This window comes from Flavobacterium sp. CYK-55 (assembly GCF_018413465.1).
Taxonomy (GTDB): Bacteria; Bacteroidota; Bacteroidia; order Flavobacteriales; family Flavobacteriaceae; genus Flavobacterium.
In genome coordinates this window covers 57,672-165,500 of record NZ_JAHCDK010000006.1, presented here as the reverse complement: position 1 = coordinate 165,500, position 107,829 = coordinate 57,672, and the positions used below count along the sequence as shown (strand labels likewise).

Here is a 107,829-nt window from a genome sequence, read left to right as displayed (position 1 = left end):
AATTGGTGAAAGAAATTATGCCGTCAGGCGAGGGCTGGGATGGAACCATAGATGGAACACCGGTTCCGGCCACCGATTACTGGTTTGAGGTATCTTATAAAGAAAACGGTGTAGATAGAAAATTTAAGTCCCATTTTTCACTTAAACGATAAAAACAAAATGAGTATTAAGAAATTATTGTTGTTCATTGCAGTATTGGCTTCGCAGGTAACTTTCTCACAAGAGGGAATAGCTGTATATTCAGATTACTTATCAGACAACTATTATTTATTGCATCCTTCAATGGCCGGTGCCGCCAATTGTGCTAAACTTAGAGTAACTGCTCGTCAACAATGGTTCGGACAAAAAGATGCGCCTGCATTGCAAACATTAAGTTTTAACGGAAAAATCGGTGAACAATCCGGTGCCGGAGTTATTGTTTATAACGACAAAAACGGTTTCCACTCACAAAAAGGAATCAAAGCTACTTATGCACACCATATTATGTTTTCGCGAGATATGGTTGATTTGAATCAATTGTCATTTGGTATGAGTGCCGGACTTACGCAAAGTTCATTAGATGAGAGTGAGTTTCGTGAGTTTGATCCTTATGTTGGCAATATTGTTCAGAAATATTCTTATTTCAACGTTGACTTTGGTATGTCATATAACTATTTAGAGTTTTATATTCATGCAACGGTAAAGAATGCGATTGAAACCAGAAGAAAAATATACTCAGAATACGAGTCAGATGACATTCGTAAATTTATTATCAATGCAGGATATGTGTTTGGTAATGAAGATGGAATACTTTGGGAACCATCTGTAATGTTTCAGTCAGTAAACGAAACCAAAGAGAAAACCTTTGATATCAATCTAAAAGCATATAAGCAATTAGACATGGGCAGAATTTGGGGTGGATTATCTTATCGAAGAAGTTTAGACGGTGCTGATTATGTTCAGAGCGGAACCACCAAAACACAGAAACTCCAATACATCACGCCAATCATCGGTTTTAATTATCAAAACTTTATGTTGGCCTACACTTATTCAGTAGTTACTGGAGCTGTGCGGTTTGACAACGGTGGTTTTCACCAAATTACCCTGGGTATGAATCTATTCTGTCAGCCAGAAAAATACCACTGTAACTGTCCGGCTATTAACCCATAAAATATTATCCCGATTTCAAGTCGGGATTTTTTTTACATGATTATTAAAGAAGTAAATGGGCATCAGCCTACCATTCCTGAAGATTGTTTTATTGCAGATAACGCTACTATTGTTGGTCAAGTTCAAATGGGCAAGCAATGTAGTGTTTGGTTTAATGCTGTGGTTCGCGGCGATGTAAATAAAATTCAAATTGGCGATAAAGTTAATATTCAAGACGGCGCGGTGATTCACTGTACATATCAAAAGCATCCAACCATAATTGGTAGTAACGTATCAATTGGCCACAATGCAATTGTACACGGTTGTACGATTCATGACAATGTACTTGTCGGAATGGGTGCAATAGTTATGGATAATTGTGTGGTTGAAAGTAATTCTATTGTTGCAGCCGGATCTGTAGTCACACAAAATACACATATCCCTTCAGGAGTTATTTTTGCCGGTGTTCCTGCTAAATGGGTTAAGGATATTGATGCTTCTGATTTTGCCGGTGAAATTGAAAGAATCTCGAATAACTATATCATGTATTCCGGTTGGTTTAAAGAACCAAAATCAGAAATCTAAGTATGCAACTGAGTGTTTGTTTTTCAAAATATCACTCAATATTTCCGGATTGAGGTTTGAATAAAATTCAGTTTTTCCTTTATGCTCAGGATTATTTAAGCCGGCTTTTTCTTTTAAAACATGTAACGTTTGTTTGGCTACTGCTTCCCCAGAATCAATGATTTGGATGTGTGAAGGTAGAATTTTTTTAAGCTGTGGAATCAAATATGGATAATGACTGCAACCCAAAACCAAATAATCAATTCCTTGTTCAATCATGGGGTCAACATAAGATTGAAGTAATTGTGTCATTTCAGCAGAATGAAGTTTTCCGCCTTCAATGAGTTCAACCAATCCATAACCAATTTGTTCGATAATGTTAGTGTCGTGATAGAGCTCAACGGTTTTATTAAATAGTTCACTACTCAAGGTTCCTTTGGTGGCAAGAATGCCAATTTTTTGTGTTTTTGAGTGTAAGGCAGCTGGTTTAATGGCTGGCTCTATTCCGATGAACGGAACATCATATTTTGCTCTAAGTTCTTTGATGGCATTAGTGGTTGCCGTATTGCAGGCTACAACAATTATCTTAGCGTTTTGACGGAGAAGAAATTCGGTATTTTTGATGCTTAGGGCAATAATCTCATCTTTTGACTTCAATCCATAAGGCGCATTTTTACTATCGGCTAAATAGATAGTGTCTTCATTGGGCATCAAATCGTGAATGGCTGACCAAATTGATGTGCCGCCAATACCAGAATCAAAAAGGCCAATGGGTTTTGAATTAAACATGAATCAAAGGTAAAAAAAAACTACTCCATCTATATATTGATAAATGGAGTAGTCAGTTATTTTATTAGATTCTACTAGAAGCCTAAATCTTTTTTAACATCAGCAGTGATGTTTGGACCATCAGTAAGTAGTAAACCTTCAGAGTTTAATATGTATTGATAACCTTTAGCTTTACCAACTTTTTGAATTGAAGCTTTTACTTTTTCCATGATAGGTTTTACAATATCAGCTTCTTTTTGTTGTAATTCTTTTTGTGCGTTATCACGGTAATCAACAATTCTCTTTTGCATGTCTTGAACTTCTTTGGTTCTAGTTTCATTGACAGCATCAGTTACTGTAGCGGCTTCTTGATCATACTTTTTAATTTTACCTTGGTATTCTTCTACCATGGTTTTGTATTCAGCATCGTAGGTTCCGCTAAGTTTTTCTAATTGTTTTTGAGCATCTAACATTGCTGGCATTTTTGCCATTAATTCACTTACATCCACATGGGCAATTTTTGCTTGGGCTAATGCTTTAAAGCTTCCTAAAACAAAAACAAAAGCGACGATTGCTAAATTTCTGAACTGTTTCTTCATTTTAAATGTATTAATTAATTTGTTTTATCTGGGTTTTCTGTTTTTACTGGATTTTCTGTTTTTTCTTTAGAATCTTTTTTCTCATCACGGGCTTTTTTGGCAGCTTCACGCGCTTCTAATGCTTTTTGTTTTTTTTCTTCTAAAGCTTTCTTTCGGTCAGCCAATATTTGAGCTCTTTCTTCGGCCGATTTTTGTTTCTTAGCGACTGCTGTACTATCAGTCGATTTGGCTTCACGCTCTTTTATTAGAGGTTTCTTTTCGGGAGTTTTTGTGCTGTCAGTTGCTTTTTCAGGAGTTTCAGAAGTTTTGGCTGAAGTCTTTGCAGCAGTTCCGTTTTTCCTGGCTTCTTTTGCAGTTTGTTGCTCAAGTTTCTTTTGTTCAAGAGCAGCTTTTTTATCGGCAATCAGTTTGTCTCTTTGTGCTTTTTTCTCTTCAAGTTTTTTTCTTCTATCAGCTAAAGCCGGATTCTCATCTTCCATGTTTTCTTTAGCTTCCTTGGCCTCTTCTTCTTTGAGCTGCTTTTTAGTCAACTGATTTCTTTTATTTGATCTGTTTATCACGCGTAAAACTTGATCACTAATGTCGTATCGTTTGGCTGCAAATAAAATGGTCAAATCCGAGGTTTTGTCTAAGATGAAATCGTATTTTTTGGCTTCGGCTATATCTTGTGCTGCATTGAAAACTTGATCTTGCACAGGCTGTGCCAATACAGCTCTTTGAATGGTTAGATCACCTTTAGGGCCAAAGCGCTTTTCTTGATAGTCAATGAGTTCTTTTTCTTGAAAAGCAATTTCTTCTTCACGTTCTTCTAATAATTCTTTGGTCAGTAAAGCTCGTTCAGTAGCCAAAACTTCTTTTAAAGCAGCAATTTCATTTTTTTTGGTTTCAATTTCTTGCTTCCATTTTTGCGCTTTTTGTTCTAACTGGTTTTTGGCTTCAGTATAATCAGGAACATTTTGAAGGATATACTCCATGTCAATATAGCCAATTTTTATGCCTCTTGACTGTGCATGAGCCATAGCAGAAAACAATGTAATGACCAGTAATATTCGAAGGTTATTTCTCATACACGTTATGTTTCGATACTTAATAACTTGCCAAATATATTTATTTTAAAATTGCTGACCAATTATAAAATGTGTTTCCAATCCATTTGGTGTGGTTGATCCATCCAATGGGTCAAATCCGTAACCAAAATCAATTCCGAGTAAACCAAATGCGGGCATAAAAATTCTCAAACCGGCCCCGGCAGATCTTTTGACATTAAATGGATTATAGTTTTTAAAATTGGTGTAGGCATTACCCGCTTCTAAAAAGGTTAACATATAAATTGATGCCGCAGATTTTAAAGTCAAAGGATAGCGCAATTCTAAAGTAAACTTATTATATATTGGCCCTCCGTTGGTGCTTGATAATGAATTGTTCGGATAACCGCGCAATTGAATTACCTCACGACCGTCTTGTGCAAAATTGGCTAATCCGTCACCACCCACGAAGAATCGTTCAAACGGAACCAAACCTCTATTATTGTTGTATGCGCCTAAATATCCAAATTCACTCAGAGAGCGTAAAACTAATTTGTTGTACAAGCGCGTATACCAATCGGCTTTAAATTTTATTTTATAATACTCAAGCCATTTAAATTTTTCTTGATCAACTTTTCCAATATTCGTGCTTGCGTCTTTATAATCGTCTACCTTTTTGTATGCGCCAGTGCTGGTTTGAACAATATAGTCGCCTTCTGTAGGGAATTGATTGTTTTCATTTTCAACAGTTGATACTCCTGAGCTAGCTGAATAGGTTAGTTTGTATTCCGGTAGGTTTTCTAAGTTTCCATAATCTACTCCGTTAAATAACGAATACGGCAAAGTGAATTTACCTGAAACACTAAATTCTGAACCATACATCGGGAAAATCGGATTGACACCTTTGTTGTTTCGGCTCAAACCAATAGTATAGGCTAGGTTTCTAGACGAGCCATTTCCGAAGGTAAACAAACCAATGTTGTAGTTGTTCAAGTCGTAATACTGATAGCTCAATCCTTGTGATAACACAAAGAAGTCGTCAGGCACCGATAATCTTTTAGCAATACCAACAGTTACCGCAGTAATGTTAAAATATCGGCTTCTGTCAACACCTGAAATAGTGTTGGCAAATTGCTTACTATAAGCAAATGAACCACTAAAGTTGATTGGTTTTTTTCCGCCAAACCAAGGTTCACTAAATGATAAGCTATAGGTTTGGAAATAAGAACTACCTTGTAATCTCAGCGCAAGCTTTTGACCATCGCCCATTGGTAGTGGGTGATAAGCTTCTTTTTTGAAAATATTTTTAATTGAGAAATTGTTGAACGACAATCCCAAAGTTCCAATAAAACCGCCACCGCCATAGCCGCCTTGAAGCTCAATTTGACTTGAACCCTTTTCAACCAATTTGTATTCAATATCAACGGTGCCGGCTCCGGCATCTACGTTTTTAAAAACAGGCTCAATAGATTCCGGATCAAAAAAGCCCAATTGACCTATTTCGCGAATGGTTCTCACCAACTCTTCTTTGCTGTATTTTTGTCCGGGTTTGGTGCGGAGCTCGCGATAAATTACTTTATCATTGGTTTTGTCATTGCCTACTACTGTAATTTTGTTGAAGTAAGCCAGTGGCCCTTCCACAATTCTAATTTCAAAATCAATGGTGTCGTTAGCCGTTTTGACCTCTACAGCATTAATGTTTGAGAATAAATAACCATTGTTCTGATAAAGGTTGCTGATGTCTTCGCCGTCAGGTTTTGACTTGTCTGAGATGCGTTTTTCAAGAAGAACACCGTTGTAGACATCACCTTTTTTAATGCCCAAAAGCTGTCTGAGTGTATTGTCGGGATAAACGGTGTTTCCCAGAAACTTAATGTTTCCGAAGTAATATTTCTGGCCTTCTTCAAGATTTACCTTGATAGCCAAACGTTTTTTGTCTTCTGTAAAAGCTACCGTATCTGATATAATGCGGGCATCTCGATAACCTTTTTCTTTATATTTATCAATAATTTTGGTCAGGTCTTCTTTGTACTTATCCTTAATGTATTTTGAGGCTTTAAAAAAGCGAATCGGATTGATTTGTTTGGTGTTTTTCATTGCGCTGCGCAATTTGCTGTCACTAAACTTTTCGTTTCCTTCAAAATCAATGCTCTTGACTTTAATTTTGTTTCCTTTAAAAATATTCACCAGCATTTTTACCTCGTTGCCGCTGGTGGTGTCCGGAATGGTGCGAATGGTTACTTTGGTGTTGTAATAACCGTCTTTTTTGTATTTGTTTTCAATGTAATTTCGGGTAGTGGTAATCAAGTTTTCATTCACCACTTTACCTTTGGTTAAGCCATTATCTTTAATGAGCTGTTCGGTTTTTTTCTTTTTGATTCCGGCAAATTTTACTTCACTCAGTTTCGGAAGTTCATTGATGTTGAGTTCTAAAAAAATGCTGTCGCCAGAAATCCTATTTACGTAAAAGTCAATTTCGCTGAATAATCCAAGCTTTCCAAGTTTTTTGATGGCATTGCTGATTTCTTCACCCGGAACGGTTATTTCTTGCCCTTTTTGTAATCCGGCAAAAGTGACCACGGTTTGTTCGTTATAACTAATTTTTCCGGTTACGTTTACGTCACCTAAAATATATTTTGTGCCTTGGTCAAAAGATGGGTTCTCTTGAGCCAAAAGAGCAGGAGCAATTGCAAAAAATATTAGAACAAAAAAAGATTTTATATTTCTGAGTAACACTAAAAAGCTATTTAATTTGATCACTTGTTTTTCCGAACCTTCGTTCTCTATTTTGATAACTAACAATGGCCGCGTACAAATCTTCATCATTGAAATCAGGCCATAAAACTGGCGTGAAATACAATTCTGCATAGGCGATTTGCCACAACAAAAAGTTACTGATACGCTGTTCGCCGCTGGTTCTGATCAGTAGGTCAACGTTGGGTAAATTTTGCGTGTAAAGATGCTGATTAATAATCGATTCATCAATAGCGTCTGTTGAAATTATATTATTTTTAACTTTAACCGCAATAGCTTTGACTGCGCTGATGATTTCTTCTTGTGAGCCATAACTCAAAGCCAAGGTAAGCACCATTCTGTCATTGTTTTTTGTGGCTTCGATTACCTCGAGTAATTCTTTTTTGGCTGATTTTGGAAGACGGTCTAAATTGCCGATGGCATTGAGTCGAATGTTGTTTTTTGAAAGTGTTTTAACTTCATTTTTTAAGGAGTTAATCAACAACTTCATCAACATTTCTACTTCCAATTTTGGTCGATTCCAATTCTCTGTTGAAAAGGCATACAGGGTAAGATGGCCAACACCCAATCGGGCACAGGTTTCAACGGTTGTTCGAACTGACTTAGCACCGTTTTCGTGTCCAAAAGCGCGAAGCATACCTTTTTGTTTGGCCCAACGACCATTGCCGTCCATGATGATGGCAATATGCTTAGGTAGTTTTTCGCTATTTATCTGTTCAATTAAACTCATTATTATTGGGCGCAAAAACAAGGTCTGTCGCCAAAGGTATAGGTTAAGGTAAATCCGGTAAATGTATACCAATCTTTACTTGTCAAATTGCCGAATTTAGCGGCCTTATATTTTGTTCCAGAAGGGTTGCTTCCGTCAATATCGTCTCTGAATGTTGCGCGAGCGCCTACTTCAAATCCAAGGACAAAAATGTCAAAAATACGTCCTTTAAACCCAACGGTCATCGGAATCGCAAAACTACTTCTGCTGCCATAACTTTTGTCTTTGCCATTGTCAAAGTATAATCCGTCATACATTATATAACTCAATCCGGTATGAACATACGGAGTAGCCTGAGGCTTTGAATCATGCATATCGAAATTAAAAAAATCAAACTCCAAGCCGGCCGAAAATTCACGAACTAAATTGTTGAAATGATAGTTTCTTTCTTGTCGAGCCTCAATTTCAGAATCTGCATCATCTGCCGCCAAATTTGATTGGATGTATGAAAAACGCCAAGAATGCCTTGGGCTTTTGTTCCAACGGTACATAATCCCGTAGGCTGGTTCTTTGGGTTTGATATAATCAGTTGCGCCAACATCACCTATAAAATTACTTCCACCCATAAATACACCAATCTCGTGTATTTGTGCCTGAGCGCCCGTAGCTAAGCAAATGCAAAAAATGTAAACCCAAAAACGTTTCATCCAACTGAAAATAGCGTGCAAATATAATAATTATGAGCACTTTCAAGGCATCAAATGACTAATAATGTTAAAATAAATTAGCCTTTTTACAACAGACAATATCCTCAAAAATGTAGCAACCAAACGCCAATAAGTGAGAATATAGTATAGGCAGAAAAAGAAAAGAGGTTAATTTCTTTTATCTTCACCCCAAAGAAGTTTGCCACGCAGAGTTTTAAAGAAGGTTTCTTCTGAAATTTCAACCATATTGATTTTAAACGGAGTCTTTTTGATAACCAATTCAGAATCGTTTTTGATTGAGGTAATTCTTGAATCTAATGAAACCAAATAATATTCTTCACGGCCAGAAACCTTGAGTCTGATTTCACGGTCATCCGGAATCACCAGTGGTCGTGCATTTAAATTGTGCGGTGCAATTGGTGTGATGACAAAGCTGCGCACATCAGGCGTAAGGATCGGGCCTCCACAACTCAAAGAATATCCCGTTGAGCCGGTGGGTGTAGCAATAATCAACCCGTCGGCCCAGTATGAATTTAGATGTTCGTTATCAAGGCTCGTGTCAATGGTAATCATCGAAGTAGTGTCTTTACGGCTCACGGTGATTTCGTTCATGGCAAAGTTGAGTTGTTTAATGTCCGGATTTTCCGGAAAACACTCCAACGAAAGCAAACTGCGCTGTGAAATACTGTATTTTTTTTCAATGACTAATTGTAAAAAACTTTCGATATCATCTTTGGGAACTGTGGCTAAAAATCCCAGTCTTCCGGCATTGACGCCCAAAATCGGAATACCCGAATCACGCACCCAAGTTGTGGCGCGCAAAATGGTTCCGTCACCGCCAATGCTGAGCAACATATCAAATGATGCATCAAGTTCATGGTGGGTACTAAAAGTTTTATAGGGTTTCTTTACGATTTCTTTGTCATACAACAACTGCAGAAATTCAGCTTCAATGACCAGCTCAACCTGATTTTGGTTGAAAAACACAAAAATATCCCGAATAATCGGTTCGGTACTGTTTTGATAGTATTGTCCGTAGATGGCAATTTTCATACAGCCTAAATATTGAGGTATTTGTCGAGATAATCTGATCGCTCGCGCAAGTTGTTGATGTAGTTGTCTTCGTTGTGCTCAGAAACAATTTCATAGTTATATCGGCGAAACGTCTGAATAATATCATTCATCGCGCCCAAAGAAATCTTCACGGTAATTTGCACCGTATCAACCGTTGCGTCTGATATGAAAAGCCCGAGAATTCTGCCATTGTTGCTCTCAACTATCTGTGCTACTTGGCTCATCGAATAGTCCAGAACTGGTTTTTCAACCACAATGATGCCTCCTTGTTCTTTTAAAAACGGCGTGTCGTGAAAAAATTTGATGATGTCTTCAAATTCGTAATAACCAACATAACGATTCTCAGCATTCAAAACCGGAACCACGTTGGTGTGGTTGTTGGCAAAAACCTCCAGTACATCCAGCCATGAGGTGGTGTCGCGCACAAAAAAAGGCTCCAGAGTATAACGGTAATCTGCGATGGTTTTATCAACCTCAAAGGTATCGGCATCTTCTGAAGATAAACTCCCCATATAGACGCCATTTTCAGTCACCGGAAAATGCGAAAAATCATACTCAATAAAAAAATCCTGCGCCGCAGAAACCGATTGATTGCTGCGTAACGCTTTAAAGTCGTTGTTGATGAATTCTCTAATTTCAGTCATAAAAATTAAGGCTAATAACCACACGCAAAATAATCAAAATTATCGCAGACCACCTACAATTACTTTGTATTTTTGTCTCTCAAAAAAACACCTACATTATGATGACCAAACTCAGTGTCAACATCAATAAAATAGCTACTTTGCGCAATGCTCGCGGCGGAAACGTACCCGATTTGCTCCAAGTAGCACACGATATTCAAAATTTCGGAGCCCAAGGCATCACCATTCACCCACGGCCTGATGAGCGCCACATTCGCTACCAAGATGCGCGTGATTTAAAATCGGTGGTCTACACTGAGTTCAATATTGAGGGCAATCCGCAGCACAATTTCATTGATCTGGTGCTCGAATGTCAGCCCACGCAAGTTACTTTGGTGCCTGATGCCATTGGCGCGATCACGTCAAACGCCGGTTGGGACACGGTCAAACATCAGCAATATTTGCAAGAAGTCATTGCCGAGTTCAAACGCAACGGCATTCGCACATCCATTTTTGTCGATCCGATTCCGGCCATGATTGACGGCGCCGCACAAACCGGAACCGATCGCATCGAACTCTACACCGAAGCCTTTGCACACCAATACAGTTTGGGCAACCACGCCGCCATTGAACCCTACGTAGCCTCGGCCATTCGTGCCAACGAGCTCGGTTTGGGCATCAACGCCGGCCACGATTTGAGCCTGGACAACATCGCCTTTTTCAAACAAAATATTCCGGGCTTGCTCGAGGTTTCAATTGGTCACGCGCTCATTTCAGAGGCGCTCTATTTGGGGCTTGACAACGTGGTCAATATGTATTTGAACAAATTAAAATAGGGCGTGCCCCTGCGGGTCGGGCTTTCGGCTATATCTCTTGCTGCGCTGCGAGGATGCCGCCTTAATCCCTCACGCGGGTATTCGTTTTCAAGAAAACCCCAACAAACACAAATGACTTTATATTCCAAAATAGAAGGCTCTGGCCCACCGCTCATCATCATCCACGGATTTCTCGGTATGTCTGACAACTGGAAAACCCTCGGCACGCAATATGCCGCGCTGGGTTTTGAAGTGCATATGCTCGATTTGCGCAACCATGGGCGCAGTTTTCATTCTGATGAATTCAACTATCCAGTCATGGCGCAAGATGTTTTAGATTATTGCTCGGTGCATCAGCTGCAAAACATCAGCATCATTGGGCATTCTATGGGCGGAAAAGTAGCCATGCAATTGGCAACCGAACATACTGAATTGGTGCAAAAACTCATCGTTGCTGATATTGGCCCAAAGTATTACCCACCGCATCATCAAGATATTTTGGCAGGGCTCAATGCGGTTGATTTTTCTAAAAAACCATCGCGTACAGAAGTTGACCAAACCGTGGCACAATATATTCCCGATACGGGAACTCGCCAGTTTTTGATGAAGAGTTTGTATTGGCAAACGCCCGAGCAATTGGCATTTCGATTCAACTTGCCGGTTTTTAACCAACAAATTGAAAAAGTCGGCACCGCCTTGAGCGCTGAAGCTCATTTTGACGGCCCGACTTTGTTTATCAATGGCGGAAATTCAAAATACATTTTACTAGAAGATCATTCCGGAATTTTGCATCATTTTCCGAAAGCAGTTTTTCAGACGATTCCCAACGTCGGGCATTGGCTTCATGCCGAAAATCCGAAGTTGTTTTTTGAAATCACCAGAGATTTTTTGTGATGTGATATTGCCATTGAAGTTTATTTAGAACAAAGTCTTTTTATTATTTTTGAAATTCCAATTCCAAATATTCATGAACCAACTTATCCGCATCATCATTACCGCGCTTTTGGTTATGCTCATTGCGCATTTTATGCCTGGTGTATCCGTCGCTAGTTTTACCACTTCACTCATTGTAGCGTTGGTGCTGGGTTTGCTCAATGTTTTTGTCAAGCCGCTCTTGATTTTGTTTACACTTCCGGTAACCCTTTTTACGTTTGGATTATTCCTGTTGGTGATTAATGCCATCATTATTTTGCTGTGCACCAAAATTGTAGGCGGCTTCCATGTCAGCAGTTTTTGGACAGCTGTTTTGTTCAGCATTATACTCGCGGTTTCACAATCAATTGTTTATAGAGTAACAGGGAATCAACAAACCTGATAATATTCAGCTTTTAAACTTGTATGGATGGTAAAAAAAATATACTTTTGCCACCCAATTTTAGTTCGTATAAAAATGAATATTACAAGAAATAACCTCGATGCGCTCAATGCTGTGGTAACGGTTCAAATTACCAAAGACGATTATGCTGCGCAAGTAGAATCAACTCTAAAAAACTATTCAAAAACAGCCAATATTCCCGGGTTCAGAAAAGGGAATGTGCCTTTCGGAATGGTTAAGAAACAATACGGAAAAGCAGTTTTGTTTGATGAAGTAAACAAATTGTTGCAAGAAAATCTCAACCAATATTTGGTAGATGAGAAGTTGGATATTTTAGGAAATCCGCTGCCAAAAATCAATGAAAACTTCAATTGGGATGCTGATGATTTCACTTTTGAATTCGAATTGGGCTTGGCACCTACTTTTGAAGTTGATTTAGCCGCTGCTAAAAATGTAATCAGCTACAAAATTGTGGCCGATAACCAATTGTTAGATGATCAAGTAACGCGTATTCGCAAACAATACGGAAAAATGTCTCCGGCTGAAGTTGTTGCTCAAGACAGTGATGTGTCGGGAACTTTCTTAAATGCGGATAAAAACATTGATGCTCCGGCACAAATCAATGTGGGTATTTTTAAAGACAAAAAAACTTGGAAAGCTTTTGTAGGTAAAAAAGTAGGTGATGTAGTGACCGTTAATACCAAAGGTTTGTTTGACGATGACCACAAACTTATGGATTACCTCAGAGTTGGTCATGATTTAGTGCATGGTTTGGCTGTTGATGTTGATTTTAAAATTGAAGAAATCACCAATACAGAGCCGGCTGAACTCAATCAAGAATTGTTTGATAAATTGTTCGGTGCCGGAAACGTATCATCGGTTGATGACATCAAAGTCAAAATCAAAGAAGATGCAGAAAATCAGTTTGCACAACAGTCTGAGCAAAAATTCTTGAACGATGTAACCGAATCATTGCTTAAAAACACCACTTTTGATTTGCCTTCGGAGTTCTTGAAAAAATGGTTGCAAACGGCCGGTGAACAACCACTTACGCCAGAGCAAGCTGCTGAAGAGTTCGCTAAATCTGAAAACGGTTTGCGTTACCAATTGATTGAAGGTAAAATCATGAGTCAAAACAATTTGCAAATTACCTTTGAAGATTTAAAAGCACACACAGCAGAGCTCATCAAAAAGCAAATGGCTCAATTTGGTCAGATGGATCCGTCAGATGCTGATGTTGATAACATCGTAGCGCGCGTTATGTCCAATCAAGAAGAGGTAAAAAGACTTTCTGAGCAGGTGATGAGCCAAAAAATGCTCAGCCTTTTCAAAGAAAAAGTAAAAGCCAAAACCAAAGAAGTTACTTATCAGGAGTTTATCGCTGCTAGCTACGGAGAGTAATTTTTAAAAATAATCACTATATTTGGGCGTCAAAACTGCGGTTTTGGCGCTTAACTATTTTTAATAAGACTACCCAACAACAAAAAACCACATGCATTACGGTAAAGAGTTTAGAAAATTTGCTACAAAGCACCACGGGGTGAATAACCTCTATTACGATAAAATGGTAGCGGCGATGAATCCTACCAATATGACTCCGTACATCATTGAAGAGCGTCAACTCAACATTTCACAATTGGATGTTTTCTCTCGTTTGATGATGGATAGAATCATCTTTTTAGGCACCGGAATCGACGACCAAATTGCCAATATTGTACAAGCGCAATTGTTGTTTTTAGAAAGCGTTGATGCCACCAAAGACATTCAAATTTATTTGAATTCACCGGGCGGAAGCGTTTATGCCGGTCTCGGAATTTATGACACCATGCAATATATTCGCCCTGATGTAGCTACCATTTGTACGGGTATGGCTGCCTCTATGGGTGCGGTACTTTTGTGTGCGGGTGCAGCCGGTAAACGTTCGGCTTTGCCCCATTCACGCGTGATGATTCACCAGCCATCGGGCGGAGCACAAGGTGTAGCCACCGATATGGAAATCAACCTCAAAGAAATGCTCAAACTCAAAGACGAGTTGTACCAAATCATTTCAAATCATTCAGGTCAAACTTTTGAAAAAGTCTACAAAGATTCAGAGCGCGATTATTGGATGATTGCCGATGAAGCCAAAGAGTACGGTATGATTGATGAAGTACTCAGAAGATAATCCCAATTTTTACCTACAACCTTAAAAAATAAACTATGGCAAAAGAAGTTTTGGATTGCTCGTTTTGTGGTCGTAAGAAACCCGAAACCAATCTGCTGATTGCCGGTATCAATGCCCATATTTGCGACAAGTGTATTGAGCAAGCCCACGGCATTGTACTCGAAGAACTCAAAAGTCAAGGCCCTGTCAAAGGCGCTGCTGATTTGGTTCTAAAAAGACCTAAAGAAATCAGATCGTTCCTCGATCAATACGTCATTGGTCAAGACCAAACCAAAAAGGTTATGTCTGTGGCGGTATACAATCACTACAAACGACTCATGCAACCGGCCCAAACCGATGAGGTTGAAATTGAAAAAAGCAACATCGTCATGGTGGGTCAAACCGGAACCGGTAAAACTTTGGTGGCTAAAACCATCGCGCGCATGCTCGATGTTCCGCTGGCCATTGTTGATGCTACTGTACTCACAGAAGCCGGTTATGTGGGTGAAGATGTAGAGAGTATTTTAACCCGATTGCTTCAAGCGGCTGATTATGATTTAACCAAAGCTGAGCGCGGAATTGTATTCATTGACGAAATTGATAAAATTGCCCGTAAAAGTGATAATCCATCTATAACGCGTGATGTATCGGGTGAAGGCGTGCAACAAGCTTTGCTCAAATTGCTGGAGGGAACTGTAGTCAATGTTCCACCCAAAGGAGGGCGCAAGCATCCGGATCAAAAATTTGTTGAGGTCAACACCAAAGATATTTTGTTCATCGCCGGTGGTGCTTTTGACGGCGTCGAGCGCATCATCTCCAAACGTCTGAATCGTCAAGCGGTAGGATACAGTACTTCAAAAAGCAGTGACTCGATTGACAAAGACAATTTGCTTCAGTACATCATCCCGAAAGACATCAAAGACTTTGGTTTGATTCCTGAAATTATTGGTCGTTTGCCGGTGCTGACACACATGGATCCGCTTGATAAAGAAACTTTACGCGCTATTTTGACCGAGCCTAAAAATGCACTCATCAAACAATATCAAAAGCTTTTTGCAATGGATGATGTCACGTTTACCATCACCGATGAAGCTCTTGATTATATCGTAGAAAAAGCCCTCGAATACAAGTTGGGCGCGCGTGGATTGCGTTCATTGTGCGAGGCTATTTTGACCGATGCCATGTATGATTTGCCAGGCTCTGATGAGAAAACCCTTACCATTGATCAAGATTACGCCAAAGATTCACTCGGCAAAAACCTGCTCAAACGATTAGAAATTGCTTCTTAAGTATTTCCTATAAAGCAACAAAAAACCCGTCGGAAAAGACGGGTTTTTTTATTGTTTTTATTTGAGAATTCCACCACCTTGTCCTGTTTTTTCGGTTTGAATCTCGGTGTTTTCTTTTTGGAGTTTCATGTTTCCGAAGTTGTATGTAAGCGAGAATCTAAAGGTTCTCGTATCGGGTTTTTGATAAAATACTGTTTGTAAATTGGTTGATGACACCACAGCATTGATTTCGTTTTCGTTGAACACATCAAAGCAGTGCAAGCCAATTTTGAGTTTTTTATCCATGAAATCTCGGGTGAGTGAAACGTCAAATTGCTTGATGTTTTTGGTCAAGCTGTATATTTCCCAGGTTCCCGGCGGAGTAAAGTTATAAGAGAAACTGCTTTTTATACTCCAAGGCAAAATAATTTGTGCTTGAGCATAATAGCTCATAATAGGCTTTTGCTTGAACTGAAAATCATAGCCTTTGGTCGTAAAATCAATGTAGCTGATGTTGCAAAAAATGTAGTTCATCTTGTCCATATCGTTCATGCGTTTCTGAAATTCTTCTTTGCCTTTCAAGAAATAATCCAGCGGAATCGGAAACGAAAAATTGATGCTGTTGGTCGTTAATTTGTCAAACTGACGAAAGGTTTGTTTGCTCACAAGCGTGCTCGGGTCGGCTTCAAAAATAAATTTGTTGACATCTTTGGCATCAGTTCTATTTGCACTCAACTGAACAAACTGAAAAGCCGACAATTTCACTTCATAGTTATCAAAAAAGGTTGGGTCTAAGAATGGATTTCCGCCTGAGGTGTTGTATTGGTCAAAGTTTGAAAAATTATTCGGATCCAAAACATTGTAATCTGCTTGTTGGATTTTTTTCGAATACGAAGCCGTCAAATTGATGTCGTTGGTAAATTCATACATCGCACTGGCATTCGGGAAGAAGTTGGTGTTTTTAAAATCAACATCGGTTCGCCCAGCATCTTGCCATGCGGTTCTGTTTACCTTATAATCTTCAAATCGCAATCCGGCTGTTAGGTTCAGCTTTTTTATCTTTTTGCGCGCTTCCAAATAAAACGCCAAATTACTTTCTTTATAATCAAAATCGGTCACTGAAGGCGTTGCCGAATTCAATGCATAAATTCCTTTGTCTGTTACCTTGATAAAATTGAATTTTCCGCCGGTATTGAGCGAGAAATCCATCTTTTTAAACGGAATGGCAAAATCGTATTTTAAATAGTGATTGGCCAATTTAAAATCGACATCACCGCCGTAAAATGTAGATGTTCCGTTGTTAATACCGTGTGATTTGGTGATTGGGTTTTTGTCAAAAAAGTTGGTAAAAGCAATAATATCTAGGGTTCTATCAAGGGTGTCCAGTTTGGTTTTATACTGCAAACTAATTTCGTGGTTGTTGTTTTTGTTTTTAGAAAGACCGTTGTTTAAAAAGTCAATGCCGGTTCCAGTGGTTGTTGCTTCATTAGTCACTCGGTCGTTAGCCAGATTCACATTGTAGTTCACCAAAAGGTTTGATTTATCGCTGAGTTTATAATTGGCACCGGTTCTCCAATAAAAGTTTCGGTTGGTACTTTGTGCAAAGTTTTTCTGCTTGAGCATTTCGTCCGGATTGAAGTCCGTAAAAGTTTGGTCGTTTTTATTGGTGACTTCGCTATCAATATAATTGTAACCCACCATGGTTTGCCAGCTTACTTTTTTGGCCTTCCCGCTCAGCAAAATCTGCGGGCTGGGTTTTTGATATTTGTTGAAATTGTAGTTGATGTTAAAACTCGCATTCACCCCTTTCATCTTGCGCGAATTGGTGATGATATTGATGATTGACCCGCTGGCATTGGCATCGTATGATGCGCCGGGATTATAAATCAGTTCAATCTTTTCAATCGCAGTGGCCGGTAGTGTCAACAAATAATTTTGCAAATCAGTACCGCTCAGCGAACTCGGCATTCCGTCAATATAAATAGTGACTCCTTTGGCATTGAGCGTCAAGCTACCTGAAGGCGAAGTAATCACACCCGGTATTTTCTTTACAGCATCCAAACTTGAACCGCTGTTGAGCATCGGATTGTTTTTAACATTAACAGTGGTTTTGTCTGATTCAACTTTAATGTATTGTCGCTTGTTGCCGTAAATGGTAACTTCACTGAGCTCTTGCGGTTTTGCAATAGCCGTTGAATCTTTTGTCTTGGTGTTTTTGGGCGTTTCTTGTGCGTATGATTCAACACAGAAAAAGGCGAATAGGCCTAAGTAAAAAAGTCTCATGAGTTTCGATTTGATTTTGATGATGATGCTCAATAGACTTCATTGAAAGAATTATGTTACACTAACATTGTAGTTTTTTTCTTTCGATTGGCAAATGCCACGTGGTCCGCAACGCATTCTGTGTGGCCCACAAGAAGTTAGATAAACCAAGATCAAAACCAACAACACTATTTTTCTCATCTGATTTTTTTTAAACCGATAGTTCTTTGAGCTGCTCAACATATTCCCGTGTGTTTGACAAACGCGGAATTTTGTGTTGACCACCTAATTTTCCGCGGTCTTTGAGCCAGTCATAAAACAAATTCGGCCGTGCCAAGTTCAATACCAACGGATTCAAAGTCATGTTATTGTATCGCTTGGCTTCATAATCAGAGTTGATGGCTTGTAGTTCTAAATCGAGAATTCGGCTAAATTCTTCAACGTTTTTAGGGTTTTCCCGAAATTCAATAATCCACTCATGAGCACCTTTAGATTTTCCATCCATAAAAATAGGAGCCACCGTATAGTCGATTACTTCGGTTTGGGTTAGCGTGCAGGCTTTTGACAAGGCTTTGTCTGCGTTCTCTACCATGAGTTCTTCGCCAAAAACATTGATGTGTTGCTTGGTGCGACCCGTTACACGAACTCTATAAGGATTTACAGAGGTAAATCGAACGGTATCACCTACCAAATAGCGCCATAATCCGCCATTAGTAGTAATCATCACGGCATAATTTACGCCTATTTGCACTGCTGATAAAGGCACTACTTTTTCGTCTTTTGTACCAAAAGTTTCCATCGGAATAAACTCGTAAAAAATGCCGTAATCAAGCATCAACAACAATTCGTTGGAATGATTTTGATCTTGAATCGCAAAGAACCCTTCTGAAGCATTGTAGATTTCGTAGTATTTGAAATCGCCACTCGGCAACAGTTTTTTGTATTGCTCTCGATATGGGTCAAAACTCACACCGCCGTGAAAATACACTTCTAAATTGGGCCACAATTCCAGCAAATGATTTTTACCGGTAGTTTCTAAAGTTTTGTTGAGCAACACAAGCATCCACGAAGGAACACCCGCAAAACTAGTTACATTCTCGTTTTTTGATTCGTTGATGATGGCTGATAGTTTTGATTCCCACTCGCTCATGAGTGATATTTTATTGCTGGGCGTACTGCTGAATTCAGCCCAAATAGGCATATTTTCAATCAAAATCGCCGACAAGTCGCCAAAGAATGTATTGTTGTCTTCATAAATCTGCGAACTTCCGCCCAAACGCAAACTCTTACCAATGAACAAACCTGAATTTTCATTGTTGTTCAAGTACAAACACAACAAATCTTTACTGCCTTTGTAATGACAACCCTCGAGCGCCTCATTACTCACCGGAATAAATTTGCTCTTGGCATTGGTGGTTCCGCTCGATTTAGCAAACCATTTGATGGGCGTATTCCAAAGAATATTTTGTTCGCCTCGACGTGTCTGCTCAATAAATGGCTCTAAATCTTCGTAAGTTGAAATCGGAATTCGCTCTTTAAAAGTGGCATATGAACGAATCGACGCAAAGTCATAATGCCTACCCACTACAGTATTCTCGGCCGATCTGAGTAAATTCATCAGCAATTCTTCCTGAACCTCGTGCGGGTATTTCAGGAACAATTCAATTTGGTGAATGCGCTGTTTGAGCACCCACGAAGCGATTGAATTTATAATCGGTATTGGCATATCAATTTTTCCTGAGATTTATAGTGGTAAATCGGTAACTTTACGCTTTCCAAAATAACAAAAAAAATAACTAAAATTCTAACCTCTACAAGGATTTCTAAGACTTTTACAGCTTATGCGATACAGCGGAGTGCTCACCAAAATGCCAACTGAACTGGCCCATCCGATTCAATATTATATGGTTTTTAACGATGGTTTTCTCAACGTCAACCAAGTGCTCAACAAAAAAATGCACCTGCACCTTGAAGGCTATCAGTGTTTGAATTGCAACAAGAAAAAGAACATTTTCAGACAAGGTTTTTGTTACGACTGTTTTTATTCAAGCCCAGAAGTAGGTGATTGGATCATGAAACCCGAGCTCAGTACCGCGCATTTAGGCATTGCCGACCGCGATTTGGCTTATGAATCAAAAGTGCAATTACAACCACATATTGTTTATTTGGCTGCATCGAGTGAAATCAAAGTAGGGGTGACGCGCAAAACCCAAGTGCCTACGCGTTGGATTGATCAAGGTGCCGAAGAGGCCATCGCCATTGTTGAGGTGCCCAATCGCTATTTGGCAGGCATTGCCGAAGTTGCGCTCAAAAATCATTTTTCTGATAAAACCAATTGGCGCAAAATGCTCACCAATGAGGTGATTCATCCTGACTTAGTAGCAGAACGCGAAAAAGTAAAAGATTTATTGCCCGAAGAAGTAAAGCCGTATGTGGCGCAAACCCAATCCGAACTACAGCAATTGGTTTATCCGGTTTTGTCCTATCCGAGCAAAGTCAATAGTTTGAATTTAGACAAAACACCCGATTTTTCTGCAACGCTTGTGGGCATCAAAGGTCAGTACTTGATTTTTGACGACGGAACCGTTTTTAATGTCCGCAGTTCTGAAGGTTATGTAGTTCAGATAGAATTATAAAAAAAGCCCGGAATCATCACCGAGCTTTCTGTTTATTTTTTGTTGAACAAACCGTTGAGCAAATCACCGGCTTTTTTCTTGATGTCTTCTTTGACCGGCGCCTGACTTTTGGTTTTGGTCGTGTCAGTCTTGGTGTTTTTGTTGATGATATCTCCCAACACATTGGTGCCTTGTTTGACCAATTTATCTTTTTGTTGTTTCACCACCTGTGTGGTCAACTGAGTCATTCCGGCTTTCATGTCGGTGGTCATTTTCGGGCTTTTGAAATTACCGCTCAACAAAGCATTAATCGGAATATTGTCTAATTTACTCAAGTCGGTCGGAGATATTTTTGAAATCAACTTATTGACATCCGGACCCAGATAACTCAAGTATTTAGCAGGTACATCCAACTTGACGTTGTAATTCATGCTTTGATCAAAACCGTGCATACCGCCAATACTCATTTTTACATCTTGATATTTCAAATCAAAAGGTTTGATGTTCACTTTTCCGTTCTGAAAGGTCAGCAAAGCTTTGACATCATTGATGTTGATTTTTTTCAAATCTAAAAACTTAAAGTTATCGCTGAGTTTGGTGAGTGTTTGCGAATTACTCGGATTAATCGTAGCCGCCATGAGTTGTCCGCCCAAATCACCGCTCAGTGAATTCAAATCAGGCGTCATTTCTTTGGCGTTGAGGTTACCGGCCACTTTAATGTTCGAGTTGAGTTTGCCCGAGATCACTTCAGCAATGGGCGCAATCTTTTTAAGCATCTCCAGTTGGGTAAAGGTTTGATCAATGTTCACACCTTTTAATCCTAAGTTCATTTTGAAAGTTGGTACTTTTTCTTTGGTTGAAACATCACCGCTGGCCAAAATTTGCCCGCCAAACATATCGGTTTTGATGTTTTCTAAAGTTACCATTTGGTCTTTGATGATGAGTTTGCCCGAAACGTTCTTAAGAGCTAAATTATCATACAAAACTGTATTGGCTTTGGCCGTGAGTGAGCAATTCAGATAAGCCGGAATCTTGACGGCTTGAGCGGGTTTTTTGCTTTCGGTTTTAGCAGGCTCTGCCGACATGAAATCAGCCACGGCAAACTGATTTGATTGCAAATTAAAATGGCCTTTGAGCTCTTGCTTTTTGAGCATAAAGCCATAGAAATTCTCGAGTACACCACTCAATTTCATATCGGTTTTTCCGGTGGTCAAATCAAGCTGTTCCAGATTGATACGCGTATTGGTAAACGCCACCGCAGCCTTGTGGATGTTCATGGTTTTGTTGGTGTCGTCCACATATTTAAATCCGGTAAGACTCAACTTGCCCGAGTTTTGCATGCGATCGTATTGGCTTGTCTCAACTGATTTCATATCAAATTTGGTGTTGATGTCAGCTGTCAGAATTCCGCTCAGCGGCACTTTGACTTTAACCGGATATGCCTTTGAGAAATTCCCCAAGTTGACGGTTCCTTTTAAAGTGGCATCAATCAAGGCATTTTCGGCCATATTGCGGATGTTGGCTCGTGCATTAAAAACGTCTTGATCAATCTTAAACGAAAGCTGATCGAGGTTGACATAAGTATCGTTAGGCAAACCGGTTTCGTTGACAATTTTGGTGTCAATCACAATATTTTGTACTGATTTAGGTAAGTTCGGATACTGAAACGAGGCATTGTTAGAGGCAATGGCAATGTTGAATTTTGGCACTGTAGTATCTGACAATATGCCTTTGGCAAAACCCACTACAGTAAAGTCTCCGGTGGTTTTTACTTCTTTGATATTGCTGGCATATGCTGATGGAATCAAACCTAAAAAGTTCTGAAAGCTAGAAGTTGGTGTTTTAAAAGTCAAATCGTATTGCTGGCCTTTTTCAAGTAATTGAATAAATCCGTCAAACTCCAAGGGCAACTGATTGATGAGTGCTTTGTTCTGTTTGAAGGCATATTTTTTTTGCTCTAAATCAATGCCCAATACAGCATCCAAATTCAAAGCTACGCGGTTCATATAGTTCATTTTGTCCATATCAAGCGAAACCTTGGCTGATGATTTGGTTGCCAAATCAAGTTTTGAATTGGTAAAGTCGCCCGTTCCGCTATGGTTCAAACTGTCAATGATCATTTTTATTTTTGAACGCTCGTCGTAATATTTAAAACGCAAATTGGTTACTTTGTATTCTTTGATTTTGAGTGCCAAAGGTTTGCTTTTGCTGTCGTCTTTGTCGTCTTGGTCTTTGAGCGCGATGTCAAAATTGCCTAGACCATCTTTGTTGAATAAAATATTGATGATGCCGTTCTCGGTGTTAATCGCTTCAATATTCATCGGCTCATTTTCGCCTTTAAATATCTCTTTGACCGACATTTTTAAATTGAGTTCACCCATCGATATCAACGTGTCGCCTGCAAAAGGTGCTTTGTTGATGATGAGTAATTTGTCAATCGTTACGTTGGCTTGCGGAAAACTTTTGAGCAAGCTCAAATCAGCATCTTCAAACGATACCTGAGCATCAACTTGCTCGTTAATAGCTTGTGTAATCTTGGCTTTGATTTGATCCTTAAATAAAAACGGTGCTGCTACAAGCAACAGCAACAATACCAATAAGGTGATTCCGGTAATTTTTAGAATTTTCTTGACCATAACATGAGGTTTATATCAACAACGATTTTGTAGCAATTTTATGATTAATGAATTTCTATTTCATAAGGTAAAGCGGCTTGTATCCCTTTTTGGGTTTGCGCTTTTCTGATGCGTTCTAGTACCCGATAACCTTCATCTCCAATGGTTTCTTTGACTAATGCTTCCTTGCTTTGGGCAAACGGAAGTCCCATTTTGCCCAGCCAATCGTGTATGTCTTTTTCATACACCGGTAAATTCAGTGTCTTGAAGTTCTTGGTTTTAGATATAGACGCGGCATAGGCCACAGCATCGGGCAATCCACCAATTTGATCTACCAAACCAATTTTGATTGCATCGGCGCCTGACCAAACACGCCCTTGACCGATGGCATCCACCTGCGCATAAGTCATTTTGCGTCCGGCTGCTACACGATTCACAAAAGTGCTGTAAATTTTCTCAACGCCTTCTTGTGCCAAAAACCGATTGTTGTCGGCCAAAGGCAAGAATACGCTGTACTCGTTGGCATTAGGATTGGTAGCAACTTGTTCGGCATGTATTCCTAAGTTATTGGTAAGCTGATGAAAGTTAGGCAATAAGCCAAACACACCGATTGAGCCGGTAATGGTGTTGTTTTCAGCAAAGATTTTGTTGGCGCCGCAAGCAATATAATATCCGCCTGAGGCTGCCAAATTCCCCATCGAAACCACCACGGGTTTTACTTTCTTGGTTAGCTCTACCTCACGCCAAATCAGTTCAGAGGTCAGTGCACTTCCGCCCGGCGAGTCTACTCTGAGCACCACAGCTTTAATTTGCTCGTCGTTTCTGGCTTCTTGAAGAGCGCGACGCATCGAGCCTTCGCCCACCATATCAACATCACCCTCGCCCGAACCAATTTCACCTTGGGCATAAATCACGGCAATTTTATCTTTACCCGATTCAGTTGTGGCCGTGTTGGCCAAGTTTTGCGCATAATCTAAAACGCTAATCGAATGATAGGTTTCGTCATCTGATAAGTGCAATAATTTTTTGATGTGGCCATGATAAACATCTTCATAGGTAACTGCGTCAATGAGTTTTTGATCTTTGGCCATTTGCGGGGTGCGCGCCGACAAATGTGTCGCTATATCGCTCAATTGTTCTACAGGTATTTTTCGGCTTTTTGAAATATCAGCAAGCATTTCGTTCCAAACCGAGTTGAGCAAGGTCGTAATCTGCTCTCGGTTGGCATCGCTCATTTTGTTTTCTAAAAAAGGCTCTACAGCACTTTTGTATTTTCCGTGACGAATAACCTCCATCTTAACGCCATATTTGTCTTGAAAATCTTTGAAAAACAACAATTCTGTTGACAAACCTTTGAACTCCATATCACCCACCGGATTCATATAAATTTGATCGGCTACTGAGTTCAAATAATATTCTTTTTGCGAAAAATTGTTATTGTAAGCCAAAACAAACTTTTTTGATTTTTTAAAATCTTCCAAGGCCTTGCGCACCGCTTTTATCTGAGCCAGTCCCAGATTTGAAGTATTGTTCAAGATTGAAATACCTTGAATATCCGGGTCGTTGGCCGCTGTTTTAATAGCGTGAATCACATTGATAAGCCCATCGTGTTGCGCATCAAAATAATCAAAATCTTTAAAGTTGTATTTGCCTGCATAATCATAATTTACTTTTGATAGGTCTAAAACCAAAACCGAGTTGCTTTCGGTTGACACGGTTTCAGAACTTCCGCCAAGCAAAGCGCCCAGAACCAATAAGCCAAAAAATGAAATGATACAGAAAATAAAAAGACCGGTTATGGTCGCGAGTACATTACCTAAAAAACGCATAAAATTTTATCAGAATGAGTTCAAATTTGCTCTAAACTGTTACAAAACTAGAGCTTATAAAATTTATCAACAGTCGCTGCAAATATACTGCTATTCTAGATTTCTTTTGTTTAATTTGCGCTTAATATGACTACGCAGCATCAGGTAATTTTATCGTTGGGAAGCAATCAAGGCAATCGTCTTGAAAACATCACTCAAGCCATTGAAGCTATTCACGCGCAAGCGGCCACAGTGGTTCGCGTTTCGCGTTTGTACGAATCGGCTTCGTGGGGTTTTGAAGCTCCGGCGTTTTACAATTGCGCACTCATGGTGCATACGTTGCATTCAGCTGAATTATTGCTTGAAAAACTGCTCGAAATTGAAAAATCACTTGGCAGAGTTCGATCAGAATCTCCGGGCTATCAGTCACGGGTGATTGATATTGATATGATTGCTTATGATGAAGAAATTATCAGTTCCGAAAAACTCAAAGTGCCACACCCGGCCATGGCTGATCGTATGTTTGTGTTGCTGCCCATGCGCGATTTGAATCTTGATTGGCGTCATCCGATATTGCAAAAATATTTGCCTGAAATGCTCAAAGCTTCTGAAGATAAAAGTCAGTGTAAACCCATTCAAAGTTTGCGCGTTCCACTCGGGAGAATTGCCCTGGATAAGCTCAATTATATTGCTATTGAAGGCAATATAGGCGCCGGAAAAACCACTTTGACCAACCGTATAGCACAAGATTTCAATGCCAAAACAGTTTTGGAACGTTTTGCCGATAACCCTTTCTTGCCGAAGTTTTACGAAGATCAAAGTCGTTATGCGTTTCCGCTCGAGATGTCTTTTTTGGCCGATCGCTATCAGCAAATAGCCGATGATTTAGCACAGTTTGATCTGTTTAAAGATTTTATCGTTGCTGATTATCACATTTTCAAGTCGCTTATTTTTGCCAAAGTTACGCTCACCGACGACGAATATCGCTTGTATCGAAAACTATTCGAAATCATCTACAAAGAAATGCCCAAGCCGGATTTATACATTTATCTGTATCAAAATACCGAGCGTTTGCTCGAGAATATCAAAATGCGTGGCCGAAGCTATGAACAGGAAATTCCGGCAGAATATCTTGAGAAAATCAACCGAGGTTATCTTGATTACATCAAAACACAAACTGATTTAAATGTGTTGACCATTGATGTTTCTGATCGCGATTTTGTCAAAAATCAAGAAGATTATATTTTTATTTTAGACGAAATTCAACGAAGATTGCCTTCGGAATAATGTAGTTTTTTAAACAAATCCCAAATCACTATTCCGGCACTCACGGCAATATTGAGCGAATGCTTGGTTCCTAATTGCGGAATTTCAATCGTTCCGTGGCAGGCTGAAACTGCTTGTTGATTGACCCCAAAAACTTCGTTGCCAAAAACCAGCGCATATTTTTGATTTGCTTGCGTTTTAAAATCTTGTAGCATAATCGATCCCTGAACCTGTTCAATGGCCATGACTTGAACTCCTTCAGATTTTAATTTTTCAATGAGTTCAACCACGTTTGTAGTGTGTTCCCAAGCAACGGTCTCGGTTGCGCCCAAGGCTGTTTTGTGTATTTCTTTATTTGGCGGAGTTGCTGTAATTCCGCACAGATAGATTTTTTCTAATAAAAAAGCATCGGCGGTTCTAAACACCGAACCAATATTGTTGAGGCTGCGGATGTCGTCCAATATGATGATGAGTGGTGTTTTTTCGGCTTGTTTAAAATCGTCAACGGACTTTCGTTGTAGTTCATTGGTTTCGAGTTTGCGCATCAGAAAAGGTTTAAAATAAAAAAGCTCCCAAAGTTATGGAAGCTTTTTTTATTATGAAATGTTCAAATGATTATCCTTTCGGAGCAGTGTCTTTCGGTGTTTCATCAGGAAGGATGGTTCCTTTGATGGTCAACACTTTTGACGCTTGTCCTTCAGCATTTGAAGTAACAGTTACAGTTTTGGTGAAAGCTCCAACTCGATCCGTAGCATATTTTACACCAATAATGGCTTTAGCACCGGGAGCAATTGGTTCTTTCGGAAAAGAAGGAACAGTACATCCGCATGAACCCGTAGCGTTGGTAATGATAAGCGGCTTGGTTCCGTTGTTTACAAATACAAACTCACGTTTTCCGTCAGCATTGTGCGGAAGGGTTCCGTAGTCAATAGTTTCGCTTTCGAAAAGCATACCAGCTCCTTCAACTTTAGGAGTTTCTACTTTTGCTGTTGCAGCTTTGGTCGCAGCTTTAGCCGCAGTTTTTTTAGCTTGAGCGTTAGAAGCAGTTACACCAAAAATGGCTAATGCAGCTAATAATACTATTTTTTTCATTGTTCTTTTGAATTTAAGAATTACGCAACAAATCTATATAAAAAAATAACACAACATCCTAAATCTTTCTTAAATTATTTAACAACTCATGCTTAGAAAATCGGTTATAAAATGATAAATTCGCTGTTTCTTTTAACAGCATATAAATTCAAAAATCCCTTGACAACCAAAGCCAAAGAAGTCAAAGAAACCCCACTCATGAAGCAATACAACGAGATCAAACGCAAGTATCCCGATGCTTGTTTGTTGTTTCGCGTTGGTGACTTTTATGAAACTTTTGGTGAAGATGCTATTCGTACTGCCAAAATCCTCGGTATTGTACTAACCAAACGGGGCAACGGTTCTGAAACCGAAACTGCATTAGCCGGTTTTCCGCATCATTCACTCAATACCTATTTACCTAAATTGGTCAAAGCCGGTTTGCGTGTGGCCATTTGTGATCAACTCGAAGATCCAAAAATGACCAAAACCATCGTCAAGCGAGGGGTTACTGAGTTGGTGACTCCGGGTGTTTCTATGAATGATGAGGTTTTGCAAGCAACTTCCAATAATTTTTTGGCCTCGATATATTTCGGAAAAAAGCAGTTGGGGGTGTCGTTCTTAGACGTTTCAACAGGTGAGTTCTTAACGGCACAAGGCACTGCCGAATATATTGATAAACTCTTGCAAAATTTTAGTCCGAGTGAGATATTGGTGGCTAAGATTCACAAAAATCAGTTCAAAGAAAACTTTGCCGATGATCATCATGTGTTTTATCTTGAAGATTGGGTCTACAAACAAGACTACGCCTTTGAATCGTTGACCAAACATTTTCAGACCAATACATTAAAAGGTTTTGGAGTTGATGATTTGCCAGATGGAATTATAGCCTCAGGAGCTATTTTGTATTATTTGTCTGAAACCCAGCACAACAAGCTTCAGCACATTAGCAATTTACAACGCATTGCCGAAGACGCCTATGTTTGGATGGATCGGTTTACCATCAGAAATCTTGAGCTATACCACAGTTATAACCCGAATGCCGTTACACTTTTGCAAGTTATTGACAAAACGATTTCACCTATGGGTGGTCGTTTGCTCAAGCGATGGTTGGCCTTGCCGCTCAAAAACACATCAGCCATCCAAGAGCGACATCAGGTAGTGGGTTATTTGAAAGATACCCCGGGTGTGCTCTCTGAAATGCAAATGCAAATCAAAAAAATCTCTGATCTTGAACGTTTGATTTCAAAGATAGCCGCCGGAAAGGTTAGCCCGCGGGAAGTTATTTACCTCAAAGATTCGCTCGATGCAATTTTGCCCATTAAAGAGTTGGCTGAAAAAAGCAGCAATACTTCGGTAAAGCAAATAGGAACACAACTCGATGATTGTGCATTGTTGCGCGAAAAAATAAAAACAACACTCAATCCTGAAGCCCCGGTTTCAATAGCCAAAGGCAATGCTATTGCAACAGGTGTTCATGCTGAACTCGATGAGTTGCGCATGATATCTCATTCCGGGAAAGAATTTCTCGAGGGCATTGAAACACGTGAATCAGAACGAACCGGAATATCATCGCTTAAAATATCGTTCAACAATGTTTTCGGATATTACATCGAAGTGCGCAATACACACAAAGACAAAGTGCCTGCTGAGTGGATACGAAAACAAACTTTGGTCAATGCCGAGCGTTATATAACCGAGGAACTCAAAGAATACGAAGCCAAGATTCTCGGTGCTGAAGAAAAAATTCAAGCACTAGAGTCGGCACTTTTTGAATCTTTGGTTCAATGGATGGCCTCTTACATCAAATCTGTTCAGCGCAATGCACAACTGATTGCCCAACTTGATTGTTTGGCGTCATTTGCACAATTGGCCATTGACCACAAATATGTTTGTCCCCAGCTTGTTGAAGGTTTTGCGCTCGACATTAAAAATGGTCGTCATCCGGTCATTGAACGACAACTGCCCATCGGTACGCCTTATGTAGCTAATGATGTCTTTTTAGATCGAGAGCAACAGCAAATCATTATGATTACCGGTCCGAATATGTCGGGTAAATCGGCTATATTAAGACAAACGGCCTTGATTGTATTGTTGGCTCAAATCGGAAGTTTTGTTCCTGCTGATTCGGTAAGGATGAGTCTGGTGGACAAAATTTTTACCAGAGTAGGCGCTAGTGATAATATTTCAATGGGCGAGTCGACTTTTATGGTTGAAATGAACGAGACAGCTTCTATTTTGAACAATCTTTCTGAGCGAAGTTTGGTTTTGCTTGATGAAATTGGCCGCGGCACCAGTACTTATGACGGTATTTCGATTGCTTGGGCCATTGCTGAGTTTTTACATGAGCATCCCGCTAAGCCCAAAACTCTTTTTGCAACGCATTACCACGAGTTGAATGAAATGTCTGAGTTTCTACCCAGAATAAAGAATTACAACGTAGCTGTAAAAGAGCTCAAAGATAACGTTGTCTTTATCCGCAAATTGGTTCAAGGCGGCAGTGCTCATAGCTTTGGAATTCATGTAGCCAAAATGGCTGGAGTTCCACAGTGGGTGGTTTCAAAAGCACAACAGGTTTTGAAGAAGTTAGAGAAAAACCACTCCGAAAATGCATTTGTTGATGTCAAGGCGCTCAAAGAGGCTGATATGCAAATGAGTTTCTTTAATTTAGACGATCCGTTGCTTGAAGAAATCAAAGCCGAGATTCTTTCGCTTGACCTCAATGAGCTCACACCAATTGAGGCTTTGATGAAGTTGAATGAAATAAAAAGGTTGCTGACCAAAAAATAAATCACCTAACAAAATCGTATTCAATCAATTAAAAAAAACAGGCAATTTTTTTATACAAAAGGCTTGCAGAATAGAATTTAAGTTTTAAATTTGCCCTCGCATTACACAGTAGTGCTGCTCTTTTAAATAAAAAATGCGAAAATAGCTCAGTTGGTAGAGCGCGACCTTGCCAAGGTCGAGGTCGCGGGTTCGAGCCCCGTTTTTCGCTCCAAGTGTTTGCTCGGATGGTGAAATTGGTAGACACGCTGGACTTAAAATCCAGTGAACAGCAATGTTCGTGCGGGTTCAAGTCCCGCTCTGAGTACAAAAGCCCGTAATGAAAATTACGGGCTTTTTTTATGCTTGCATTTTTTTAAAATTAAAGCAATAAAAAAACCACGCTATTGCGTGGTTTTAAATCTTTTAGAGAAACTCTAAATTATTTTTTTGCAGGCTCAGCAGCAGGAGCAGCTTCAGCAGCAGCAGCGTCAGCAGCAGGAGCAGCTTCAGCAGCAGCAGCAGCAGTATCAGTTGCAGCAGGAGCTTCCTCAACAGCAGGAGCTACTTCTTCAGTTGCAGGAGCTTCTTCAGCAGGAGCTTCAGCTTGTTTACAAGATACTACAGTCAATGCAGCGATAGCAGCTAAACTTAAAAATACTTTTTTCATCTTACTTAAATTATAAAAGGTTAATTATTAATTCGAGGCAAAGATATAAATTTTTTATTACGCAAAAGTTTTTTCGAATAATTTTTTAAAAATTTAATCTATTGCAACGTTGTTTTTATTTACAAGTATCGTGCCAAAAATTACAAGATGAGCATTTTAATGATAAATTCAACTTTGTCTTTAATTTCATGCCGACTACTTGTATATTTATCACAAAACATGCCTATTGTCTTTTTATTTTTCTCTTTTTGTGTTTAAATCTTGATTTGTAATACGGCTTGTTTCCTTTCGGATGCACGATTTTGAGCTCGTCAATGAGGTTTTTGGCCCCTGCAAACTTGTCCATGATGAACAAAACATAACGGGCATCTACCATGACGTTTCTACAAATGGCAGGGTCATAATATAAGTCGCTCATCGTGCCTTCCCAAACGCGGTCAAAGTTTAAACCAATCAGGTTTCCTTGAGCATCTATGGCCGGGCTTCCTGAATTTCCTCCGGTAGTGTGATTGGTTCCGATAAAACAGACCGGCATTTTACCGTTTACACCATATTGGCCATAATCTTTATTGTTGTAGAGTTCGATAAGTTTTTTGGGCACATCAAACTCATAATCACCAGGTACATATTTTTCCATTACCCCCTCTAAATAAGTAAATGGTTTGTAGATGGTTGCATCTTTAGGTTCGTATCCTTTTACTTTTCCGTAGGTCACACGCAAGGTGCTGTTGGCATCCGGAAAAATACGCGCGCCTGGGTTGAGTTCTAAAATACCTTTCATATAGGTTCGCTGGAGCGCACCAATTTTAAGGTTGATTTCTTCATACTTCGGAGCCACCACTTTGGTATATTGATCAGCCATTTCTTTTACCAACTGATAGGCACGGTCGGCATTCAACTTTGACAACACCGTTTTTGAATCGCCTGAGAGCATTTCTTGCACACGTCTAAAGTCGGTCAAATCCGATTGTCCGTATACTTCAGCGGTCAACGATTTAGCATTGATGTTCAACAAGCCGGCAGGCAAATACTCTTTAGGCGATTTCTTAGCATATAAATCAATGAGTTGTTCAAACACTTTTTCATCTACAGCTGCATTAAAATCTTTGTAAAATTCACCCAAACCATTAATGAGATTCGTTTTTCGGTCGTTAAAAGCTTGCTCGCCTTTGGTATTGAGTATTTGCTCTAACTGATACATTTTATAGGCCACATTGGTCAAATCAGTATTGCGCAAAACCACTTCAACAAAATAGTCACGGCTCAAGCTATACGGAGCTATTTCTTTGTAATACTTTTCAAAATCGGCCAATAAATTTCCGTATTCAGCCTGTTTGCCCGCTTGGGCTACTTTGACCATAAACTCAGCTTCTTGCTTCTTTTTCACAGCCACAGCGTTCGATTTTTTCAAACCTTGCGTTTCACCAATCCATTTTTTCCAGTAATTAGCAATGCCTGCATATTTTGAGGCGTATTGAATTTTAATCGCATTGTCTTTGCGCATAAATCCGTCTTGCACTTTGAGTGCTTTGTCGCGCACTTCAATTTTGGCCGGATTGAGTTCGTTGACAATTTGCTCTATGGCCACCGCCGGCAAATACTCGCTGGTTCTGCCCGGATAACCAAACACCATCGTAAAATCGTCTTCGGCTACACCGTCTAATGAAACCGGTAAAAAGTGTTTCGGCACATACGGTACATTGTCTTTTGAATAGGCTGCCGGGCGGTTGTTTTTGTCGGCATAAATTCTAAACAACGAAAAATCCCCCGTATGACGTGGCCACACCCAATTGTCTGTGTCTGATCCGAATTTACCAATTGATGATGGCGGAGCGCCTACCAAACGAACATCTTTATAGGTTTCAGTCACAAACAACATATACTGGTTGCCCTCATAAAACGTTCTGATCTTGTTTTCTTGCCAACTTTCTTTCGGCAAAGTTTTGTTCAGGTTGGCTATGTTTTCTTGTATTTTCTTTTGCTTATCGGCTTCAGAGGACAAACCGGCTGTTCCCTCTAAAACTTTTGTGGTCACATCTTCAATTTTCACAATAAAAGTCACCTCTAAATCTTGATTGGGCAATTCGTCTTGCATTTTATAAGCCCAAAAACCATCGGTCAAATAATCGTGGTCTACCGATGAATGACTCTGAATGGCATCATAACCACAGTGGTGATTGGTTAGGATCAAGCCTTTGGGCGAAATCACCTCAGAGGTACAACCTCCGTTAAAATGCGGAACGGCATCTTTTAAACTCGAGTGATTAACGCTGTAAATATCCTCGGCCGACATTTTCATACCTAGGTTTTTCATTTCGGTTTCGTTCATTCCTTTTAATAATGAAGGAATCCACATGCCGCCTTGTTGTGCTTGCACAGGAACGATAAAAAGAATAAGAAGTAATCTTAAAAATTTCATGAGTGATGGTTTAGTTTGAATTATGTTTGAATCAGTTTTGAGTGTCAAAATAGCTTAAAATGTTACGCGTGGCTCCGGTATTTTGCTGTACAAAGCTAGCGCAAATTTGTCCTACAGCGCGTCGGTAGTTTTTGTCTTGAATTAATTTTTCAAGCAGTTCTTTGAGTTGATCTGTGTTTTCAATGGGCAAGCATCCGCCACGCGCCACGAGTTCTGTAGCCTCGGCAAAATGACTGTAATTCGGGCCAATCAAAATCGGAAGGCCAAAAGTAGCCGGTTCTAAAACATTGTGTACCCCCGGATTTCCAAAGCCGCCACCCACATAAGCCACGTCGCCGGCACTGTATATTTTGGTCAAAATGCCTATGGTGTCAATAATAAAAACATCTTTGTCTGCAAGAGTTGTATTTTCTTTTTCTGAAAACAACACCGTCTTTTTAGTGATGGCCTTTTGCAACGCATCAATTTGTTCGGCCTTGATGTTGTGCGGCGCAATGATGAATTTTACTTTTTCGGAGGTATGATTGATAAAATCCACGAGTATTTCTTCATCTTTGGGCCAGCTGCTGCCCACTACTAAGGTCAGCGTATTGTTTTTAAATTCGTCAATAAAAGGCAAATGATTGTCTTTTTCTAAAATAGCTGCTACACGATCAAAACGCGTATCGCCCGACAAGCTTACATTGGTTTTCCCCAGACGATGCAAAAGTTTTTCTGAAGTAGTATTCTGTACAAAAAAATGCTCAAAGCTGGCCAAAGCGTTTCGGTAAAACCCGCCATACCATTTAAAGAACAATTGGTTTTCTCTAAAAATACCCGAAATCAAAAACGTTCTGATGTTTTGTCTTTGGAGCTCTTTTAAATAGTTCGGCCAGTATTCATATTTAATAAAAAACACCAATTCCGGATGCGCCAAACTTATAAATCGTTGTGCGTTTGATGCTGAATCCAAAGGCAAATACAAAGTCACATCGGCCATAGTATTGTTTTTTCGAACCTCATAACCTGAAGGCGAAAAAAAAGTCAAAATAATTTTATGATTCGGAAATTTTACGCGCATCTGCTCCATCACCGGCAAACCTTGTTCGTATTCGCCCAAGGAGGCGGCATGAAACCAAAGCGTCCGATCGGTGGGCTTGATGGCCGCTGAGAGTTTTTCAAAAACGTCTTTTCTGCCGGCCACAAACAACTTCATTTTAGGGCTCAGCATAGCCAGAAAATGCAGGGCAAAATCTGCCAAGAAAACCACCAAATTATACAGTACAAACATCAGCTGTGAATTGTGTCGCTAAAATACATCACTTTATAGAATTTTTATGGTTTACTTCATTAAATTGCTAATTTTGTCCCGATAAAATTCACGCCCAAATGAAAAAAATTCAAATGGTTGACCTCAAAAGTCAATACGATAAAATTGCTACTACCGTCAATGCTTCTATTCAAGAAGTTTTAGATAACACTGCATACATCAACGGACCGCAAGTGCACAGTTTTCAGAAAAACCTTGAAGATTACCTCGGGGTCAAACACGTCATTCCGTGTGCCAACGGAACCGATGCTTTGCAAATCGCCATGATGGGTCTGGGGTTACAGCCCGGCGATGAAGTCATCACGGCTGATTTTACCTTTGCCGCTACCGTTGAAGTCATTGCGCTGTTGCAACTCACACCGGTTTTGGTTGATGTAGATATGGTCAATATGAACATCTCGATTGAGGCCATCAAAAAAGCCATCACCCCCAAAACCAAAGCCATCGTACCGGTGCATTTGTTTGGACGCGCGGCCAATATGGAAGCCATCATGCAAATCGCCCGTGAGCACAATTTATACGTCATTGAAGACAACGCACAAGCCATTGGTGCCAACTGTAAATTTTCAGACGGAACCAAAAAGAAAGCCGGAACCATTGGTCACGTAGGGGCCACTTCGTTCTTTCCGTCTAAAAACCTTGGTTGCTATGGCGATGGCGGTGCTATTTTTACCAACGATGATGACCTCGCGCACACGCTCAGAGGCATTGTCAACCACGGCATGTATGTGCGTTACCACCACGATGTAGTGGGTGTCAACTCGCGTTTGGACAGTATTCAGGCCGCAGTGCTCAATGCCAAATTACCGCTTTTAGACACCTACAACCAAGCGCGTCAAACAGCCGCTCGTAAATATACGGCAGCTTTGGGCGGGCACCCCAACATTATTGCGCCAACCATTTGCGAGCAATGCGATTGCCACGTATTTCACCAATATACTTTGCGCATTGTCAACGCCAACCGCGATGGCTTGATGAAGCATTTGCTTGACAAAGGCATTCCGTGTGCCATTTATTACCCGATTCCGTTGCACAGCCAAAAAGCCTATCTCGATGCGCGCTACCATGAAGCCGATTTTCCGGTGACCAACCAATTGGTTCAAGAAGTCATTTCATTGCCTATGCACACCGAACTTGACGACGAACAAATCAAATTCATTACCGACAGCGTACTTGAATTTTTGAAATAATTTTAGAAGCCAAGAACCTGCTATCCGTTGCAATCTTTCACGGCGAACACCGCCGCAAAAGGATTTCCACTACTATCAGGGCTAGAGCTTTTCGTAAAGTTTAATATTTTAATTCAAATCAAAAAAGGGACAGTACCTGAAGTCCACCGGACTTCCTCCTCTTAATATCACTCGAGGCAAGGCCGAACTGAGCGAAGCTAAATGATCAGGGCTAGGGCATCCAACATCAACAACAAAACAGAACAAAATGAAAGTATTAGTAACCGGAGGATTAGGTTTTATTGGTTCTCACACCGTAGTCGAGCTTCAAAATGAAGGTTTTGAGGTGGTGATTATTGACAACCTATCCAACTCATCTCAAGACGTATTAAAAGGAATCGTAGCCATTACAGGTAAAACCCCAATTTTTGAAAAAATGGATTTGCGCGACAAACCGGCCGTTCAAGATTTTTTCAAAAGACATGCAGACATCTCAGGAGTCATTCATTTTGCCGCTTCAAAAGCCGTAGGCGAAAGTGTTGAGAATCCTTTGTTGTACTATGAAAACAACATCAACACCTTGGTGTATATTTTGCAAGAATTACAGCAAAAGCCCGAAGCGCATTTTATTTTTAGCTCGTCTTGTACCGTATATGGCGAGGCCGACAAAATGCCTATTACCGAAGACGCTTCGGTAAAACCGGCGGTTTCTCCCTACGGTAATACCAAACAAATTGGCGAGGAAATCATCAACGAGGTTTGCAAGGTAAGCAACATCAACTCAATTCTGTTGCGATATTTCAACCCAATCGGAGCCCATCCAACGGCGCATATTGGAGAATTGCCTATTGGTGTTCCGCAAAACCTCATTCCGTATATTACCCAAACCGGTATTGGCTTGCGCGAACAATTATCAGTTTATGGCGATGATTACCCAACGCCTGACGGAACCTGCATTCGCGACTACATCCATGTAGTTGATTTGGCCAAAGCACACGTGGTAGCCTTGCAAAGATTGTTGGCCCAAAAGAATCTTGAAAAAGTTGAAGTATTCAACTTAGGCACCGGCACCGGAAGCTCAGTACTTGAAGTGATTCAAACATTTGAAAAAGTCAGCGGACAAAAATTACCGTATAAAATTGTAGGCCGTCGCGAAGGCGATATCATCTCGGCTTATGCCAGCACCGATAAAGCCAATCAGGTATTGGGCTGGAAAGCGCAATCAACCCTTGAAGATGCTTTGACCTATGCCTGGAAATGGGAACAGAAGATAAGATCTTAAAACTTGACTGTACGATTTTAAGACAGTAAGACCGCAAGATTGTAATAAAAAAATCCCGAATTGATGTTCGGGATTTTTTTATTACATATTTTATCAGATATAGTCTTATCGTCCTATAGTCTTAAAATCTTACAATTCTAATTTAAAGATGCCGAAATGGTCTGAGCTTCTTTGTCAATTTTATTGATCAAACCTACCAAAACTTTTCCTGGGCCAACTTCAGTAAAACTCGTTGCTCCGTCTTGAATCATTTGCTGTACTGATTGGGTCCATCTCACCGGAGCAGTCAATTGAATAATCAAATTCTTTTTGATCTCAGCCGCATCAGAAACCGCACTAGCCGTAACGTTTTGATATACCGGACAGCTAGGTGTATTAAAAGTAGTAGCTTCAATGGCGGCTGCGAGTTCTTCACGCGCGGGTTCCATCATCGGTGAGTGAAAAGCTCCGCCCACAGGCAAAATCAAGGCGCGTTTGGCACCGGCTTCTTTGAGTTTTTCACAGGCGGCTTCTACGGCTTTGTATTCGCCGGAAATCACCAATTGGCCCGGGCAGTTGTAATTGGCAGCCACCACCACACCGTCAATAGAGGCGCAAATGTCTTCCACTATTTTGTCGTCTAAATTCAAAACCGCAGCCATGGTGCTCGGGGTAATCTCACAAGCTTTCTGCATGGCCATCGCACGTTGCGATACCAATTTTAATCCGTCTTCAAACGAGAGCGCTCCGTTGGCCACCAAAGCTGAGAACTCACCCAAAGAGTGACCCGCTACCATATCAGGTTGAATGTCTAAAGTTTTGGCCAAAATCACTGAGTGTAAAAACACGGCCGGTTGGGTTACTTTGGTTTCTTTGAGCTCTTCGGCTGTGCCTTCAAACATAATATCGGTAATGCGAAAACCCAATATTTCATTGGCTTTTTCAAACATTTCTTTAGCCAATGGCGAGGTTTCATATAAATCTTTACCCATTCCGGTAAATTGGGCTCCTTGACCCGGAAAAACGTATGCTTTCATAGTGCGCTTTATAATAGTTGTCAATTATTTGGTTACAGTTTTATAATCTTTTGGCAAATGGTGTTTTGGTAGTTGTCGGTTATTTTTATGATGTATATGCCCGTATTTAAAAAGCTTAGATCTATTTTATCGCGATATTCTCCTTGCGCCACTAATTGCCCGATTTGCGAATAAACCGCTACTTGGTAAGACGACGCTTGGCCGTTGATCATCAACCAATCTTGCACAGGATTGGGCGATATACGAACCTGATTCAGTTGGTTTGCGTGGTCTGCATTTGACAACAAGCCCACAAATTCGGTTTGCTCTGTATTGGTGTTGATGGCCGGATTGTAATCAAAAATAATCGAAGCCTGATTGTTGATTACATCGCCAACCACAACATTGCTCTTTGGTTTTATCTTATAACTGATATAGCCTTGCGAACCGTTGTAATCATCAGCGGCATTGGGCAAATAAATCGCATCAAAAATAAAATTCACTAGGTTGCCGTCTTTGATTTCAACCCTATTGTCATGGCTAAACGATTCTAATTGTATTGAATTCCAATCAAGCTTTTCATCAAGCTGATTTAAAATGTTGACCCTTTGGGCAAAACTGTTTCCGGTATTTTGAAAACGAATAATATAGTGTAAATACTCATCGGCATGGTCAATCAATACTTGGCTACCTTCAAGCACGCGAATATCATTGGGGTCATAAGCATTCAAAATGGTTTGGTGCAATACAAATTGATTGTCGTTTGGCTGCACATCAGCTACATCGTCAATAGTACAGGTAAACACAACACTTTCACCGATGCTAACACTCGGAATCGTTTTTACCTGAAACCAAACCTCAATTTCTTGTGATGCAAAAGCCGGTAAATTGGCCAATGTATAGGTTAGGCTGTTGTTGGTTTGTGTTGTTACGCTTGTTGATGAGCTGATGTAATCAAATTTTGAAAAGTTATAGCTAAAGGTTACATCGCCCGACACAACCGCAGTTCCCACATTTTTGATGACAATTTTGTATTTGCTCACAAAACCTGCTCTGGCATTGGTTATCGGATAAACAATAACCCTTAGATCATTGAAAAGGGCAGTGGGTTGCAGGCAAAAATTGGCATTTTCAGTTTGGTTGTTTAAAGTAAAGTCAGTCGTGTACGAGTCGGGATTCGCTGTGTAATTCGCTTCAGGTGAAACCACCGAGGTTACACATTGACCTACACCGGCCGATAATTCATAATTGCCCTGAGCATCTGAAAAAGTTGAAAAGGTTACAGCGCCACTTTGGGTGGTAACCAAAGCATTCGGCACAGGATTGTCTTGTGCATCACAGCCGTTGTTGTTGGCGTCTATTTTTATATTTCCGACTATTCTATTCTCAAGGGGCCCCAGGTTTTTGAGCCAAACAATTTTATTTTCGTTGATGTCTGCCAAAATCATATCTAATTTTCCATCGGCATTCAAATCAACCGATTTTAAACTGCGGATATTCTGATTGTACGAAGTATTGTAGCTCGAAGTATAAATATCTACCGGTGCAGAAAAATTACCCAAACCATCATTGAGCAGATAAAATAATTTAGAGCCGGTTTCATTGTCAAAAATCAGGTCTTGATCACCATCTTGGTCTAGGTCTTGTGCCATACAAATGGCCGGATGAAACAATCCGCTAACCGTTATCAAGGTAAGCGCTGCAAAGTTACCCGAGCCCAAGTTTTTAAAATATCCTATTTTATTCTGGTTGCGGTTGCAAAAAATCACCTCTTTTAAATTATCGCCATCAATATCGGCGGCAAAAAGACTCATCGGGTAAAACATCGACGGTACAATTACACGCTTGGTGGTGAGATTCCCTAAACCATCGGTGTTTTCGTACCAAGCAATTTCGTTGTTGTTAAAACTCACCAATACATCTGAGTCGTTGTCATTATCCAAGTCTGCAACCACCAAATCCAGCAAATACATATTGTTGGTTAGGGTTGAAAAAACCACCGGAGCGGCAAAGGTTCCGTTTCCGTTGTTTTTATACAAGGTGAGTATGTTGTTGTATGAACCACAAACAATGTCCAAGTCTTGGTCTTGGTCAATATCGGTTAATTTTATTTTGAGGATTTGCTCAGTATTTGAAACCACCACTTGTGGGTTGTTAAAAGTACCTTGTCCATCGCTGTTTTTATACCAAACAATCGTGCTGAAGTTACCTGAATTCTGATACCAAGAAGTGGCCACAACATCCAAATCGCCATCGTTGTCGATATCGCCCAATTGTGCATTGCCGGCCGAGGCCAAATTGCGAACAATTACCTGCTGTGGCTCTGAAAAACCACCCAGGCCGTCGGTGTTTTTATACCAGGCCAATTTGCCGTCAGAGCCTGATGACGAAACCAGGTCATAATCACCATCGTGATCAATATCGCCATAATCAACACTGTTGGGCACATAACAAATGTAGGTAATGGGGTTTTCAGTGCCGAAAGTTCCGGCTCCGTTGGTGTTTTTATACCACACAATTTTGTCCTCGCCGCGCACCGTTAACAAGATATCGTTAAATCCGTCTTGGTTGGCATCAATGATTTTTACATCGCGTATGTTTTGTTGGGTAGTGATCAACAATTGCTGCATGCTAAAAACCCCGTTGCCCATATTCTTGTACCAATGGGCACTGGCAATATTTGAATCAATGTGCACAATGTCGGGCTTGTTGTCGTTGTCTAAATCAGCAAGGGCAATGACCCTTTTCTCGTCGTTGCCGTTGCCGTTGGTTGAGGCGTTTGACGGCATGTTGACCATGTTTTGTGCCGTCCCGAAAACACCCGCGCCGGTCAAGTTTTTAAACCATTGTAGTTTTTTGGTATTCCCGTTTGAATAGGAAGTTACAATATCCTGAAAACCGTCATTGTTGAGGTCAACCACTTCATAAGTGTCTGAAAAAGCATTTGAGGTAATAGAATCAACCAAGCTAACAGTATAGTTCGGATTAATTTTATAACAATTCAAAACGCCGTTCACCACCGTAATGATTTCGGCTCGGGGTTCACTATCAACGTTTCGGGCTACAAATTTTGACACGCTCGTGGCTGAGCTTGTGTGCGAGCCCGCAATCAATCGCTCTGTAAAGGTACCGGTGCCGGTGGTGTTTTCAAAAAAAGACAAATAAGTTATGCTTGAAATCATAATGTCCAAATCATTATCGGCATCTACATCAACAATTTGTATTTTATTGTTTGAAAACAATCCGCCTGAAACCAATAAAGTCGGCGTTCCAAAGTTGCCTTGTCCGTCAGTGTTTTTACACCAATAAAAGTTTTGGATGTTGTTGCCCCAGCAAGAAAACGCTATGTCTATATCGCCGTCATTGTCAATATCGCCGGTGGCCAAATCAGTATAACTTGAAAAATTGTCGTTTACTATTTTGCCTCGGGTATAATTGCCGGTTCCGTTGCTGCTTTTGAACCAAGCTATTTTGTCATTTCCGGCCGCAATGATATCCAAAAAGCCATCATGGTCAACATCGGCAATTTGCGTTTCATTGGGCCGAGTCATCCCAAAGGAATCATCAATCACAACCCGAGGCTCGTAACCTTGAGCGTGTATTGATTGATAAAAAAACAAGCATAAAGCCCCTAGTATATATTTTTGCATTGTGCGTCTTTTTTTGAACAAAATCAAGCGAAAGTAGTAATAAAATATGATTCTTCTGGGGTGATAACTTAAAAATATTACCCGTTTGTTTTCAGGGAATTAGGCAGAATTTTGAGCTAAAAAATCAGGGCAAACGCTTGAGCTTAAGTCTTGAGTTTTAAAAACAAATTGGCTTTGATCCAGATACTCTAGAATCCATTTGATACAAGTCCCCTGGGTCAATGGCATTTTGGCGTTCAAGATGGCTCATCCCATGAGTGGCCACCGGGTTTTATCAAACAACCACAGCCCCATGCGTTTTAAAATCGTCTCATAGGTCTTACTAAGTTGCCTAAATTTTTAGAGATACCAAAGGCCGGCCCGAAATTATAATAGGTATTCACCAAATGGGCGGTACCGGCATCGTATTCAGATGAACTCCAATGGGTTTGGTTGATGTTGTCTCCAAAATTAACCAATCCGTTTAAGCTTGACATCATCAGGTATAATTCTCCTTTTGAGGGCAAAAACCAATCGTCCACTCCATTGATAGAATAGTTGCTGCAAACTCTGGCAGCGCAATTTGCATCACTGCAATATTGAATAATTCTGTTGGTGTTTTCAAGACCGGTACCTACTTCGGTTGAGGTTTGCATGATTGAGATGGTTGGGCAACCCCATTTCATCAAATTTGAACCATTGTAGGTGGCATCATTGGGTGCTATTTCTAAATACCTCCATCCGTTGCTGTAGCTTCCTTTGTCATACAGCACATAACCTCCTGAAACACCAATATAACCGCTTGTTTTAAAGGTAACCACATCGGTGCTGTAGTATACATTTGTAGTTGTATTATAACCAAACGAACGCACATAATAAGTGGTGTTCCTCGATAGGTTATTGACCGAAAACTGAAAATTACCTAAAGTGGTATTTGGGCTTTCCCAAAGAATTGAATTGTCAAGCGTAGGCGTAGCCGAGGTACTGATGCAAAACCCTTTGTGTGCAATGGTACTGTGAAGAGCAGGGTCATTGCTTAAAATAGAACCGCTGAATGTAGCTATTTCTGATTCAATGTCTTTTACCGGAGCCACCGTAAGTTCATAAACTTTTGGGGTATGAATGGTAATGTTGTTGCCGTATACGGTTTGGTTTGAACCCAGCGGATCTACAAAAGCCCTGATGTTAAATGTGCTTTCTAAAGGCAAAGTATAATAGTCAACAGTAGCAAAAAACGGCCCTTCGCCACTACCGTCAGTAGTGATATAGTTGTCGTCAATAACCGGATTCAAATTAAGACTCCAACAAAACCCCCTCCGCGAATAGCCGTCGCCCAAATGGGTAATTTCGCCGTTTAGTTTTACTCCGCCCACCATATAATCAGGCTCAAGAGTAACCACCGTAGATCTGTCCGGCTCCGGATCAGGCGGATTGGTTTGGTTGTCAGAACCTGAATCATTCGAACAAGAAAACAAGGCAAAAAAACCAAGCAAGAGGAGTATTTTTTTCATTTAATGACTGCTTTTGATGAACCACAAAAGTATCATTTTTAATTAGAAATCAATCCTTTGAATCAAATCGATCAATTGCTTTTTGAGTTCGGGGTTGATGATGCCATGCACCGCATCAAAGTTTTCAAAAAAACTCGGTAAAGAGAATGTTCCCAACACTTGCGCGCCTTGATACGGAAAGCGTTTGGCGGCAATATCCAAAACCGAAGCACCACCGCGTGCTCCCGGTGAAGTAGCCATAAGCAGCATGGGTTTTTCTTGAAAGGTTTTGTTGTTGATGCGCGAAGTCCAATCTAAGATGTTCTTAAATGCCGTTGCGTATGCGCCGTTGTGTTCGGCCAATGAAAGCACGATCAAATCAGCGCTGCCTATTTGGGCGTAAAAATCATGTGCCAAGTTGTGGATGCCGTTTTCTTTTTCTCGGTCAACCGAAAATAGGGGCATTTCAAAATCATTTAAATCTAAAACTTCTACTTGTGCGTTTTCAAACAAACCCGCCGCATAAACCGCCAATTGTTTGTTGATTGAGTTGCGGCTCGATGAGCCCGCCAAGGCTATAATTTTTTTCATTTGTTAGGTGTTTAACCAGTTTCCTAATATTTTTCTGAGCAAGGGCAATAACAGATATACCATAACCGGAACTAGAATTCCCGTCATAATCAAGGTGCGCAAGGCCAGAGGTAAGTCTTTAATTTGATTGCCGATCAAAAAGCTCAGCAGCGTAATGGCCGGATAAATGGCCATCCAGACCATGAGTGCGAACTTCCATTTTTTGGTTGGTTTCATGAATTCAAATAATAAGTCAGTGCACCTGAAGGGCATTTTTGAACGGTTTCAACAATTTGATCAGTGGTTGAGTTTTCGGGGTTAATCCAAGGCTTTTCACGGGGTTTAAAAACCTCCGGATTGTTGCGCACGCACTCGGCGGCATGTTGGCATAAGCCTGATTTCCAGACAATGGTTACCTGGCCGTTGCTGTATTCTTTGGTGATGTCTTTCGGATCCATAACTAAGGGGTTTGGGTGTTGATGACTATTTTATTTTCTAAGATTTTTGATACCGGACATTTTCCGGCTATGACCAGCAAGCGCTCTTTGATTTCATGGTCAAGTCCTTCAGGAAAAGTGATGATTCGCTCCATTTGCGTAATGAGTTCAGTTGCTGATTCTTGATGCATATTGAGTGAAACCGATAATTCAGGGATGTCCCAACCTTTGCGGTCAATATACATGCGCAGGGTTGAGAGCGTGCATCCGGCCAATGAAGCCAATAAAGTGCTGTACGGGTCAGGGCCCAAATCACCACCGCCTATGTTTTCGGGTTCATCCATGATGAGTTGGCCGTTGCGCCAATTAACGGTGCAAAGATATTTTTGTTGGCCAATGTGGGCGGTGAGGTTTTGTTCGAGTAAGTTGTTCATGTTTCTGATTTTTTTTAGACCTACAAGGTTTTAAAAACCTCGCAGGTCATTTTGAAAACCTCGCAGTTTGATAGCGCTGGTTGCAAGCTGTGTTACAATACGTCTCTAATTTCAGCAGTTTTATCAAAAACACTTTTGGCAAAAGGGCACAACGGAACTATTTTAATGTGGTTGTTGCGGGCAAAGTCTACCGCGGCCATCACCATCATTTTACCGTAACCCTTGCCGTTGTTGCCGGAGTTTACCTCGGTGTGGTCAATAATCATTTGTTGCTCGCCGGCCATCACAAAGGTCATGAGCGCCTGTTGTTGGCCGTTGGCCTCTATATAAAAATCACCTTTGTGGCCGTTGGTGTGCATGCCTACTGTTGCTTCCATATTTTCTGATTTTTATTGGTGCATCGGAACTTCCATGAGCAATACTTCGGCATCAGCAGTGGCTTCAAAAGTTGCTTTTTCAAAATCGGTAAGGCCCATGCCATCGCGTTTTTCGAGCTGTTCTCCATTGACTTTAACCGAGCCTTTGATCACAAACACATACAAACCGTTGCCTTCTAGTTTTCGGGTGTATTCTAGGGTAGTTCCGGCATCCATATTACTCATATGAAACCAAGCGTCTTGATGAATCCAAACACCCGCATCATCAGCATTGGGCGAAAGCACTTGCTGAAACTGATTGTGTCTGTCGGCAACATTCAACGTAATTTGCTCGTAGCGCGGTTCGACGTTTCTGTATTTCGGGAACACCCAAATTTGCAACAAATTGGTTCTTTGGTCGTGGTTGGGGTTAAACTCTGAGTGTTGAATTCCAGTGCCGGCGCTCATTACTTGTACATCGCCAAACTTGATCACTTCGGTATTGCCCATGCTGTCTTTGTGCGCCAGATCGCCTTCAAGCGGAATGGTAATGATTTCCATATTGTCGTGCGGATGCGTGCCAAAACCCATGCCCGGGGCAATGATGTCATCGTTTAAAACGCGCAAAACGCCAAACTGAACGCGGTTGGGGTCATAATATCCGGCAAAACTAAAGGTGTGGTGGGCGTTGAGCCAGCCATGATTGGCATGACCTCGGGTATCTGCTTTGTGTATAACGGTATGGTTCATATCAAAATAAATTTAAGAATTATTACCATACAAAGGTAGGTTCAAAGTTGGGTTCAAACACTTAATCTAGGTTAAGAACTTTTGCGGTCGGTGAGCTCAACGCGGTGTTCAATATCAAGAATCTCATAGATTTGTTTGAGGTGATATTTAACCGTGTTTTCTGAAATAAACAATTGTGCGGCAATCTCTTTATTGGTTTTGCCTTGCTGAATGAGTTTTGTGATTTCGTATTGACGCGGGGTTAAGCTAAAATCGTCCAAATTGAGATGAGCATTTCCTTTTTCGTCTTTGGCTTTGGTGAGCAATTCAATTTCATCGTGTATACGGGTGTTCTCTTTTTCAACCAACATTCGTTTATCGCGGTTGGTTACAAAAAGTTGTACCGAGATGATCAATAAAATAACCAATACCCCAATTAATCCAATCAAATACAGGGTTTTTTGTTGTTGCATTTTCTGGTCTAACGCATAGCGCTCTAACGCAATTTGCTTTTCAATCAATTTAACCTTGTTGTTGTTGCTGTTTACATCATAAATATGGCTGATCGAATCATACTTTAATTGGGTTTCAAACGCATTTTTATAGTCTTGGTTGTTTTTGTATTGGTTGGTCATAACCTCGTACAAATACATTTCATATTTAAGTATGTTGTATTGTCTGGCCAATGCCAAACCTTGAGCAAAGGCTTGGTCGCGCAAGTCATAGCGTTTTGTTTTGTTGTAGAGCTCAATCTTTTTGCCGTAAACATTGGGCAAGTTTCTGGGGCAATGCTCTTGAGCAATTTTTAAAGCGGTATTGAGTTTTTGTTCGGCTTGCGGGTATTTTTGGTCCAACATCAGCAAATATCCTTCTTGCATGATGATAAACACTTGGCTGTCATAACTCAAATATTGATAGTGAGCGCTGTCTAGTTGCTGCATTAATTTTGAAGCCTGATCGTATTGGTGTGTATCAAATAAAACAAAGGCTTTCTCGGCCAAGATGTTGTTTTGTACTTCATTTTTGCGGTTGCTTTTAAGACCTTCCTCGAGCGCCAAATTTAAGTTTTCCATGGCCTCGGGATAGTTAAAAAGACGTTTGTGGGTGTATGATTTTAAAAGATAAGCTTGGTATTTCTCATACGGGCTGAGGTTTTTTTGGGTCATAAAATCGGTAATCAGCCGAATTGATTTGTCAAAAGCCAAAGCATCATTATAGGCCGTTACTTTTTTAGAGAGGTTTTCTAGGCTGTTGGGTTGAGCCCATAAACAGGTTTGGCTCAGTATCCAAATAGCCATTAAAAAAAAACTTTTGAAACGCATTTGAGGAGGTTTGATTGACCTCAAAGATAAACAACAAAATCAATATGATGATCGCTGATTTTTAATGCGCTTAAAATCAAGGCTTCTCAAAAAGGACTACCCGTCAGGTAGTAATACAACTACCCGTTAACTACCCAGTTGTGGTGCGATTAATCTGCGGTGTTTTTTGAACTTTGCCCTGAGACATTTTAAATGAAATTCTTCCCGAAGAATTCAACCCAATCAAACAATCCTAACAAAGCTCCGACCGTTATTTTACGCGTCGGAGTTTTTGATTTTAAGCTTAATCACTTTGAGGTAGGCTTTGGCACAAGGAATCATATCTTGGTCTTGCGCTTGGTAAAATTCCAAAAACAGCAAGCTCATTTGGCTGGGTGCGTTGAGCTCTTTTGTAGTGAGTACCACGGCTTTGTGTTCTGAGCTTTTGGGGTTTAACGAAAACAATTGCACGTTACCTTCTTGTATCAATGCCGGGCCGAGTTGTTCAAAATCTAAACCCAAATCAATCAAACGCAAGCCTACGTGGGTAGCCCCTTCGGGTGCCTGAATTTGTTTGGGTTTAATGGCGTTGAGGGTATAAGTGGTTTGGCTTGCATTCCATTGGCCTGTGCCACCCCATAGCGCTGAAAACGCCATGGCCGAATCAAACTCAAAATTTTGTACCAACGCATGGGCCTGCGGGGTTTTAAGCCCTTCAAAAAATCTGAGTGCTCCCTTTGGGTTTTGTGTATCAAGTTGTGTGATTTGTTGAAACAAACCCAAAACGCGGCTGTGTACATAACTGACGCGCAGTTTGGGCAAGTAGCTCTTGAGCGCCTGTCTGAAATATTTGCCGCAAATAGAACTTTCTGTAAATGCTTGGTTGTGTTCACGCACACGGGCATACTTGGGGTCGGTCTTTAATTTTTTTGAATCAAACCCTCCGGTGCGGCGCACCACAATTTGCCCATTGAGCTCATAAAATGATAAACCCTCAAAGTGCCCCGTAATTTTTAAAATGCTCAGTGATTTTCCCATGATTTCCGGTGGTTTGGTTCCAGATTCGTTCCAGATTTATAGCAGTATATACCATAGATATGCCATAGTTGTGCTATGAATGTGCTATGAATCTGCCTCAAGCCTTTGTAAAAAACACACCTTAAAAGATGGATGCATCAGCTACAAATCAACCTAAAGATATGAATTTGTTTTGTTTGGCTGTGGCTTTTGTGCTATAAAACGCATAGCAAACTGCTTGAAGGGAGGGGTAAAAACAGTAAAGAAAGAATAGATAACTTGAAAAGAGTTGTTTTATTTGCGCAGCATTTTGGCCTTCATCTTGCTAAAAAACTCCGGCGTTACCCCAATATAAGAGGCAATTTGCTTTTGCGGTACTTTTTGAATCAGGCTCGGGTATTTTTGGCAGAACTTTTCATAGCGCTCTTCGGCACTCAGGCTTAAATTATCGATGAGCCTTTCTTGATGGGCCACGAGAGATTTTTCGGTGAGAATTCTAAAAAAGCGCTCGAGTTTCGGGATTTCACGATACAAAATTTCTTGTTGGCTTTTTTCAAGCAAAATCACTTGGGCTTCTTCAAGCACTTCGATAAATAAGTTACCGGGTTGGCCCGAGAGCAAACTGTACATATCTGATATCCACCAGCCTTCGCAGGCAAAACTCAGCACATGCTCAACAATATGATCGTTGATGTAAAAGCTTCTGAGCAAACCGCTGTTGACAAAATAGGTGTGTTTACATACCGTTCCTGCATGCTGAATGATGGTTTTGGCCTCAAACAACTGCGTTTGGGTATGGGCCAAAAACAAGTCTTGCTCAGCGCTTGTAAGGGCAACATGACGGGCGATATTTTCTAAAATTTGTGACAATTTTTTGGCATAAAAAAGCCTCTTTTCAGAGGCTGATATTTTTTAGGACAAGGCTTCTTTGATGCGTTTAAAAGCTTCAATGAGCAAGTCTTCGCTGGTGGCATACGATAATCTGATGCAATTGGGGTTGCCAAAAGCATCGCCGGTTACTGTGGCCACATTGGCCTCAGAGAGCAAATACATCGAGAAATCATCGGCATTGTTGATCAGGGTTCCGCGTAGGGTTTTTCCGAAGTAATAAGATACATCCGGAAACAAATAAAACGCACCTTCGGGAACGTTGGCTTTGAGGCCCGGAATTTCTTGTGCCAGTTTAGCCACCAAATCACGTCGGTTATAAAAGGCTTTGACCATATCTTTAAGTACTGCCGGATCAGCTTCAACGGCGGCAATCGTAGCTCTTTGGGCAATTGAGTTGGCACCGCTGGTGACCTGTCCTTGCATTTTGGTGCAGGCTTTGGCAATAAATTCAGGAGCGCCGATATAACCGATTCTCCAGCCGGTCATGGCAAAAGCCTTGGCTACACCGTTAACGGTAATGGTTCGGTCAAACATACCCGGAATCGAGGCAATGCTGCAAAAGGTTCCGGCAAAATTGATGTGCTCGTAGATTTCGTCTGAAACCACAAAAATATTCGGGTGTTTTTCAAGTACAGCAGCCAATGCAGTCAGCTCAGCTCGGTTGTATACCGAACCACTTGGGTTGCAGGGTGAACTGTACCAAATCATTTTGGTCGAAGGGGTAATGGCCGCCTCTAATTGGGCAGGGGTTATTTTAAAATCAGTTTCGATACTGGTGGGTACCTCTACCGGAATTCCCCCGGCCATTTTAATGATCTCATAATAACTCACCCAAAACGGAGCGGGTAAAATGACTTCATCACCCGGGTTGATCATTACTTGAGCAATGTTGTACAGCGATTGTTTGGCACCGGTTGATACAACAATATTGGCGGGTTGATAATCTAGGTTGTTGTCTCTTTTAAACTTTCGGCAAATGGCTTGTTTCAAGTCAAGATAGCCATCAACCGGGGTATAGGTGCTGTAGTTATCATCAATGGCTTTTTTGGCCGCCTCTTTGATAAAATCAGGGGTGTTAAAATCGGGTTCACCCAAACTCAAACTGATGATGTCTTTGCCTTGCGCCTTGAGTTCTCTGGCCAAAGCAGCCATCGCCAAAGTTTGTGAGGTAGATAATTCGTTGATTCTATCAGATAGTATATGATTCATGCGTGCTGATTTAGGCCAATTGAGGTTTTTGTCCGAGCGCTTTTAAATGTTTGTAATGCGAAATAATAGCACTGCGGGTAGTTTTGAATTCGTGGTAGGGCAGGTTGCATTCTTGGGCGGTTTGCTTGACAAATTCGGCAATTTTGTTGTAGTGTATGTGGCTGATGTGCGGATATAAATGATGCTCAATTTGATGATTAAGCCCGCCGGTAAACCAGTTCATGATTTTGTTTTTCGGGGCAAAATTGGCAGTGGTGTATAGTTGGTGAATGGCCCAAGTGTTTTGCATTTCACCATTATCACCCGGTACCGGATTGTCGGTTTCGTCTACCACATGCGCCAACTGAAAAATCACACTCAAGATGATACCCGCGGTGTAGTGCATCACAAAAAATCCGATGAGCACTTTCCACCATAAGATTCCTGCCATCATGGGCAATACAATCCAAATCAAGGCATAAATAATTTTGGTGATCACCAATACTGTCCAAAGTTGGGTGGTGCTTTGGGGTTGGCCATAGGATAAATTACGGGCTGTATAGCTGCGCATTTGTTTGAAATCAGTAGTCAGGGCCCAATTAAAGGTCAATAAACCATAGAGCAAAAACGAGTACAAATGCTGAAATCTGTGGTAGCCGTACCAATCGGCAGTGGGCGTAAAGCGAATGATGCGTCCGGCTTCTAAGTCTTCATCATGGCCGTGAATGTTGGTGTAGGTGTGGTGTAAAACGTTGTGTTGTACTTGCCAGTTGTATACGTTTCCGGCCAAAACATAAATGGTTCCGCCCATGATTTTGTTGACCCAACCTTTTGACGAATAAGCGCCGTGGTTTCCGTCGTGCATAACGTTCATGCCAATGCCGGCCATGCCTACGCCCATTAAAATGTTGAGCAATAGTTGCGCATAAAAAGGCATTTCAAATTTTAAAATGATAAAATACGGAACCAAAAAAACGGTAAACAGAACAATGGTTTTTAAGTGAATCTTCCAGTTGCCGGTTTTGGCGATGTTGTTTTCTTTGAAGTAGTTATTGACTCTTGAGTTGAGTGTTCTGAAGAATTTTAAATGGTCTTGCGTAGCAAACGTGGGTGCGGTATTCATAAGCTTTTGGTTAACGCGCAAATTTAGGTATTATTAATTTTTTTATAACCGCATTTTGACATAAATATTTCAACAGTAAAATGTTACTTTTGTTAAAAAAGAATATGCAGGAAATTCTTAGATATTTTCCGGATTTGACGCCACTTCAGATAGAGCAATTTCAGGCATTAGAGGCTTTATACAAAGATTGGAATGCCAAAATCAATGTAATATCGCGCAAAGATATTGACGAGTTGTATGTAAGACACGTTTTACACTCGTTGGGTATTGCCAAAGTACAAGCTTTTGTGCCCGGAACACAAGTAATGGATGTGGGCACAGGCGGCGGTTTTCCGGGGATACCCTTGGCTATTTTGTTTCCGGAAACCCAGTTTTATCTGATTGATGTGATTCAGAAAAAAATCAAAGTTGTGCAAGCCGTGGCCGATGCACTCGGTCTGAAAAACCTCAAAGCCGAGCAATTGCGCGCCGAAAATGCCCGAGGTGATTTTGATTTTATTGTGAGCCGTGCCGTGACCAACATGCCCGATTTTGTGCAGTGGGTTAAAGGCAAAACCAAGAAGGCCAACAAACATGACTTGCCCAACGGCATTCTTTACCTCAAAGGCGGCGATTTATCAGAAGAATTGGCTGATTTTCCGAAAGCCACAGAGTATCTGCTATCTGATTTTTTTCAAGAAGAATTTTTCGAGACCAAGAAAGTGGTGCATGTACCGCTTAAGTATAAACCCTAAAAAAAGCCGCTCTTGAGCGGCTTTTTGATTTAGTTTTTGATCATTTTCTGGGTTTGTGTGCCTGTGGCAGTTTGTATTTCAAGTAAGTACAGACCTTTTTCAAGTGATGATACATCAATGGTTTGGGCCGGTTTTTGAAGGCTTAAAACTGTTCTTCCGCGCATGTCTGTAAGCGAAATCTGATCAATGGCGTCATGGTTTAAACTCAAGAGGTCTTGCATCGGGTTTGGATAAGCCAAATGGTGTTTGGTCTCAAAAGTACTTTGGCCTAAAACACCGTCAAACTTTTCTAACACCGTGGTGGTTTCATCCACAATTCCTTGCAAAGGAACATTAACCACCGTTTGGGTGCTTCTGAATACAGGCGAGGCTGTACCGGCTTCATAGTAGGTATAAATGGTTTGAACGATGGTGCCTACATTCGGGAAGATACTGTAGTTGAGTGAAATATTCTGAACTGATTTTAAACGGGTTACCGTATGTGCGCTTGCAACACCATCAATGGTCAAGTTTAGTGTTCCATAGGCATCAACTATCGTGTTGATGCTTCCTGATAGGGTTCCGTTGTAGGTTCCGTACACATAATTTCCGGCCAAATTATCCGTATTGCTGTCGCCAAAATTCATCGGAAAAGTTCCTACGGTGGCATTGTTGGTTGAAAAGTTCATGGTAATAGTCGGATTGGTCAGTCCGGTAATAGAAACCTCACCATTGAGTTCTTTTGAAAACATATACGAATCACTAATGATCAAGCCCACCGTTGATGTGTTTTTGGTCACTTTTGTGGTGTTGGGATAAGTGCTTGACTGATTTGCGGTTGGGTTTTGGTTGACATCAACAGAAGAACCCATTTGTACCAAATCAGTAAAGTTCCAACTGGTGTTGGCCCCTGTGTTGGTTTGGTCTATTCCGGCTGCTGATTGCAGCATTTTATAGGTTGAGTTGTCTGTAGGGTAAAAAGATTCAATCGGACTTTGCGCCCAACACAGCGAACCGAAGCTTAAAAATAAGCCGAGTAATTTTGTTTTCATGGTTTAGGAATTAGCCCCCGAAATTAGTAATAATTCTGAAAATCAAAAACATAAAAAAGCCCGATGTTTGAAATCGGGCTTTTGAGTTGTTATTTGTGGTACTATTCGCCTAAAAACGGATAGCGATAATTATCAGGGGTTACAAAAGTTTCTTTGATGGTTCTTGGCGATACCCAACGCAACAAGTTCAAAGCCGAACCTGCTTTGTCATTGGTTCCTGAGGCTCTGGCCCCACCAAATGGCTGCATACCTACCACAGCACCGGTTGGTTTGTCATTGACATAGAAGTTTCCGGCGGCATTTTGTAAAGCTACGGTAGCCTCTTCAATGGCGTAACGATCTTGGCTAAACACAGCACCGGTAAGGGCGTATTCAGAAGTTTCATCAACGAGTTTGAGGGTGTTTTTCCAATCAGCGTCTTCGTATACATATACCGTTAGGACAGGTCCGAACAATTCGGTTTCCATGGTGGTATATTTTGGGTTGCTGGTTAAAATAACGGTGGGTTCTACAAAATAACCTTTTGATTTGTCATAGTTTCCACCAAAGATTACCTCGGCATCGGCATCTTTTTTAGCTTGGTCAATAAAGCCGGCTAATTTGTCAAACGAACCTTCGTGAATGACTGCCGTGATGAAGTTTGAGAAATCTTCAGGGCTACCCATTTTCATGGTGGCTAGTTCGCGGCCCATTTCTTCTTTAATGGCCGGCCACAATGATTTTGGGAAGTAAGCTCTTGAGGCCGCACTACATTTTTGTCCTTGAAATTCAAAAGCACCGCGCAACGTATTGGCCACTACTTGGCTCACGTTGGCCGACGGATGCGCCAACACAAAATCTTTACCGCCGGTTTCACCCACGATTCTTGGATAGGTTTTGTAGCTGTGGATGTTGCTGCCGATTTTTTTCCAGATTTCTTTAAACACAAAGGTTGACCCTGTATAATGAACACCGGCAAAATCAGGATGTGCCAAAACGGTATCGGTAATCATGACCGGATCGCCAAAAACAACGTTGATCACGCCATCAGGAACTCCGGCTTCTTTGAAGACATCAATGATGATTTTGGCCGAAAACACTTGGCTGTCGCTGGGTTTCCATACCACTGTGTTGCCCATCATAGCGGCACTGGCCGGAAGGTTGGCCGCAATAGCGGTAAAGTTAAAAGGCGTGATGGCATAGACAAAACCTTCGAGTGGGCGATATTCTAATCGGTTCCAAACCGCTGAATCTGACGATGGCTGATCAGCATAAATCTGCGTCATAAACGCAACGTTGTAGCGCAAAAAGTCAATGAGCTCACACGAAGCGTCAATTTCGGCTTGAAATATATTTTTAGATTGGGCAATCATCGTGGCTGCATTGATGCGCGCTCGGTAAGGTCCGGCGATGAGTTCGGCTGCTTTTAAGAAAATAGCTGCGCGTTGTTCCCATGCCATTTGCGACCATTTTTTGCGCGCCTCCAGAGCTGATGCAATGGCTTGGTCGATGTGTTTTTTCTCGGCTAAATGGTAGGTGCCCACTACGTGTTGGTGGTCGTGCGGCGGGGTCATGGTACGGGTGTTGCCCGTTTTGATTTGCTCGCTGCCAATATACATCGGAACATCGATGGTTTCGCTGTACATTTTTCGGTAAGCTGCCAAGACGGCTTCTTTTTCGGGCGAACCCGGTTTGTATGATTTGACCGGTTCATTGACCGCTTTGGGTACATTAAAAAATCCTTTAAGCATAGGTATATATTTTTAGAACTAAACTATTTATTGTGCCAATGGCTGCACAAAAGTACAAAGGTTTATTCAATAAACAGCATGGGTTTTTACGTGTGGTTTTGAAGCGCTACGGATGTTTCTGATAGCCCCGATGGCCGTGGAAAGCTCAGGCCGCAATGCGATTATTTTGGGCCGATGGGTGGGGCGACTGCCAGAAGCCCCAAGCACAGCGTTGCCCAAAAATGAGCGTTGCAACTGACTTGAACGAACAGCGGGATAAGCTTCTAAAAAAATTAATTCAACGCAAACGGAGCGCTGAGTTTAAAGGTAGGCACAATCACGCGAAAGTTGCGTGTTGAGGTAAAATTGATCATGTTGAAGTGTCCGCTCATGGCACCAAAGGGCGATGCGAGTAGACAGCCCGAGCTGTAGGTGTGCGATTCGCCGGGTTTGAGTACGGGTTTTTTGCCAATGACGCCTTCGCCATCTACAATTTCAATATCGTTAAGCGAGTCTAAAATTTCCCAGTGACGGGTGGTAAGCTGAACCGAGTCTTTGCTTTGGTTTTCAATGGTGATGTGGTAACTAAAGGCATAGTGAATTTTGTGGTTTTTGAAGTAGGTACCTTCAAAAGCCGTCAAAACTGATATTTTTATACCTCTGGTGATTTGCGTTACCATAGCAAGGCGGGTTATTGGTTGGTCAAATTTATGAAAAATAGAGTCTTAACCATTATTTTATAGTTAAATTTTCTAGTTGATGATGTTCTCTGAAGTCACAACGCTTTTTCCGATGACGCGGTCATAGCGCTGGGCATTTTCACGATAATAGACTAACGTAAAATAGTTGTTTTCGGTTTGATAAAAGTTGCCGTCTATGGCATTCTTGCCGTCAATTTTTAAATTTTTATCGGCCACCACATATTGATAACTCGTAAAACCTTGTTTGATCATGAGGGCTTTTTCAAAAACGCCTTTCTCGGCATTGTAATCCATTTTGTTTTCAGGCGAAAGCGCGTAATTGTTGAACATGCCATTGACATAGACATCTTTTTTCTCATAAAATGCGGGTGCTTCTAAAGTAAAGAAAACCCAAGCATAGTCGGCCTCAACCGCATTGTTCTCTGAGTTGAGGTTTTTGACAATGAAGTTGCCGTTGTAGTCGGGATTATAGCTATACGGAACATTGGCGCGAGCCGTATCGGTATACAAATATGCATTATAGATACCGCCTTGAGGAGAATCTATACGGCCTACATTGTTGGTGGCGGCACGGATGTCTTTGTTTTCAAAGTAACGGAATTCATTTCCGGCCCAAAACTGGGTCTCGGCGTCGTATTTGTAGATCAAATCATTGCCAATGGTATACATCGGTTTTACATTGGTGATGGCATTGTTGAATTGACCATTTTGCAGCAGCAATATTTTGACATTGGTTAGTGGGCTTTGAAAGTTAATGGTGCCGGACTTGATGGTAAAATCTAAATTGTGTTTGGTGTTGGATGTTTCAATGGTTCGGGCGCGCTTTACCTGACAGCCAACTGAAACGATGTTTTCATACAAAATGAATTTTCTTGAAAAAACTACTTCGCGGTCTTCATTCAAAATCTTGATCATGAAATTACCACTCACCAAAAAACGGGTGTTACGGTTGGGAAAGGCAATGCGATAGTGCGAATAAATTTGAAGGGTGTTGTATGAATTGGTGTATTCTTGAATGCGTTGGTTGTCAAAACCCTGTATGTATTCGTTGATGGATAGTTGTGAGGGTTTCCAATCGTAATCGCAATGAACAATTTGATAATAATAATTGGCCTCATTGCCAAACAAATCGTCAAACTGCAATTCAAAAGCATCGCCCAACTGAAAAAGCGGTACCATGTTTTGTCCGTTCTGAACAAAAGTGACCGTTTTGATGTTGTATGGGGGTGGAACTTCTTTTTCGGGTTGTGCCCAGCCAAAGCTGCTGGTTAAAATCAACGTCAAAAGCCAGAATAGAGATTTGTGCATAACGGTATATTTTCAGCAGCGTAAATATACTATTATATTGCTTGTAACGCGTTTAAAATTAACGTTTGTTGTATTATTTTTTATAGCAAACCGGAATAATCTCACCGGGCGCCAAACAATAGCGTTCTACTAAATCAGCCGAGAGTTTTTGGGTATAATCAACTTCTGAAACTTCAAAACCAATGCTGCGCAGTTGGTCAAAATAATCACGGCCATAAACGCGCACATGGTCGTATTGACCAAAAATCTCAGCGCGTTGTTTGGGGTCGGTAATGCTGTCGTCGGCAAAAGTAACCGCGCGGTTTACATCTTGCGGAATTTGAAAAATGCCCATGCCGCCGGGTTTCAACACGCGGTATAGCTCGCGCATGGCTTGGGCGTCATCAGGAATATGTTCTAAGACGTGGTTGCACAAAATCACATCATAGGTGTTGTCAGCAAAAGGCAAGTTGCAAATGTCAGCTTTGACATCGGCCAAAGGCGAAAGCAAATCAGTAGTAGTGTAGTCTAAATTTTTCTGATTTCGGAACAACTGATAAAAAGCTTGTTCGGGCGCAAAGTGCAATACTTTTTTGGGTGCTGTAAAAAAGTTGGTTTCGTTTTGTAGGTACAACCACAAAAGTCGGTGGCGTTCCAGCGATAAAGTACTCGGCGAAAGCACATTGTTGCGCTGTTTTCCGTAGCCGTACGGTAAAAAAGCTCTGAAACTCTTTCCGTCAATGGGGTCGGTAAACCGGTCACCGCGCAGCCACCACGCCAAAATAGGGCGAGCCACATAACTCAACCTGATGAGCAGCGGTCGCGGGATGGTGTTGAGAATCCACTTGAAGATTTTTTTCATTAGAGCACCAATGGGTTTTTTCTGAATTCGTCTTCTTCGTTGCTCTCAATGCCCAAAGCTTGGTAGATGTAGGCAAAGGTTGAAAGCAGTTCAGGTTTTCCGTTTACCAAAGCCACATTGTGTTCAAAATGCGCGCTCGGTTTTTTGTCGGCCGTAACAATCGTCCAACCGTCTTTGAGGTGTTTGATGTTTTTGGTGCCCATGTTGATCATTGGCTCAATGGCCACCACCATGCCTTCGACAAATTGTTTGCCGCGTCCGCGTTTGCCGTAGTTGGGCATTTCCGGAGCTTCGTGCATCTTGCGACCCAGACCGTGACCCACAAGTTCGCGCACTACGCCATAGCCATGGGCTTCGGTATATTTCTGAATGGCATTGCCTACGTCTTCAACGCGGTTGCCCGCTCTAAATTCGAGAATGCCTACATATAATGATTCTTTGGTTACTTGCAAAAGTTTGCGCGTAGCCGCATCGACCTCGCCAATTTCAAACGTATAGGCGTGGTCACCGTAAAATTCGTTTTTGAGCACCCCGCAATCTACCGATACTATATCGCCTTCTTCAATCGGGCGGTTGGTCGGAAGCCCGTGCACCACTTGCTCATTTACACTGGTGAGCAAGGTTGAAGGGCAACCATATAAGCCCAAAAATCCCGGTACTGCCTGATGGTCGCGAATAAATTCTTCGGCCCTTTTATCGAGTTGCAAAGTGGTGATTCCGGGTTTGATTTCGGTGGCAATCATGCCGAGTGTTTTAGAAACCAACAAGGCACTCTCGCGCATGAGTTCGATTTCTTCTAGGGTTTTGGGTATAATCATCTCAAAAAAATATGCGGCAAAATTAGCAAAAAATACGCGGTGGGCAAACGCCATGAGATTTGTCATATTTTGGTTGTAAACTGTCGTGTAATTTTGCTTAAAATTTTTAGGTATGAGTCAATATGTTACGGCTGCCGAGGCAGTCAAAGTAGTCAAATCGGGCGATCGCGTGTATTTGCAAGCGGCTGCGGCTGCTCCGACCCTTTTAGCCGATGCGCTTACGGAGCGTGCCGCCGAGTTGCGCAACGTTGAGGTTTGCCATTTGCACACCGAAGGCGAGGCGCGTTATGCCCACCCGGCACTGGCCGAGAGTTTCCATGTGAATTCATTTTTTATCGGAGCCAATGTGCGCCATACGCTCAAAGCCGGCAACGGTTCATATACCCCGGTTTTCTTGAGTGAATTGCCGCATTTGTTCCGCAAAAATGTGTTGCCCATTGATGTGGCTTTTATACATGTTTCACCGCCCGACCAACACGGCTATTGCTCGTTGGGTGTTTCGGTTGAAGCCACCGTAGCCGCTATTGAAAACGCCAAAACGGTGGTGGCGCAAGTCAATCCGCGTATGCCCAGAACCTTTGGCGACGGTATTTTACACGTTTCTGAAATTGACTATTTGGTTGAGGTTGATGTGCCTATTTTTAGCCATTCGGTAGAACCGTTTACGCCCGAAGAAGAAAAAATCGGAGGTTATATCGCCTCACTTATTGACGATAAAAGCACGCTGCAAATGGGCATTGGCTCTATTCCGAATGCGGCGCTCAGCAAACTCACCAACCACAAAGATTTGGGTTTGCATACCGAAATGTTTTCAGACGGTGTGATTGACCTCATTGAAAGCGACGTGATTAATTGTAACTACAAAGGCACGTTGCGCGGACGCGTATTGGCTACTTTTTTGGTCGGTTCGCAGCGATTGTATGATTTTGTTGACAACAATCCGTTTATTGAGCTCAAAGAGTCATCGATGGTTAATGACACCGCGCGCATCCGCAAAAACCCCAATATGGTGGCCATCAACTCAGCCATTGAAGTGGATGTGACCGGACAAGTATGTGCCGATTCTATTGGTGCGCGCATGTATTCAGGGGTGGGCGGTCAAATGGATTTTATCCGCGGAGCCTCACTGAGCAACGGCGGAAAAGCCATCATCGCTTTGCCATCGGTGACCAAAAAAGGCGAGAGCCGCATTGTGCCGTATCTCAAACAAGGGGCGGGTGTGGTCACCACGCGTTCGCATGTGCACTACATCATCACCGAACACGGCATTGCTGACTTATACGGAAAAACGCTCAAACAACGCGTGGCTGAGATGGTCAAAATCGCGCATCCGAACCACCAAGAAACCATTGATCGCGCTTATTCCGAAATGCTCGGTTGTTAGAAGTTTTTTTGGAAGCGAAACCCTATTTTTCATCGGAATCACCTGTCCCGCTGTGCGCTGTGTCTGGCGCTGTCGCACCAGGACGCCGCTGCCATCGGGGCTAATGGTTAAGTGCGCAACTTCTAGATTTTGTCGGGCTCAGCGATGATTTTAAACAACTCGGCTTGGGCGGCAAAATAACGGTTGTCAAGCGCAATTTCTGAGAGTTTTGCGCTCACCAAATTGTTCTCGCGCGTGTTGAGCAAAAAAACCGAGCTTTCGCCAAAGCCAAACAACCGCTCCTCTGATTGCAGCATCAACTGATGGTCGCGCACGAGTTCTGAAGTGAGTTTGCGCTGGGCAACCAACGAGTTGATTTCGGTTTGTTGCGCCTTGATTTTGTTGCTCAGTTTGAGGCGTTCCCAATCGAGTTCGTTTTGGGTGTCTTGCATTTTGATCTTGGCCAATTTCAGGCTGCCGCGTTCTTTGCGCAAGAAAATCGGAAACGAAAAATCAACACCTATTTTGTAGTTGTTCATCTCGGTGTTGTTCCAATAATTGGGCTCAGACAAATAGTGATAACCAAGGTTCGCTTTGGGCAATAGGCTGTTGGCTTTGAGTTTTCGATCAATATCCAACATGCTGATTTTGCTTTGCAAGGCTGTCATTTTCGGGTGTTGTTCTAGCGATAAACCCGCCGTCAATAATTCGTTGGTGTGCAGGGTTTCGGTAATGGTTTGACTCAAGTTTTCTTCGGGTTGCACATCGTCTTGCAATTCCATCGGAATATTGTTGTCGAGCCACAAAAAGTTAGAAAGCTCCAAGCGCGCTTTGGTTTGTTTGAGTTGGGCATCGGTCAAACTCAGTTGTCGGTTGCGCACCACTATGCCCGCTTCAATACTGTCAATGGCGGGTTTGTCCCCGTTTTTGATCAGGCTGCGAATACCGTCAAACCTCAGTTGCGCATTCTTGAGATAATCAGCATACAAGCGCGTTTCATCATAGGTTCGTTTCCAGTTGAAATAAGCCAAAGCCGCTTCGTGTAAAACGTTGACCGCTTCTAATTTTTGTTCGGCTTTGCTCAGGTTGAGTTGTATTTTGGCCTTGCGCACATCGGCCATGCGCTGGTTGATCCACAAACCTTGCCCGAGCGGAACCGTCACACCCAAAGAGGTCAAACCTTGGTTGGGTAAAGTGTTTTGAGGGTTCACATACATACCTTCGGAGTTGTCAAATCCGGCTTTGACTTCGATACCATACCAAGTCGGGATTTTAAAACTGCTGTTGAGCAGTGAGTAGTATTCTTTTCCGGCAAATTGTTTTTTGTTGAAATCTACTTCAATTTTCGGGTCAAAAGCACCGCGCGCTGATAGGAGTTGGGCTTGGGCTTCGCTCAGGTTTAAATCGGCGCTTTTTACACGCGGGTGAAACTTTTTGACATAGCCCAAATATTCGGTTAAGCTCAGTTGCTCGGGTTGTGGCAACTGGCTCCACATGGGCCAAGCGAGCAATATAAGCAGTAGTTTTTTCATGGTTTTGAGCGCGTTTATTTTTTGGCCTCTGTTTTTGAAGTTGATTTGGGCTGATAGTAATTGGGCGGAAAACCATTGAGCGTTCGCCAGATTTCAAACCACACCGGAACATTATTGAGCAAAGCCAACATCTGCACACCTGAACCAATGCTGATTTGTTGGGGCCAAGCTTGTTCGGCTTTATCCGGAGCAATGAGGATTCTGAATTTTCCGTTCGGGCTGATGAATTTATCCACCGCTACGATGCGTCCGCCAAAGGTTCCGTACGACATATTGGGCCAACCCGAAAACACAATGGTGGGCCAACCGTCAAACCAAACACGTACTTTTTCACCTTTGTGAATCAAAGGCAAATCAGTAGGGCTTACATAGGTTTCAACTGCGATGTCGTACTCAGCCGGAGTAATGCTCACGAGCTCGGTGCCTTCTTTAATGGTCTCGCCGATGCCTGATTTGAGCGCGCGGTTTACATAGCCGTTTTGCGGAGCGGTGATGTAATACAAACCGTTTCTGATTTTATAATTGGTGTATTGGTTTTTGAGTTTGTTGACTTGCGCTTCGGTATCGTATTGGCTGCTCAATGCTGTGTATTGATCGCTACGAGATTTAGAGGCTTTTTCGGCATACTCGGCGCCAATGCGATTGACTTCAACCCGCGCGTTGATGAGCTCGTTTTTACTGGCCAAGAGCTTGTTTTCTTGGGTGATTATTTTGGCCTCGACTTCTTGTAATTTGAGGCGTTTTTCTTCAACATCGGTGAGTGGTTTTAAACCTTCTTTGTTGAGCGTAACCGAGCGATTGAACTGCGTGTTGGCAATTTTGAGTTGTGTTTTTACGGCTTCTAGATCCATGCTGTCGCTTTTGACTTTGAGCCAACTTTGACGGATTTTATTTTGGGCTTGCTCTTCTTTGAGTTTGCGCTCAGTTTGAATGGCCGCGAGTTGGGCTTCGAGGGTTTTTACTTTTCCGCCATAAGAAGTGGCCGCATTTGATTTGGCCTCGAGTTGACTTTTGGTATTGTCTACCAAATTCGGATCAAAATAATCTTCTTTGATCTCGCTGATGTATAAAATGGTGTCGCCTTTTTTGACAAAATCGCCTTCTTGAACATACCATTTTTCAATGCGCCCCGCAATGGCGTTGTGCACGGTTTGCGGACGTTGATCAGGTTTGAGTGTCGTAACGGCACCCGCACCTGAAATGTTTTGGGTCCAAGGCAAAAACAAAATGACCAAGCCCAGGGCAGAAACCCAAAGAATAATTCGGTTGAGTATTTTATAGTGTGGCCGATTGCTCAGGTTTTTGACCGTGCTGAACTGATCGATGTTTTCAGTAATCGGGTTGTTTTTAGATAAGTTGAGCATGGGGTTTATTTTATAATATCGTGAATGATTTTTCCGTCGGATATATGAATAACCCGTTGGCATTTTTGTTTCCAGAGCGGATTTTTTGATGTAACCATCAGTGTCCAAGGATTTTCGGGCTGGGTGAGAAAGTCAATGATTTTTTCGGCAGAAGCATCGTCCATTTTATCAACCGGATCTTCATAAAACAAAATTTTAGGATGATTGACAATGCTGCGTGCCAAGAGGATTTTCTGTGCGTTTGAAGACGAAAGTTGTCGGCCTTCAGGGTGAATTTGTGTATCTAAACCTTCGGGTAAGGATTTGATGAATGGGCCTAAACCAACCTGATCAATGGCCCATTTTACTTGTTCATGTGATACATGCGGATGATTGAAGGTGATGTTTTCAAAAATAGTTCCTTCAAACGGAAGTTCATGATTCATGACGGTTCCGATATGACTTCGGTACTGAGTAACATCAACTTTTCGGTAGGTGTCGTCATTGATTGAAAACGAACCCGAAGTAGGTTGTATAAGTCCGGATAAGATGCGAATAAGCGTTGATTTGCCAGAGCCGTTTTGCCCGTCAAGATATATTTTTTCGCCGGGATTAATTTTTAAATCGATGCCAGATAAAACATAATTTGTACTATCGGGAAATTTGTAACTCAGGTGGTCGGTTTCGAGCATGATGTTGGTGTAGCAATAATCTGCCGGTTTGTTCGGGTCTTTCTCAGTATCTAAATCGACAATTTGACCAATTTTTTCAACCGAAGTCAAAACGTCGTAAAAAGTTTCCAGCCCAAGGATGACTTTCTCGACCGAGTTAATGACCAATAAAATAATGATTTCGGCAGCCACAAACTGACCAATATTCATTTCTTGACTCAAGACCAAATAACCGCCAATGAGCAGCAAGCATGCAGTAATGAGTACTTTAAAACAGATGAGTTGAATGTATTGACGCTGTACGATGCGAAAGTGTTTTTCGCGGTAACCCAAGTATTCTTGAACCAAGAGATTGTTTTTTTGAAGCGCGAATTCAAAGTTTTCTCTACGTCTGAAACTCATGTTGTTGCGGGCAATTTCTTGCAACCAACTGACCACTTTGTATTTGTATTTTGATTCTTTTAGACTGGTGTTCAAGCCCGATTGATAAGAAAATTTAAAAATAGAATACAGCAGCAACAAAAGGATGAGTCCGAACAGAATAAAAAACGGATGATAGAGCGACAACAGCAAAATACCAAAGATGATTTGCAGCAAAGCCGATGAAAAGTCAATCAAGAGTTTGGAAGTTCCTTTTTGAATGGTGAGCGTGTCAAAAAAGCGATTGGCCAGTTCAGGCGGATATTGATTATATAAAGCTTCAAATTTAATTTTGGGCAATCGGTAGCTAAATTCAAATGATGAGCGCACGAATATTTTTTGCTGAAGATTTTCAGTAATTCGCAACTGCATGATTGATAAAATGCCTCCTAAAGCTACACCGATTACTACAATTACGACGAGTAAAATCCAAGAAGCGCTTACACGTCCGGATTGGATCAAATTGATGATGGCTTGAATTCCGAGCGGTAATGAAAGACTGATCAGTCCGGCAAATATGGCGTAAAAGACAATTTGCACAATGTCTTTTCGGTCAAGTTTTAAAAGATTGGTTAAGCGTTGCAGCGGAGTGTATTTCATTTTATTTGAGGATTTGTTCTACCAAATTTTTATAAAAGGCCGAGGGTGATTGTAGCTCGTTGCAATCGGTAATGGTTGTGAGGTGATCTTTTAAGAAATGCTGATGTAAGGCACCTTCAATGATAGATGAAGCCAAGCTTTTGGCAAACGGATAATCAGGCTTGGCCTCGGTAATCATTTGCACCAGTCGGTTGACTACTTTTTTATACACCATAAAAAAGCCTTCGCTATTTTCTTGATCAACTTCTTTGGTTAAAATGGTTTTGGTAAACTCAACAATGACGATGTTGTTTAAAACGGCTTCATTGATGTGGACTGTTGAAGTGTCGTCTTGAATTTTTTCGGTAACCAATTCAACGGCTTTGAGTAAACGCGCTTGAGCATCGGTGATGTTGTTGGTTTCAAAAACCAGGCGATATTCCATCCAGCCCCAATACCACGAGGTCAAATAAAGCAATAGTTTGTGTTTGTTTTCAAAGTATCGGTACAGTGAGCTTTCGTTGGAACCAATGCGCTCTCCGAGTTTTTTAAAGGTAAAAGCTTCAAAACCAATTTCGTCAATCAATAAAATACTTTGCTGAATAATTTTCCGACCCAATTCTGATGTTTCAGGATTTTTGACATATAGCTTGGGATGAACAGAAATAACTACCTGTGATAAGTATTCCATGATTTTTGATTTTGAAATTATTTTACGCAAAATTAATAGTAATACTTTTATAATTGAAAATTTAACTTTTAATTATAAAAAAAGAGGCCTGTTCTTGGGCCTCATACTGTGGATGGTATTGACTTCGTATGCTTAAATCAATGAATTTTGTGTCATGACTTTGGGTTTTTCAAGCCCCATTAAATGTAAAATGGTAGGGGCAAGGTCACCCAAGACACCATTTTTAACGGTTTTGATTTCAGGGTCAACCACTATAATCGGAACCGGATTGGTGGTGTGGGCTGTATTGGGGCTTCCGTCTGGATTGATCATGGTTTCGCAGTTTCCGTGGTCGGCAATGACTAGGGTTGTGTAGCCGTTTTCAAGCGCTGCGGTAATGACTTTTTCTGCGCAAGCATCAACGGCTTCGCAGGCTTTGATGGCCGCTTGCATCACACCGGTGTGTCCGACCATATCGCCATTGGCAAAGTTGAGACAAACAAAATCAACCTCGCCCTTTTGGAGTTCCGGAACCAAAGCATCGGCCAGTTCGTAGGCGCTCATCTCAGGTTTTAAATCATAAGTAGCTACTTTAGGTGAGTTCTTGAGAATGCGGGTTTCGCCATCAAAAGGCAATTCTCTACCGCCCGAAAAGAAAAACGTCACGTGCGGATATTTCTCGGTTTCGGCAATACGGATTTGTTTTTTGCCCGCTTTTTCTAATACTTCACCCAGTGTCTCAGTGATGTTGTCTTTGTCATAAATGACATGAACATTCTGATAGGTTTCATCATAATTGGTCATGGTGACATAATATAACTGGAGCTTATGCATGTTGCGCTCGTGCATATCGGTTTGCGATAAAACTTCGGTAAGTTCGCGGCCGCGATCGGTGCGGAAGTTAAAGAATATCACCACATCGTTTTCTTCAATCACAGCGGTTGGATTTCCGGCAGCATCGGTCATTACTAGTGGTTTGATGAATTCATCGGTGACACCTTCGGCATAACTTTGTTGCATGCTGCCGATGAGGTTTTGCGTTTTTTCGCCCTGGGCATTGACGACTAAATCATAGGCAAGCTTCACGCGTTCCCAGCGCTTGTCACGATCCATGGCGTAATAACGGCCAATAACCGAAGCAATTTTGGCGTGCGATTTTTGGGTATACGCTTCCAGTTCGGCCAAATCTTTTTCGGCTGATTTTGGGTCAACATCACGACCATCGGTAAAGGCGTGTATGAAAACTTGGTCTAGGCCATACTCTGAAGCGGCATCGAGTAATCCATATAAATGCGACATATGTGAATGCACACCACCGTTAGAAACCAAACCTAATAAATGAACTTTTTTGTTTTGTGTTTTGGCGTAATCAAAGGCATCGATGAGCGGTTGTTCTTGGCTCAGGGTTTTGTTCTGAACCGCCAGATTGATTTTGGCTAAATCTTGATAAACAATGCGTCCGGCACCTAGGTTCATATGGCCGACTTCAGAATTGCCCATTTGGCCTTCAGGCAAACCTACATTGAGACCGTCGGTGCGCAATTGAGCGCTCGGATATTTTTGATATAGACTGTTGATGAACGGCACCTGTGCTTGATCAATAGCAGAAACTTTCGGGTCGGGTGATTTTCCCCAACCATCGAGGATCATTAAAATAACTTTCTTATTCATGGAGTTGCGAATTACAGCCCTGATGGCGGCGATATCCTTGGGCGGGCGGGGTTCGCCGACCAAGATTAAGCCAACAGCAGGATTAGCTGCAAAATTAAAAATAAATCAGCGTCTGAGTTGGTTGTAATCAATAAAGTAACGAAGGCTAATCGAAAAAATATGATTGAGCTGTTGGTTGTTGACGGCTTGTGCCATATTTCGGGCAAAACTGTTTTCAAGCAAACGGTTGAAGTCAGCAGCATTGTTGCGATACAAAAGAGTCAGTTGGCTTCCGGGCGCAAACCACCATGAGTATGATAAATCTGCGTTCCAAAGGTTGAGGTTTTGGTCTTTGTTGTTGGTGTAGGAAGGGTTAGAAACCAATGAACCATTGGGCAGTAATGTCATGTATTCTTGGTTGTTGACTTGAGCCCAATAATGACGTGCTGATAAATTGATGGTCATTTTGTTGTTGATGGCGTATTTGCACTGCAAACTATTGGTGTAATTGCTGCGGAATCTTCTGGCAAATACGGTGCTCGGGTCATCAAAATCAGCGTTTCCGGTATTGTTTTCTTGGCGCAAAAAGTCAAAGGTATAAATTACGGTTATGTGGTTGTTGATTCGATAGCGCGGACTGAGCATAAAACCATAACTGATGCGGTTTTTTTCATCAAAAAAAGTTGCACTTGGATTAAAGTCAATAGCCAATTTTCGGTTGTAGTTTGATGAAATATACACCCAAGCATCCATGTTTTTAGGAATGGTGAAATATTGACCGTTATAGGTGTTGGGTTCATAAAAATCATAGCTTTCAAGCGGTCTGATTCTGAGGCCCCAGCCGTAATAATCGTTCTTTTTATCGGTTGAATTAAAACTCAAATTGACACGCCCGGTTTGTAATCGGCCCGTATGATTTTCAAATTCTGAGTAAGCATCCAAAAAGATAGTAAGGGAATTGAATTTTTGCGTTGGATTGAGAATCCTATAACTGGTTCCTGCGTTTAACGAATGGTAATGCGTTTGAAAGGTCAGACCTAAATCATTGTTGTCATAATCATCTGAAACATATTGTCCGCCCAGGTAATATCTGAATTTTCCGCTGGTTTCAGAAAATGCCATTGACGTATTTACTCCGGTGGATTTTTCGCCAAAAGCACTCAAATAACTGTATTTGAAATCTCCGTTGAGTTTGTAGGTGTTTTCTTTGGTGTTTAAATCGTACACCAAAGCCGATACATTAGCATCGCGATAGCTGCCATTGCGCATTACGTTGGTATTGACAAAAGAAACCGATGAGTTTTTGCGAAAACGTTGGTCAAGTACCAAAACGTTGTAATTGGCAGCAGGTTCAACAGTTATATTGCGTTGCGCACCGCTGAGGGTATCGCGTAGGGTAACACTGGTGTTTTCGGTTATGGCATTGAGTACACCGATACCTAATCCGTCTTTGGTTCTGCCTGATATCTTGAGTGCGTTGATGAGTTTAATCGAGTTGGGCTTGTCTTGAACGATTTCGTTATCGCCAGTGGGAATGTAGGGCGTTTGCCCGATGCGTCTGGTATACACCAAATTTCCTTTGCTGAACAAATCAGTGCCTTCGGTAAAAAACGGACGGTTCTCTGTAAATTGTTGTTCAAATGGCCCGAGGTACAACTCGACGTTGTCAAATTTGGTTTGCCCGAAATCGGGAACCAAAATCGCATCGAGTGTAAAAGCATTGCTGATGCCGTATTTGATGTCTAATCCGCCGCGCAAATCACCGGCTACTTTTTGATGTGCGTTGGTATTGACATAATAAGAGGTGTAGGGAATCAAGAACAATCGCGTGGGTGTTTTGATGTTGTCAATACCTTCTAGGATGCCTGATTGTGCGCTTTCGTTGTTGATTTTGGCATCGATAAAGTTCCAGGTATACAACTGTCTGAATCGGCGAACCTCGCGATAAAAGTTGATGCCCCAAGTTTGTTTGTCACTTTTAGAAAAACGCAACGCAGCATAAGGGATTTTTATCTCGACTGCCCAGCCATAATCAGTAAGAACGGCTTTGCTGGCCCAGATGGCGTCCCAAGTAAAATCTTCACCATCTTTGTTGGTAAACAAACAATCCATTTGAACGCCAGCGGCACTCACAAAAAACCTAAAGTCGTGTTGGCTGTCATTGAGCCCATTGATGAAAACGCCAAAATGTTCGGCGGTTCCGAAGTTGTCTCGGGCTGTAATTTCATGAAGAATTTTAGCGGGTTCGTCGTCGTATAGTTTGGCGGCCACATAAATAGCATCGTCGTTGTAGGCAATTTGAACTTCAGATTTTCGGGCCGGATTTTCCGGTTTTCCGTTGTCGGGTGAAAACATGACAAAATCGGTAGCAATAGGTGCGAATTCCCAAATAGGCTCGTCAAATTTACCGTCAACGGTAATATCGCCCGAAGCCACTGCGTGTAAAATTTTCTTTTGTCCGAAAGAAATTTCAAAAATCAAACAGGTGAAAAAAAGGATATAAAAAGAAAATGGGCGCATCTACAGATTGGGTTACTGTTAACAAAAATAGCGATTATAATGAAAGTTTCAACCTTTAGCAATAAAAATGAATGCTCGTCGTTTGAAGTCCACAATTTTGCTTGAAATAGGTAGAATTTTGGCAAAAAGTGCGTTTCGTCGATTTTTTAACACATTTCATCGCACTTTTTTTGATAAAAAATTTGCATACTCGTTTCGTTTTTGTAGGTTTGCTCACCCGAATCTATTGTGAAACTTAATCGGAATCAATGAATTATAAAGTTTTTTCGCTCGTTGTGCTGTTCTCTTTGATGTCATTTACATCAGCCAATACAGCCGTTTCAACACATAAATCTGTCTTGCCGATAACTTCTAAAACCGAAAGTCGTTTTGTTGAGGTATATCGTTCTTTGCATTCAAATCAATATAAATTGCCCGATTTTGAATCTTTTACACAAGCTTTTAAAGGTTTTGAAGTACTCAAAACAAAAGGAGCTATCAATAAGGATATTTTGACCTTGGTTGATTTTAGCTTGTCGTCAAATGCAAAAAGGCTATGGATTATCAATATGAATACATACGAAGTGATTATGAACACATATGTTGCTCACGGAAAAAATACCGGAGAAGAATATGCTCAGTCATTCTCAAATGCAGATTCATCTAACAAAAGCAGTTTGGGGTTTTATATTACTGGTGAGACTTACATGGGCAAACACGGTCTTTCGCTCAAACTTGACGGTCAAGAAAAAGGAGTTAATGACAACGCGCGTCGCAGAGGAATTGTCATGCATGCGGCTGATTATGTGTCTGAAACTTTTATCAAAACCAATAAGCGTTTGGGCAGAAGTCAAGGTTGCCCGGCGGTTCCGGTTGAATTATCTGCTGAAATTATTGATTTGATCAAAGATAAATCGTGTTTGTTTATTTATCACCCCTCGAGAAGCTAGCCGTATTAGAATTTTATAAATGACTTTTGCGCTAACGATTTCTGAATAAATGATTTGCTCTTTTTAAGAAAGCGTCAGAAAAATAAATCAACATTTTTTATCAAAAAAACTTGCGCGCGATAAAACTTATTGTATATATTTGCGCCACCAAAAACAAAATGCGGAAGTAGCTCAGTTGGTAGAGCTCCAGCCTTCCAAGCTGGTTGTCGCGAGTTCGAGCCTCGTCTTCCGCTCTTCTTTTAAAGCCCTGAAATTCAGGGCTTTTTTATTTAATATTGCCAAAAAATAGCAATTTTAGCCTAAATCTTTTTTCGTTAAAACTATTAAAATACTTATAAAATAGGGACAAAATAATACCTTTGTTTACTTATTTTTTACTTATTATGACAATAGAATTTAAACTAAACACCTCTAACAAGGAATCAAAAAAAGGGTTCGCACTAATTATTTATGTTTATTTAAATAAAGTTCAAAAAATCCCTACTTCTTACCATTGTAAAATTGATGATTGGGATGATATGTTAAAAGAACCCAAGCGCACGCATCCTTTCTATTTTGATTTATTGGAATACGTTTTAAAAACAAAAATCAAAATTAATACTATTTTGGGTAAGCCTAAAGACTACGTTTCAATTAATCAAGTTGAAAGTTTTTTGGCTAACGATAATCCCGAATCATTTTTAAATTTTCTGAAAAATTATTGTGATGAGTTAAAAGCAAACGACAGAAAAACGTGGGTAAATTACAACGATGCATACAATGTTATGAAAAAGTACCAAGACGAAGTATATTTTTCAGAGATAAATTATAATTTTCTAACAAGGTTTAGGGATTTCAAACTAAAAAATGGTTGTAAAGCTGGCGGCGTACATTATTATTTGAGAACAATTCGAGCTACTTATAATGAAGCTGTAAAAAGGGGAGCATATAAGCCTGAAAGTTTTGTTAGTCCATTTAAAGGGATTATGCCTAAAGTCGGCAAAACACAGGACAAACATTTTATGTTATCTGAAATGAAAACATTATTTTCAAATCTACCTCCAAAAATAAAAGGGGTTAGACCAGAAGATTATCATTATCATAATTATTTTTTATTGTGTTTTTATCTAGGAGGAATTGACTTTATTGATTTGGCAAATTTGAGATATGATTTACACGTTAAAAATGGGCGTATAAAGTTTACACGTTTCAAAGGAGGAACAACAGAGTTTATAGATAATTATATAATTCCTGAAGCACTTGAAATTTTAGAGATATATAAAGATAATTCACCCTATCTTATTAACATACATAAGTATCAATACATTTCTCTACGCAATAATTACATAAAACGTTTTTCTAAATTTATTTATAGTATAAATGATGAAAATAAAAGACCATTAATTGAAAGTTACTTTACATCAAAAACAGCGAGATATACATTTATCAATCTAGGGAAACAACTCGAATTGAACAGGGATGTAATTATGGAGTTAACTGGACACAGCAGAGGTGATGTGCATTCAATTTATGAGGGGTCATATTCTTATGAAGCTAAAGATGCTGTACACAGAAAAATCATTGATGCAGTTTTATTTTAACAAAAATAGATTAAGCAGAGAAAATTAATTTTTGTTAAATTAATTATACTATTAAAAACTTTTTCCGTCATATCTTTGTCGCGTTTTGAGGCAAATAATGAGTTAATTTATGAGAAAACCCTATAAAAGGGTTTTTTTTTGGATAAAATGTGAGGGAAATTCAACAAATGCATGTCAAAATAAACATGAACCAAACAGACATTTTATTTGAATCCTAATAAAACCATCATTAAGCCAGTTTCTTTTACGGAGTTCATAACAGTAACTTCAATACAGTCAGTAAATTCAATTTTAGATATAGTGATTGATGATGAAATCACCTTGGAAAAATATTGTGATATTTTAATTAATAAACTTTTAAAACTTCCACAATCTCAGTTTTCAAATTTTATCAATAACCAATTAGAGCAAATGAAATCACCTATAAGTTGGCTTGAGAGTTTTGATTTATTAATAGCTGAAAATGAGAAACTATTTATTGAGAATGGAGTTCTGTACAAGTATAACAAATTATTCAATCTGATTGAAAAAAGAAGAGATTCAATACAAGTTACTTCAGCTAAACTTACTAAAATGATTACGCCTAAAAGGTTTGTCAATGCTGATACAGAAGACAGATATTTTTCTTTCCACGAAACTAAATTGCATATCGAAACACTTTCGAGCTTTAATGATAAAATTATTTATCTGACAGAAGAAATATTTGAATACAAACAAGCAGATATAATCTCAAAAAATAATAAATTATTAGATTATGATTTTCAATGTACCCAATTGATTGAAAAGCTTCAAACTTTAAGAAAAATGAAAACTGATTTTGAAAAAGAAGTAATTCAGAATAAGTTACGATATAATTCTAGTGAGGTTAAATCTCAACCACTTCAAATAAATGGAGCCATAAATATTTTAACAAATGTTTTTAAACAAATGATGACAACTGTTAAACCAAATGGCAAGCCCTATCTTGGCTACAAAATAAAAGAAATAACAGAATTTATTTGCGAAAATTTTGTAGATGAAAATGGTCAAGCACTTTCTCAATCAACTATACAGACTTATCTTTCCCCAAATAGAAATGATAAAGATCCAAATATAGATAACACAATCAAAGTATAAATCAATGTTATTTATTTTATACTTATTAGAACAACTTGCAAGTAAAAACTTTTTTTCAGTTTTCTAAAAATAACTTGAATGATGAGAATATGAAAATTGAAAATGGTCTGATAATTTAAAAAACACACTTCCATAAACTACTTTATTTACTGCCTTTCCCGAAGTATCTAGTCTTATCGGACTAAAAAGTACTTATCGGACTTTATACTATTTCTTGTATTTGCACCATAATCTAAAATTATACTATGCAAATAATTCAAATCCCCGATGGTCATCAAATAGTTATCCTTTCAGATAATCTGTTGACAGTTCTTAATGGACTTACTGATTGGCAAACTATTAAAGAACCTACGATTAAGCAGGTTGCCAATTACATTGGTGTTTCAGTTGAGAAAATAAAAAAAGACTTAAAAAATCCAAAATGCCTTTTAAGAGTTGCCAAAAAAGGAAGTAAAGGGAGAGGAAACGAGACGATTTTTATAAAAAGCACAGTAGAGCTTTATAAAAATAATAGGCCATAAACCTCTTTATCCATTGCAATACAATTGCAATTTCTTTTAAAATCATTGCAGAATAAAGATACATACACGGCAATAAGCTGTAAGACCTTGAAGCAATGGCGTGAAAATGCGCCATTGTCAAGGGTTAAAAAAAATTCTTATGAGTATAAACACGCAAAGACTGGATAACAAAGTTTTTTCAATGGCATCTACACTTTTTGGCTTTGGAGAAAATAAAGCTGTAGAAGTGCAACAAGCACCAGTTGAAAAGCCATTGCAATTGTCAGGCAGAATCATTGCAATTTATCCCGCAATCATTGAAGAGGCATTTTCGAGTACGATGGATAATTACCGCAAGTATATTGCTTCTTATAATTTCAAGACACAGGCAGAGAATGAACTGATACAAGCGCACAATAATTCCGTAAAGGAATTTTGTAAAGCAAACTCATTGACTGATATTCAAAAAGAGTACAAAAGACTGTTTTTACTCCATAATTCAAAGAACAGCAATCCAAGAAACTATAACGAGGCAGTTACCCAGTTCTGTAATGATTATGGACTAATAGTAGAGAAAAAGAAAATCCAAACAGTCAAATATGCTACTGAAGTAGTATTTCAAAATCTGTTGCATTTGTATAACTCCCAATTGATGAAACGCAATGAGAAGTTTATCAAGGGCGGTATTACATCAAAACGACCTATTGAAGAGTTTAAAATCAATTCCTTTCTAGTTACTCAACTAAAGAGAAATGAGGTTAACAGTATTGCAATATGCTCTAAAACGGTTCGTAATCACAGAAAACGTTTAGAAGAGGCAGGAGTATTTGTTGAGTATCATTTTGCAGGCAGAAACAGACCAGTTGAACTACATATTAACCCCGAAATTCTTGTGATTTTGGATGTTTATACTTCAAAAATTAAACGCTCTGAAAACAAAGAACTTAAACTAACATTTTGGAATGTTTTACCTGATAACAATGAAAGTACTAGAACAATATTAAATGAAAATAAAAAGAAAGAGAATGTTGAAAACAATTCTCAGGATATAAGGAGTTCGAGCGAAGCTCTCACGCCTTCTCATTTGCTTTTTTCTACGAGAACACATACTAGCAATCAAACACTTTGCACTATGGGGGCGGGCGGACGACCACAAACCACAGAAAAAACGCTTTCAACCAAACTGCAAGAGTTAATACTTGACCGCCAAGAATTAGCCGAGAATCTAGCTAATGGGAACTATCACAACTATAAACCTATCGATATACGTTACTTGTACAAAGAAGCTTTCAGTGGTACGCTAACCAATGAAGAGTTCAGGGAACTGGCAATACAGGACTTTTTCAAATCCGTATCAAAAATTTACAAATCTTCTACACCCTTTGCAGGAAGCTATAAAAAAGCTATCAATCTGTATTATCAAAACAAGTGGATTGCCTTTACAGGAAACAGTTTCAATAAAAGTGTATTGGTAGATGAAATCAGTCAGATGCGTTGGCGTATCGAATGGGCTAGAAAATGGTTTGTCAAAAATGAGTTTTCGCCATTATTCCCATACGATTACTTTGATATGACCAGAAAAACATCCAAAGAAGTCGGGTTTGAATACACCAAAGCCAAGTGGAATGAGCATTTAACAGCCATTGCCAAGTATGATGCCCTAAAAAAGAAACAGCAAAGTAATGCAACCAAAAGAAAGGAGACAATCAACCACTCCAAAAAGTGCGAAAATGCACTGGCACGTTTCTTTAAAGACAAGCTGACCTATTCGCAGTTATTCGATTATGTAGAGCAGAATTTACCAAAACAGTACCTGGAGAAATTGCCTGATTTGATATTGAAAAAATCATTGAAAACCAATGAGAAAACCATTGCAATAAATAGTAATGATACAGTAAAGTACAATTGGATTGAATTTTAAAATTTAGAAAATATGCCAGTTTTTGACAGATACAAATCAAAGATTAAGATGGTTATACTAACCCAAAACAAGAATCAAAATGCAGTTTGGTGGTCTCCTATTAATCAGAACAAACGAAAGAGTGAAATGGTTATCAGAAGTATGCTCAAACGATTGGAAAAGCATCCACTCTCCATCATTACTAACGTAGTCCAGTTTTATGAAAATAATTTATTAATCGCACAATTTAAATTTCGTTATGAAAATAGCCCTAAAAAAAATCAAGAGGACAGACCTTGAAATTATCCAGTCGGAACTTTTAAAGTTTATCCGGTACAAGGTAGATAATATTTCCAATTGCAATGATTATGAAAAGTATTGCAATGACATTATTGTAATAGACGTTCTTCAAAGTATGTTCTACACTTTCAGAACAAAGATTGAAAACCCAAAAAGGTTATTAAACCTTACCCTTTCTCCATCACAGTCTGTAATACTTCTTTTCTGTTGCCAATGGAAAAGAGAAGACAGAACCGAAGAGCAGAAATTTATAATGCAAACTATCTCCGATGCTTTACACGAAAAACTAATAAATATTTAATCTATGATCTTTATAAACCGTCTTAAAATAATCCGTTACAATCTATTTGCAGTAGCCGTATGCCTTGCCATTATTCTAACCGCACCATTTCAATTTTTGGATTTTATTATACTGGGTAAAAACAGGATATTGAAATTTTTAGAATCCCACGTTTTCAGAGCATTATTTAAAATAAATGATTTAAAGGTTAATGACCAAACAAACGTCAAAAATGAGTAATAATATCAAAAAACCACTTCCTCACTCCGCTACAAAATCGGAATTGGTTGAGATGTATTGCGACCAGTTTAGTGAGACCAAAATCAGAAAGCAAATCAATGAAATTCTAAAAGAGAAAAATATATCAAAAGACACCAAAATAATACCACATTTGGAGTTTATGGAGTTTGTAGAAACCTATGGATTACCTAAAGGATATTATCTTGATGATAGTAGTTAGTTCAATTTAATTGCAATGATATTCCAAAAACATTGCAATAATACCTTAGCATACCTTTCAATACCTTACTGTACTTAAAAAATCATTGCAATACCTTGCTATACCTCGCTTTACCTAAAGGCGGGGTTTTTTTATTTCAAACATTTGCATCAGAAAGTTACAGGATTTAGAAATGACAAAGGAAGAGATAAACGTAATTCTAAAGCGCAGGATAAAAAACGGAGACGAGTTTAACCATTTAATCGAGAAACCTAAAAATCAAAAAGTAAAACTTCAAACAGGAGATACATTTTATTCGGTTCGGATAATGAGAGATTGGGCAAAAGCTTATTACAAGCAAGTAGCCAAACTTTCACAGGTTTTAAGAGGAAAAACGATTGAAGAGACCTGCAATAAGATACATTATTTTCTTTTCTATGATATTCAATATCAGGCTGACGGAGTAACGCAAAATATAAGAAGCCCCGCTAATAGTTGGTTCAACAGAAGAGAGGGAATTGATTGTAAAAGCTACTCGATTTTTGCCAGTTGCATACTTCTCAATTTAGAGATTAAGCATTACATCAGGCAGATAAAACAGCCCAATTTCAATCCGAAGCAGTACACCCATGTTTACGTTGTAGTGCCAAAAAATCAAGCAAGTGGAAAACTGGATGATGGACATTTTATAATTGATGGGACGGTACAGAGTAACAGAGAACCAAAGTACACAAGTAAAGAAGATGTTTTTATGAGTTTAAAACTGCCACATATAGGGCTTAATTGCCCAGCACCAAAGAAGAAAGGTTGGTATGTAACAAAGAAACCTTGCCAAAAGGCTTATGAGTTATACGATTTCGCCCGAAGTGCGGAACAAGCAAAAAATATGCTAAAGTCATTGGGTACAGATGCCATTGCTCATAAATCAAATAGCGAGGGCGGAGCTTACAATATCTATGTAAAAAGCAATAGTGTTTACGGTAGTAAAAGAGGGCTTAAAGGAGCATCAAAAAAATCAAGTTCCACTAGAGGAAGATTTCCTTTTTAAACAATAAGAGTATGATAATATTAGAAGAACAAGCAGGTTTGAACGCAGGTTTAAACAGAGGGCTTAAAATCGGCAGGATGCTTAAAAAGAACGTAAGACTAAAAAACGTTTCTATTAAAAATGCCATCAAAGTAGGCAAAGTAGCTATCCCATTAGCAACTACAGCAATGAGTTTCATTCCGGGCGGAGGAATTGCAAGTAAGATACTTGATAGTAAAGTTGGTAAAGTCCTTACCAAATTTAAAAACAGTAAAGCTGTAAAGTTCGCAACTAAGATTGGGAATAGTAAGGTTGGAAAGTTTGCCATTAAGAACGTGGTAAAGCCAACAATCAAAAACGCAATTTCTGGTGGAAGTTCACAAGAAGTTTACGATGATGCACAAGGCGGAGAAGTAATGCAAAATGCTACACCAACACCACAGCAATTGGAAACCATTGCACAGGTTAAAGGAGTGCCTGCCGAGACTTTGGCAACCGATACGCAAGTAAATGAAGCTTTGCCAAATGATGCCCAATTAGAGACCATTTCAAAGGTCAAGGATATTCCCGTAGATAATCTAAAAGAAGAGGTTGCCACTCAAAAGGAAATGGCAAAAAATGAAACAGCAAACCCGACTGACAAACCCAATTATACTATTCCAATAGTTATCGGTGTCGGGGCTTTGGGAGCAGTTTTACTAGCAACAAGTTCAAAAAGTAATTAATAAAAACAAAAATGAAACAGGAGTTAATAACAATTAGTTCTGCCGTTGCTGTAGGCGCACTCTCAAGAGGTCTTACAGGTACAATGACAGAGACATCATCAAACACGGTAAAAGGTGTTGTAAATGGTGTAGTAGCTGTCGGAGCAGGATTCTTGGCAGTAAAGGTAAAAGGGAGTGATAGTAAAAGTTCCCTTATGAGAGGTTCGGCAATTGGTGTTTCCATTGCTCACGGTTTAGAACTGGTAAAAAACATTTTTTCATCTGAAACCATCGCCTCAAAGCTAAGTTCGGATAGCGCAATGGGAAGATTTATGCAAAAAGCTGTAGGTCTTTCAGGAGCAGTAAACGGTCTAAATGGCTATATCGATGCCTATGGCAATTACCACGAAGACGGATTGGGTGGTTACATTGATGTAAACGGCAATTATGTTGAAAACGGTTTAAACGGATATGATGATGAAGACGGATTAGGTGGTTATATCGATGCAAGTGGAAACTATGTTGAAGATGGTCTAGGGGCTTATGAAGATGAAGATGGTTTAGGAGCTTATATCGATGCAGACGGCAATTACATAATGTAATTCCAAAAAGAAAAGTAAAAATTTAATTCAAACAAAAAAATGGAAAATAGAAATCCACAATTGCAAAGAGCAATAAAAGTTTTAGGAGCAAGACAACGCCAACACGCACAAGCTATGCGACCACAGGCAACCAAATTAGTAGATAAAACATTCTACTTAAATGTAAAGGTTGACGGAATGAGCGGGATTAACCAATTGGTTGATGCCAATACAAAAAAATTAGTCGGAGTAACCAACTTTGACGGAAACCTTTTAAACTCTGGTCGTGATGTTGTCATTGATTCTGTCCGCACCTTGTTTACCTCTGACGGAACAGATGTAACAAATGCCAACTGGCAAAATTCGGAAAGAATACCGGCACAACTGCAAAATGCTGATTTGAGACTTATCCAAACCAATGATATGCTTATTGATTTGCCGATGACCGATACTCAAAACTTCAAACAGGACGACCACAGACCAATTGCAACTACTCCGCTTTTAAGAGCAAAAGAAGAGTTCAAACTGGAATTAGAATTTCCAAAAGGGGTTACAATTCCAACAGGGAAACCACTCTTTATGCGATTGGAGTTCAGAGTAACAGAAGCAAAAAAATAGTATTTCAAAACTCAAAAAGCCATAGTTCTAGGGCTATGGCTTTTAAATCCCAAAAGACATGAGACAAATTCAATACGTTGTAAAGGCACTAATTAAACCAGGAGAAAGTGATACATCGGTAAACTTTAAACTGCCAACAGGTTTTACTACTGGTGCAGCACTTTATACCAATGGAGTTGAGAAATTGACAAACGCAATGGCATCCGTTGAAATGAAAGACGATAATAGCATTGCAATTATTCCATCGGTGCATATTGACAACTGGAGACAGTCAAACGGTGGAGAATATGAGAAGAGTTTTAAGCCTTTAAATTTTGATACTGGCAACAAGGATTACACTCTGATTTTCACACTAGAGGACAAACTAGAATCAGAGAGACCTCTAAAATTTCATGTGGTGTTCCTGTATAATAATAACGTTAAAAAAATGTAGCAATGTTTGTAGAATCGGCTTTTATAACAAAGGAATTTAGAGAAGAGCAAATCCCAGTTTTAGAGAATGTTACTTCACTTTGCGTTGTCAATAAAGGCACAAGCATAGCACAGGTTAACGGAGTTCTGATATACCCAACCCAAAAGCAAATCTTAGTTGTGCCGGACGGGACTTATTCAAAAGTGCAATTAGAGGTAATCTACACAGATACCAATAACAGCAAAAAGGGCTACACCCCAAAAAACAAAATACTACTTATCTACAAGAAACTAATTTAAAATGGAGCAATTAGATGATTTGATGGATAAACTCAACAGCGACAAGTTTTGTGCTGTAACGGTTTATGACAGGGAGACTTCCAAGCCGATTTTTCGCAATGTAACCCACGAGCAAATAAAAAATGAATATGGTACTGCCGAAGAGTTTTTCGAGAAAGTTTTTGCCGATGGTTACAAAAAACTAACCCTACAGGAGAAACGCAAAAATGGAGCAAATGCCTTTAAAATGGAGGGCGACCCTTTCGATGTAAGTTTTGGAAAATCAAATGAAGTAGAGGAAAAACCAATTGCCAAAAGAAAGAAGAAAAAGAAAATGAAAAGCGGACTGATGGGATTGGGAATGACGGAGATTTTTGATTTAAAGCTTCAAGCCTATGACCGAGCAGAACTCGCAAGAAAACTGGAGGAATCAGAAAGGGAAAATAAAGAACTCAAAGCTAAAAACGAGGCACTCAATGAAGAGAAGTTGCAAAGACGGTACACGAAAGAGAGCAACGATAGTTTAAATAATATGCTTTTAGGTGTTGTTAAGCAAGCCCCAATGATTTTAAAAGGATTGGGATTTAATGTACCAGTTGAAGCAAATGGTTTGGGAGTTGCCTCGACCGATGATGCAGAAAACGAAACTTATTCAGAAGTTAAAAAATCGTTTTTGGAAATCATAAAAACCCTTGATGATGATACCATAACACTTTTACAAGTGATCTATCAAAAAATCAATGAGAAGAGCGAAAACAATGTTTTTTCACAAGAGTTATTTCAATTATTACAACAACATCAAATGCTAGTATAATGAGCGCATTAACCATAAAAACAAAGGAAACAAATCCTTTCAAACTACAGAAAAAAGCAAAATTGATTGAAACCCTTGCCGATTTAGATAATGAGGTTTTAGAGAAGTTAGTAGAACTTAAAAACTCTCAAAAGGCAATTGCAATGGTAACTAATGCCGAGAGTTGGCAAACAATAAAAGAGTTCATAATGTAGGTAGTGTTGGAGTAGCTTGTCTGTAAGCTCCATTTACAGGCAAGTGAAACAACAACAAAGAAATAGCTGTAACAATTGCTCCAATTTAAGAAAGTAAAGATGAAACGGGAGTAGTAAGATTAAGCGGATTACTGGGGCAACCCTTTATGAAACTTAAAATGAACTTCCCGAAGTAAAAATGAAATTGGGAGCAGTCGCTACAGCCAACAACAGAGACAATGAAAAGACAAGGTTTACACAATCCCGCAGTTATGGCAATAGCTTCTTCCCCACAAGGGCAAAAGGCAATCGCCAATACGCTTGACAATGCCAATGCTACAGTAAATGCAACGGCTTCCATTGTAAAGGGTGTACTTAAAACAGGCTTTTTTCTTGGGGTTGGATATTTTGTTTATAAGAAGATTTTTAACGGTTTTTCCAAATTAAGTGAAGATAAAAGAGAAAAGCCGAGTAATATTTCTACTGGAATGGCAAAGAATAAAGCGGAAGCCATTTTTAGTGCAATGTATGGTTTTGGAAATGGGTTTAAATCTGTAAAACAAAATCTGATGGGAGTTAATCACAATGGATTTATCAGGATTTACAACGAGTTTGGGCAGAGAAAAGGAATTAATCCCTTATCAAAGCAAATGACAATGATAGAATGGTTTGCTGACCAGTTTAGCCCAAGCGAACTTATGGAATTACGTTTTTTAATACCTCACTTTTTTTAAGATGGACAGTACAAAAATTATCCCTGTAACCATTGGACTTGCAGGACTGGGAATAATGCTTTTGGCAGTTTCAGAGTCCAGTAAAAATAAAAAGGCAGGAGCGTATTTGGATGCCAGTTTAAAGGATTCGAGTTTCAATGCTAAAGAAGTTGCCACAATGCTTTATAGTGCTATGAAAGAAGCCAATTTCACAAACACCGAAAAGCGCAAAACCATTTTTACGGCACTTACTGGAGTAACTGAAGCCCAATTTTCAAAAGTGATTACAGCCTTTGGAAATAGATATTATAACACCCTAACAGGTAACACCTACTTTGCTCTTTGGCAAACACCAACAAAGCACCCTTTAAAGGTTTGGCTCAAAGAGGAATTAAGTACAGAAGATTATCAATTATTAAAATCAAATTATCCAAAACAATTATAAAATGACCACAGAAGATAAATTATGGATTGGAGGCGGTATAGCCCTAGCGGTAGGTGGTGGTATCTATTATTTTGTTCAAAAAGGTAATGACAAACAGCAGGATTACATCGAAGAACCGATTGAGCCTATAGCACCTATAAAAACTCCAACATTGGCTACCAATCCAATCAAGGTACAAACACCAGTAAAACCACAAGCACCAGTTAAAGCTCCAGTAGTAGCTGATAGTTTCAGATACAGTATTGGGCAGGAAGTAATGGCAACAGGATTTTACGGTACAAAAACCTATGATGCTAGAAAAATGGCTGACGGGAATTATATCAGTGAGGGAATCCGAAAAGCCACTTTTAAAAAAGGAGATAAAATCGGTACTATCATTTGGGTTGGTTTAAGACCTGACGGAACGTATCGATATGTAGTACAAAGAAACGGAGCATTGCTAAATGATATTTATTGGATTGCTGACCATGATGTTATAAAACCAGTAGGTAAAATTTACCCAACAGTTCCATCAGTTAGTTCATCAAATGGTTCGGGGGTAGATAAAAGCAAACTCTTGAAAAAAGGAAGCAAAGGACAAGAAGTAAAAGCCTTGCAAACACTACTTAAAATCAAGGTTGACGGAGATTTTGGGCGCAATACAGAAAACGCACTATTCACCCAAAAAGGGGTTAAACAAATCAAACTAAAAGACTTTTAATGATGAGTACAAGCGGAGCATTATGGCTTTCACTAGCCGTAGCAGGAATTTTAGTTGTTGCCACTATGGATAGCGAGAAAGCACCTGAAATTAAAGAGACAGAGAACAAGCCAATTAAAGAACCCAAAAAAGTAGTATTGTAATGGAATTTTTACTGACAAACAGCATCACTTTTTTAAGCATTTTTAAAAAGTATGCTATCAATACTCCTAGACGGATTGCGCATTTTTTGGCACAAATACACGAGGAAAGTGGAGGGTTTATAAAGTTTACAGAAAGTTTGAATTACTCCCCACAAGGATTAATTAAAACTTTCGGAACTAATCAAATTTCGGTTGCACAGGCTAACCAATACGGCAGAACAGCAAAACAAAAAGCCAATCAACAAGCCATTGCAAATATTGTGTATGGTGGCAATTGGGGAAGAATAAATTTAGGGAATACACAGGTTGGTGATGGTTGGCGTTTTAGAGGTCGTGGACTTATTCAACTTACAGGGAGAGCCAACTACCAAGCTTATAAAGATTATTCCGGGCATGATGTAATTGCAAATCCCGATTTAGCCTCAAGACCCGATATAGCAATTGATATAGCAGGTTGGTTTTGGTCGGTAAGATTCAAGCTTAATCCAATAGCCGATAAAAACAACATCAATTCCATAACCGAAAAGATAAACGGAGGCTTAACCAATTTAGAGGAAAGAGTAAAACAACTCAATTATTATATCTCTGTTGATACAATGGGGATATTAAAAAAAAAATGTCAAGACAGCACTCTTACATAATCCCTATTACAATTTTTGGTCTGGGCTTTTCAATCTTAATCAGTAAACTATACAAGCAATGACAAAACAACAAATATGGGAATGGCTTAACAATCATTCCAAACAATTAATCGATTTTCTATTATTCCTTTTGCTTGTGAGTATGGGAGCATTTGTGAAAATAATAAAGCAAGTGAGACAGGGAGCAAAAGCTTCTTGGAAATGGTTTTTAGCCGAAGCAATTGTATCATTTTTTGTTGCTCTCTTGGTGTATGGTTTCTTTGACCAGTTCCTGCACACTAGCAAACTTTTTACTTATGTGGTTTGTGCTTGGTGCGGTTCTTTTTCAACCATTTTCCATAAAAGAATGGAAGATTTATTGGGGGCAATTTTTGACAAGCTAAAACAATTAATAAGTGAAAAGACAACTCTTTAACAAATTGGTGGTAATCGCCAGTATGTATTGGGGGTTTGATTTTATCCAATTTCTTGAGGCAGGCGAAATGATATTCTTTACTCTAAAATCAACTTTTAAAAAATACAATAATGAAACAGATAATCAATAAATCATTTGCAATCTCACTTTTACTGGTGCTACTTTCTTTGGTTTTTATCGGCTGTTCTTCAGCTAAAAAATACAAACAGGAAAACATTCTTCTCAAAAGTGAAATTCAAAGAAGAGATAGCCTAAGAAATGTAATTATTAATCAGGCAATCGATGACAAATTAATTACTCCAGTTGTTCAAAGCAATACAGGAAACAAAGAAGTTGATAGCCTAGTAAATGCAAAAATTGATGAAATATTATCAAAGCTAAATACTTCAAAAAATTCAGGAGACAACAGCTATAAACTTGAGTTTAACAAACTAACTAAACAATTGGAGTTCTACTCTAAAATGGCACAGACCAAAAATGAAAATACAACTACCAAAACAGCAAATGATAAAACTATCATTAAGGTAAAAAAGATTCCAATTGAGATTGAAAAACCTTTATCAAAACTGGAGAAGTTTTTAATGGTTTTGGGAATTGCAACACTTCTTTTTATTGGTTTTAAAACGGTTGGATTTATCAGAAACAAAACAAGTTTATGGGTATAAAAGCAAAGCACATTGTTATTGTAGGCGCAGTAGTAGGAGTTGGTGTACTATGGTACAAAAACAAAGTAAATAAGTGGAAAGAAACAATGGGAAAACTCAAAGCGTTGCCGACTGGATTTAGAAATTTTGACATCAATTTCAAAAGAATGCGGTTCAATTTAGATGTAACCCTTTTCAATCCCACAAAAGATAATTTCAGCCCCGATGGTGTTATTGCAGTAGTTAAAAGAATTGTGCTAAAAGACAAAACAGCCAAACGAATTGCAACCATTACGGTAAACAAATCTTTTGTTTCAGTTCCCGCCAATGGCAAGTTTGTTTTAAAGGATTTGATAGTTGAGATTCCAATACTGGAGAACCTTTCCAATATGCAAAGCCTGGTAAAAATCACGGGAATAAAAGACATTCAAATTGAAACCATTTTAGGGGTTTTAGGTAAAGAATATTCAATAATTCAATAGTATGGATTTAGTACAATCATTTAATAATCTAAACGGAAAGCAAGTTTCCCGAAGCGCACTTAAAAAGCTACTGGCTAGAGCCAAAAAGCAAAATCATACGCTTATTTCAAAACGTATCACAAACGTTTTAAGACAGAATAACGATTCCGTTTTTGAAATTGAAATAAACGATTTTATTACAGAATTAGGATTAAGTGGCGCAGAGCAAACTATCATTTTGCCCACTTTGGAATATCAATCAGAACCCGATTCAGAGGGTGGTTTAAATGGAGTTTCCCCCGATGATATTTACAGTTATATCACGGACTTAATTATAAACACTATTGAAAAGGTCGGGCATTTGCCTTGGCAAAAAGACTGGGTTGGTTCGGGAGCAGATGGAACAGCTAAAAATTATGTGAGCAAAAAGGAATACACAGGAGCAAATTTCCTGCTGAATTTCGATATAAAATTTGATGATGAGGGTAAAGGGTATTTAGTACCAATTAAGTTTATACAGCCGTACTATTTAACCTTTAACCAAATCAAGGACGCTAACGCATCACTCAAAAAAGACAGCAAGGCAAGACGTGTAATTTATTACACTATGATTTTTAATTATGACGATGGAACACTAAAATTCAAAACTACTGACAAGGCAAAGTTTACCGAGTTTGTAAAAGCTCACGGACTAACCAAAGAAGATTTGAAAGAGCATTTAGTGAAAATCCCAGTAATTAAATATTACAATGTTTTCAGAGCCGATGATTGCACAGGGTTAAAGTTTCCAAGTGATAAAATTGATAGTAAAAAGGTCAATCCGATTGAGCAAGCACAGCTACTAATTGACGGATATAAAAACCCGCCTATTTACACTTTTGTTGGGGATAAAGCCTACTATCAACCTGCTACCGATACGCTCAATATGCCTAAAATAAATGCTTTTAACAAAGAGGCATCTTATTACTGCACTTTCTTTCACGAGCTGACACATTCAACTGGTGCAAAGAAGCGATTAGATAGAGATTTTTCAGGAAAGTTTGGAAGTAAAAGCTATGCTTATGAAGAACTCATTGCGGAACTCGGAGCGGTATTTTTATGTTCAGAGGCAGGGATTTTGTTTCAGACTAAAGAGAACTCGGCGAAGTATCTTAAAAGTTGGAATAAGGTTTTAGTGAGTGAACTAGAGAATGACAATCGTTTTTTCCTCAAAGCTTCAGCACAATCTCAAAAAGCAGTCAATTATATTTTGAATAGAAACTCTGAAAGTGAGAATGAACAGGAGGAAGAAAAGAAAGAAGATGAGGCAAAGAAAGTAGCTGTAAAAACTCCAGTTGAGAGACCTAAAAAAAGTAAAGTCAAAAGCAAAACCAAACAGGGGGAACAATTGGATTTATTTGCAGGATTGGGGGCAAAAGCTAAATCTAAAAAAGCTACTGAAGTAAAGAAAAAAAGAGTTGTGCCGGCAACAAAAAAAAATACAACTAGGGTAAGCACAGGACAACCCAATTTGGATCAGAATAAAAGTCTAAATCAATTAGAAAAATTAGGCTTTGTTTCAGCGGGTACTGCACCGAAGGAAGCTAAAGATGTTTTTGTACTTGATGGAGAGATTGGAAAGTTTTTGCAAAAGCAACAACCACACAAGGCACTTATCCTGATTAAAGGGAATAAGCATAGTTCAAAATCACAGTTGGCCATGCAGATTGCTAATGCCTTTGGAGAACAACAAACACCAGTAGCGTATATCGATTATGAGCAAGGCGGGATTGAGAGTAAAGACACGCTAGACAGCATTAACCGAAACACAACCGAAAAAGGAAGAAAGTACATAGCAATAAAAGGTTATTTGGAAAAGCCTTTTGAAGAGTTGCAGGACTTCTGTAAAGTGGTTAAGGTCATCATTGCGGATTCGGTTACAGATTTAAAAATTACAGCCGACCAACTGAATTATTTAAGAACCACTTACCCAAAAGTAATTTGGTGCTTTATATCTCAAGTAAAAGAAAATGGGGCGATGTATGGCGGTAACAAGATGGCACACAATCCAACTTCAGTAATTCATTGCTCATCGCATCAAGACCCAAAACAAAGGTTTGCAACCCTTGAAAAAAACAGAGGCAACGACCTCACTTTAAAATACTCGATGTATTACAAGAAAGTAGTCAGCGAGCCAACAGAACAAAAAAGCAAAAGAAAATTATCGTTTAAAGTTAAATAATCTAAATTCAAAATCATGGTAGCAAAAAAAACAAAATCGAAGAGCAAAAAAAGAATTTCCGCAAAGAAACTTTGTAGTGGAGTAATCAAAAGAGAGGGAGTGAAAAAAGACGGAACATTAAAAAAGGGCTATCGTTATGTTAAGGGTGGTAAAGTTGTTAAAGCAAAGGCTAAAAAATAGTTTCTAATGAAGAAACCGTGTTTTATAGACACGGTTTTCTTTTTTTACTTTTCTAGTCAGCTATTAATTTATAATTTTCTTTGAAATTTTTTTTCCATCTGACAATTCAACACTTATAAGATAAACGCCATTTTGATATGGAAAATAATCTGAAAAATGGTTAATCTCATTATTGAATTTATATGATTGTATTCTTTTTCCAGAAATGTCAAAAATGCTTATCTCTCTGATGTTGACTTTTGTTTGAATATTAAAAATCTGATTTTTGATAAAGACAAATTGATCATTTGATTTGATTTCATCTGTATTAAGAGAATTTGATGTGTATCTTAGTTTAAATCTATCTGGGTAATCTCCAGAAATACTATTGAAAGAGTAAGGACTTTGTTTTAAATCATGAATAATATTCATTAGAGAATCTTCAATATAAATATTTTGATTGTCATTCTCAAACAACCCATCAACCATATCAATTGCAATGCTATAAGTGCCTGTATTAGGGATTGTTATTCCAATAGGAACAATGTCATTTTGGTCAAATGGTAATTGTCTCCCTTGAATAATCATAGTATCATTATTGATTTTTGAATAAATTCCTAAAGAGCTTTCGGTCTTGTGTATCGCATCAAAAACTCTATCTACTTCGTTAGTGGCGTTTTCTACATAACCAATTAATGTTGTTGAAGAAATATTTGTTGGGTCAATGATACTCAACCATATTCTATTTTTTTCAGAAGTATCTGTAAAAGTTGGATTTGTAAACCTGTAGAATTGACTATTATTATACGGAATGTTACCGCTGTCTCTTCTCAAATTGTTATTAAAAATTACATTTTCACTTGTAGCTGTGCCATCATTCATCAGTATAAAGAAGCCTTGCCCAGCACCAATTTTACCATTATATCCTGGAGGAGTTGAGCCTGTACCATTATAAGTTATATAATCATTTGGGTTATAATTATAAGCGTAGCTACCATAAAAAGGATTTGAATAGCTGTTGCTAATTTGACTACCATGAGACCATATTTTTACGAAACCATTGATATTGGTGTTTAGAAGCAGAAATTCATTTGCATCAATAGCTGAAGGGTATGGGTTGCCTATTAAATTCCAATTATCATCATTATTAGTAATAGTTGCCCCATTTGTTCCTGAATACGGAAGTCCTGTGTATGAACCTCTCGAAATAGTTGCTTGTATTATACCGTTATTTGGTTTTCCGTTAAATGTCGCGGTGAAGGGAGATGAAGTTATAGGTGAATAATCATTTGGCCCTCTAACAATATATCCTTTTCCTAATTGCATTGTTTCGTTTCCACTTATCCAATAACCTTGACCTCCATTTGAGTTTAAATATACTGGATCCCATTTGAAAATTAATCCTGAAGATGTGTTTGGTGAAACTAATGATGAGTTAAAGTTTAAAACTGGAGCTGACCAATATACGTAGTCAAATTTCCTAACATTAGTCGTTCTCTCCATACTAATATTTCCTGTATTAATTGCGTTGTCATTTATCTGTAATAAATTAGCCTTATCTTTAATTAACAGTGAACCTGTGCTTTCTACATTAATATTTTCAGTTATTACTAATGATTTTTCGGGTTGTACAATTATGCTTCCACCAGCCTTAACAGTAATGTTTTTACCAAATGCATTTGGAGTACTTCCCGAAATTTGTGGATCATTTGTAGTGTTGTTTATTTGAACACAATCATTAGATGTTGGAATACCAGAAGGCGACCAATTGTTTGCATTGAACCAATCGGTATTTACAGCCCCTGTCCAAATTTTTAACCTTTGTTGAATAATTATTGTGTTTGTCGTCAATGTTTGTGAAGAACAGCTAAACACATCTGGAGTCAATTCACAGCTAATAACATCATTTACAGAAAGACTACTATTTGTATAGCTTGAAGAAGAACTGCTTTGAGCAATATTTCCATTGATTTTCCACGTATAAATAGGGTTTGAGCCTAAATTGACCGCATGAGCTTCGAACTCAAAACCATTATCTTCATTGACTATTGTAATATTTGGAATAGTTCCACCAACATTATAGATTGAAGTGTCAACTAACATTGGGAGTAATTGTGGAATTAATGAGGTATAAACTAATGAATTATTTTTGTAATATTTAATTATATTGTTTTCAATAGAAATTTTTAATAATGTACCTGTGACATAGCCTAAATTTATCGTTTTTGAAATGCCATTTTCGTAAACATACAAAGCACCTCCGTTCTCCAAATAAAATGCACATTGAATAGTAGAATAGCTTGAATTAATATTAATTGTACTCAATCCAATCATTCTACTTCGGTTTGTTTCTGTAGCCAAGAACTCAATATAACCATTGTTTGAAACTTTATTTAGAGAAACTGTACCGCCATTCCAAGCATTATTAGAAAAAGTTTTAATAAGCGAATTATCTGCATTATTAATATTGCAATAACTGATTTCATTCCTATTCCATGCCACTTTTTCTGCTGAATACTTACATTCTAAAGAGTGATTATTAGCACTTATATAATAATCAAACAAATACGAGTTTTCCACAGCTGAAATAGTTATATTGTTTGAAATAATAGTTGAATTTGAACATCCGGTTGAATTAATTGTTATCTCACAATTTAAAACATCTCCATGTATTAAATTTGGATTGGTGTAAGTTGATGAGTTACTACCAACATTACTACCGTTTAGCTTCCATTGATATTGTGTAACATTTACCGGAGTGATTGCAGTATATGTTCCTGAGTTATAGTTTGCAATACGTATGTTTGATAGTGTTGCAAGATGAGAATAAAAAGATGTGTCAACAATGAGGGGCAGAATAGGAGTGGTTGAACTGATGTAAACAACTACATTGTCTTTATAATACTTAACTATATTTCTCTCAATTGCAATTTTTAATTGAGTACCAGTTGTGAAACCAATATTTCCTGATTTTTGAATGCCATTTTCATAAACATACAATGCTCCGCCGTTTTCTAAATAGAATGCATACTGAATTGTAGAATAATTCACATTAATATCTAGCGAGCTTAAACCAATCATCCTGCTTTTGTTGGTTTCAGAAGCCGTTAATTCCATGTAGCCATTATTTTTGACACTATTTAATGAGGAAATACCTGCATCCCATAAATTAGAAGTAACTGTAAAAGCTTTTGATATATTCGAACCTGAAACATTAACCCCATTTAAAGAGGAAAAATTCCATTGGATATCTTCTATCGCTACTTTACAGGAAATTGATGATGTTGTGCCTTCAATTAAATAGTTGAAAGTATTGTTGGATGTATTATTTTTTATTATCAATGAATTTGAATATATTATAGTAGAACCACACCCATCCACATCGGCAGTTAATTCACAAGTAATAATATCATTATTGGCTAAATTGTCATTGCTATAAGAATTACTGTTAGTTCCTGTGTTTACACCATTTAATTTCCATTGATAAGCTGGTGAAACACCCGCTCCAGAATGCGTTGCGATAAATTCGCCTGTAGAAACGTTAGCAATTGCTATGTTTGAAAGAGTTGCTCCAATATTATACATGCTAACATCAACTATTAATGGTTGAGAAGGAGTTATAGAGCTAGAATAAATAACAGCATTATCTTTGTAATATTTAACAACATTGTTTTCAACTGCAATTTTTAAAGCTGTTCCAGTTGTGTAACCAATATTTCCAGTTTTTTGAACTCCATTTTCATAAACATACAATGCTCCGCCGTTTTCTAAATAGAATGCATATTGAATAGAGGTATAACTTGAGTTAATATCAGATGAACTTAGCCCAATCATTCTACTTTTGTTTGTTTCTGAGGCAGTAAACTCTATATAACCGTTGTTTTTTACAGTACTTATCGAAGAAGCTCCGCCGTTCCAAGCATTGTCAGAAAAAGTTTTTTTCACCATATTATTATTGTCTATAAAGGTGTTTGAAGTACTGTTGTTATTCCATTTTACATTTGATATAGCTGTATAACAGCCAACAGTTGAAGATTGACTATCAATTTTAAAATTAATAGATGGATATTCTGTATTCCTCTTTATTATCAATGAATTTGAATATATTATAGTAGAACCACACCCATCCACATCGGCAGTTAATTCACAAGTAATAATATCATTATTGGCTAAATTGTCATTGCTATAAGAATTACTGTTAGTTCCTGTGTTTACACCATTTAATTTCCATTGATAAGCTGGTGAAACACCCGCTCCAGAATGCGTTGCGATAAATTCGCCTGTAGAAACGTTAGCAATTGCTATGTTTGAAAGAGTTGCTCCAATATTATACATGCTAACATCAACTATTAATGGTTGAGAAGGAGTTATAGAGCTAGAATAAATAACAGCATTATCTTTGTAATATTTAACAACATTGTTTTCAACTGCAATTTTTAAAGCTGTTCCAGTTGTGTAACCAATATTTCCAGTTTTTTGAACTCCATTTTCATAAACATACAATGCTCCGCCGTTTTCTAAATAGAATGCATATTGAATAGAGGTATAACTTGAGTTAATATCAGATGAACTTAGCCCAATCATTCTACTTTTGTTTGTTTCTGAGGCAGTAAACTCTATATAACCGTTGTTTTTTACAGTACTTATCGAAGAAGCTCCGCCATTCCATACACTTTCTGAAAGTGTTTTTATTAAAGTATTACTGTTAGATCTAACATTTGAAAATTTACTATAATCCCATTCAACTTTTTTTGAAGTTGTAATACACGCATTGGTACTGTAACTTTCAGATATTTTAAAATCAAAAATATCAGGGTCATTATTATGTTGTATTGTTACTTCGTTTGAATTTTGTAAAACTGTTGAACAAGCTCCGATGCCACTCGCAAGAAGTTCACATGTTATTATATCATTAGCATTGAGGGAACTATTAGTATATAAGTTAGAACTTCCTGATTGAACAGTTATTCCATTGATTTTCCATGTGTAAATTTGACTGGTACCCACACTACTTGCTGTAGCGACGAAGGAACCATAAGTTACATTTGAAATAGTTACATTTGAGAGTGTGCCTCCTGAAGTATATATAGAAGTATCGACTAATAATGGTAGTGTTGGGACTATTGAGCTAGTGTAGACTTCCTGATTGTCTTTAAAATACTTGATGTGATTTTCGCTTACCCTTATGCTTAATTGAGTGCCATTAGTATAGACTAAATTTCCAGTTTTTTGAGTTCCGTTTTCATATATGTATAAAGCAGTTCCGTTTTCTAAATAGAATGCATATTGTATTGAAGAGAAACTTGCATTTGTGTCAGATGAACTCAATCCAATCATTCTACTTTTGTTTGTTTCTGAGGCAATGACATCTAAACGACCTGCATCAAACACATATGAAGTGGAAGAAGCACCCGCATTCCATGCATTACCGCCACTAACTTTAGTAATTGAGTTGGATGAAATTGAAACATTTGATGGGTTTCTGAATACAACTTTTTCTTTTGTAAAATAGCAACCACTTTGGGTGTTATTGACGGAGATTGTTAGATTGCATTGTGGGAAAGATTTTAGACACAATGAAAGGCATACAAATAAAATAGTTTTTATTTTCATTATTTTATGATTTTTCGAGAGCAAATATAAATCATAAAATCGATTAAAAGTAAATAAAATCGATAAAATGCATTAAAAAAATTTAAAAGAAAGAAAAAACTGACAAAAAATACATTAATTATGATTTTAAACTTTTTTCTGTAAAGACAGAAATTATTTTCCAAAAAAATATTAAGCTAAATGAAGCTAATAAAAGGATCATATATAAATAATACTTCAAAAAAAAAACAGATAATTACTTTTGTGAATAAATTGCTATTTTTTGAGTCCCTATTTCATTTTTGGATTTAATTTGGATGATGTAAACTCCATTGTTTAAGTATGAAATGTCTATAGGTTCATTACCGACCACTTTTTTATAAATCACCTTTTGGCCTAATATATTATATATATATGCATCTATCGCAGTATAGTTAACCTCATTAAAGTTTATTTGAATTGTTTCAGAGGCTGGGTTAGGTGATATTGTAAATTTATTATTAAACAAAAAGCTATTTGTGTATAGGCTGCAAGTTATGCTTTGGTTATTCAAAAGATTATTAGCATTTATTATGTTGGTAGATAAACTTGGGTCTTGAACATCAGCTCCATATACTTCTACATAGTTCATATTATAAAACAATGCTTTATTTATGGCTTCATCAAACACTGCTTGTTTAGTATTTGGGGATATTCCACATTGGTTCATACGGAGTGGGCCGTCTTGTACGTTCCAAAGCATCTGAGCACCTGTTCGACATGGATTGTTTAACATAATTGACCAATGAGAACTTGAATTTGGATTTGTTGTTGTACAACCAGATATATCTTCTCTCCACAGGCCAAATCTATCGGGAAAATTTGAGACTCCATAATCAGTATATTGAGATGCGAGATAATTTCGTGGTCTATTAGAAGCATTTGGTTCAAAGGTAACGTAGTCAACTGAACACCATAAAGGTGTATTAGGAAATAAACTCATGTAATAATCTATTACTAAATTTATCTTTGATGCAACAATATCAGCATCATAGTTGAAAGTTGACCAAAAAGGAGCCGTAGACATTGATGGAGTGTCTGTAATAATATCTTCTGGCAAGCCTCTAGAAATTTGACCGCCAACAGCATTTATATATGAAACAGTTGGGTTGTTTGCATACTTTATTGAAAGCCATAATAGTAAATTCTTTACCCTATTAATATAAATGTTATCAAAAGGGACATTGTCAGTTAAAACTTGTCCATAGGTTGAATGATATGGGTTGTTATCAACATAACTATAACTTAAAGCACCTAGTGAGTTATAAATCCAAGCCGGAGAAGCTAATGGTTGCAAGCATATTTTTTTATTAGAGTTTGTAGCTTTTAAAACTTCATTGTCTATATAAGTCCAATCAAATTCATTTGGAGCAATTTCGAGATTTTCCCATCTAAACCTGCATACAACGCCAGATATATTTGGATTGTTGTAAACGGTTTGAGGGATGGGGACATCTGATGAGCCTAGATAATAAACACCTGAATGCCCTATGAATTGTGCATTAGCACATAATGTTTCCAAAATAAAAGCTAAATAAAAGAGGTTTTTCATGGTTATATTTATTCAAGATAGATAATATTTCTTAATAAAGGTTTATTTGCTATTGCTGGCTATGTCTTTTAAAGAATTGCCATATCACTTCATTTGCGTTCATGTCTTGACTTGTAAGTCCAACTAAACTAATAGGCAGAGACTGAACGCCTTGCGGCCAAGTGTGTCCACCATTAGAAATAACATAACTAATAACTTCATTTCCATTAGAAACATTAGAATATTTCCTTTCAACTACTGTTGTTCCATCATTCGATATATCTGGTAAATTTGTTATAATTGGATTTGTCTCGCAATTATTTATTTCAACCCATTTTGTTATAGCTTGAAAATGTGAAATTACTGTTCCTCCCTCTCCAACAGTCATAATGCCCCCGTTAAAAGGAACAAAATAATCTAATGTGCCATGAATATATATTGCTGGTAGGGGGTTTGAAGGGTTGCAATTGGGATATATGTTTGTCTGCTCTATAGTTGCAGCATCTACAGCAATTGCAGCTATTCTATTACTTAACTCACAACCAAGTCTAGAAGTCATAAATCCACCATTTGAAATTCCGGTCGCAAATATCTTAGAACTCTCAACAGGGTAGTTTGCAATCATATAATCGCACATTTGATTAAAAAAATTTACATCATCTATGCCTAACAAGTTTGCTGGGGTAGGCCTTCCATCATTCCACTTTTCTTGAAATGCTTCAGGGTAAACCAAAACAATTTTATCTCTTTCTGCTATTGTTCTAAAATCGATTTGACTAAGCATTTGCTCTGGAGAACCACCACCGCCATGAAGAGCAAAAATCATAGGCATTTTCCCAGCATTGTTATAGCCTGATGGTAAATAGATTACAAAACGTCTAACATTTCCATCAACAGTTAAATTAATTGACTTTTGTTCACTTGGGTAATTGATTGACGTTGGTATATTTTCTTCTTTATTACAAGAAAATAGTATAAATGGAAAAATGTAGAACAATAGTATTTTCTTCATGCCTTGATTGAGGAATTAATAGATTAATCATTGTTTGATATGAAAAAACGGTTTTGGTTTAATGGGGTTAAAATAAAAACAGAAAAAATATGAATGGTAAATTCACAAAGCCTTTGAAAAAAGATTTAAATCAATATATTATTATTCAGGGTTGTGCTTATGTTTGCAAGCTACTTTATTTTAAACATGTGTTAAAATCTAGTTTATCAAACATCTTTTAATTTGTCTGAGAATTTAATGATTTTTCTTATTTGTATGCTAATGGTAATTTACAAAAGTGTTATTTTTTTGACTTTGTAAAGAGAATATTGTATTTAGTATAGTTTGATATATGAGATGAAATACACATTTGAAGAGAAAAATATAATCTCAATTTGTTTTGTTCGAAAATTATTTACTCAAAGTTATTATATCTCTTCACAATAACTTACTATTAGAAATGGAAAATCATTGCCAATAAGAGTATTTAATTTTATTTTTTTAGCAAAGCAAGTTTTACTTTTAGTTTGCTTAAAAAGTTTATAAAAACTGTATTTAATTGATTATAAATGTAGTAAAATACGTATTATTTAGCCTTCCAAGCTGGTTGTCGCGAGTTCGAGCCTCGTCTTCCGCTCAGAAAAAACCTCAAGTGAAAGCTTGAGGTTTTTTGTTTTTATATGTTTTTGGTTTACACCGCCACCGCTCCTTTAATATGCGGATGCGGATCGTAATCAGTCAAAGAGAAGTCTTCAAATGTAAAATCAAAGATGTTTTTTACCTCAGGATTCAACTGCATTTTCGGAAGCGCACGCGGTTCACGGCTCAGTTGTAATTCAACTTGTTCAAAATGGTTGTTGTAAATATGCGCATCGCCAAAGGTGTGGATGAATTCGCCGGGTTGCAAGTTGCATACTTGGGCAATCATCAAAACCAGCAAAGCATAAGAGGCAATATTAAACGGAACGCCTAAAAAGATATCGGCGCTTCGTTGATACAATTGACAAGACAATTTACCGTCGGCTACATAAAACTGAAAAAATGCGTGGCAGGGCGGAAGCGCTACTTTTCCGTTGGCTACATTTTCGGAAAACGATTTTGATGTATCGGGCAAAACCGATGGATTCCAAGCCGAGATGAGCATGCGTCGACTATTCGGGTTGGTTTTGAGCGTATCAATCAATTCAGAAATCTGATCGATGTTTTCGCTGTTCCAATTGCGCCACTGATGCCCGTAAACCGGCCCTAAGTTACCGTTTTCATCGGCCCATTCATCCCAAATGCGCACACCGTTTTGATTGAGATAGCCAATGTTGGTCTCGCCTTTTAAAAACCACAACAGCTCATAAATAATGGATTTGAGGTGTAATTTTTTGGTAGTCACCAACGGAAATCCTTCGCTTAAATCAAAACGCATCTGATAACCAAAAACACTTTTGGTTCCGGTGCCGGTTCGGTCGCCTTTTTGGGTGCCGTTTTCAAGTACGTGTCTGACTAAGTCATGGTATTGTTTCATCGGGTTGAAGGTGCTTAATTATTGGTTTTAGACAGAAGAGAAGTGTTCTGATTATTCTCTTTTTGAAATCTCATCTCTAATCTTAGCGGCTTTTTCGTAGTCTTCATCTTGCACGGCATTTTCAAGTAATTCGTGCAATTCAGATAAACTGTGTTTGGTATAGGTGTCGCCGGCTTGATTGCTCTCTTCTGTGCCGAAGGTTTCCGGGGTTGAGAGCACGCCGTCTAAATCATCGTCTTGCTCAGCAGTTTCAGATGGGCCTTTTAAATATATTCCGGCTTTGTCTAAAATATTCATGTAGGTAAAAATCGGTGCCGAAAAACGCAACGCTAAGGCAATGGCATCTGAAGTGCGCGCATCAATGATTTCTTCAATCTTATCGCGTTCGCAAATAATACTTGAATAAAAAACGCCGTCTACGAGTTTGTGTATAATTACTTGTTTCACCACAATGTCAAATCGATCTGCAAAGTTTTTAAACAAATCATGCGTGAGCGGACGCGGCGGTTTGATTTCTTTTTCGAGCGCTATGGCAATTGACTGCGCTTCAAAAGCACCAATCACAATGGGTAGTTTGCGTTCACCATCAACTTCATTCAAAATCAAAGCATATGCGCCATTTTGCGTTTGGCTGTACGAAATACCTTTGATCGTTAATTTTACTAAACTCATAAATATTAAGGCACGATAAGAGTGTACAAATATACAGAGGTTTTTTTCAGACCAAAATAAAAAAGGCTATCTAAATCAAAACTGAAATTAGACAGCCTTTTATCAGGCACAAATTACAAAAAAATTATGCGTTTTGCGCCTTGAAAGCTTTTATTTTTTCGGTGAGTTTCGGAACAATCTCAAAGGCATCGCCTACAATTCCGTAATCGGCTACTTTAAAGAAAGGCGCTTCAGGGTCTGTATTGATCACCACTTTTACTTTTGATGAGTTGATTCCGGCAATGTGCTGAATCGCCCCTGAAATACCCACAGCAACATACAGGTTGGCTGCTACCGGTTTTCCGGTTTGACCAACGTGTTCACCGTGTGGTCTCCAACCCAAATCTGAAACCGGTTTTGAGCATGCCGTTGCCGCGCCTAAAGCAGCTGCTAAATCTTCAATCATACCCCAGTTTTCCGGGCCTTTCATTCCACGACCGGCTGAAACTACCACATCGGCATCGGCAATGGTTACTTTTCCGGTGGTTTTTTCAGTTGCTTGAACTTTCACGCCCAAATCAGCATCGCTAATGTTGACTGAGAAATCTTCTTCAGAAACCGACGAAGCATTTTCGCTCACACCGTATGAATTTTTACCCAAACTCAACACTTTTACTGCGGTGTTGATTTCAGTGATGTTAAACGCTTTGTTTGAAAACGCATTTCTTTTTACCTGAAACGGACTCATGCTTACCGGCAATCCTACTACGTTTGAGGCAAATCCGGCTTGCAACGCTACGGCTACCAGTGGTGCCATATACAAACTATCGGTAGTGGATGAAAGCAATACCAATTGCGCGTTTTCTTTCTGAGCCGCTTGCTTGATGGCATCGGCATAAGCACGAGCGCTAAAACCCGAAAGTTGAGCGTTGTTGATTTTTAAAACTTTATCTACGCCGTATTTGCCCAACTCAGACACATCGCCTGCATTGATGGTAACGGCTGTAACGGTAGCGCCTGTGTTTTGAGCTACCGCTTTGGCATACGAAGCCAATTCAAAAGCTACTTTTTTGAATTTTCCTTCGGCTGATTCTGCATATATTAATATAGACATAATTGCTATTTTAAATGTTCAATTTTATTTTTTGGGCGTTGCCTTCGGCCGGGCTTTCGGCTGCACGCGGTGCCTGCCTCAATCCCTAACGCAGCCCCGTTTCCTTTAGATTACTTTCGCTTCGTTGTGTAAAGCGTTCACCAATCCGTCTAAATCATCTGCCGAGAACAACTTCACGGCTGATTTTGGCGCTGGTTTTTCAAATTTTACTGCTTTGGTCTCAGCACCGGCAGCTACCGGTTCTAAAACAGTAAGCGTTTTGGTTCTGGCAGTCATAATACCACGCATGTTCGGGATGCGCAAATCTTTTTCTTCAACCAAACCTTTTTGTCCGCCAATAATGAGTGGAAGCGCAGCCGTAACGGTTTCTTTTCCGCCGTCAATTTCGCGCGCTGCTGTAGCTTGGTTGCCCTCAACTTTAAGCTCAATACAAGAGTTGACAAAGTTGTGGCCCAATAAAGCAGCCATCATACCCGGCACCATACCGCCATTGTAATCTAATGATTCTTTACCGGCAATCACCAAGTCGTAACCACCTGTTTTGACCACTTCGGCCAATTGTTGGGCAACATAAAAACCATCGGTTGGGTTGGCGTTCACGCGAATGGCTTCGTTGGCGCCAATAGCCAAAGCTTTTCTGAGGGTTGGTTCGGTATCCGGACCGCCCACATTGACCACGGTAACTTGAGCGCCTTGTTGCTCTTGAAACCAAATGGCACGAGTCAGGCCAAATTCATCGTTCGGGTTGATCACATATTGAACACCATTGGTGTCAAATTCTGTATCGCCGTTGATGAAGTTGATTTTTGAAGTAGTATCAGGCACGTGGCTGATGCAAACTAATATTTTCATTTTTTAAAGGATTAAAAAGAATTTTCTGCCGCGAAAGTATGAATTATTTTTGAGAATATTTGCTATGCACGCATAATATTTACATCGATTTCGTAAAAACTGCTTTCCTTGATTTATTTTCGTGAAAACCGATGATTAATAGGACTTTTATGGGTGGCTAATTAATTTTTTATACGGTGTAATTTCAGGATTAAAAAAATTATATTCGTGCCTCGGTTAACAACTACAAAATATGATGCGATTAACAACGATTTTGGCCTTATTCTTTTATGGAGTCGTTTTGAGTCAAAAGACGATACAAGATGTAGAATGTGTTTCAAGAATAGGAGGCACCCGTTTGGTTACCTTGCTTTCAGACAACAGTCTTTGGTGGTCAGCAGCAGATGATTCTTGGGAACAAATTTCTAAAAATGGTTTGCCAAACGACAAAAAAATAGTTTCGGCACACCTTTATTTAAAATACGGAGGGCTTTCGGGCAAAAGTACTTTAATAGCTGTTTTAGAGGACAGTACATTGTGGTGGTTTAATGAAAATCAATGGGAACTGGTCAAGAATATAACAGTTGAACCGGGCTCAAACATCAAGATCATGAAACCATATGTTAAGTTTGGAGGAATGGGTTTTGCTACTCCGGAAACCAGATTTTTTATGTTGCGAAGTGATAATACGCTTTGGTGGGCCACTCCAGAGGATAATTACAAGAAAATTGACTTAGGAGGTTTGCCTCCGAATGTAGAAATCACCCATATTTCTACTTACCAGAAGTTTGGAATGATGGGAAGTTCTGAAACTAGATTTGTAGTGAGCTTGGCTGACAGCTCAATTTGGTGGTATGCCGATGGTAGTCAATGGAATAAAATTGATATGCAAGGGTTGCCGGCCGGATATAAAGTCAAAAACATGATTACTTATCTCAAAATGGGCATGGTCAACGAGGGGCGACTGGTAATACAATTGGACAATAACACTATTTGGTGGAAATCTGTTCAGGACAAAGGATGGAGAGCTTTAGATATGGCGGGTTTGCCCAATGACCAAAAAATCAAAAGTATTGACATTTATCAAAAATTCAGCATCTCGGGCGAAACCCGCCTGATTGCTTTGTATGAGGACAATTCAGTTTGGTGGTATGCAGACAAGCAAGGTTGGAAAAAATACGAATTGAAAAATTTACTCAATTAATGGTTTAATTACATCGTTTTCGTAGAAAAAATTGACAAAATTTAAATTTACAAGCTTATAAAAAGGGTTAAAAAATATTTTAATCGCATTTAATTTTTACTTTTGCTAACCGAAAAATTGATACAAAATAAAGATATGAGAACCATACAGTTTAGAGAAGCAATTGCCGAGGCCATGAGCGAAGAAATGCGTCGTGATGAAGCCGTGTATTTGATGGGTGAAGAAGTAGCTGAATACAACGGAGCTTATAAAGCATCTAAGGGAATGCTCGATGAGTTTGGCCCGAAACGCGTGATTGATACGCCAATTGCTGAACTAGGTTTTGCCGGTATAGCCGTGGGTTCAGCCATGAACGGTTGTCGACCGATAGTTGAGTTTATGACTTTTAATTTCTCGTTGGTCGGTATTGACCAAATCATTAATAATGCAGCCAAAATGCGTCAGATGTCGGCCGGGCAATTCCCAATGCCAATGGTGTTTCGCGGACCGACAGCTTCTGCTGGTCAGTTGGCAGCAACGCACTCGCAAGCTTTTGAAAATTGGTATGCCAACTGTCCGGGCTTGAAAGTAATTGTGCCATCAAACCCTTATGATGCCAAAGGATTGCTCAAAGCTGCGATTCGCGATAATGATCCGGTGATTTTTATGGAATCAGAGCAAATGTATGGAGACAAAGGTGAAGTGCCGGAAGGAGAATATATTTTGCCGATTGGCGTGGCTGATATCAAACGTGAAGGTTCTGATGTGACCATTGTATCGTTCGGAAAAATCATCAAAGAAGCCTACGCAGCTGCTGATGAATTGGCCAAAGAAGGTATTTCATGCGAGATTATTGATTTACGCACGGTGCGCCCGATGGATTACGACGCGATCATCAATTCAGTGAAAAAAACCAATCGTTTGGTGGTTTTAGAAGAAGCTTGGCCGTTTGCGAGTGTGGCTTCAGAGATTACCTATATGGTTCAAGAACGCGCTTTTGATTATTTAGATGCGCCCATTCAGCGAATCACTACGGCAGATACACCGGCTCCGTTTTCGCCGACCTTATTAAAAGAATGGTTGCCGAATTCAGAAGACGTGATTAAAGCGGTTAGAAAAGTAATGTATAAATAAGCATTGCTGCAACTGAGTAATTTTTAACATAGTGGTCCCAAACATAAATATACAGGGAACTATCAAAGTTTATATATTTGAAACTTCATCAAAAAGCCCTTTTGGTGAAGTTTTTTAGCTTATGAAAAAGTTTTATTTCATTCTATTATTCTTTGTATTTCTATGCGTTTCGGCGCAAACCAAAGTCAGCGGTATTGTGGTAGACAATACCAATCAACCGGTGCCCTTTGCCAACATTGTATTTAAAGATTCTAAACTCGGAACCGTATCAAATGAAGACGGTCGTTTTTATATTGAATCCGCCCAAACCTTTAAAGCGATTGAAGTATCCATGGTGGGCTATGAAACCCAACTCGTTCCGCTCAACAAAGAAGTTAATTACAATTTTAAAGTTGTATTGAGCGAAGGCCAAAAACTCAAAGAGGTGGTTATCTACAGCGGTAAAACCTCTAAAAAGAAAAATCCGGCCCTTGATATTTTGCGCAAAATCTGGGAGCGTAAACGCAAGAACGGCTTGTATATGTTTGATCAATACGAGATGGAAAAATACGAGAAAGTTGAGTTTGACATGAACTCGATTGATAGTGCGTTTATGAAGAAAAAAATCTTCAAAGGCATGGAATTTATTTTCAAACAAGTAGATACTTCTGAGGTTACCGGAAAAACTTATTTGCCGATTTTTATCAATGAAGCCCTTTCAAATGTTTATGGGGACAATATCAATAAAAAGGTAAAAGAAATCTTAGTTGCCAACAAAAACTCGGGTTTTGAAACTAATGAACAACTCATTGCTTTTGTCAAAGATTTGTATTCTGAGTACAACATCTACAATAACTATCTGACTTTTTTTGATAAAAGTTTTACCAGTCCGCTCTCAAGAACCGGAATCGATGTATACAATTATGTTTTGACCGATACAGCGTATATTGACAAAAAATTATGCTACAATATAGTGTTTTACCCACGCCGCAAAAACGAGCTTACATTTAAAGGAGATTTTTGGGTAAACGATACCACTTGGGCCATTAAAAGCATCAATATGGCCGTGACCAAAAGTGCCAACATTAACTGGGTCAAAGATATTTATATCGAACAAGAATTTGACGTGGTCAACGATTCGGTTTTTTTGTTGACCAAAGATTATATGATGTCTGATTTTGCGCTCAACAAAAAGGAGAAATCCAAAGGCATTTATGGCAAGCGAACTACATTTTATAGAAACCATCAATTCAACGTAAAAAAGGCGGAGGATTTTTACAAAGAAGACGTTAACAATCAAGATGTATCGGTCTATTTAAAGCCGGATGAATATTGGGCCGAACATCGATTTGAAAAACTCTCTAAAGATGAATTGGGCGTGTACAAAATGCTTGATACACTCAAAACGGTGCGTAGGTTTCGTCAGTTGACCGATGCCGTTAGTATCATCGGGAGTGGGTTTGTTCCGATGGGCAAAGTTGAATATGGTTCTATTTACTCAACCATTGGCTACAATGAAGTTGAAGGGATGCGATTGCGCGGTGGGCTCAGAACTTATTTTTCGGGCAACGATCCGTGGCGTTTGCAAGGATATTTAGCTTACGGTTTTAAAGACGATAAAATTAAATACGGTTTGTCCGGAAAATGGATGCTTGAAAAAAAGAATCGCATCATTATTTCGGGCGGAAATCGTCGTGATGTAGAGCAAATCGGTTCGAGTTTAACCAATACAAACGATGTGCTCGGCCGCAGTTTTGCTTCGTCGGCTTTGTTTACCAACGGCCCAAATGGCAAACTGACCAACATTAATCTATCTAACGTTTCGCTTGAGATAGAGCCTGTTCGAAACTTTAACTTGCAAGCTGGTTTTGCATACAGAACACTTGAGTCGGCATCGCCGGTTTTTAGCATGAATTATTACACCGATGATAGCCATACCACGATCAAAAGCGACGTCAAACAACCTGAATTTAATTTTCAGATTGAATACACACCCAAAAGAAAAACGGTGGGTTACGGTGTAGAACGCAAAGATGTTGACAGTCCGTTTTCTCGTGTTTTCTTTTATTATACCCGTGGCTATAAAGGTTTTTTAGAGGGTGATTTTTCGTATAATAAATTTCAGTTTTTCATCAACCAACCGCTGATTATTGGCGCCATTGGCCGAAGTAACTTTATCACTGAATTCGGAAAAACCTACGGAAAGGTGCCACTCGGATTGCTCAGCGTAATTCCCGGAAACCAGACTTATTTTACGATTGAAAATGCCTTTAATAACTTGAATTTCTACGAGTTTGTCACCGATGAGTATGTCACTTTACAATGGGTACACAATTTTCAAGGAAAAATCTTTGCGCGTGTACCATTTTTGCGCAAACTCAATTGGCGTGAGAACATCTCGGTGCGCGGTGTAATCGGGAGTATTTCAAACGAAAACAAAGCTATTAACGCTTCGGGGTTAGAATATGTTGCGCCCACCAAACCTTATTGGGAATACAGTGCCGGAGTTGGAAATATCTTTAAGGTTTTGCGCATTGATTTTTCATGGCGCGGAAATTATCTAGATCTGCCTAAAGCCAACAGATTTAGCGTTAAAGCCGCTGTTGGTTTCTATTTCTAAGATGCAAAAGGCTGTTGATTTTTTAGTTCAAAGAGAGCTTGTTTTTCAACGCATTATTGATCAGCACGGATTGCCGGTCATTCCTTCTAGGCCGCAAGGTTTTGCTACTTTGGTTTTGTTGATTCTCGAACAGCAAGTCTCGATTGATTCGGCCAAAGCAACTTATTTGAAAATTCAAGATTGTGTTGAAGATATTTCGCCAAAGCATTTAATTCTTTTGACCGATGAACAATATAGAGCCTTAGGTGTTAGTCGTCAGAAAACTTCCTATATAAAAGGATTAGCGCAAAAAATACTCGATCAAACTTTTTCGGTTGAATTATTAGCAGAAATGACCGCTGACCAAGCGCGTAATTCACTGATTCAAATTAAAGGCATCGGCCATTGGACGATTGATGTTTACTTGATGTTTGCCTTGCAAGCACCAGATATTATTCCGCTTGGAGACATAGCTGTGGTCAATACATTCAAGGAATTGTTTGACATACATACCAAAGAACTAATGTGTCTGCGCGCTCAAGAATGGCAGCCTTATCGGTCTATGGCTACTTATTTGCTTTGGCATCACTACTTGCGCAGCCGCGGAAGACAAATCAGCTATACTTATTAAGCAAATTAGTGTCAATAATTCAGCTCTGAAATAGTTGTTTTTTGTTAATGTTTTGTTACTTTTGCGACCGATATAAACAAAATATAGACAATGGAAAACTTTATTATGTTGCCAATCGCAATGGCAGTTTTAGGTCTTGTGTTCATGGGGATTAAAGCCGCGTGGATCAACAAACAAGACGCAGGTGATGACAAAATGCAAGGCATTGCTAAGAGTATTCAAGAAGGAGCCATGGCGTTCTTAAAAGCCGAGTACAGAATCTTAGGAGTATTTGTTGTAATTGCCTCAGTAGCCCTTTTTGCCGTATCACAAATCTCAGGCGTATCACACTGGATGATTGTGGTAGCTTTCATTTTTGGAGCTATTTTTTCTGCTTTGGCCGGAAACATCGGTATGCGCATCGCTACCAAATCAAACGTAAGAACAACCCAAGCTGCTAAAACCAGTTTGCCGCAGGCTTTGAAAGTTTCTTTCTCTGGAGGAACTGTTATGGGCTTGGGTGTAGCCGGTTTGGCTGTTTTAGGTTTGAGTATATTTTTTCAAGTTTTCTTGAGCCAATTCATGAATGTAGAAGGAAAATCATTCTACGAAAACATGTCTATGGTTTTAGAAACGTTGGCCGGTTTCTCATTAGGAGCTGAGTCAATTGCATTGTTCGCTCGTGTGGGTGGAGGTATCTATACCAAAGCGGCTGACGTAGGTGCTGACTTAGTTGGGAAAGTAGAAGCGGGTATTCCTGAAGATGATCCGCGTAACCCAGCAACTATTGCCGACAACGTTGGTGATAATGTAGGTGACGTGGCTGGTATGGGAGCTGACTTGTTCGGTTCATACGTAGCAACTGTTTTGGCTTCAATGGTGTTGGGTAACTATATCATTAAAGATATGTCTGAAGCAGCCGGAACTCAATACACTGATGCTTTCAATAATATGGGTCCGATTTTGTTGCCATTGGCCATTGCCGGAGTAGGAATCTTGGCTTCAATCATCGGAACTTTCTTTGTTAAAATTAAAGATAACGATGCCAAAGAAGATCAGGTGCAAGGCGCTTTGAACTTAGGAAACTATGTTTCATTGGCTTTGACTGTAGCGGCTTGTTGGTTCTTGATTGACAGAATGTTGCCAGATACCATCAATATGAACTTTTTTGGCGAAGGTGTAAAACCTGTTGCTAAAATCAATGTTTTCTATGCTACTTTAGTTGGCTTAGGAGTTGGATTATTGATTTCTGCTATTACTGAGTATTTTACCGCTTTGGGTAAAAAACCGGTATTAAACATTGTACAAAACTCTTCAACCGGAGCGGCTACCAACATCATTGCTGGTTTAGCTACCGGTATGAAATCAACTTTTGGTTCAGTAATTCTTTTTGCTGCTGCTATCTGGGGCGCTTATGCTTTGGCTGGTTTCTACGGAGTTGCGATTGCTGCTTCTGCGATGATGGCTACAACCGCTATGCAGTTGGCTATTGATGCTTTCGGTCCGATTGCTGACAACGCGGGTGGTGTTGCTGAAATGAGCGAATTGCCTAAAGAAGTACGTCAAAGAACCGACGTGTTAGATTCAGTAGGAAATACTACCGCTGCGGTAGGTAAAGGTTTTGCCATTGCTTCTGCTGCACTTACAGCATTGGCTTTGTTTGCTGCTTATGTAACTTTTACAGGTATTGATGGAATTAATATTTTTAAAGCGGATGTATTAGCTGCTTTGTTTATCGGAGGTATGATTCCGGTAATTTTCTCAGCCTTGGCGATGCAATCAGTAGGTAAAGCTGCGATGGATATGGTGAATGAAGTACGTCGTCAATTCCGTGAAATCCCGGGAATTATGGATGGAACCGGAAAACCTGAATACGGTAAATGTGTTGATATTTCAACCAAAGCTGCTTTGCGCGAAATGATGTTGCCAGGTGCTATTACTATTATCACACCTATTATTTTAGGATTGGTGATGGGTGCTGAAGCCTTAGGTGGATATATGGCAGGAGTATGTGTTTCAGGTGTACTTTGGGCCATTTTCCAAAACAATGCCGGTGGTGCATGGGACAACGCTAAGAAATCATTCGAGGCCGGTGTTATGATCAACGGTGAGATGACTTTTAAAGGTTCAGATGCGCACAAAGCGGCTGTAACCGGTGATACGGTTGGTGATCCGTTCAAAGATACTTCTGGCCCATCGATGAACATTTTGATCAAGTTGACTTGTTTGGTTGGTTTGGTAATCGCTCCAATCTTGGGTTCAGGACACGGTAGCAAGCAAAAAATGGAATGTACCGTTGAAATGAAAAAAGAGTGCATGAGTGGCGAAATGAACGGCAACTGCGATATGAGCAAATGTGCTACCATGACCAAAGAAGAGTGCGCTAAAATGTGTGATTCTTTGGGTTGTTCTCCAGAACAAAAAGCAGTTTGTATGTCACACTATGGTGCTGATGGAAAATTTATCGCTGATGAAAAACCTTCATGTTGTGCCAAAAAAGGAATGACTGAAGCGGGCGCTGAGCAAAAAACAGTACGCGTTGAAATCACCAACAACAATGGTAAAGCCAAAGCAATAGTTACCACTTCGGTAAACGGAACTTCAACGACACAAAGTTTTGAAGGAACTGAAGCTGAAGTAAAAGCTAAAGTTGACGCTTTGAAATAAGAATCTATCTTCTTAAACATATTAAAGCCTTCGAATTTCGGAGGCTTTTTTTATTGTTGATATGTTGTTCTATTTGGTTGATATTTAACGTTTAAATCGTGTTGCATCCCAAACAGAATTACTATATTTGGCTCGTTAACCTTGACTAAAACTATATGAGCTCGTCTAAAAAACAGCGCGCTGTTCAGGCTTTATTGACTGAATATCGAAACGTTGTTGTGGCAATGAATACAACTATTAAAGATGTTTCTTATGCCAATCTTACTACGGTAGTTGATGCTTCAACTACTGACGAGAACTGTCAATCCATACAAACAATTCTTACACATGTTGTTAGTTCTGGTTATGCTTACGCCGGATATATTCGCAAAAACAAAAAAATAGGTGATGACCGCCCGGGTAAAG

The 107,829-nt window shown here is 39.3% G+C and carries 96 protein-coding genes and 3 tRNA genes (1 of these 99 cut by a window edge); 49 read left to right on the top strand and 50 right to left on the bottom strand.

What is annotated here, in order from left to right; all coding sequences use genetic code 11:
* The first annotated feature begins 5 nt into the window (after positions 1–5).
* The 3 genes from KIH23_RS13885 to KIH23_RS08765 are packed head-to-tail and all read left to right on the top strand — an operon-like array spanning position 6 to position 1,713.
* Positions 6–152 carry a T9SS type B sorting domain-containing protein gene (locus tag KIH23_RS13885; protein ID WP_410505135.1) on the top strand — a complete coding sequence of 49 codons (147 nt, stop codon included), beginning with the start codon at positions 6–8 and terminating at the stop codon, positions 150–152.
* A 7-nt stretch (positions 153–159) separates the two neighbouring features.
* Positions 160–1,149, top strand: a complete 990-nt coding sequence (locus KIH23_RS08770; RefSeq protein ID WP_213213102.1) for a type IX secretion system membrane protein PorP/SprF — start codon at positions 160–162, stop codon at positions 1,147–1,149.
* Positions 1,150–1,185: 36 nt separating this feature from the next.
* Positions 1,186–1,713, top strand: a complete 528-nt coding sequence (locus KIH23_RS08765; protein ID WP_213213101.1) for a gamma carbonic anhydrase family protein — start codon at positions 1,186–1,188, stop codon at positions 1,711–1,713.
* Here the strand turns inward: KIH23_RS08765 and murI are convergent.
* The 8 genes from murI to KIH23_RS08725 form a co-directional block, all read right to left on the bottom strand.
* Positions 1,702–2,481 (bottom strand): glutamate racemase, encoded by a 780-nt coding sequence (murI, locus tag KIH23_RS08760; protein WP_213213100.1) that lies wholly within the window; start codon positions 2,479–2,481, stop codon positions 1,702–1,704. The two genes, KIH23_RS08765 and murI, sit on opposite strands and share 12 nt — an antisense overlap.
* A gap of 74 nt (positions 2,482–2,555) precedes the next feature.
* Entirely contained in the window at positions 2,556–3,059 is a 504-nt protein-coding gene (locus tag KIH23_RS08755) for an OmpH family outer membrane protein (protein WP_213213099.1), read from the bottom strand.
* 14 nt (positions 3,060–3,073) lie between these two features.
* Positions 3,074–4,126 (bottom strand): OmpH family outer membrane protein, encoded by a 1,053-nt coding sequence (locus tag KIH23_RS08750; protein WP_213213098.1) that lies wholly within the window; start codon positions 4,124–4,126, stop codon positions 3,074–3,076.
* A gap of 45 nt (positions 4,127–4,171) precedes the next feature.
* Complete coding sequence (gene bamA / locus KIH23_RS08745; protein ID WP_213213097.1) at positions 4,172–6,910, bottom strand: outer membrane protein assembly factor BamA; 2,739 nt, start codon at positions 6,908–6,910, stop codon at positions 4,172–4,174.
* On the bottom strand, positions 6,828–7,568 hold the full coding sequence (locus KIH23_RS08740) for an isoprenyl transferase (RefSeq protein WP_213213096.1): 741 nt from the start codon (positions 7,566–7,568) through the stop codon (positions 6,828–6,830). The genes bamA and KIH23_RS08740 overlap by 83 nt, the downstream gene beginning before the upstream one ends.
* A gap of 2 nt (positions 7,569–7,570) precedes the next feature.
* The gene (locus KIH23_RS08735) at positions 7,571–8,254 is read right to left on the bottom strand and encodes a DUF6089 family protein (protein ID WP_213213095.1); all 684 of its coding nucleotides are present in this window, start codon (positions 8,252–8,254) and stop codon (positions 7,571–7,573) included.
* 168 nt (positions 8,255–8,422) lie between these two features.
* A complete protein-coding gene (locus KIH23_RS08730; RefSeq protein WP_213213094.1) occupies positions 8,423–9,307 on the bottom strand; it encodes an NAD kinase in 885 nt (294 codons plus the stop codon).
* 5 nt (positions 9,308–9,312) lie between these two features.
* On the bottom strand, positions 9,313–9,972 hold the full coding sequence (locus KIH23_RS08725; RefSeq protein ID WP_213213093.1) for a CBS domain-containing protein: 660 nt from the start codon (positions 9,970–9,972) through the stop codon (positions 9,313–9,315).
* Positions 9,973–10,073: 101 nt separating this feature from the next.
* On the opposite strand from KIH23_RS08725, the gene KIH23_RS08720 reads away from it, so the two are divergent.
* The 6 genes from KIH23_RS08720 to clpX all read left to right on the top strand — a co-directional run bounded on the left by KIH23_RS08720 (position 10,074) and on the right by clpX (position 15,513).
* Positions 10,074–10,787, top strand: coding sequence for a pyridoxine 5'-phosphate synthase (locus KIH23_RS08720; protein ID WP_213213110.1), 714 nt, complete (start codon positions 10,074–10,076; stop codon positions 10,785–10,787).
* Positions 10,788–10,898: 111 nt separating this feature from the next.
* A complete protein-coding gene (locus tag KIH23_RS08715; RefSeq protein WP_213213092.1) occupies positions 10,899–11,660 on the top strand; it encodes an alpha/beta fold hydrolase in 762 nt (253 codons plus the stop codon).
* 73 nt (positions 11,661–11,733) lie between these two features.
* The gene (locus KIH23_RS08710; protein ID WP_213213091.1) at positions 11,734–12,081 is read left to right on the top strand and encodes a phage holin family protein; all 348 of its coding nucleotides are present in this window, start codon (positions 11,734–11,736) and stop codon (positions 12,079–12,081) included.
* Positions 12,082–12,156: 75 nt separating this feature from the next.
* Positions 12,157–13,482 carry a trigger factor gene (tig, locus tag KIH23_RS08705; RefSeq protein ID WP_213213090.1) on the top strand — a complete coding sequence of 442 codons (1,326 nt, stop codon included), beginning with the start codon at positions 12,157–12,159 and terminating at the stop codon, positions 13,480–13,482.
* A 91-nt stretch (positions 13,483–13,573) separates the two neighbouring features.
* Complete coding sequence (clpP, locus tag KIH23_RS08700; protein WP_213213089.1) at positions 13,574–14,245, top strand: ATP-dependent Clp endopeptidase proteolytic subunit ClpP; 672 nt, start codon at positions 13,574–13,576, stop codon at positions 14,243–14,245.
* Positions 14,246–14,280: 35 nt separating this feature from the next.
* Complete coding sequence (gene clpX / locus KIH23_RS08695) at positions 14,281–15,513, top strand: ATP-dependent Clp protease ATP-binding subunit ClpX (protein WP_213213088.1); 1,233 nt, start codon at positions 14,281–14,283, stop codon at positions 15,511–15,513.
* A 57-nt stretch (positions 15,514–15,570) separates the two neighbouring features.
* On the opposite strand, the gene KIH23_RS08690 is transcribed toward clpX, so the two are convergent.
* Both KIH23_RS08690 and KIH23_RS08685 read right to left on the bottom strand, forming a co-directional pair.
* The gene (locus KIH23_RS08690) at positions 15,571–17,775 is read right to left on the bottom strand and encodes a TonB-dependent receptor domain-containing protein (protein ID WP_213213087.1); all 2,205 of its coding nucleotides are present in this window, start codon (positions 17,773–17,775) and stop codon (positions 15,571–15,573) included.
* 190 nt (positions 17,776–17,965) lie between these two features.
* Positions 17,966–19,480, bottom strand: a complete 1,515-nt coding sequence (locus tag KIH23_RS08685) for a GH3 auxin-responsive promoter family protein (protein WP_213213086.1) — start codon at positions 19,478–19,480, stop codon at positions 17,966–17,968.
* Between the two features lie 115 nt (positions 19,481–19,595).
* On the opposite strand from KIH23_RS08685, the gene KIH23_RS08680 reads away from it, so the two are divergent.
* The gene (locus tag KIH23_RS08680) at positions 19,596–20,390 is read left to right on the top strand and encodes a DUF2797 domain-containing protein (protein ID WP_213213085.1); all 795 of its coding nucleotides are present in this window, start codon (positions 19,596–19,598) and stop codon (positions 20,388–20,390) included.
* 32 nt (positions 20,391–20,422) lie between these two features.
* On the opposite strand, the gene KIH23_RS08675 is transcribed toward KIH23_RS08680, so the two are convergent.
* Both KIH23_RS08675 and sppA read right to left on the bottom strand, forming a co-directional pair.
* On the bottom strand, positions 20,423–23,005 hold the full coding sequence (locus KIH23_RS08675; RefSeq protein WP_213213084.1) for an AsmA-like C-terminal region-containing protein: 2,583 nt from the start codon (positions 23,003–23,005) through the stop codon (positions 20,423–20,425).
* Between the two features lie 44 nt (positions 23,006–23,049).
* Positions 23,050–24,813 carry a signal peptide peptidase SppA gene (gene sppA, locus KIH23_RS08670; protein ID WP_213213083.1) on the bottom strand — a complete coding sequence of 588 codons (1,764 nt, stop codon included), beginning with the start codon at positions 24,811–24,813 and terminating at the stop codon, positions 23,050–23,052.
* A gap of 126 nt (positions 24,814–24,939) precedes the next feature.
* On the opposite strand from sppA, the gene folK reads away from it, so the two are divergent.
* Positions 24,940–26,079: a 2-amino-4-hydroxy-6-hydroxymethyldihydropteridine diphosphokinase gene (gene folK / locus KIH23_RS08665; RefSeq protein ID WP_213213082.1), complete on the top strand. Its 1,140-nt coding sequence runs from the start codon at positions 24,940–24,942 to the stop codon at positions 26,077–26,079.
* Here folK and KIH23_RS08660 read toward each other — a convergent pair.
* Together KIH23_RS08660 and KIH23_RS08655 are read right to left on the bottom strand one after the other, a co-directional pair.
* A complete protein-coding gene (locus KIH23_RS08660) occupies positions 26,055–26,603 on the bottom strand; it encodes an RNA methyltransferase (RefSeq protein WP_213213081.1) in 549 nt (182 codons plus the stop codon). The genes folK and KIH23_RS08660 overlap by 25 nt on opposite strands.
* A gap of 70 nt (positions 26,604–26,673) precedes the next feature.
* Positions 26,674–27,150 carry a DUF1573 domain-containing protein gene (locus KIH23_RS08655; RefSeq protein WP_213213080.1) on the bottom strand — a complete coding sequence of 159 codons (477 nt, stop codon included), beginning with the start codon at positions 27,148–27,150 and terminating at the stop codon, positions 26,674–26,676.
* Between the two features lie 198 nt (positions 27,151–27,348).
* Here KIH23_RS08655 and mutS point away from each other — a divergent pair, with 198 nt between their 5' ends.
* The 3 genes from mutS (at position 27,349) to KIH23_RS08640 (ending at position 30,223) form a co-directional block, all read left to right on the top strand.
* Positions 27,349–29,919, top strand: a complete 2,571-nt coding sequence (mutS, locus tag KIH23_RS08650) for a DNA mismatch repair protein MutS (protein WP_249684865.1) — start codon at positions 27,349–27,351, stop codon at positions 29,917–29,919.
* A 135-nt stretch (positions 29,920–30,054) separates the two neighbouring features.
* A tRNA-Gly gene (locus KIH23_RS08645) sits at positions 30,055–30,130 on the top strand.
* Positions 30,131–30,137: 7 nt separating this feature from the next.
* A tRNA-Leu gene (locus KIH23_RS08640) sits at positions 30,138–30,223 on the top strand.
* Between the two features lie 114 nt (positions 30,224–30,337).
* Here KIH23_RS08640 and KIH23_RS08635 read toward each other — a convergent pair.
* The 3 genes from KIH23_RS08635 to KIH23_RS08625 form a co-directional block, all read right to left on the bottom strand.
* A complete protein-coding gene (locus tag KIH23_RS08635) occupies positions 30,338–30,565 on the bottom strand; it encodes a hypothetical protein (protein ID WP_213213078.1) in 228 nt (75 codons plus the stop codon).
* Between the two features lie 223 nt (positions 30,566–30,788).
* Positions 30,789–32,984 carry a S46 family peptidase gene (locus KIH23_RS08630; RefSeq protein ID WP_213213077.1) on the bottom strand — a complete coding sequence of 732 codons (2,196 nt, stop codon included), beginning with the start codon at positions 32,982–32,984 and terminating at the stop codon, positions 30,789–30,791.
* 31 nt (positions 32,985–33,015) lie between these two features.
* Positions 33,016–34,254 carry a 3-deoxy-D-manno-octulosonic acid transferase gene (locus KIH23_RS08625; RefSeq protein ID WP_213213076.1) on the bottom strand — a complete coding sequence of 413 codons (1,239 nt, stop codon included), beginning with the start codon at positions 34,252–34,254 and terminating at the stop codon, positions 33,016–33,018.
* 98 nt (positions 34,255–34,352) lie between these two features.
* On the opposite strand from KIH23_RS08625, the gene KIH23_RS08620 reads away from it, so the two are divergent.
* Entirely contained in the window at positions 34,353–35,483 is a 1,131-nt protein-coding gene (locus KIH23_RS08620; RefSeq protein ID WP_213213075.1) for a DegT/DnrJ/EryC1/StrS family aminotransferase, read from the top strand.
* A 247-nt stretch (positions 35,484–35,730) separates the two neighbouring features.
* Positions 35,731–36,744: a UDP-glucose 4-epimerase GalE gene (gene galE, locus KIH23_RS08615; protein WP_213213074.1), complete on the top strand. Its 1,014-nt coding sequence runs from the start codon at positions 35,731–35,733 to the stop codon at positions 36,742–36,744.
* 137 nt (positions 36,745–36,881) lie between these two features.
* On the opposite strand, the gene fabD is transcribed toward galE, so the two are convergent.
* The 14 genes from fabD to KIH23_RS08545 all read right to left on the bottom strand — a co-directional run bounded on the left by fabD (position 36,882) and on the right by KIH23_RS08545 (position 50,904).
* Complete coding sequence (gene fabD, locus KIH23_RS08610; protein ID WP_213213073.1) at positions 36,882–37,760, bottom strand: ACP S-malonyltransferase; 879 nt, start codon at positions 37,758–37,760, stop codon at positions 36,882–36,884.
* 32 nt (positions 37,761–37,792) lie between these two features.
* Positions 37,793–41,389, bottom strand: coding sequence for an FG-GAP-like repeat-containing protein (locus KIH23_RS08605; RefSeq protein WP_213213072.1), 3,597 nt, complete (start codon positions 41,387–41,389; stop codon positions 37,793–37,795).
* 299 nt (positions 41,390–41,688) lie between these two features.
* Entirely contained in the window at positions 41,689–42,879 is a 1,191-nt protein-coding gene (locus KIH23_RS08600) for a hypothetical protein (RefSeq protein WP_213213071.1), read from the bottom strand.
* A gap of 42 nt (positions 42,880–42,921) precedes the next feature.
* Positions 42,922–43,449 carry an NADPH-dependent FMN reductase gene (locus KIH23_RS08595; RefSeq protein ID WP_213213070.1) on the bottom strand — a complete coding sequence of 176 codons (528 nt, stop codon included), beginning with the start codon at positions 43,447–43,449 and terminating at the stop codon, positions 42,922–42,924.
* Between the two features lie 3 nt (positions 43,450–43,452).
* Positions 43,453–43,665: a hypothetical protein gene (locus KIH23_RS08590; protein WP_213213069.1), complete on the bottom strand. Its 213-nt coding sequence runs from the start codon at positions 43,663–43,665 to the stop codon at positions 43,453–43,455.
* Positions 43,662–43,886 (bottom strand): (4Fe-4S)-binding protein, encoded by a 225-nt coding sequence (locus KIH23_RS08585; protein ID WP_213213068.1) that lies wholly within the window; start codon positions 43,884–43,886, stop codon positions 43,662–43,664. The genes KIH23_RS08590 and KIH23_RS08585 overlap by 4 nt, the downstream gene beginning before the upstream one ends.
* Positions 43,887–43,888: 2 nt before the next feature.
* On the bottom strand, positions 43,889–44,299 hold the full coding sequence (locus KIH23_RS08580; RefSeq protein WP_213213067.1) for an OsmC family protein: 411 nt from the start codon (positions 44,297–44,299) through the stop codon (positions 43,889–43,891).
* Between the two features lie 92 nt (positions 44,300–44,391).
* Positions 44,392–44,676, bottom strand: a complete 285-nt coding sequence (locus KIH23_RS08575) for a GNAT family N-acetyltransferase (protein WP_249684861.1) — start codon at positions 44,674–44,676, stop codon at positions 44,392–44,394.
* Positions 44,677–44,688: 12 nt separating this feature from the next.
* Complete coding sequence (locus KIH23_RS08570) at positions 44,689–45,405, bottom strand: pirin family protein (protein ID WP_213213066.1); 717 nt, start codon at positions 45,403–45,405, stop codon at positions 44,689–44,691.
* Positions 45,406–45,476: 71 nt separating this feature from the next.
* Positions 45,477–46,682, bottom strand: coding sequence for a helix-turn-helix domain-containing protein (locus KIH23_RS08565; RefSeq protein WP_213213065.1), 1,206 nt, complete (start codon positions 46,680–46,682; stop codon positions 45,477–45,479).
* Positions 46,683–46,961: 279 nt separating this feature from the next.
* The gene (locus KIH23_RS08560) at positions 46,962–47,723 is read right to left on the bottom strand and encodes a hypothetical protein (protein WP_213213064.1); all 762 of its coding nucleotides are present in this window, start codon (positions 47,721–47,723) and stop codon (positions 46,962–46,964) included.
* A gap of 273 nt (positions 47,724–47,996) precedes the next feature.
* Positions 47,997–48,572: a Crp/Fnr family transcriptional regulator gene (locus KIH23_RS08555; RefSeq protein WP_213213063.1), complete on the bottom strand. Its 576-nt coding sequence runs from the start codon at positions 48,570–48,572 to the stop codon at positions 47,997–47,999.
* A 42-nt stretch (positions 48,573–48,614) separates the two neighbouring features.
* Positions 48,615–49,802 carry a pyridoxal phosphate-dependent aminotransferase gene (locus tag KIH23_RS08550; RefSeq protein ID WP_213213062.1) on the bottom strand — a complete coding sequence of 396 codons (1,188 nt, stop codon included), beginning with the start codon at positions 49,800–49,802 and terminating at the stop codon, positions 48,615–48,617.
* Between the two features lie 10 nt (positions 49,803–49,812).
* Positions 49,813–50,904, bottom strand: a complete 1,092-nt coding sequence (locus KIH23_RS08545) for a fatty acid desaturase family protein (protein WP_213213061.1) — start codon at positions 50,902–50,904, stop codon at positions 49,813–49,815.
* 104 nt (positions 50,905–51,008) lie between these two features.
* On the opposite strand from KIH23_RS08545, the gene rsmG reads away from it, so the two are divergent.
* A complete protein-coding gene (gene rsmG, locus KIH23_RS08540; RefSeq protein WP_213213060.1) occupies positions 51,009–51,638 on the top strand; it encodes a 16S rRNA (guanine(527)-N(7))-methyltransferase RsmG in 630 nt (209 codons plus the stop codon).
* 29 nt (positions 51,639–51,667) lie between these two features.
* On the opposite strand, the gene KIH23_RS08535 is transcribed toward rsmG, so the two are convergent.
* The 6 genes from KIH23_RS08535 to map all read right to left on the bottom strand — a co-directional run bounded on the left by KIH23_RS08535 (position 51,668) and on the right by map (position 58,046).
* Positions 51,668–52,669: a T9SS type A sorting domain-containing protein gene (locus KIH23_RS08535; RefSeq protein WP_213213059.1), complete on the bottom strand. Its 1,002-nt coding sequence runs from the start codon at positions 52,667–52,669 to the stop codon at positions 51,668–51,670.
* Between the two features lie 101 nt (positions 52,670–52,770).
* A complete protein-coding gene (gene pruA, locus KIH23_RS08530) occupies positions 52,771–54,399 on the bottom strand; it encodes an L-glutamate gamma-semialdehyde dehydrogenase (protein ID WP_213213058.1) in 1,629 nt (542 codons plus the stop codon).
* 272 nt (positions 54,400–54,671) lie between these two features.
* Complete coding sequence (gene apaG / locus KIH23_RS08525) at positions 54,672–55,058, bottom strand: Co2+/Mg2+ efflux protein ApaG (RefSeq protein ID WP_213213057.1); 387 nt, start codon at positions 55,056–55,058, stop codon at positions 54,672–54,674.
* 72 nt (positions 55,059–55,130) lie between these two features.
* Positions 55,131–56,387, bottom strand: coding sequence for a DUF5103 domain-containing protein (locus tag KIH23_RS08520; protein WP_213213056.1), 1,257 nt, complete (start codon positions 56,385–56,387; stop codon positions 55,131–55,133).
* A gap of 73 nt (positions 56,388–56,460) precedes the next feature.
* Positions 56,461–57,228, bottom strand: a complete 768-nt coding sequence (locus KIH23_RS08515; RefSeq protein ID WP_213213054.1) for a class I SAM-dependent methyltransferase — start codon at positions 57,226–57,228, stop codon at positions 56,461–56,463.
* Entirely contained in the window at positions 57,228–58,046 is an 819-nt protein-coding gene (gene map, locus KIH23_RS08510; protein ID WP_213213108.1) for a type I methionyl aminopeptidase, read from the bottom strand. The genes KIH23_RS08515 and map overlap by 1 nt, the downstream gene beginning before the upstream one ends.
* Positions 58,047–58,158: 112 nt before the next feature.
* Between map and KIH23_RS08505 the strand changes: the two genes are divergently transcribed.
* Positions 58,159–59,430, top strand: a complete 1,272-nt coding sequence (locus KIH23_RS08505) for an acetyl-CoA hydrolase/transferase family protein (RefSeq protein ID WP_213213052.1) — start codon at positions 58,159–58,161, stop codon at positions 59,428–59,430.
* A 122-nt stretch (positions 59,431–59,552) separates the two neighbouring features.
* On the opposite strand, the gene KIH23_RS08500 is transcribed toward KIH23_RS08505, so the two are convergent.
* From KIH23_RS08500 to KIH23_RS08475, 6 genes are all read right to left on the bottom strand, one after another.
* Positions 59,553–60,941 (bottom strand): TolC family protein, encoded by a 1,389-nt coding sequence (locus KIH23_RS08500; protein WP_213213050.1) that lies wholly within the window; start codon positions 60,939–60,941, stop codon positions 59,553–59,555.
* A 14-nt stretch (positions 60,942–60,955) separates the two neighbouring features.
* Positions 60,956–62,305, bottom strand: coding sequence for an HlyD family secretion protein (locus KIH23_RS08495; protein WP_213213048.1), 1,350 nt, complete (start codon positions 62,303–62,305; stop codon positions 60,956–60,958).
* Between the two features lie 5 nt (positions 62,306–62,310).
* Positions 62,311–63,975, bottom strand: a complete 1,665-nt coding sequence (locus tag KIH23_RS08490) for a peptidase domain-containing ABC transporter (protein ID WP_213213045.1) — start codon at positions 63,973–63,975, stop codon at positions 62,311–62,313.
* Between the two features lies 1 nt (position 63,976).
* Entirely contained in the window at positions 63,977–64,648 is a 672-nt protein-coding gene (locus tag KIH23_RS08485; protein WP_410505134.1) for a TetR/AcrR family transcriptional regulator, read from the bottom strand.
* Between the two features lie 129 nt (positions 64,649–64,777).
* Positions 64,778–66,295, bottom strand: coding sequence for a 2,3-bisphosphoglycerate-independent phosphoglycerate mutase (gene gpmI, locus KIH23_RS08480; protein ID WP_213213040.1), 1,518 nt, complete (start codon positions 66,293–66,295; stop codon positions 64,778–64,780).
* Between the two features lie 105 nt (positions 66,296–66,400).
* Entirely contained in the window at positions 66,401–68,794 is a 2,394-nt protein-coding gene (locus tag KIH23_RS08475) for a DUF5916 domain-containing protein (RefSeq protein WP_213213037.1), read from the bottom strand.
* 248 nt (positions 68,795–69,042) lie between these two features.
* Here KIH23_RS08475 and KIH23_RS08470 point away from each other — a divergent pair, with 248 nt between their 5' ends.
* The 25 genes from KIH23_RS08470 (at position 69,043) to KIH23_RS08350 (ending at position 87,008) form a co-directional block, all read left to right on the top strand.
* Positions 69,043–69,723 (top strand): murein L,D-transpeptidase catalytic domain family protein, encoded by a 681-nt coding sequence (locus KIH23_RS08470; RefSeq protein WP_213213035.1) that lies wholly within the window; start codon positions 69,043–69,045, stop codon positions 69,721–69,723.
* A gap of 160 nt (positions 69,724–69,883) precedes the next feature.
* Positions 69,884–69,956 (top strand) — tRNA-Gly (locus tag KIH23_RS08465).
* Positions 69,957–70,106: 150 nt separating this feature from the next.
* Positions 70,107–71,303 (top strand): tyrosine-type recombinase/integrase, encoded by a 1,197-nt coding sequence (locus tag KIH23_RS08460; protein ID WP_213213033.1) that lies wholly within the window; start codon positions 70,107–70,109, stop codon positions 71,301–71,303.
* 207 nt (positions 71,304–71,510) lie between these two features.
* Positions 71,511–72,419, top strand: a complete 909-nt coding sequence (locus KIH23_RS08455) for a hypothetical protein (protein WP_213213030.1) — start codon at positions 71,511–71,513, stop codon at positions 72,417–72,419.
* 245 nt (positions 72,420–72,664) lie between these two features.
* On the top strand, positions 72,665–72,940 hold the full coding sequence (locus KIH23_RS08450; RefSeq protein ID WP_213213028.1) for a hypothetical protein: 276 nt from the start codon (positions 72,665–72,667) through the stop codon (positions 72,938–72,940).
* A 139-nt stretch (positions 72,941–73,079) separates the two neighbouring features.
* Positions 73,080–74,840, top strand: coding sequence for a hypothetical protein (locus KIH23_RS08445; RefSeq protein ID WP_213213026.1), 1,761 nt, complete (start codon positions 73,080–73,082; stop codon positions 74,838–74,840).
* A gap of 791 nt (positions 74,841–75,631) precedes the next feature.
* Positions 75,632–75,859, top strand: a complete 228-nt coding sequence (locus KIH23_RS08440; RefSeq protein WP_213213023.1) for a hypothetical protein — start codon at positions 75,632–75,634, stop codon at positions 75,857–75,859.
* 172 nt (positions 75,860–76,031) lie between these two features.
* Entirely contained in the window at positions 76,032–76,886 is an 855-nt protein-coding gene (locus KIH23_RS08435) for a transglutaminase-like domain-containing protein (protein ID WP_213213022.1), read from the top strand.
* An 11-nt stretch (positions 76,887–76,897) separates the two neighbouring features.
* On the top strand, positions 76,898–77,590 hold the full coding sequence (locus KIH23_RS08430) for a hypothetical protein (protein WP_213213020.1): 693 nt from the start codon (positions 76,898–76,900) through the stop codon (positions 77,588–77,590).
* 11 nt (positions 77,591–77,601) lie between these two features.
* Positions 77,602–78,171 (top strand): hypothetical protein, encoded by a 570-nt coding sequence (locus KIH23_RS08425; RefSeq protein ID WP_213213018.1) that lies wholly within the window; start codon positions 77,602–77,604, stop codon positions 78,169–78,171.
* A 39-nt stretch (positions 78,172–78,210) separates the two neighbouring features.
* Entirely contained in the window at positions 78,211–78,768 is a 558-nt protein-coding gene (locus KIH23_RS08420; RefSeq protein WP_213213016.1) for a hypothetical protein, read from the top strand.
* A 58-nt stretch (positions 78,769–78,826) separates the two neighbouring features.
* The gene (locus KIH23_RS08415) at positions 78,827–79,201 is read left to right on the top strand and encodes a hypothetical protein (RefSeq protein WP_213213014.1); all 375 of its coding nucleotides are present in this window, start codon (positions 78,827–78,829) and stop codon (positions 79,199–79,201) included.
* Between the two features lie 2 nt (positions 79,202–79,203).
* Positions 79,204–79,479: a hypothetical protein gene (locus tag KIH23_RS08410; protein ID WP_213213012.1), complete on the top strand. Its 276-nt coding sequence runs from the start codon at positions 79,204–79,206 to the stop codon at positions 79,477–79,479.
* A gap of 1 nt (position 79,480) precedes the next feature.
* Positions 79,481–80,272 carry a hypothetical protein gene (locus KIH23_RS08405; protein WP_213213010.1) on the top strand — a complete coding sequence of 264 codons (792 nt, stop codon included), beginning with the start codon at positions 79,481–79,483 and terminating at the stop codon, positions 80,270–80,272.
* Positions 80,272–80,466, top strand: coding sequence for a hypothetical protein (locus KIH23_RS08400; protein WP_213213008.1), 195 nt, complete (start codon positions 80,272–80,274; stop codon positions 80,464–80,466). The genes KIH23_RS08405 and KIH23_RS08400 overlap by 1 nt, the downstream gene beginning before the upstream one ends.
* A 218-nt stretch (positions 80,467–80,684) precedes the next feature.
* Positions 80,685–81,179 (top strand): hypothetical protein, encoded by a 495-nt coding sequence (locus tag KIH23_RS08395; protein WP_213213006.1) that lies wholly within the window; start codon positions 80,685–80,687, stop codon positions 81,177–81,179.
* Position 81,180: 1 nt separating this feature from the next.
* A complete protein-coding gene (locus tag KIH23_RS08390; RefSeq protein WP_213213005.1) occupies positions 81,181–81,603 on the top strand; it encodes a hypothetical protein in 423 nt (140 codons plus the stop codon).
* A gap of 1 nt (position 81,604) precedes the next feature.
* The gene (locus KIH23_RS08385; RefSeq protein ID WP_213213003.1) at positions 81,605–82,303 is read left to right on the top strand and encodes a peptidoglycan-binding domain-containing protein; all 699 of its coding nucleotides are present in this window, start codon (positions 81,605–81,607) and stop codon (positions 82,301–82,303) included.
* Positions 82,303–82,446, top strand: coding sequence for a hypothetical protein (locus tag KIH23_RS08380; RefSeq protein WP_213213001.1), 144 nt, complete (start codon positions 82,303–82,305; stop codon positions 82,444–82,446). The genes KIH23_RS08385 and KIH23_RS08380 overlap by 1 nt, the downstream gene beginning before the upstream one ends.
* Complete coding sequence (locus KIH23_RS08375; RefSeq protein WP_213212999.1) at positions 82,446–83,087, top strand: glycoside hydrolase family 19 protein; 642 nt, start codon at positions 82,446–82,448, stop codon at positions 83,085–83,087. Before KIH23_RS08380 ends, KIH23_RS08375 begins: the two co-directional genes overlap by 1 nt.
* A gap of 58 nt (positions 83,088–83,145) precedes the next feature.
* On the top strand, positions 83,146–83,502 hold the full coding sequence (locus tag KIH23_RS08370) for a hypothetical protein (protein ID WP_213212997.1): 357 nt from the start codon (positions 83,146–83,148) through the stop codon (positions 83,500–83,502).
* A 110-nt stretch (positions 83,503–83,612) separates the two neighbouring features.
* Positions 83,613–84,167: a hypothetical protein gene (locus tag KIH23_RS08365; protein WP_213212995.1), complete on the top strand. Its 555-nt coding sequence runs from the start codon at positions 83,613–83,615 to the stop codon at positions 84,165–84,167.
* A complete protein-coding gene (locus KIH23_RS08360; RefSeq protein WP_213212994.1) occupies positions 84,158–84,628 on the top strand; it encodes a hypothetical protein in 471 nt (156 codons plus the stop codon). The genes KIH23_RS08365 and KIH23_RS08360 overlap by 10 nt, the downstream gene beginning before the upstream one ends.
* A gap of 1 nt (position 84,629) precedes the next feature.
* Complete coding sequence (locus KIH23_RS08355; protein WP_213212992.1) at positions 84,630–86,828, top strand: ArdC family protein; 2,199 nt, start codon at positions 84,630–84,632, stop codon at positions 86,826–86,828.
* 15 nt (positions 86,829–86,843) lie between these two features.
* On the top strand, positions 86,844–87,008 hold the full coding sequence (locus tag KIH23_RS08350; RefSeq protein WP_213213112.1) for a hypothetical protein: 165 nt from the start codon (positions 86,844–86,846) through the stop codon (positions 87,006–87,008).
* A gap of 63 nt (positions 87,009–87,071) precedes the next feature.
* Here the strand turns inward: KIH23_RS08350 and KIH23_RS08345 are convergent, their stop codons facing one another.
* The 7 genes from KIH23_RS08345 to KIH23_RS08315 form a co-directional block, all read right to left on the bottom strand.
* The gene (locus KIH23_RS08345) at positions 87,072–92,600 is read right to left on the bottom strand and encodes a T9SS type A sorting domain-containing protein (RefSeq protein ID WP_213212989.1); all 5,529 of its coding nucleotides are present in this window, start codon (positions 92,598–92,600) and stop codon (positions 87,072–87,074) included.
* A 235-nt stretch (positions 92,601–92,835) separates the two neighbouring features.
* Positions 92,836–94,170 (bottom strand): T9SS type A sorting domain-containing protein, encoded by a 1,335-nt coding sequence (locus KIH23_RS08340; protein WP_213212987.1) that lies wholly within the window; start codon positions 94,168–94,170, stop codon positions 92,836–92,838.
* 49 nt (positions 94,171–94,219) lie between these two features.
* Positions 94,220–95,161: an alpha/beta hydrolase family esterase gene (locus tag KIH23_RS08335; protein ID WP_213212985.1), complete on the bottom strand. Its 942-nt coding sequence runs from the start codon at positions 95,159–95,161 to the stop codon at positions 94,220–94,222.
* A gap of 670 nt (positions 95,162–95,831) precedes the next feature.
* Positions 95,832–96,656, bottom strand: coding sequence for a thymidylate synthase (locus tag KIH23_RS08330; RefSeq protein WP_213212983.1), 825 nt, complete (start codon positions 96,654–96,656; stop codon positions 95,832–95,834).
* 51 nt (positions 96,657–96,707) lie between these two features.
* The gene (locus KIH23_RS08325; protein WP_213212981.1) at positions 96,708–97,328 is read right to left on the bottom strand and encodes a bifunctional nuclease family protein; all 621 of its coding nucleotides are present in this window, start codon (positions 97,326–97,328) and stop codon (positions 96,708–96,710) included.
* A 124-nt stretch (positions 97,329–97,452) separates the two neighbouring features.
* Positions 97,453–98,421: an electron transfer flavoprotein subunit alpha/FixB family protein gene (locus KIH23_RS08320; RefSeq protein WP_213212979.1), complete on the bottom strand. Its 969-nt coding sequence runs from the start codon at positions 98,419–98,421 to the stop codon at positions 97,453–97,455.
* Positions 98,422–98,526: 105 nt separating this feature from the next.
* The gene (locus KIH23_RS08315; RefSeq protein WP_213212977.1) at positions 98,527–99,273 is read right to left on the bottom strand and encodes an electron transfer flavoprotein subunit beta/FixA family protein; all 747 of its coding nucleotides are present in this window, start codon (positions 99,271–99,273) and stop codon (positions 98,527–98,529) included.
* 232 nt (positions 99,274–99,505) lie between these two features.
* Between KIH23_RS08315 and KIH23_RS08310 the strand changes: the two genes are divergently transcribed.
* From KIH23_RS08310 to KIH23_RS08285, 6 genes are all read left to right on the top strand, one after another.
* The gene (locus KIH23_RS08310; protein WP_213212976.1) at positions 99,506–100,456 is read left to right on the top strand and encodes a hypothetical protein; all 951 of its coding nucleotides are present in this window, start codon (positions 99,506–99,508) and stop codon (positions 100,454–100,456) included.
* Between the two features lie 135 nt (positions 100,457–100,591).
* On the top strand, positions 100,592–101,569 hold the full coding sequence (locus tag KIH23_RS08305; protein ID WP_213212973.1) for a pyruvate dehydrogenase complex E1 component subunit beta: 978 nt from the start codon (positions 100,592–100,594) through the stop codon (positions 101,567–101,569).
* Positions 101,570–101,690: 121 nt separating this feature from the next.
* On the top strand, positions 101,691–104,168 hold the full coding sequence (locus KIH23_RS08300; RefSeq protein WP_213212972.1) for a DUF5686 and carboxypeptidase-like regulatory domain-containing protein: 2,478 nt from the start codon (positions 101,691–101,693) through the stop codon (positions 104,166–104,168).
* A gap of 1 nt (position 104,169) precedes the next feature.
* Positions 104,170–104,778 (top strand): DNA-3-methyladenine glycosylase family protein, encoded by a 609-nt coding sequence (locus KIH23_RS08295; RefSeq protein ID WP_213212970.1) that lies wholly within the window; start codon positions 104,170–104,172, stop codon positions 104,776–104,778.
* A 90-nt stretch (positions 104,779–104,868) separates the two neighbouring features.
* On the top strand, positions 104,869–107,424 hold the full coding sequence (locus tag KIH23_RS08290; RefSeq protein WP_213212968.1) for a sodium-translocating pyrophosphatase: 2,556 nt from the start codon (positions 104,869–104,871) through the stop codon (positions 107,422–107,424).
* Positions 107,425–107,579: 155 nt separating this feature from the next.
* Positions 107,580–107,829, top strand: the 5' portion of a protein-coding gene (locus KIH23_RS08285) for a DinB family protein (RefSeq protein WP_213212965.1). It continues 239 nt past the right edge of the window; 250 of the gene's 489 nt are visible here — the first part of the coding sequence; the start codon lies at positions 107,580–107,582; its stop codon lies beyond the right edge, outside the window.

Bases quoted from the DNA above. Each gene is read 5' to 3' on its own strand.
- KIH23_RS08770 (WP_213213102.1), top strand. From the start codon at position 160: ATGAGTATTAAGAAATTATTGTTGTTCATTGCAGTATTGGCTTCGCAG.
- KIH23_RS08765 (WP_213213101.1), top strand. From the start codon at position 1,186: ATGATTATTAAAGAAGTAAATGGGCATCAGCCTACCATTCCTGAAGAT.
- murI (WP_213213100.1), bottom strand. From the start codon at position 2,481: ATGTTTAATTCAAAACCCATTGGCCTTTTTGATTCTGGTATTGGCGGC.
- KIH23_RS08755 (WP_213213099.1), bottom strand. From the start codon at position 3,059: ATGAAGAAACAGTTCAGAAATTTAGCAATCGTCGCTTTTGTTTTTGTT.
- KIH23_RS08750 (WP_213213098.1), bottom strand. From the start codon at position 4,126: ATGAGAAATAACCTTCGAATATTACTGGTCATTACATTGTTTTCTGCT.
- bamA (WP_213213097.1), bottom strand. From the start codon at position 6,910: ATGATGAAGATTTGTACGCGGCCATTGTTAGTTATCAAAATAGAGAAC.
- KIH23_RS08740 (WP_213213096.1), bottom strand. From the start codon at position 7,568: ATGAGTTTAATTGAACAGATAAATAGCGAAAAACTACCTAAGCATATT.
- KIH23_RS08735 (WP_213213095.1), bottom strand. From the start codon at position 8,254: ATGAAACGTTTTTGGGTTTACATTTTTTGCATTTGCTTAGCTACGGGC.
- KIH23_RS08730 (WP_213213094.1), bottom strand. From the start codon at position 9,307: ATGAAAATTGCCATCTACGGACAATACTATCAAAACAGTACCGAACCG.
- KIH23_RS08725 (WP_213213093.1), bottom strand. From the start codon at position 9,972: ATGACTGAAATTAGAGAATTCATCAACAACGACTTTAAAGCGTTACGC.
- KIH23_RS08720 (WP_213213110.1), top strand. From the start codon at position 10,074: ATGACCAAACTCAGTGTCAACATCAATAAAATAGCTACTTTGCGCAAT.
- KIH23_RS08715 (WP_213213092.1), top strand. From the start codon at position 10,899: ATGACTTTATATTCCAAAATAGAAGGCTCTGGCCCACCGCTCATCATC.
- KIH23_RS08710 (WP_213213091.1), top strand. From the start codon at position 11,734: ATGAACCAACTTATCCGCATCATCATTACCGCGCTTTTGGTTATGCTC.
- tig (WP_213213090.1), top strand. From the start codon at position 12,157: ATGAATATTACAAGAAATAACCTCGATGCGCTCAATGCTGTGGTAACG.
- clpP (WP_213213089.1), top strand. From the start codon at position 13,574: ATGCATTACGGTAAAGAGTTTAGAAAATTTGCTACAAAGCACCACGGG.
- clpX (WP_213213088.1), top strand. From the start codon at position 14,281: ATGGCAAAAGAAGTTTTGGATTGCTCGTTTTGTGGTCGTAAGAAACCC.
- KIH23_RS08690 (WP_213213087.1), bottom strand. From the start codon at position 17,775: ATGAGACTTTTTTACTTAGGCCTATTCGCCTTTTTCTGTGTTGAATCA.
- KIH23_RS08685 (WP_213213086.1), bottom strand. From the start codon at position 19,480: ATGCCAATACCGATTATAAATTCAATCGCTTCGTGGGTGCTCAAACAG.
- KIH23_RS08680 (WP_213213085.1), top strand. From the start codon at position 19,596: ATGCGATACAGCGGAGTGCTCACCAAAATGCCAACTGAACTGGCCCAT.
- KIH23_RS08675 (WP_213213084.1), bottom strand. From the start codon at position 23,005: ATGGTCAAGAAAATTCTAAAAATTACCGGAATCACCTTATTGGTATTG.
- sppA (WP_213213083.1), bottom strand. From the start codon at position 24,813: ATGCGTTTTTTAGGTAATGTACTCGCGACCATAACCGGTCTTTTTATT.
- folK (WP_213213082.1), top strand. From the start codon at position 24,940: ATGACTACGCAGCATCAGGTAATTTTATCGTTGGGAAGCAATCAAGGC.
- KIH23_RS08660 (WP_213213081.1), bottom strand. From the start codon at position 26,603: ATGCGCAAACTCGAAACCAATGAACTACAACGAAAGTCCGTTGACGAT.
- KIH23_RS08655 (WP_213213080.1), bottom strand. From the start codon at position 27,150: ATGAAAAAAATAGTATTATTAGCTGCATTAGCCATTTTTGGTGTAACT.
- mutS (WP_249684865.1), top strand. From the start codon at position 27,349: ATGAAGCAATACAACGAGATCAAACGCAAGTATCCCGATGCTTGTTTG.
- KIH23_RS08635 (WP_213213078.1), bottom strand. From the start codon at position 30,565: ATGAAAAAAGTATTTTTAAGTTTAGCTGCTATCGCTGCATTGACTGTA.
- KIH23_RS08630 (WP_213213077.1), bottom strand. From the start codon at position 32,984: ATGAAATTTTTAAGATTACTTCTTATTCTTTTTATCGTTCCTGTGCAA.
- KIH23_RS08625 (WP_213213076.1), bottom strand. From the start codon at position 34,254: ATGTTTGTACTGTATAATTTGGTGGTTTTCTTGGCAGATTTTGCCCTG.
- KIH23_RS08620 (WP_213213075.1), top strand. From the start codon at position 34,353: ATGAAAAAAATTCAAATGGTTGACCTCAAAAGTCAATACGATAAAATT.
- galE (WP_213213074.1), top strand. From the start codon at position 35,731: ATGAAAGTATTAGTAACCGGAGGATTAGGTTTTATTGGTTCTCACACC.
- fabD (WP_213213073.1), bottom strand. From the start codon at position 37,760: ATGAAAGCATACGTTTTTCCGGGTCAAGGAGCCCAATTTACCGGAATG.
- KIH23_RS08605 (WP_213213072.1), bottom strand. From the start codon at position 41,389: ATGCAAAAATATATACTAGGGGCTTTATGCTTGTTTTTTTATCAATCA.
- KIH23_RS08600 (WP_213213071.1), bottom strand. From the start codon at position 42,879: ATGAAAAAAATACTCCTCTTGCTTGGTTTTTTTGCCTTGTTTTCTTGT.
- KIH23_RS08595 (WP_213213070.1), bottom strand. From the start codon at position 43,449: ATGAAAAAAATTATAGCCTTGGCGGGCTCATCGAGCCGCAACTCAATC.
- KIH23_RS08590 (WP_213213069.1), bottom strand. From the start codon at position 43,665: ATGAAACCAACCAAAAAATGGAAGTTCGCACTCATGGTCTGGATGGCC.
- KIH23_RS08585 (WP_213213068.1), bottom strand. From the start codon at position 43,886: ATGGATCCGAAAGACATCACCAAAGAATACAGCAACGGCCAGGTAACC.
- KIH23_RS08580 (WP_213213067.1), bottom strand. From the start codon at position 44,299: ATGAACAACTTACTCGAACAAAACCTCACCGCCCACATTGGCCAACAA.
- KIH23_RS08575 (WP_249684861.1), bottom strand. From the start codon at position 44,676: ATGGAAGCAACAGTAGGCATGCACACCAACGGCCACAAAGGTGATTTT.
- KIH23_RS08570 (WP_213213066.1), bottom strand. From the start codon at position 45,405: ATGAACCATACCGTTATACACAAAGCAGATACCCGAGGTCATGCCAAT.
- KIH23_RS08565 (WP_213213065.1), bottom strand. From the start codon at position 46,682: ATGGCTATTTGGATACTGAGCCAAACCTGTTTATGGGCTCAACCCAAC.
- KIH23_RS08560 (WP_213213064.1), bottom strand. From the start codon at position 47,723: ATGGGAAAATCACTGAGCATTTTAAAAATTACGGGGCACTTTGAGGGT.
- KIH23_RS08550 (WP_213213062.1), bottom strand. From the start codon at position 49,802: ATGAATCATATACTATCTGATAGAATCAACGAATTATCTACCTCACAA.
- KIH23_RS08545 (WP_213213061.1), bottom strand. From the start codon at position 50,904: ATGAATACCGCACCCACGTTTGCTACGCAAGACCATTTAAAATTCTTC.
- rsmG (WP_213213060.1), top strand. From the start codon at position 51,009: ATGCAGGAAATTCTTAGATATTTTCCGGATTTGACGCCACTTCAGATA.
- KIH23_RS08535 (WP_213213059.1), bottom strand. From the start codon at position 52,669: ATGAAAACAAAATTACTCGGCTTATTTTTAAGCTTCGGTTCGCTGTGT.
- pruA (WP_213213058.1), bottom strand. From the start codon at position 54,399: ATGCTTAAAGGATTTTTTAATGTACCCAAAGCGGTCAATGAACCGGTC.
- apaG (WP_213213057.1), bottom strand. From the start codon at position 55,058: ATGGTAACGCAAATCACCAGAGGTATAAAAATATCAGTTTTGACGGCT.
- KIH23_RS08520 (WP_213213056.1), bottom strand. From the start codon at position 56,387: ATGCACAAATCTCTATTCTGGCTTTTGACGTTGATTTTAACCAGCAGC.
- KIH23_RS08515 (WP_213213054.1), bottom strand. From the start codon at position 57,228: ATGAAAAAAATCTTCAAGTGGATTCTCAACACCATCCCGCGACCGCTG.
- map (WP_213213108.1), bottom strand. From the start codon at position 58,046: ATGATTATACCCAAAACCCTAGAAGAAATCGAACTCATGCGCGAGAGT.
- KIH23_RS08505 (WP_213213052.1), top strand. From the start codon at position 58,159: ATGAGTCAATATGTTACGGCTGCCGAGGCAGTCAAAGTAGTCAAATCG.
- KIH23_RS08500 (WP_213213050.1), bottom strand. From the start codon at position 60,941: ATGAAAAAACTACTGCTTATATTGCTCGCTTGGCCCATGTGGAGCCAG.
- KIH23_RS08495 (WP_213213048.1), bottom strand. From the start codon at position 62,305: ATGCTCAACTTATCTAAAAACAACCCGATTACTGAAAACATCGATCAG.
- KIH23_RS08490 (WP_213213045.1), bottom strand. From the start codon at position 63,975: ATGAAATACACTCCGCTGCAACGCTTAACCAATCTTTTAAAACTTGAC.
- gpmI (WP_213213040.1), bottom strand. From the start codon at position 66,295: ATGAATAAGAAAGTTATTTTAATGATCCTCGATGGTTGGGGAAAATCA.
- KIH23_RS08475 (WP_213213037.1), bottom strand. From the start codon at position 68,794: ATGCGCCCATTTTCTTTTTATATCCTTTTTTTCACCTGTTTGATTTTT.
- KIH23_RS08470 (WP_213213035.1), top strand. From the start codon at position 69,043: ATGAATTATAAAGTTTTTTCGCTCGTTGTGCTGTTCTCTTTGATGTCA.
- KIH23_RS08460 (WP_213213033.1), top strand. From the start codon at position 70,107: ATGACAATAGAATTTAAACTAAACACCTCTAACAAGGAATCAAAAAAA.
- KIH23_RS08450 (WP_213213028.1), top strand. From the start codon at position 72,665: ATGCAAATAATTCAAATCCCCGATGGTCATCAAATAGTTATCCTTTCA.
- KIH23_RS08445 (WP_213213026.1), top strand. From the start codon at position 73,080: ATGAGTATAAACACGCAAAGACTGGATAACAAAGTTTTTTCAATGGCA.
- KIH23_RS08440 (WP_213213023.1), top strand. From the start codon at position 75,632: ATGAGTAATAATATCAAAAAACCACTTCCTCACTCCGCTACAAAATCG.
- KIH23_RS08435 (WP_213213022.1), top strand. From the start codon at position 76,032: ATGACAAAGGAAGAGATAAACGTAATTCTAAAGCGCAGGATAAAAAAC.
- KIH23_RS08430 (WP_213213020.1), top strand. From the start codon at position 76,898: ATGATAATATTAGAAGAACAAGCAGGTTTGAACGCAGGTTTAAACAGA.
- KIH23_RS08425 (WP_213213018.1), top strand. From the start codon at position 77,602: ATGAAACAGGAGTTAATAACAATTAGTTCTGCCGTTGCTGTAGGCGCA.
- KIH23_RS08420 (WP_213213016.1), top strand. From the start codon at position 78,211: ATGGAAAATAGAAATCCACAATTGCAAAGAGCAATAAAAGTTTTAGGA.
- KIH23_RS08415 (WP_213213014.1), top strand. From the start codon at position 78,827: ATGAGACAAATTCAATACGTTGTAAAGGCACTAATTAAACCAGGAGAA.
- KIH23_RS08410 (WP_213213012.1), top strand. From the start codon at position 79,204: ATGTTTGTAGAATCGGCTTTTATAACAAAGGAATTTAGAGAAGAGCAA.
- KIH23_RS08405 (WP_213213010.1), top strand. From the start codon at position 79,481: ATGGAGCAATTAGATGATTTGATGGATAAACTCAACAGCGACAAGTTT.
- KIH23_RS08400 (WP_213213008.1), top strand. From the start codon at position 80,272: ATGAGCGCATTAACCATAAAAACAAAGGAAACAAATCCTTTCAAACTA.
- KIH23_RS08395 (WP_213213006.1), top strand. From the start codon at position 80,685: ATGAAAAGACAAGGTTTACACAATCCCGCAGTTATGGCAATAGCTTCT.
- KIH23_RS08390 (WP_213213005.1), top strand. From the start codon at position 81,181: ATGGACAGTACAAAAATTATCCCTGTAACCATTGGACTTGCAGGACTG.
- KIH23_RS08385 (WP_213213003.1), top strand. From the start codon at position 81,605: ATGACCACAGAAGATAAATTATGGATTGGAGGCGGTATAGCCCTAGCG.
- KIH23_RS08380 (WP_213213001.1), top strand. From the start codon at position 82,303: ATGATGAGTACAAGCGGAGCATTATGGCTTTCACTAGCCGTAGCAGGA.
- KIH23_RS08375 (WP_213212999.1), top strand. From the start codon at position 82,446: ATGGAATTTTTACTGACAAACAGCATCACTTTTTTAAGCATTTTTAAA.
- KIH23_RS08370 (WP_213212997.1), top strand. From the start codon at position 83,146: ATGACAAAACAACAAATATGGGAATGGCTTAACAATCATTCCAAACAA.
- KIH23_RS08365 (WP_213212995.1), top strand. From the start codon at position 83,613: ATGAAACAGATAATCAATAAATCATTTGCAATCTCACTTTTACTGGTG.
- KIH23_RS08360 (WP_213212994.1), top strand. From the start codon at position 84,158: ATGGGTATAAAAGCAAAGCACATTGTTATTGTAGGCGCAGTAGTAGGA.
- KIH23_RS08355 (WP_213212992.1), top strand. From the start codon at position 84,630: ATGGATTTAGTACAATCATTTAATAATCTAAACGGAAAGCAAGTTTCC.
- KIH23_RS08350 (WP_213213112.1), top strand. From the start codon at position 86,844: ATGGTAGCAAAAAAAACAAAATCGAAGAGCAAAAAAAGAATTTCCGCA.
- KIH23_RS08345 (WP_213212989.1), bottom strand. From the start codon at position 92,600: ATGAAAATAAAAACTATTTTATTTGTATGCCTTTCATTGTGTCTAAAA.
- KIH23_RS08340 (WP_213212987.1), bottom strand. From the start codon at position 94,170: ATGAAAAACCTCTTTTATTTAGCTTTTATTTTGGAAACATTATGTGCT.
- KIH23_RS08335 (WP_213212985.1), bottom strand. From the start codon at position 95,161: ATGAAGAAAATACTATTGTTCTACATTTTTCCATTTATACTATTTTCT.
- KIH23_RS08330 (WP_213212983.1), bottom strand. From the start codon at position 96,656: ATGAAACAATACCATGACTTAGTCAGACACGTACTTGAAAACGGCACC.
- KIH23_RS08325 (WP_213212981.1), bottom strand. From the start codon at position 97,328: ATGAGTTTAGTAAAATTAACGATCAAAGGTATTTCGTACAGCCAAACG.
- KIH23_RS08320 (WP_213212979.1), bottom strand. From the start codon at position 98,421: ATGTCTATATTAATATATGCAGAATCAGCCGAAGGAAAATTCAAAAAA.
- KIH23_RS08315 (WP_213212977.1), bottom strand. From the start codon at position 99,273: ATGAAAATATTAGTTTGCATCAGCCACGTGCCTGATACTACTTCAAAA.
- KIH23_RS08310 (WP_213212976.1), top strand. From the start codon at position 99,506: ATGATGCGATTAACAACGATTTTGGCCTTATTCTTTTATGGAGTCGTT.
- KIH23_RS08305 (WP_213212973.1), top strand. From the start codon at position 100,592: ATGAGAACCATACAGTTTAGAGAAGCAATTGCCGAGGCCATGAGCGAA.
- KIH23_RS08300 (WP_213212972.1), top strand. From the start codon at position 101,691: ATGAAAAAGTTTTATTTCATTCTATTATTCTTTGTATTTCTATGCGTT.
- KIH23_RS08295 (WP_213212970.1), top strand. From the start codon at position 104,170: ATGCAAAAGGCTGTTGATTTTTTAGTTCAAAGAGAGCTTGTTTTTCAA.
- KIH23_RS08290 (WP_213212968.1), top strand. From the start codon at position 104,869: ATGGAAAACTTTATTATGTTGCCAATCGCAATGGCAGTTTTAGGTCTT.